This window comes from Rhizobium sp. CF142 (assembly GCF_000281145.1).
Taxonomy (GTDB): Bacteria; Pseudomonadota; Alphaproteobacteria; order Rhizobiales; family Rhizobiaceae; genus Rhizobium.
The window spans coordinates 1-97,360 of the sequence record NZ_AJWE01000048.1; the positions used below are offsets into that span (position 1 = coordinate 1).

The 97,360-nt window shown below is 60.1% G+C and carries 90 protein-coding genes and 2 pseudogenes; 46 read left to right on the forward strand and 46 right to left on the reverse strand.

The genetic code is table 11. The features are described 5' to 3' along the window. The 4 genes from glgA to PMI11_RS12525 all read left to right on the forward strand — a co-directional run. Positions 1–1,396, forward strand: a 1,396-nt coding sequence (gene glgA, locus PMI11_RS12510) for a glycogen synthase GlgA (RefSeq protein WP_007817360.1), incomplete at its 5' end; no start/stop codon positions are given. A gap of 6 nt (positions 1,397–1,402) precedes the next feature. Next, positions 1,403–3,034 (forward strand): alpha-D-glucose phosphate-specific phosphoglucomutase, encoded by a 1,632-nt coding sequence (locus tag PMI11_RS12515; RefSeq protein WP_007817362.1) that lies wholly within the window; start codon positions 1,403–1,405, stop codon positions 3,032–3,034. Between the two features lie 13 nt (positions 3,035–3,047). Continuing rightward, entirely contained in the window at positions 3,048–5,018 is a 1,971-nt protein-coding gene (glgX, locus tag PMI11_RS12520) for a glycogen debranching protein GlgX (RefSeq protein WP_007817371.1), read from the forward strand. An 87-nt stretch (positions 5,019–5,105) separates the two neighbouring features. Continuing rightward, positions 5,106–5,594, forward strand: a complete 489-nt coding sequence (locus PMI11_RS12525; RefSeq protein ID WP_007817374.1) for a MaoC family dehydratase — start codon at positions 5,106–5,108, stop codon at positions 5,592–5,594. 15 nt (positions 5,595–5,609) lie between these two features. Here PMI11_RS12525 and PMI11_RS12530 read toward each other — a convergent pair whose 3' ends face one another. From PMI11_RS12530 to PMI11_RS12545, 4 genes are read right to left on the reverse strand one after another with little or no spacing between them, the layout of a single operon-like run. Beyond that, the gene (locus PMI11_RS12530; protein ID WP_007817377.1) at positions 5,610–6,158 is read right to left on the reverse strand and encodes a sarcosine oxidase subunit gamma; all 549 of its coding nucleotides are present in this window, start codon (positions 6,156–6,158) and stop codon (positions 5,610–5,612) included. Continuing rightward, on the reverse strand, positions 6,151–9,144 hold the full coding sequence (locus PMI11_RS12535) for a sarcosine oxidase subunit alpha (RefSeq protein WP_007817379.1): 2,994 nt from the start codon (positions 9,142–9,144) through the stop codon (positions 6,151–6,153). The genes PMI11_RS12530 and PMI11_RS12535 overlap by 8 nt, the downstream gene beginning before the upstream one ends. Further along, complete coding sequence (locus PMI11_RS12540) at positions 9,141–9,482, reverse strand: sarcosine oxidase subunit delta (protein ID WP_007817381.1); 342 nt, start codon at positions 9,480–9,482, stop codon at positions 9,141–9,143. Before PMI11_RS12540 ends, PMI11_RS12535 begins: the two co-directional genes overlap by 4 nt. A 12-nt stretch (positions 9,483–9,494) precedes the next feature. After that, complete coding sequence (locus PMI11_RS12545) at positions 9,495–10,748, reverse strand: sarcosine oxidase subunit beta family protein (protein WP_007817383.1); 1,254 nt, start codon at positions 10,746–10,748, stop codon at positions 9,495–9,497. 242 nt (positions 10,749–10,990) lie between these two features. Here PMI11_RS12545 and PMI11_RS12550 point away from each other — a divergent pair, with 242 nt between their 5' ends. After that, entirely contained in the window at positions 10,991–12,151 is a 1,161-nt protein-coding gene (locus PMI11_RS12550; RefSeq protein WP_007817385.1) for a FecR family protein, read from the forward strand. A 4-nt stretch (positions 12,152–12,155) separates the two neighbouring features. On the opposite strand, the gene PMI11_RS12555 is transcribed toward PMI11_RS12550, so the two are convergent. Continuing rightward, positions 12,156–14,327 carry a CHASE2 domain-containing protein gene (locus PMI11_RS12555; RefSeq protein ID WP_007817388.1) on the reverse strand — a complete coding sequence of 724 codons (2,172 nt, stop codon included), beginning with the start codon at positions 14,325–14,327 and terminating at the stop codon, positions 12,156–12,158. Positions 14,328–14,626: 299 nt separating this feature from the next. On the opposite strand from PMI11_RS12555, the gene PMI11_RS12560 reads away from it, so the two are divergent. The 6 genes and pseudogenes from PMI11_RS12560 to PMI11_RS37035 form a co-directional block, all read left to right on the forward strand. Continuing rightward, positions 14,627–16,255 carry an adenylate/guanylate cyclase domain-containing protein gene (locus tag PMI11_RS12560; RefSeq protein ID WP_007817391.1) on the forward strand — a complete coding sequence of 543 codons (1,629 nt, stop codon included), beginning with the start codon at positions 14,627–14,629 and terminating at the stop codon, positions 16,253–16,255. Positions 16,256–16,434: 179 nt separating this feature from the next. After that, the gene (gene rpsU, locus PMI11_RS12565) at positions 16,435–16,650 is read left to right on the forward strand and encodes a 30S ribosomal protein S21 (RefSeq protein ID WP_003542939.1); all 216 of its coding nucleotides are present in this window, start codon (positions 16,435–16,437) and stop codon (positions 16,648–16,650) included. Positions 16,651–16,789: 139 nt separating this feature from the next. Beyond that, positions 16,790–17,656: a tetratricopeptide repeat protein gene (locus PMI11_RS12570; protein ID WP_007817396.1), complete on the forward strand. Its 867-nt coding sequence runs from the start codon at positions 16,790–16,792 to the stop codon at positions 17,654–17,656. 25 nt (positions 17,657–17,681) lie between these two features. After that, positions 17,682–18,755 (forward strand): NAD(P)/FAD-dependent oxidoreductase, encoded by a 1,074-nt coding sequence (locus PMI11_RS12575; RefSeq protein WP_037071252.1) that lies wholly within the window; start codon positions 17,682–17,684, stop codon positions 18,753–18,755. Positions 18,756–18,966: 211 nt separating this feature from the next. Next, positions 18,967–20,610, forward strand: a complete 1,644-nt coding sequence (locus PMI11_RS12580) for a sensor histidine kinase (RefSeq protein WP_007817402.1) — start codon at positions 18,967–18,969, stop codon at positions 20,608–20,610. Between the two features lie 17 nt (positions 20,611–20,627). Then, positions 20,628–20,714, forward strand: a pseudogene (locus PMI11_RS37035) (DUF992 domain-containing protein); the annotation flags it as partial. A 47-nt stretch (positions 20,715–20,761) separates the two neighbouring features. Here the strand turns inward: PMI11_RS37035 and PMI11_RS12585 are convergent. The 6 genes from PMI11_RS12585 to PMI11_RS12610 all read right to left on the reverse strand — a co-directional run bounded on the left by PMI11_RS12585 (position 20,762) and on the right by PMI11_RS12610 (position 27,406). Beyond that, the gene (locus tag PMI11_RS12585) at positions 20,762–22,156 is read right to left on the reverse strand and encodes an NAD(P)(+) transhydrogenase (Re/Si-specific) subunit beta (protein WP_007817404.1); all 1,395 of its coding nucleotides are present in this window, start codon (positions 22,154–22,156) and stop codon (positions 20,762–20,764) included. A gap of 7 nt (positions 22,157–22,163) precedes the next feature. After that, positions 22,164–22,562, reverse strand: coding sequence for a proton-translocating transhydrogenase family protein (locus tag PMI11_RS12590; RefSeq protein ID WP_007817406.1), 399 nt, complete (start codon positions 22,560–22,562; stop codon positions 22,164–22,166). Then, a complete protein-coding gene (locus PMI11_RS12595; RefSeq protein WP_007817408.1) occupies positions 22,562–23,710 on the reverse strand; it encodes a Re/Si-specific NAD(P)(+) transhydrogenase subunit alpha in 1,149 nt (382 codons plus the stop codon). The genes PMI11_RS12590 and PMI11_RS12595 overlap by 1 nt, the downstream gene beginning before the upstream one ends. A 106-nt stretch (positions 23,711–23,816) precedes the next feature. Continuing rightward, positions 23,817–24,041 carry an aa3-type cytochrome c oxidase subunit IV gene (locus tag PMI11_RS12600; protein WP_007817412.1) on the reverse strand — a complete coding sequence of 75 codons (225 nt, stop codon included), beginning with the start codon at positions 24,039–24,041 and terminating at the stop codon, positions 23,817–23,819. A gap of 165 nt (positions 24,042–24,206) precedes the next feature. Then, positions 24,207–24,959: an N-acyl amino acid synthase FeeM domain-containing protein gene (locus tag PMI11_RS12605; protein WP_007817414.1), complete on the reverse strand. Its 753-nt coding sequence runs from the start codon at positions 24,957–24,959 to the stop codon at positions 24,207–24,209. Positions 24,960–25,102: 143 nt separating this feature from the next. Next, entirely contained in the window at positions 25,103–27,406 is a 2,304-nt protein-coding gene (locus PMI11_RS12610; RefSeq protein ID WP_007817415.1) for a putative bifunctional diguanylate cyclase/phosphodiesterase, read from the reverse strand. Positions 27,407–27,725: 319 nt separating this feature from the next. On the opposite strand from PMI11_RS12610, the gene PMI11_RS12615 reads away from it, so the two are divergent. Then, entirely contained in the window at positions 27,726–28,265 is a 540-nt protein-coding gene (locus PMI11_RS12615) for a TRAP transporter small permease subunit (RefSeq protein ID WP_007817417.1), read from the forward strand. Positions 28,266–28,287: 22 nt separating this feature from the next. After that, positions 28,288–29,778, forward strand: a complete 1,491-nt coding sequence (locus tag PMI11_RS12620) for a TRAP transporter large permease (RefSeq protein ID WP_007817419.1) — start codon at positions 28,288–28,290, stop codon at positions 29,776–29,778. Positions 29,779–29,856: 78 nt separating this feature from the next. On the opposite strand, the gene PMI11_RS12625 is transcribed toward PMI11_RS12620, so the two are convergent. From PMI11_RS12625 to PMI11_RS12645, 5 genes are all read right to left on the reverse strand, one after another. Continuing rightward, positions 29,857–30,963, reverse strand: a complete 1,107-nt coding sequence (locus PMI11_RS12625) for a TRAP transporter substrate-binding protein (RefSeq protein WP_007817421.1) — start codon at positions 30,961–30,963, stop codon at positions 29,857–29,859. Between the two features lie 228 nt (positions 30,964–31,191). Further along, the gene (locus PMI11_RS12630; protein WP_007817422.1) at positions 31,192–31,971 is read right to left on the reverse strand and encodes a VWA domain-containing protein; all 780 of its coding nucleotides are present in this window, start codon (positions 31,969–31,971) and stop codon (positions 31,192–31,194) included. Further along, positions 31,968–33,014, reverse strand: a complete 1,047-nt coding sequence (locus PMI11_RS12635; protein ID WP_007817426.1) for a hypothetical protein — start codon at positions 33,012–33,014, stop codon at positions 31,968–31,970. The genes PMI11_RS12630 and PMI11_RS12635 overlap by 4 nt, the downstream gene beginning before the upstream one ends. A 13-nt stretch (positions 33,015–33,027) precedes the next feature. Continuing rightward, a complete protein-coding gene (locus PMI11_RS12640) occupies positions 33,028–33,735 on the reverse strand; it encodes a TerD family protein (RefSeq protein WP_007817429.1) in 708 nt (235 codons plus the stop codon). Between the two features lie 21 nt (positions 33,736–33,756). Further along, on the reverse strand, positions 33,757–34,923 hold the full coding sequence (locus PMI11_RS12645) for a toxic anion resistance protein (RefSeq protein WP_007817431.1): 1,167 nt from the start codon (positions 34,921–34,923) through the stop codon (positions 33,757–33,759). 335 nt (positions 34,924–35,258) lie between these two features. Between PMI11_RS12645 and PMI11_RS12650 the strand changes: the two genes are divergently transcribed. Then, the gene (locus tag PMI11_RS12650) at positions 35,259–36,038 is read left to right on the forward strand and encodes a gamma-glutamyl-gamma-aminobutyrate hydrolase family protein (RefSeq protein ID WP_007817433.1); all 780 of its coding nucleotides are present in this window, start codon (positions 35,259–35,261) and stop codon (positions 36,036–36,038) included. 55 nt (positions 36,039–36,093) lie between these two features. Here PMI11_RS12650 and PMI11_RS12655 read toward each other — a convergent pair whose 3' ends face one another. The 4 genes from PMI11_RS12655 to PMI11_RS12670 form a co-directional block, all read right to left on the reverse strand. After that, positions 36,094–37,125: an aldo/keto reductase gene (locus tag PMI11_RS12655; RefSeq protein WP_007817435.1), complete on the reverse strand. Its 1,032-nt coding sequence runs from the start codon at positions 37,123–37,125 to the stop codon at positions 36,094–36,096. A gap of 263 nt (positions 37,126–37,388) precedes the next feature. Then, positions 37,389–38,345, reverse strand: a complete 957-nt coding sequence (locus PMI11_RS12660; protein WP_007817437.1) for a 2-hydroxyacid dehydrogenase — start codon at positions 38,343–38,345, stop codon at positions 37,389–37,391. A gap of 24 nt (positions 38,346–38,369) precedes the next feature. Then, on the reverse strand, positions 38,370–39,392 hold the full coding sequence (locus PMI11_RS12665) for a LacI family DNA-binding transcriptional regulator (RefSeq protein WP_007817439.1): 1,023 nt from the start codon (positions 39,390–39,392) through the stop codon (positions 38,370–38,372). Between the two features lie 119 nt (positions 39,393–39,511). Continuing rightward, a complete protein-coding gene (locus PMI11_RS12670) occupies positions 39,512–40,021 on the reverse strand; it encodes a MarR family winged helix-turn-helix transcriptional regulator (RefSeq protein ID WP_007817440.1) in 510 nt (169 codons plus the stop codon). Positions 40,022–40,105: 84 nt separating this feature from the next. On the opposite strand from PMI11_RS12670, the gene PMI11_RS12675 reads away from it, so the two are divergent. The 5 genes from PMI11_RS12675 to cysE all read left to right on the forward strand — a co-directional run bounded on the left by PMI11_RS12675 (position 40,106) and on the right by cysE (position 44,456). After that, the gene (locus tag PMI11_RS12675) at positions 40,106–40,897 is read left to right on the forward strand and encodes a creatininase family protein (RefSeq protein WP_007817443.1); all 792 of its coding nucleotides are present in this window, start codon (positions 40,106–40,108) and stop codon (positions 40,895–40,897) included. A 143-nt stretch (positions 40,898–41,040) separates the two neighbouring features. Further along, complete coding sequence (locus tag PMI11_RS12680) at positions 41,041–42,126, forward strand: CobW family GTP-binding protein (RefSeq protein WP_007817445.1); 1,086 nt, start codon at positions 41,041–41,043, stop codon at positions 42,124–42,126. Then, positions 42,126–43,118: a WD40 repeat domain-containing protein gene (locus PMI11_RS12685; RefSeq protein ID WP_007817447.1), complete on the forward strand. Its 993-nt coding sequence runs from the start codon at positions 42,126–42,128 to the stop codon at positions 43,116–43,118. The genes PMI11_RS12680 and PMI11_RS12685 overlap by 1 nt, the downstream gene beginning before the upstream one ends. Positions 43,119–43,122: 4 nt before the next feature. Further along, positions 43,123–43,605: a GNAT family N-acetyltransferase gene (locus tag PMI11_RS12690; protein WP_007817450.1), complete on the forward strand. Its 483-nt coding sequence runs from the start codon at positions 43,123–43,125 to the stop codon at positions 43,603–43,605. A gap of 38 nt (positions 43,606–43,643) precedes the next feature. Beyond that, entirely contained in the window at positions 43,644–44,456 is an 813-nt protein-coding gene (gene cysE, locus PMI11_RS12695; RefSeq protein ID WP_007817453.1) for a serine O-acetyltransferase, read from the forward strand. 16 nt (positions 44,457–44,472) lie between these two features. On the opposite strand, the gene PMI11_RS12700 is transcribed toward cysE, so the two are convergent. Both PMI11_RS12700 and PMI11_RS37295 read right to left on the reverse strand, forming a co-directional pair. Next, positions 44,473–45,630, reverse strand: coding sequence for a GGDEF domain-containing protein (locus PMI11_RS12700; protein WP_007817454.1), 1,158 nt, complete (start codon positions 45,628–45,630; stop codon positions 44,473–44,475). A 101-nt stretch (positions 45,631–45,731) separates the two neighbouring features. Continuing rightward, positions 45,732–45,944, reverse strand: a pseudogene (locus PMI11_RS37295) (6-aminohexanoate hydrolase); the annotation flags it as partial. 102 nt (positions 45,945–46,046) lie between these two features. Between PMI11_RS37295 and PMI11_RS12705 the strand changes: the two are divergent. Beyond that, positions 46,047–47,012 carry an NAD-dependent epimerase/dehydratase family protein gene (locus PMI11_RS12705; RefSeq protein WP_007817458.1) on the forward strand — a complete coding sequence of 322 codons (966 nt, stop codon included), beginning with the start codon at positions 46,047–46,049 and terminating at the stop codon, positions 47,010–47,012. Positions 47,013–47,070: 58 nt separating this feature from the next. Here the strand turns inward: PMI11_RS12705 and PMI11_RS12710 are convergent, their stop codons facing one another. Then, positions 47,071–47,661, reverse strand: a complete 591-nt coding sequence (locus tag PMI11_RS12710) for a GNAT family N-acetyltransferase (protein WP_007817460.1) — start codon at positions 47,659–47,661, stop codon at positions 47,071–47,073. A gap of 96 nt (positions 47,662–47,757) precedes the next feature. Then, positions 47,758–48,891, reverse strand: a complete 1,134-nt coding sequence (odc2, locus tag PMI11_RS12715) for an ornithine/lysine decarboxylase (protein WP_007817463.1) — start codon at positions 48,889–48,891, stop codon at positions 47,758–47,760. A gap of 525 nt (positions 48,892–49,416) precedes the next feature. Here odc2 and PMI11_RS12720 point away from each other — a divergent pair. The 3 genes from PMI11_RS12720 (at position 49,417) to PMI11_RS12730 (ending at position 52,114) form a co-directional block, all read left to right on the forward strand. Then, positions 49,417–50,310: a LysR family transcriptional regulator gene (locus PMI11_RS12720; RefSeq protein WP_007817465.1), complete on the forward strand. Its 894-nt coding sequence runs from the start codon at positions 49,417–49,419 to the stop codon at positions 50,308–50,310. 98 nt (positions 50,311–50,408) lie between these two features. After that, positions 50,409–51,050: a DUF1007 family protein gene (locus PMI11_RS12725; protein ID WP_007817467.1), complete on the forward strand. Its 642-nt coding sequence runs from the start codon at positions 50,409–50,411 to the stop codon at positions 51,048–51,050. Continuing rightward, on the forward strand, positions 51,044–52,114 hold the full coding sequence (locus PMI11_RS12730; protein WP_007817469.1) for a nickel/cobalt transporter: 1,071 nt from the start codon (positions 51,044–51,046) through the stop codon (positions 52,112–52,114). The genes PMI11_RS12725 and PMI11_RS12730 overlap by 7 nt, the downstream gene beginning before the upstream one ends. A gap of 3 nt (positions 52,115–52,117) precedes the next feature. Here PMI11_RS12730 and PMI11_RS12735 read toward each other — a convergent pair whose 3' ends face one another. From PMI11_RS12735 to PMI11_RS12745, 3 genes are all read right to left on the reverse strand, one after another. Next, positions 52,118–52,324, reverse strand: a complete 207-nt coding sequence (locus tag PMI11_RS12735; RefSeq protein WP_037071240.1) for a hypothetical protein — start codon at positions 52,322–52,324, stop codon at positions 52,118–52,120. Between the two features lie 68 nt (positions 52,325–52,392). Beyond that, entirely contained in the window at positions 52,393–53,112 is a 720-nt protein-coding gene (locus tag PMI11_RS12740) for a tellurite resistance TerB family protein (protein WP_007817474.1), read from the reverse strand. Between the two features lie 131 nt (positions 53,113–53,243). Continuing rightward, the gene (locus tag PMI11_RS12745) at positions 53,244–53,882 is read right to left on the reverse strand and encodes a 2-dehydro-3-deoxy-phosphogluconate aldolase (protein WP_007817477.1); all 639 of its coding nucleotides are present in this window, start codon (positions 53,880–53,882) and stop codon (positions 53,244–53,246) included. Between the two features lie 151 nt (positions 53,883–54,033). Between PMI11_RS12745 and PMI11_RS12750 the strand changes: the two genes are divergently transcribed. The 4 genes from PMI11_RS12750 (at position 54,034) to PMI11_RS12765 (ending at position 56,960) form a co-directional block, all read left to right on the forward strand. Then, on the forward strand, positions 54,034–54,522 hold the full coding sequence (locus tag PMI11_RS12750) for a CYTH domain-containing protein (protein ID WP_007817480.1): 489 nt from the start codon (positions 54,034–54,036) through the stop codon (positions 54,520–54,522). Next, positions 54,500–55,408, forward strand: coding sequence for a CHAD domain-containing protein (locus tag PMI11_RS12755; RefSeq protein WP_007817481.1), 909 nt, complete (start codon positions 54,500–54,502; stop codon positions 55,406–55,408). Before PMI11_RS12750 ends, PMI11_RS12755 begins: the two co-directional genes overlap by 23 nt. Positions 55,409–55,482: 74 nt before the next feature. Continuing rightward, on the forward strand, positions 55,483–55,959 hold the full coding sequence (locus PMI11_RS12760; protein WP_007817483.1) for a VOC family protein: 477 nt from the start codon (positions 55,483–55,485) through the stop codon (positions 55,957–55,959). Positions 55,960–56,030: 71 nt separating this feature from the next. Further along, positions 56,031–56,960 (forward strand): oxygen-dependent tRNA uridine(34) hydroxylase TrhO, encoded by a 930-nt coding sequence (locus tag PMI11_RS12765; RefSeq protein ID WP_037071243.1) that lies wholly within the window; start codon positions 56,031–56,033, stop codon positions 56,958–56,960. Positions 56,961–57,031: 71 nt separating this feature from the next. Here PMI11_RS12765 and PMI11_RS12770 read toward each other — a convergent pair whose 3' ends face one another. Continuing rightward, the gene (locus PMI11_RS12770) at positions 57,032–59,236 is read right to left on the reverse strand and encodes a bifunctional diguanylate cyclase/phosphodiesterase (protein WP_007817487.1); all 2,205 of its coding nucleotides are present in this window, start codon (positions 59,234–59,236) and stop codon (positions 57,032–57,034) included. Positions 59,237–59,417: 181 nt separating this feature from the next. Between PMI11_RS12770 and PMI11_RS12775 the strand changes: the two genes are divergently transcribed. After that, positions 59,418–59,888 (forward strand): MarR family winged helix-turn-helix transcriptional regulator, encoded by a 471-nt coding sequence (locus PMI11_RS12775; RefSeq protein WP_007817489.1) that lies wholly within the window; start codon positions 59,418–59,420, stop codon positions 59,886–59,888. Further along, positions 59,885–60,349 (forward strand): hypothetical protein, encoded by a 465-nt coding sequence (locus PMI11_RS12780; RefSeq protein WP_007817491.1) that lies wholly within the window; start codon positions 59,885–59,887, stop codon positions 60,347–60,349. The genes PMI11_RS12775 and PMI11_RS12780 overlap by 4 nt, the downstream gene beginning before the upstream one ends. Before the next feature lie 39 nt (positions 60,350–60,388). Here the strand turns inward: PMI11_RS12780 and PMI11_RS12785 are convergent, their stop codons facing one another. Then, entirely contained in the window at positions 60,389–61,762 is a 1,374-nt protein-coding gene (locus tag PMI11_RS12785) for a GH1 family beta-glucosidase (protein ID WP_007817493.1), read from the reverse strand. A gap of 240 nt (positions 61,763–62,002) precedes the next feature. On the opposite strand from PMI11_RS12785, the gene PMI11_RS12790 reads away from it, so the two are divergent. Further along, positions 62,003–62,410, forward strand: coding sequence for a DoxX family protein (locus PMI11_RS12790; protein ID WP_007817495.1), 408 nt, complete (start codon positions 62,003–62,005; stop codon positions 62,408–62,410). A gap of 80 nt (positions 62,411–62,490) precedes the next feature. Here PMI11_RS12790 and PMI11_RS12795 read toward each other — a convergent pair whose 3' ends face one another. The 5 genes from PMI11_RS12795 to PMI11_RS12815 form a co-directional block, all read right to left on the reverse strand. Then, positions 62,491–63,678 carry a Gfo/Idh/MocA family protein gene (locus PMI11_RS12795; protein ID WP_007817496.1) on the reverse strand — a complete coding sequence of 396 codons (1,188 nt, stop codon included), beginning with the start codon at positions 63,676–63,678 and terminating at the stop codon, positions 62,491–62,493. Positions 63,679–63,705: 27 nt separating this feature from the next. Further along, a complete protein-coding gene (locus tag PMI11_RS12800; protein ID WP_007817498.1) occupies positions 63,706–64,761 on the reverse strand; it encodes a sugar phosphate isomerase/epimerase family protein in 1,056 nt (351 codons plus the stop codon). 248 nt (positions 64,762–65,009) lie between these two features. Then, positions 65,010–65,957 carry a substrate-binding domain-containing protein gene (locus tag PMI11_RS12805; RefSeq protein WP_007817501.1) on the reverse strand — a complete coding sequence of 316 codons (948 nt, stop codon included), beginning with the start codon at positions 65,955–65,957 and terminating at the stop codon, positions 65,010–65,012. An 84-nt stretch (positions 65,958–66,041) separates the two neighbouring features. Further along, complete coding sequence (locus tag PMI11_RS12810) at positions 66,042–67,046, reverse strand: ABC transporter permease (protein WP_007817503.1); 1,005 nt, start codon at positions 67,044–67,046, stop codon at positions 66,042–66,044. A gap of 73 nt (positions 67,047–67,119) precedes the next feature. Beyond that, positions 67,120–68,646, reverse strand: a complete 1,527-nt coding sequence (locus tag PMI11_RS12815; protein WP_007817505.1) for a sugar ABC transporter ATP-binding protein — start codon at positions 68,644–68,646, stop codon at positions 67,120–67,122. A gap of 168 nt (positions 68,647–68,814) precedes the next feature. Between PMI11_RS12815 and PMI11_RS12820 the strand changes: the two genes are divergently transcribed. Both PMI11_RS12820 and PMI11_RS12825 read left to right on the forward strand, forming a co-directional pair. Beyond that, complete coding sequence (locus PMI11_RS12820; protein WP_007817507.1) at positions 68,815–69,846, forward strand: LacI family DNA-binding transcriptional regulator; 1,032 nt, start codon at positions 68,815–68,817, stop codon at positions 69,844–69,846. Positions 69,847–69,939: 93 nt separating this feature from the next. Continuing rightward, a complete protein-coding gene (locus tag PMI11_RS12825) occupies positions 69,940–70,344 on the forward strand; it encodes an ester cyclase (RefSeq protein WP_007817509.1) in 405 nt (134 codons plus the stop codon). Here PMI11_RS12825 and PMI11_RS12830 read toward each other — a convergent pair. The 6 genes from PMI11_RS12830 to PMI11_RS12855 all read right to left on the reverse strand — a co-directional run bounded on the left by PMI11_RS12830 (position 70,328) and on the right by PMI11_RS12855 (position 78,074). Further along, positions 70,328–70,948, reverse strand: coding sequence for a class I SAM-dependent methyltransferase (locus PMI11_RS12830; RefSeq protein WP_007817511.1), 621 nt, complete (start codon positions 70,946–70,948; stop codon positions 70,328–70,330). The two genes, PMI11_RS12825 and PMI11_RS12830, sit on opposite strands and share 17 nt — an antisense overlap. A 145-nt stretch (positions 70,949–71,093) precedes the next feature. Further along, positions 71,094–72,404 carry a xylose isomerase gene (gene xylA, locus PMI11_RS12835; protein WP_007817513.1) on the reverse strand — a complete coding sequence of 437 codons (1,311 nt, stop codon included), beginning with the start codon at positions 72,402–72,404 and terminating at the stop codon, positions 71,094–71,096. Positions 72,405–72,581: 177 nt separating this feature from the next. Next, a complete protein-coding gene (xylB, locus tag PMI11_RS12840; RefSeq protein ID WP_007817515.1) occupies positions 72,582–74,036 on the reverse strand; it encodes a xylulokinase in 1,455 nt (484 codons plus the stop codon). 21 nt (positions 74,037–74,057) lie between these two features. Further along, positions 74,058–75,083 carry a LacI family DNA-binding transcriptional regulator gene (locus PMI11_RS12845; RefSeq protein WP_007817516.1) on the reverse strand — a complete coding sequence of 342 codons (1,026 nt, stop codon included), beginning with the start codon at positions 75,081–75,083 and terminating at the stop codon, positions 74,058–74,060. Between the two features lie 158 nt (positions 75,084–75,241). Beyond that, positions 75,242–76,843 carry a DHA2 family efflux MFS transporter permease subunit gene (locus PMI11_RS12850; RefSeq protein WP_007817518.1) on the reverse strand — a complete coding sequence of 534 codons (1,602 nt, stop codon included), beginning with the start codon at positions 76,841–76,843 and terminating at the stop codon, positions 75,242–75,244. A gap of 22 nt (positions 76,844–76,865) precedes the next feature. Beyond that, complete coding sequence (locus tag PMI11_RS12855) at positions 76,866–78,074, reverse strand: HlyD family secretion protein (protein WP_007817520.1); 1,209 nt, start codon at positions 78,072–78,074, stop codon at positions 76,866–76,868. 152 nt (positions 78,075–78,226) lie between these two features. Here PMI11_RS12855 and PMI11_RS12860 point away from each other — a divergent pair, with 152 nt between their 5' ends. The 5 genes from PMI11_RS12860 (at position 78,227) to lysS (ending at position 84,038) form a co-directional block, all read left to right on the forward strand. Continuing rightward, positions 78,227–78,907, forward strand: a complete 681-nt coding sequence (locus PMI11_RS12860) for a TetR/AcrR family transcriptional regulator (protein WP_007817522.1) — start codon at positions 78,227–78,229, stop codon at positions 78,905–78,907. A 104-nt stretch (positions 78,908–79,011) separates the two neighbouring features. Next, entirely contained in the window at positions 79,012–79,851 is an 840-nt protein-coding gene (locus tag PMI11_RS12865) for an AraC family transcriptional regulator (RefSeq protein ID WP_007817524.1), read from the forward strand. A 100-nt stretch (positions 79,852–79,951) separates the two neighbouring features. Next, positions 79,952–80,701, forward strand: a complete 750-nt coding sequence (locus tag PMI11_RS12870; RefSeq protein ID WP_007817525.1) for a TerC family protein — start codon at positions 79,952–79,954, stop codon at positions 80,699–80,701. Between the two features lie 363 nt (positions 80,702–81,064). Beyond that, positions 81,065–82,519: a glutamate--tRNA ligase gene (gltX, locus tag PMI11_RS12875; protein ID WP_007817528.1), complete on the forward strand. Its 1,455-nt coding sequence runs from the start codon at positions 81,065–81,067 to the stop codon at positions 82,517–82,519. Positions 82,520–82,541: 22 nt separating this feature from the next. Next, the gene (gene lysS, locus PMI11_RS12880; protein ID WP_007817529.1) at positions 82,542–84,038 is read left to right on the forward strand and encodes a lysine--tRNA ligase; all 1,497 of its coding nucleotides are present in this window, start codon (positions 82,542–82,544) and stop codon (positions 84,036–84,038) included. 75 nt (positions 84,039–84,113) lie between these two features. On the opposite strand, the gene PMI11_RS12885 is transcribed toward lysS, so the two are convergent. Continuing rightward, positions 84,114–84,866 (reverse strand): SDR family NAD(P)-dependent oxidoreductase, encoded by a 753-nt coding sequence (locus PMI11_RS12885; protein WP_007817533.1) that lies wholly within the window; start codon positions 84,864–84,866, stop codon positions 84,114–84,116. Positions 84,867–84,998: 132 nt separating this feature from the next. On the opposite strand from PMI11_RS12885, the gene PMI11_RS12890 reads away from it, so the two are divergent. After that, on the forward strand, positions 84,999–85,889 hold the full coding sequence (locus PMI11_RS12890) for an AraC family transcriptional regulator (RefSeq protein ID WP_037071250.1): 891 nt from the start codon (positions 84,999–85,001) through the stop codon (positions 85,887–85,889). A gap of 12 nt (positions 85,890–85,901) precedes the next feature. Here the strand turns inward: PMI11_RS12890 and PMI11_RS12895 are convergent, their stop codons facing one another. Further along, complete coding sequence (locus PMI11_RS12895) at positions 85,902–86,627, reverse strand: hypothetical protein (RefSeq protein WP_007817535.1); 726 nt, start codon at positions 86,625–86,627, stop codon at positions 85,902–85,904. Between the two features lie 179 nt (positions 86,628–86,806). Here PMI11_RS12895 and PMI11_RS12900 point away from each other — a divergent pair, with 179 nt between their 5' ends. The 7 genes from PMI11_RS12900 (at position 86,807) to PMI11_RS12930 (ending at position 94,732) form a co-directional block, all read left to right on the forward strand. Then, the gene (locus tag PMI11_RS12900) at positions 86,807–87,715 is read left to right on the forward strand and encodes a LysR family transcriptional regulator (protein WP_007817536.1); all 909 of its coding nucleotides are present in this window, start codon (positions 86,807–86,809) and stop codon (positions 87,713–87,715) included. A gap of 120 nt (positions 87,716–87,835) precedes the next feature. Next, positions 87,836–88,996, forward strand: a complete 1,161-nt coding sequence (locus tag PMI11_RS12905) for an ABC transporter substrate-binding protein (RefSeq protein ID WP_007817537.1) — start codon at positions 87,836–87,838, stop codon at positions 88,994–88,996. Positions 88,997–89,201: 205 nt separating this feature from the next. Next, complete coding sequence (locus PMI11_RS12910; RefSeq protein WP_007817538.1) at positions 89,202–90,188, forward strand: ABC transporter ATP-binding protein; 987 nt, start codon at positions 89,202–89,204, stop codon at positions 90,186–90,188. Then, on the forward strand, positions 90,185–91,147 hold the full coding sequence (locus PMI11_RS12915) for an ABC transporter permease (RefSeq protein ID WP_007817539.1): 963 nt from the start codon (positions 90,185–90,187) through the stop codon (positions 91,145–91,147). Before PMI11_RS12910 ends, PMI11_RS12915 begins: the two co-directional genes overlap by 4 nt. Next, positions 91,137–91,952 carry an ABC transporter permease gene (locus PMI11_RS12920; RefSeq protein WP_007817540.1) on the forward strand — a complete coding sequence of 272 codons (816 nt, stop codon included), beginning with the start codon at positions 91,137–91,139 and terminating at the stop codon, positions 91,950–91,952. The genes PMI11_RS12915 and PMI11_RS12920 overlap by 11 nt, the downstream gene beginning before the upstream one ends. A gap of 60 nt (positions 91,953–92,012) precedes the next feature. Further along, complete coding sequence (locus PMI11_RS12925; protein WP_007817541.1) at positions 92,013–93,440, forward strand: gamma-aminobutyraldehyde dehydrogenase; 1,428 nt, start codon at positions 92,013–92,015, stop codon at positions 93,438–93,440. A 185-nt stretch (positions 93,441–93,625) separates the two neighbouring features. Then, complete coding sequence (locus PMI11_RS12930; protein WP_007817543.1) at positions 93,626–94,732, forward strand: helix-turn-helix transcriptional regulator; 1,107 nt, start codon at positions 93,626–93,628, stop codon at positions 94,730–94,732. Positions 94,733–94,741: 9 nt separating this feature from the next. Here PMI11_RS12930 and PMI11_RS12935 read toward each other — a convergent pair whose 3' ends face one another. Continuing rightward, entirely contained in the window at positions 94,742–95,362 is a 621-nt protein-coding gene (locus PMI11_RS12935; RefSeq protein WP_007817545.1) for a TerC family protein, read from the reverse strand. Positions 95,363–95,546: 184 nt separating this feature from the next. On the opposite strand from PMI11_RS12935, the gene PMI11_RS36425 reads away from it, so the two are divergent. Beyond that, the gene (locus PMI11_RS36425; protein ID WP_007817547.1) at positions 95,547–95,720 is read left to right on the forward strand and encodes a DUF1328 domain-containing protein; all 174 of its coding nucleotides are present in this window, start codon (positions 95,547–95,549) and stop codon (positions 95,718–95,720) included. A 57-nt stretch (positions 95,721–95,777) separates the two neighbouring features. On the opposite strand, the gene PMI11_RS12945 is transcribed toward PMI11_RS36425, so the two are convergent. From PMI11_RS12945 to PMI11_RS12955, 3 genes are all read right to left on the reverse strand, one after another. Continuing rightward, entirely contained in the window at positions 95,778–96,224 is a 447-nt protein-coding gene (locus tag PMI11_RS12945; RefSeq protein ID WP_193385605.1) for a DoxX family protein, read from the reverse strand. 59 nt (positions 96,225–96,283) lie between these two features. Continuing rightward, a complete protein-coding gene (locus PMI11_RS12950; protein WP_193385606.1) occupies positions 96,284–96,748 on the reverse strand; it encodes a tetratricopeptide repeat protein in 465 nt (154 codons plus the stop codon). A gap of 29 nt (positions 96,749–96,777) precedes the next feature. Further along, positions 96,778–97,360: MBL fold metallo-hydrolase (locus tag PMI11_RS12955; protein WP_007817552.1), on the reverse strand; the 583-nt coding region annotated here is incomplete at its 5' end.

Sequence of the window (97,360 nt, forward strand, 5' to 3'; positions counted from 1 at the left end):
AGGGGGCCTTGCCGACGTGGCAGGCCCCCTGCCAATAGCCCTCAAATCCTTCGGCGTCGAAACCAAGACCCTCATGCCCGGATATCCCAGCGTCATGAAGATGCTGGAAAATCCGGTCGTCCGGCTGGAATTTCCGGATTTGCTCGGCCAGCCGGCAAGAGTGCTGGAGGTGGAGCATCAGGGTCTCGATATCCTCGTACTCGACGCTCCCGCCTATTACGACCGCCCGGGTGGTCCCTATCTCGATACGACCGGCAAGGATCACCCCGACAACTGGCGCCGTTTTGCCGCCCTTTCGCTGGCTGGGTCCGAAATCGCCGCGGGCCTGTTGCCTGGCTGGCGGCCGGATCTCGTCCATGCCCATGACTGGCAGGCCGCCATGGTGCCGGTCTATATGCGCTATTATCCGACGCCCGAACTGCCGAGCATCCTGACGATCCACAACATCGCCTTCCAGGGCCAGTTCGGCGCCGATATCTTCGCCGGCCTGCGTCTGCCGCCCCATGCCTTTGCCACCGAAAGCATCGAATATTACGGCACCGTCGGCTTCCTGAAGGGCGGCCTACAGACTGCCTCCGCCATCACCACGGTCAGTCCCTCCTATGCCGACGAGATCCTCACTCCGGAATTCGGCATGGGTCTCGAAGGCGTCATTGCCAGCCGCCGCGACGTGCTGCATGGCATCGTCAATGGCATTGATGCTGACATCTGGAACCCGGCGACCGATCCGGTCGTCCACACGCATTACGGCCCGACGACGCTAAAAAACCGTCTGGAGAACCGCAGGTCGATCGAGGAATTCTTCCATCTCGACCATGACGACGCGCCGATTTTCTGCGTCATCAGCCGGCTGACCTGGCAAAAAGGCATGGATCTTGTCGCAAGCACTGCGGATAGGATCGTCGCACTCGGCGGCAAGCTCGTCGTGCTCGGATCCGGCGAGGCAGCCCTCGAAGGTGCGCTGCTCGCGGCTGCCAACCGCAACCCCGGCCGCATCGGCGTTTCCATCGGTTACAACGAGCCGATGTCGCACCTCATGCAGGCCGGCTGCGACGCCATCATCATCCCGTCGCGCTTCGAGCCTTGCGGTCTCACCCAGCTCTATGGCCTGCGTTACGGCTGCGTGCCGATCGTGGCGCGCACCGGCGGTCTCAACGATACCGTGATCGATGCCAATCATGCCGCACTTGCGGCAAAGGTGGCGACAGGCATACAATTCGCACCTGTAAACGAAGAAAGCATGCTACAGGCACTGCGCCGCGCCATGCACCTTTACGCGGATCAAAAAGTCTGGACCCAATTGCAAAAGCAGGGCATGAAGTCGGATGTCTCTTGGGAGAAGAGCGCCGAACGTTATGTTGCCCTGTATTCAAGCCTCGTCTCGAAAGGCATGTGAACTAAAATGATCAAGTCCGTTCCCACCACGCCCTATCAGGACCAGAAACCCGGCACTTCAGGTCTGCGCAAGAAGGTTCCCGTCTTCCAGCAGCCGAACTATGCGGAGAACTTCATCCAGTCGATCTTCGATTCGCTGGAAGGCTATCAGGGCAAGTGCCTGGTCATCGGCGGCGACGGACGCTACTACAACCGCGAAGTCATCCAGAAGGCCATCAAGATGGCCTCTGCCAATGGCTTCGGCAAGGTCATGGTGGGCAAGGGCGGCATTCTTTCGACGCCCGCCGCCTCTCACATCATCCGCAAGTACAAGGCCTTCGGCGGCATCATCCTCTCGGCCAGCCATAACCCCGGCGGCCCGACCGAAGACTTCGGCATCAAGTACAATGTCAACAATGGCGGCCCGGCCCCGGAAAAGATCACCGACGCGATCTTTGCCCGCTCCAAGGCGATCGAGAGCTACAAGATCGCCGACTTCACCGACGTTAATATTGACCGCATCGGCAAGGAAGAACTGCCGGGCGGCATGATCCTCTCGGTGATCGATCCGGTCGAGGACTATGCCGCACTGATGGAAGAACTCTTCGATTTCGGCGCGATCCGCAATCTGATCAGCCTCGGCTTTCGCATCGCCTTCGATGCCATGAGCGCCGTGACCGGCCCCTATGCCAAGGAAATCTTCGAGAACCGTCTCGGCGCGCCCTCCGGCTCCGTTCGCAATTTCATGCCGCTCCCGGATTTCGGCGGCCACCATCCGGACCCCAACCTCGTTCATGCCAAGGAGCTCTATGACGAGATGATGGGTGAGGACGCACCCGATTTCGGCGCGGCATCCGACGGCGACGGTGACCGCAACCTCATCATCGGCCGCGGCATTTTCGTCACCCCGTCCGACAGCCTTGCAATCCTCGCTGCCAATGCCAACTTGGCGCCTGGCTATTCCGGCGGCCTCGCCGGTATTGCCCGCTCCATGCCAACATCAGGCGCCGCCGACCGTGTGGCGGAAAAGCGCGGCATCGGCATCTACGAGACCCCGACCGGCTGGAAATTCTTCGGCAACTTGCTCGACGCAGGCATGGCGACGATCTGCGGTGAAGAAAGCGCCGGCACCGGTTCCAACCATGTCCGCGAAAAGGATGGCCTCTGGGCCGTGCTGTTGTGGCTGAACGTCCTTGCCGTCCGCGGCGAGAGCGTGCAGGAAATCGTCACCCAGCACTGGCAGACCTATGGTCGCAACTACTATTCCCGCCATGACTATGAAGGCGTCGACAGCGATGCCGCAAACGGCTTGGTGGACAATCTGCGCAGCCAGCTTTCCACACTGCCCGGCAAGACCTTCGGCGATCTGACTGTCGAGAAGGCTGACGATTTCGCCTATCACGATCCGGTCGACAAGTCGGTCAGCGAACATCAGGGTATCCGCGTCCTTTTCCAGGGCGGCTCCCGCGTCGTCTTCCGCCTTTCCGGCACCGGCACGTCTGGCGCAACCCTGCGCGTCTATATCGAGCGTTATGAGCCGGATTCGACTCGCCATAATATCGAAACGCAGGAAGCGCTCGCCGATCTCATCGCGGCCGCCGAGAGCATCGCCAACATTCGTGAGCGCACGGGACGCAACGAGCCGACCGTGATCACCTGATCCCGGGGGGCATATGGGGGGCAACAGTTCCGCACAGGGCGGTGCCATCGTCTTTGAAACAGGCGTGGAGTTCGCTATCTGGTCGCATCATGCAGCGCAGGTTGATCTCTGCCTCTTCGACGATGACGGCAAGGAATATGCGAGGCTCCCCATGGCCCGCGATAACGACCACGTCTTCCGTCTTTTCGTCGATGGATTGAAGGAAGGCGCGCGCTACGGCTACCGCGCCGACGGCATTTACGCTCCGGATAACGGCCTGTGGTTTGACCCCTCGAAACTGCTGATCGATCCCTATGCGAAGGCGGTCGATGGGCCTTTCCATTACGACCCGCGGCTCGGCATCTTCGGCGAAGATACGCAGCACCTGATCCCGAAGTCGGTCGTCACCAAAGACGCGCCCTTCAAAAGCCGAAAGCCGCTCTTCAAACCGGGCGGCTTTATTTATGAGGTGGCGGTCAAGCCCTTCACCATCCTGCATCCGGACGTGCCGGAAGCTCAGCGCGGCACCGTCGCCGCTCTGGCTCATCCCTCCGTGCTCGCTCACCTGAAACGCATCGGCGTCGATGCCGTCGAGCTAATGCCGATCACCGCCTGGATCGACGAGCGGCATCTGCCGCCGCTCGGCCTGACGAACGGCTGGGGCTACAATCCCGTTGCCTTCATGGCACTCGATCCGCGTATCGTGCCGGGTGGTATCGCAGAGCTCAGCGAAACAGTGGCGAACCTGCATGAGGAAGGCATCGCCGTCATCCTCGACCTCGTTTTCAACCATACTGGCGAAAGCGACCGATACGGCACGACGCTGTCGCTGCGCGGTATCGATAATCTCAGCTACTACCGCCACGCAGCAGACCGGCCATCCGTCCTCGTCAACGATACCGGCACCGGCAATACGGTTGCCTGCGACCATCCCTATGTCCAGCGGCTCATCATCGACAGCTTGCGCCATTTCGTTCGCAATGCCGGCATCGACGGCTTCCGTTTCGACCTCGCTCCCGTTCTCGGCCGCACCGCAAACGGCTTCGACCGCAACGGTACGTTGGCAGCGATCCTCGCCGACGATCTGCTTGCCGATCGCATCATGATCGCCGAACCCTGGGATATCGGCCCAAGCGGCTATCAGCTCGGCAATTTCCCGGCACCCTTCCTGGAATGGAACGACCGTGCCCGCGATGACATCAGGTGCTACTGGCGTGGCGATGGCTGGAAGACGGGTTCGCTCGCAACCGTGCTGGCCGGCTCTTCGAACATCTTCTCAGCCAATGGCGGAACAGAGACCCGCAGCGTCAATTTCCTCGCCGCCCATGACGGTTTCACGCTCATCGACCTCGTGTCCTATAGCGGCAAACACAATGAGGCGAACGGCGAGAACAATCGCGACGGCCACAACGAGAACCATTCCTGGAACAACGGCGTTGAAGGTGAAACGGCCTATCCCGTCATCCGGGAACGTCGCAAGGCTGATGTCATGGCGCTCATCTCCACCCTCTTTGCCAGCCGCGGCAGCGTGATGCTGACGGCCGGCGACGAGGGCGGACGAACACAGCACGGCAACAACAATGCCTATTGCCAGGACAACGAGATTACCTGGGTCGACTGGAAGCTGCTGGACGAAGACCTGATCGCCCACACCGCCTTCGTCGCCACGCTTCGCCGCCGCTTCTCGGTCTTCTCCGAACTAGCCTTCTTTTCTGGTAACGGCGATGTGGAGTGGATTTCTCTCGCTGGCGAGCCGATGACAACAGGCGAATGGGAAACGCCCTCGTTCTCCACCCTCGGCATGGTGCTTGCGACGCGCGATCGTTCCAACCGCAAAGAGACCCGCCTCGCCGTGCTCTTCAACCGCTCCGAACAACATCAACTCTTCACGCTTCCCTCAGCCGGCGAAGCAAACTGGCGCCAGCTTTTGCCGGATGGCGCGCGGAAAGTCGGCGGCCGCGCCACCGTTGAGCCGCGTTCGGTCACCTTTTTCGTGGAAAATTGATCCACGAAACCCGCGAGTGCGAATCGTTATCGCAATCGTCACGAATGCGCGATAAGGCTTGCGGCTGCGGGTTTTTACGAGGAATGCATGGTCATGGAAATTTCGCTCTCGGATGTCCGGGAGCTGGTTGGCACGGAAACAGGATTGTCTGACTGGATCCTCGTCGATCAGAAGATGATTGATGCCTTTGCAGAGGCAACCGGCGACCATCAGTTCATTCACGTCGATCCTGTTCGCGCAGCAGCCGAAAGTCCCTTCGGCGGAACCATCGCCCATGGCTTCCTGACGCTCTCGCTGCTGTCGACGATGAATTACAATTGCCTGCCCAAGGTGCGCGAGCAGACGATGGGCATCAATTACGGCTTCGACAAGGTCCGCTTCATGTCGCCGGTCAAGAGCGGCACCCGCATCCGCGGCCACTTCGTGCTCTCGGACGCCCGCTTCCGCGGCGCCGGCATGCTGATGACGACCTATGATGTCTCGATCGAAATCGAGAATGAAAAGAAGCCGGCGCTGACCACCCGCTGGATCACCATCATCCAGTTCGACCCGAAAGATCGGCCGGAAGACACCTAAGGTTCTTTGCTGACCTTAATGGCTCGCGTCCTCGGCGCCTTCGGCGAGCAGCCCGAATACATAATCCGAAAACGACCGCCAGCATTCGACCCGGAACGTATCCTCCTCGGTGCGGAAGAGCACGATCTCGACCTTGCCGAAGATCGTCCGCGAGCAAGCACCCACCGGGAAAATTTCCAGAGAGAGGTCCTGCGGGCAGCCGGCGGACAGCGTCGCCTCCGCACCCGGTCCGGAAACAATGATACCGACATTGCGGTGGGAGACATCGACCACCGAATGCAGAACGTCAGCGACGGAAAGAAGTGCCGGAAGATCCGAACCAACCTCGTCAATTACGAGCCATTCGTCCGGGCCGAGCCAGAGCGCCGAACGCCCTCCCGCACGGCCGGAGGTCTTGGGTGATGTCGGCAAAATCAGTCCCAATGCGGAAGAGAGCGCCGATACGGATTCAGCCGGCGCACGCAGCGAAAGGCGGCTTGCGACCGGTGCCACCGTCAGGCGTACCGTCGCCGAACCGGCAAGGAGACCGGAGAGAGCCGGTTTGCGAATTGCGACCTCAGCCATGGATACGGCCTCCTTCCTTGTCAAAGAACACCAGATCCGTCACCTCGACCGGAATGGTCCGGTCCGGCATCGGCACATAGAGCGTTTCGCCCACGAGATTGCGGCCACCTTCAACCAGTGCAAAGGCGATCGAGCGACCACAATTCTCAGACCAGTAGGCCGATGTCACGTGACCGAGCATCGTCATCGGCTTAGGCTGGTTCGGGTTGGCGACAATCTGCGCGCCCTCTTCGAGCACCAGCTTCGCATCCTTCGTCGCAAGACCGACGAGCTGCTTGCGGCCTTCCTTGACGAGATCGGGCCGCTTCAGGCCGCGAATGCCGACAAAATCCGCCTTTTTCTTCGAGACTGCCCAGGAGAGCCCGGCGTCATCAGGCGTCACCGTACCATCAGTATCCTGGCCGACGATGATGTAGCCCTTTTCGGCGCGCAGCACATGCATGGTCTCGGTGCCGTAGACGCAGGCGCCGAGTGGCTCGGCATTGGCCCAGACCGCCTCCAGCACCGACTGGCCGTAATCGGCAGGCACATTGATTTCAAAGCCGGTCTCGCCGGTAAAGGAGACACGGAAGAGACGTGCCGGAATACCTGCCACCTTGCACTCGGCGACACTCATATGCGGGAAGGCCTCGTTGGAAATATCAAGCCCCTCGACCAGCGGCGCCACGATCTCGCGTGCCTTGGGTCCTTGCACCGCGATTACGGCCCATTGCTCGGTGACAGAGGTCAACCATACCTTCAGATGCGGGAATTCCGTCTGCAGGTAGTCCTCCATGTGGTTGAGAACACGCGGCGCCCCGCCGGTCGTGGTCGTCACATGGAAACGGTCATCGGAGAGACGACCGACGACGCCGTCATCATAGACGAAGCCGTCTTCGCGCAGCATGATGCCGTAGCGGCACTTGCCCGGTTTCAGCGTGTCCCAGGCATTGGTGTACATGAGGTTCATGAATTCGGCGGCATCCGGTCCGACGACCTCGATCTTGCCGAGCGTCGAGGCGTCGAAGATACCAGCAGCCTCGCGCGCCGTGCGGCATTCGCGGGCGACGGCCTGATGCATCGTTTCGCCGGCGCGCGGATAAAACCAGGCGCGCTTCCAGTTGCCGACGTCTTCGAAGATCGCCCCCTTGCCCTCTTCCCAGGCATGCAGAGGCGTCTTGCGCGTCGGGTCGAACAAGGCCCCACGCGAATGTGCGATCAGTGCTCCGTAAGTCACCGGCGTGTATGGCGCGCGGAAAGTGGTAAGACCGACCTGCGGAATATCCTTGCCGAGCATTTCGGCGGCAATCGCCAGGCCATGCATGTTGGAAAGCTTGCCCTGGTCGGAGGCCATGCCGTTCGTCGTGAAGCGCTTGATATGCTCGATCGAGTGCATGCCCTCGCGCACCGCAAGACGGATGTCCTTGGCGCAGACGTCGTGTTGGAAGTCGATGAACGCCTTGGCATTCGTCTCCGGTCCGGCGCCTTCGGCCGCACCAATCATGCCACCCGTCCAGTCGAAGGCCTGCTCGACGGAAATGCCGATCTTGCTGCCCGCCTGTCTGCCGACAGCCTGCGCCATCAGTTCGCCGGCGGCCAGTGATTCCTCGACGGTCTGCTGCAGACCATCCGTGCCATTGCAGGCACCGACGGAAAGGCAGTCCTGCGCATAGGTGCCAGGCAGGAAACGCTGCGTTTCGGCATCGAAGGCGACCTTGCCCCGCGACTGGGAGAATAGGTGCACGGAGGGTGTCCATCCGGCGCAGACCAGCAGCGCATCGACGCTGATCTTGCGCGGTGATCCGCCGCCGTTGCGCGCGACCGTGATCGACGAGATGCGCAGCGCACCCGACGTATTGACCACCGACTGACCGGTCAGCACATCGATGCCGAGCGTACGGGCTTCGGCCAATACTGCTGCGCCCGGCGCCTGTCTGCTGTCGACGATCGCGGCGATCGAAACACCCGCCCGCTTCAGGTCGAAGGCCACCTCATAAGCTGAATCATGCGCGGTATAGATGCCGACCTTCTGGCCGACCGCAACGCCATAATGATTGAGATACATCCGCCCGGCCGAAGCGAGCATGATGCCCGGCCGGTCATTGTTCGGAAACACCATATGCCGCTCGATGGCGCCGGTCGCCAGGATGACGCGCTTGGCGCGGACCTGCCACAGCCGTTCGCGCGGCAGATCGCGGTCTGGGCGGGCGATATGATCCGTGACACGTTCGACGAGGCCGACGAAATTATGGTTGTAATAGCCGAAGGCCGTGGTGCGGGTCAGGATCTCTACATTCTCCATGGCCTTCAGCCGTGCAAGGGTCTTCTGCACCCAGGCGTAGCCATCAAGCCCATCCACTTTCACGCCGGCATCAAAGCGCAACGCGCCGCCGGCTTCGGCCTGCTCGTCGCAGAGGATGATTTTTGCGCCGGCTTCCGCAGCAGCCAATGCCGCCGACAGACCGGCAATACCGGCACCGACGACCAGCACGTCGCAATGGGTATAACGGCTGGCGTAGTGGTCGGGATCGTCTTCCGTCGGAGCGACACCAAGACCGGCAGCCCGACGGATCATCGGCTCGTATACGCGCTTCCACGCGGCCCGCGGCCACATGAATGTCTTGTAGTAGAAGCCTGCTGCGAAGAAGGGCGAGAACAGGTTGTTGACCGCGCCGACATCGAAGGAAAGCGACGGCCAACGGTTCTGCGACTTCACGATCATGCCGTCGAAGACTTCCTGCACGGTTGCCCGCACATTCGGCTGCTTACGGGCGCTGTCGCGCGCAACATCGATCAGCGCATTCGGCTCCTCCGCGCCGGCCGAAAGAATGCCGCGCGGGCGATGATATTTGAATGAACGGCCGACAAGATGCACACCATGGGCAATCAAGGCCGAGGCAACAGTATCGCCTTCGAGCGCCGTATAGCTCTTGCCGTCGAAGGTGAAACGCGCGGTTTTGGCGGGCGTCAGCCGGCCCTTGCCGGCGATACGGTTCGCGCCGCTCATTGGGCCTCTCCTTCAACTGCTTCGTAGGTCTCGACCGGCGCATGCGGCTCGGCCGCAGTCCCGATAGCAGGCTTCGGTTCGCCGGCCTTGTAGGTCATGATGAACTTGTCGCTGATAGTATCGCGCGCCGCGTTGAAGAAGCGCCCGCAGCCGTGCATGTGCCGCCAGCGCTCGAAGATCAGGCCTTTCGGATTGTCACGCAGGAAGAAATATTCCTCGAACTGCTCGTCAGAGATTGAGGCTATATTGGCCGGCCGAACGATGTGGGCGTCACCGGCACCACGGAACTCGAGCTCGGAGCGCTCTTCCTGACAGTAAGGGCAATAGATCAGCAGCATGTCGTCCTCCTGTCAGTGCGCGACGGCGGCAGCCGCCGCCTCGTCAATCAGCCGGCCGGAGCGGAACCGCTCCAGCGTCAGCCCGGCATTGAACTTGTGCACTTCGTCGCGGGCTATCAGATGGGCGAAGAGATTGGCCGAACCCGGTGTCGCCTTGAAACCACCGGTACCCCAGCCGCAATTCACGTAGAGCCCGGGAACGGGCGTCTTCGACTGGATGGCCGAACGGTCCGGCGTGTTGTCGACGATACCGCCCCACTGACGCATCATCTTCACGCGGCGGAACATCGGGAAAAGCTCGCAAATGGCGTCGAGCGTATGCGTGATGATCTGCAGGCCACCCGTCTGGGAGTAGGAATTATACTGGTCCGTGCCCGCACCGATGACGAGCTCACCCTTGTCGGACTGCGAGATATAGGCATGCACCGTGTTCGACATAACGACGCAGGGAAAGATCGGCTTCAGCGGCTCGGAAACCAGTGCCTGCAGCGGGCTTGATTGCAGCGGCACGCGCACATCCGCCATCTTCATGACTGTTGTCGTGTGGCCGGCAGCCGACACGCCAATCTTCTTCGCACCGATGAAGCCCCTGTTGGTCTCGACGCCGGTGACCCGACCATCCGGGCCGCGGCGAATGCCGGTGACTTCGCAATTCTGGATGATGTGCACGCCGCGATCTGATGCCGCACGTGCGTAACCCCAGGCAACCGCATCGTGACGCGCCGTACCGCCGCGGCGCTGCAAGGCGGCGCCATTGATCGGGTAGCGGGCCGTCGCCGAAATATCGAGCGGCGGGCAATAGGCCTTGGCCTGCTCGGGTGTCAGCCATTCATTGTCGATGCCGTAGAGCCGGTTGGCATGGATATGCCGCTTGAAGCTCTGCATGTCGTGCACATTGTGCGACAGCATCATCACGCCGCGCGGCGAATACATGACATTGTAATTGAGCTCCTGCGACAGCCCTTCCCAGAGCTTCATCGAGTGCTCATAGATGTGCATGCTCTCTTCATAGAGATAGTTGGAGCGGATAATGGTGGTGTTGCGGCCGGTATTGCCGCCGCCAAGCCAACCCTTTTCCAGCACCGCCACATTCGTGATGCCGTGCTCCTTGGCAAGGTAATAAGCTGCGCCCAGCCCATGACCGCCACCACCGATGATGATCACGTCATATTCGGGTCGCGGCTCCGGCGAAGTCCACTGCTTTTCCCAGCCCCTGTGCCCGCGCAGAGCCTCCCGCGCTACGGCAAAAACCGAATATTTCCGCATCCGCCATCATCTCCTTCAGGCAAAGGCATTTTCGTCGTGGCCATACAAATCGCAAATCGAATTGCGGCACAACGGTTCTTTTGCGACGTGAAAGAGCTTTTGTTTTGACACGGCGACGGCTGCATCGCCCCGCTTGGCCGCGATCGGCCTTCGCAGATGCGGCATAACCCTTTTCTCACCCAACAGGGCAGGCAGAACGGGCCTGCTGGAAATGTTAGTATCCCCCTAATGTGGGGTGTAAGATGTCGGGTTGGCGTAGCATATGGATCGCGGGCATCTGCTTCGCGCTGTCAGGCGCGTGGCCTGCGTTCGCCGCTGAACCCGTCGGCCAGGCGACTCTCATCAAAACCGAAGTGACCGGACAGGGCGGGCCGATCATCGTCAATGACGAGGTCCATCGCGACGAGCGTATCCGCACCTCCCAATCAGGGCTCGGCCAGTTCATATTCCGCGACGGCACCAAGCTTGCCGTAGGCTGGGGCTCGTCTGTCGTCATCGACAAATATGTCTATGACGATTCCGACTCCGTCAAACGCCTCTCCATCAAGGCGGCCAAGGGCACGTTCCGCTGGGTCAGCGGCAATTCGAAATCCTCCGCCTATCAGATCCAGACGCCCGCCGGTACGATCGGCGTACGCGGCACCGCTTTCGATTTCTATGTCGGCCCTGACGGCACGACTGCCGTGGTGCTACTGAACGGCGCAGCGACCTTCTGCGGCCCTGGCGGCTGCCGGCAATTGCAGCAGCGTTGCGATTGCGTCATTGCGCGGCCGAACGGCAACATGACGGATGCCCACCCTGTCAACCGCAGCGTGCTGCAGAGGCTGGGCAACCAGCGCGCCCTTCCCTTCCTCTCCGGCAACCAGAGTTTAACGGGCGGCCTCGGCCTGCTTGGCGGCTGCCGGATGGCCTCGGTTGACCCTGAGCGCAAAGACCGGCTTCGCCAGACACCCCGGCCGCGAGATCCGGATCCACAGCCCCAGCAGCAACCACAGAAGCAGGATGCTCCGCCGACGCAGCGGCCGGAAAAACCGCATCACGACAAGCCGCATCATGACAGGCCCCACCATGATAAGCCGGAGCGCGACTGGCATGACAAACACGACAGGCATGGCTGGAAGGACAAGCACGATAGAGACGACCACCATGGCGATCATGGAAGGCCGGACCGGCACGACGCACCTGACAGGCCGAGCCGCACGGAAAGGGCAGATAACCACCAGGACCGCAGCCATCAAGACAGACCGAGCACGCAGGAAAGAAGCGGAGGCGAAAACCAAACTGCCGGCAATGATCAGAGCGCGGGAAGAGATCGGGATCGGGATCGTAGCCACGATCGGGATCAGAACCGGAATCGAGGCTGGGGCGGAAGCGGAAATCGGGACAGGAACCGCAACCGCTGACTGACTATTCGACGGCTTGCTGTTCAGGCAGGCCGATATCCTCCCGAAAATGATCGTTCCTGGCCGATATCCGCTCGTAGAATTCCGTGAGGCCGGCCAGGACCTGTACCCCGGAGAGTTTTGCCGCACCGATCAGCTTGCGGCTGTTCCTCGAACGCTCGCGCAAGGCGCCCATTACCTCCTCATGGACGAGATGCAGGGCGCCGAATTCCGGCGAGGCAGCGATCTTCTCATCGCCGACCACGGCAAATATCTGCGTTCGGCTGCTCTTTCCTTTGAGCGGAATGGCTCCTGCCTCCAAGAGCGCCGCCCCGCTTTGCGCCCGTGCCGTGGTGTCGGAGATCAGGATATCGAAGCCGACGTCCTTGCAGCAGGATTCGATGCGCGCCGCGACATTCACCGCGTCGCCCACCGCCGAATAGTTGAAGCGTGTCTTCGCGCCCATGTTGCCGACACAGGCGAGACCGGTATGGATGCCGATGCCGATCCTCACCTGCTGAGCGCTGCCGAAACCGAAGGCGTCACGGGCATTGAGCTCGGCTAGCGTCTCCCGCATGGCAAGGGCCGCTCGCAGCGCCTTTGCTGCATGATCCGAAACATCGACCGGCGCATTCCAGAATGCCATGATGGAATCGCCGATGAATTTGTCGAGCGTTCCCTCGTTCCCGACAACATGACGGCTCAACGCGTCGAGCAGCGTATTGAGAAACTGGACGACGGCGGTCGGCGTCAGCCTTTCACTGATCTCGGTGAAATTGCGCACATCGACGAACATCATGGTGAGCTCGCGCTCGTCCCCGCCAAGCTTCAGCGCATCGGGCGTATGCTCGATCCTGTGGAGCAGCGAAGGCGAGAGGTAATGGCCGAAGGCGCGCCGCACCTCCCGCCGCTCCCTGTCGATGACGAGGATGCGGAACGATGTTGCCGCAAAATGCGTGATGGAGCCGCCGATAATAGGCGCCAGCGGATCGAACAGCAGGCCGGCGTAGAGAAAGCTGAACCACGAAGCGGCAAGCGCCATCGCGGTGATCGCCAGGCCGCAGACCAGCGCCACGGCCGGACTGACGAAGGTCGTGATGATGACGAGCAGGAAGCCGAGCACGGCAATGGAGAGAATCTCCAGCCCGTCTGCCCAGTCCGGCCGTGACAGGTAGCGGCCCGAAAGGATCTGCTCGACAGTTTGCGCCTGCAGCGAAACACCCGGCACATTTTCTCCGAGCGAGGTGGTGCGGATATCCTGCAGCCCGACCGCCGAGGTGCCGATGAAGATAATGCTGCCTTGGATCTGAGCAGCGATATCAGGGGCCACTCCGCCGGCGGCAAGGACCTTTCGGGCCGAGACATAACGCTCTGCCCGGTTCGGCGTCACGTAAAGCCAGATCTCGCCGGCAGCCGTCAGCGGAACGATGAAATCGCCGATCTTCGCCGAGGTGATGATCCCCGCGCGGTCGGGCGCGCCAGCCAGCACATAGGTCGAGGCGCCTTGCGCGACCCGTAACGCTTCGATCGCAAGATTGGGGTAAAACTGCTCTCCATCGCTGAGGAACAGCGGCACTGCGCGCACGACTGATGACGGGCTGCCTGGATTGAGACTGACATGGCCAAGCCCCGCGGCATTCGCCTCCAGCGCCGGCCGGAGCGGCGTCGAAGCGCCAAGATGCGGAGGTGCAGTCAGCGGACTTTCGCCGGTAAAGGCAAAGCCGGCTTTTACCGGCGGCTTGTAACTGCCTTCGTTGGAAAGCCCGAAGCCGAGAACGACAGGCTTTCCCTCGATCGACTGCGCGAATATCTCGTCATTGTCAGGCAACTGCGCCGCAAGCGATGGATCGACGCCCTCCACCTCCTGGATCACATTGCGCGGCGACATCCGGTCGGGCTCGGCAAAGATGACGTCGAAGGCGATGGCCGCCGCTCCCATATCCGAGAGACGCTTGACCAGCATTGCCAGCCTGTCGCGCGGCCAAGGCCACTGGCCGAACTCCCGCAGGGAAGCCTCGTCGATATCGACGACTCTGACGGGCATGGCCTCAAAGCTGCGCGGCACAATGCGCTGGTATTCGTCGAAGGTAACGTCGCGGACCTGCCTGAGCACCGGCGGATCGCTTGCCCGGAACATCGTGAGTGCAGCCACGATGACGAGGCCGATCAGGACACCGATCTGCTGCAAACGCGTCATGCTTCCGTCGAAGTCCCCTACAAGCGCTTCAAAGCCTTCCTGTCCGCCGGCAGGCTACGCTTGTTTGACGCCAAAGACTATTCGTTCATGCTCAGAAGCTGAAAAACCGTGTGAAATATGGCTGTCGGTACCCCCCAAGGATTTTCGCTCCGGTGTAACAGCAATACAGTGGGCAATTACTTCCAGATTTGGCCAACCGTTGCGGCCAGACTTTCCAGCTTCGGCCTTGCCGCACATGCGACGAAGTGTTTTTCTCCCTCAGGGATTTGATAATTCGATCATTGTCGAGAGGATGAGCCATGGCAGATCCGCAAGGAGAGACCACGGCAAGAACTGCCGAAAATTCGGCCTCTGCCGCCCGTAGAAGCGGCCATTGGCTGATCGCCGTCGTGCTGGCGATGCTGGCCGGGCTGCCGCTCGCCGTCTGGCTTGATATCAGCGACCTCTCCGAAAGTGCGCTACGCCGGCAGGCGCGGGACATGAGTTCGCTCGTCACCAGCATACGCTCCTATTATTCAGCGAATGTCGTCGGCAGGGTGCTCGCCGCCCATCAGGCGGGCGATGTCAGCGGCACGGTCGTCTCACACAACTATGCTAATATTCCAGGCGCCATTCCGCTGCCCGCCACGCTTTCGCTGGAGCTCGGCGACGTCATCAAGGAGCAGCAGGCCAACATCACCTATCGCTTTCTCTCCGACCTTCCCTTCAAGAATCGCGCATCCCACGAACTCGACACTTTCGAACAGGCTTCACTTACATCCCTGCGTGCAAATTCCGCCCAGACGCTGACCGACCTCACCCGCGTCGGATTTACCGATACGCTGCGGCTCATCACGCCAGTCATCATGGGCCAGGCTTGCGTCGCCTGTCACAACACGCATCCAGAAAGCCCGAAGAAGGATTGGAAGGTAGGCGATGTGCGCGGCATTCAGGAAGTCATCATCCGCCAGCCCTATGCGAGCAACGTTCTCGCCTTCAAATATCTGCTCTGCTATTTCTTCTTCGTTGCCATCATCGGCATCAGCTTCATTGTTCTGCAGCGCCAGCAGACGCGCGTCATCCACGGCGCCAACCGCGATCTTGAAGCGGCTAACGAATTCCTCGCCAGCGTTTCCCTGAAGATTTCCCGCTATCTGTCGCCGCAAATCTACAAGAGCATCTTCAGCGGCCAGAAGGATGTGGTCGTCCATACCGAGCGAAAGCGCCTGACGATCTTCTTCTCGGACATCAAGGATTTCACCGCCACGACCGAGCGTCTGCAGCCGGAAGCGCTGACGGAAATGCTGAATGAATATCTGACCGAAATGTCCACGATCGCGCTCAAACATGGCGGCACGGTGGACAAGTTCATTGGCGATGCCATGCTGGTCTTCTTCGGCGATCCCGAAACCAAGGGGCCGGAGGAGGATGCCAAGGCATGCCTGCGCATGGCAGTGGACATGCAGCAGCGGCTCGGAGAACTGAAGGACCGATGGCGCCGGAACGGCACGGAAGAGCCCTTCGTGGTGCGCATGGGAATCAATAGCGGCTATTGCAACGTCGGCAATTTCGGCAGCAGTGACCGCATGGACTATACGATCATCGGTGCCGAAGCGAACCTTGCCGCACGCCTGCAATCGATCGCCCAGGGCGGCGAGATTGTCATCAGCTACGAAACCTATGCGCTGGTGAAAGATATCGTTGATGCCCATCCTTTGCCGCCGATCACCATGAAGGGCATCCAGCGGGAAATCGTACCCTACGCCGTGGACGGGCTGATGCTCGGCGCCGATCACAAGAGCCGCGTTCTCAGCGAACATCTGGCCGGACTGGACCTGCATCTGGACATGGCTCGGCTTGAGCCGGCGGACCGCTCCCGTGTTATCGCAGCGCTCAAGGAAGCGATCGCTGCTCTGGACGAAACGAAACCCGAGAAGGCGCGCTCCTAGCTCCGTATAGGCGAGGGCGGGATTTTTCCGCCCGATCGCATATCCCGTCTGGACTTCATTCCGTCGATCTGATATTTCGCAACACCAATCGCAAGGCCGCGGCCGCGCGAACGTTATATTTTTGCCCCAGGCGCTGCGCCGCCTTTCGGCATCAACCAAACCAAAGGAACGTGATTCTCGTGCAGGTACTTGTCCGCGATAACAATGTTGACCAGGCTCTCCGCGCTCTCAAGAAGAAGATGCAGCGCGAAGGCATTTTTCGCGAAATGAAGATGCGCGACTACTACGAAAAGCCGTCGCAGAAGCGCGCGCGCGAAAAGGCCGAGGCTGTTCGTCGTGTTCGCAAGCTGGCCCGCAAGCGCGCTCAGCGCGAAGGTCTGGTTGCAGCACGCTGAGGCGGTGCCGTCGTTTTTTCGACGTTTTCAGGTGCATGTGTGGCGGGGGCGATGAGTTTCGCCGCCGCCTTTTTTAATTTGCTGCTGAAGATTGCATATCCGCTTTGCCGGATATGAAGCATGGGGAAAGCGAGCCCGAATGGCTGTCATAACGTTCAATCCGTCCCGCTCGTTGCGTTCGCAGAAATCGGTCGTATTCGCCTCGCTGGCACTTGCCGCAGCGCTCGGCCTTGCCGGTTGCGAAACGACCAACACTTCGGATGCTGTGATCCGCATCGACAAGGCGCAGGGCTCACAGGAAAATATCGCTTCGCTGACGGCCGTCATCAACGCCAATCCGCGCGATCCGGAAGGCTACAATGTCCGCGGTTCCGCCTATGGCCGCGGCGGCGAATTCCGCAAGGCACTCGACGACTTCAACACAGCGCTGCAGATCAACCCGCGCTTCTTCCAGGCCTATGCCAACCGCGCACTGGTCTACCGCAATATGGGTCAGCAGCCGCAGGCAATCGCCGATTACAACGCCGCCCTGCAGATCAATCCGAGCTATGACGTCGCCTATATCGGTCGCGGCAATGTCTACCGCATGGCCGGCCAGGACGATCAGGCCTTCAATGATTTCTCAAGAGCGATTCAGCTCGGCACGACGGATGGTCGCGCCTATCACAATCGCGGCCTGATCTACCAGAAGCGCAATCAGCAGGATAAGGCGATCGACGATTTCTCGAAGGCGATCTCGCTGTCGCCGAACTCGCCCGAGCCATATAACGGCCGCGGCATTTCCTACATCGCGCTGAACGACAACGACAACGCATTCGCCGACTTCAACCACGCGATCGAACTCAACGGCAACCTCGCCGAATCCTGGGCGAACCAGGCTCTCGTCTACGAGCGCCGCGGCGAGAAAGACAAGGCCATCCGCTCCTACCGCCACGCTGTCGGCCTCGATCCGAAATACCAGCCGGCCCGGGATGGACTTGCCCGCGTCGGCGGCACTACCGGCTGACGGATAACGAGAAGAGGTGGCGATGATGACAGCGAAACCGCATGTGATCGTCGTCGGTGCCGGCATTGTCGGCGCCTCGATTGCCTGGCATCTCACACACAAGGGTGCAGCAGTCACCATCGTCGGCGAAGAACTCGGCGGCGTGGCGACACCCTGTTCCTTTGCCTGGATCAATGCGAGCTGGGGCAATCCCGAATTCTATTTCCATTTTCGCCGCAGAGCGATGGCCGAATGGAAGCGGCTGGCACGGGAACTGCCCCGCCTGCCACTCGCCTGGTGCGGCGGCCTCTGCTGGGATAGGCCGGCGGCCGATCTCGAAGCCTATGCCGATGAACACGGCCGTTGGGGCTACGGTATCAGCCGGCTGAACCGGGAAGAAAGCGCGCGGCTCGAACCCGGCCTTGGCGAATATCCGGATTTCGCCCTCTATATCGCAGAAGAAGGTGCGGTGGAGCCTGTTGCCGCCGCACGTTTGCTACTTGCTGATGCCGAAGCACATGGCGCGACGTTCGTTCATGCCACGGTCAACGGTCTGCTGCAGAGTGCCGGACGAATCGTCGGGCTTGTCACGTCGGAAGGCATGCTCGAAGCCGATCATGTCGTGCTGGCCGCGGGTGCAGGCTCAGTTCCGATCGCCGCCTCAGCGGGGATCACATTGCCGCTGTCCGCACCAGCCGGCCTGATCGTGCACTCCCGTCCTGTCTCGAAACGCTTGAACGGCCTCGTCATGACACCGCATCTGCATATGCGCCAGACGGCCGAAGGCCGTATAATCGCCGGCTCGGATTTCGGTGGTGGCGATCCCGGTGAAGATCATCAGGCAAGCGCAGCGGAACTCTTCGAACGCGTAAAAGCGATGATCATAGACAATGCCGATCTGAAGCTCGATTTCTTCACGGTCGGCTATCGCCCGACACCGGCTGACGGTTTTCCCATCATCGGCAATGCCGGCCTGCCGGGTCTCTATGTCACGGTCATGCACTCCGGTGTCACGCTTGCTCCGCTTGCGGGCCTGCTTGCTGCCGACGAGCTTCTGTCAGGCAAGAGTGACGAAAGCCTCATGCCCTTCCGGCTGCAGCGCTTCACCGACGCAGAATAATCCTTAAAAAATTGACGATTTTGCACCTGACTATTTTAGTAGGTTGCAACCAAATGCCCCGCCCCCTAACATGATCCCGCTTTGATAGCGGGCTATTGGGCGGTACGAAATGTGAGGGGCGTGTGCGAGCGATGCGGATTCTTGCTTTCGTTAGACTCTGCGAAACCGAGCTTCCCCAGCATCCAGCCCCGGCAGTTCGGAGGCGGCATCGATGAGGTTTGCCGTACGTCTTTTTCCGAAAGCTTCGATCGGAACATATCTCATCGCCATGGCCGTGGCGATCGCACTGCCGATCTTCGCCTTCGTTGCCCTTCTTCTCATGCAGCTGGAAGACAATCAGCGGTCTACACTCAAGCGCGAAACCGCGCAGGATGCGCTCGCCCTCTCACGCACCATCGACCGCCAGCTTCAGGATATGGCAACGACGCTGCGGCTGCTGTCCTCCTCGCCGGAGCTGGAGAGCGGCGACTATGAATCTTTCTACAATCGTACGGAAACAGCGCTGCGCGGCGATACACTCTATGTGATCGCCGTCGACAAGGCCGGACAGCAATTTCTGAATACCCGTCGCTCCTTCGGCACGCCGCTCGGCAAGACGACAAACATCGCGGCTTTGGAAGCCGCGATGAAGTCTGGCCGGATCGAAGCCTCCGACGTCTTCATGGGCGCAACGAGCGGCATGTGGGTCTACAACGTCACCCTGCCGCGTGACGAGGATCCTGTCGCCGCATTGATCATCACCCAGAATGCCACCGATCTTGCAAAACTCGTCACGACAGAGGGCCTTGCCTCCGGCTGGTCGGCGGCGGTCATCGATCAGGGTGGTCATGTCGTAGCGAGCCGCGGCCCGGCCAATCTGCAGCCTGGCGAACCCTTCGACCCGCGCATCCTGCCTTCGCTCGTCGCATCCAGCGGGGTTTTCGAAGACAGCGATATCCTCCCGCACGCCCTGTTGGGTTATGCGCAGATTCCCGGCTGGTCCTGGAAGACTGTGGTATGGGGGCCGATCGCCACCGCCCAGGCACCGATCCTCAGCACCTGGCGCTTCCTGCTGATCGGCGGCCTCGTGCTGCTGCTCGTTGCCGTGCTTGCCACCTATGCCGTTGCCCGGCAGGTCCGCTCGACGATTCGCGAAATAGCCGACATGGCGAACCGGCTCGGCGACGGCCATATCGTCTCTCCCGTCGAAACCAGTGTCATCGAGGCCAACCAGGTGGCGATTGCGCTTTCCAATGCCTCTTTCGACCGTAGCCAGAGCGAAGACCGGCTGCGCTTCGTCATGCATGAGCTGGTTCATCGCACCAAGAACCTGCTAACGCTTGTTCTCGCAATGATGCGCCAGCTCTCCAAGCAGGCCGACAGCGTCGAGACATTCCGGTTGGCCGTCGCTCACCGCCTTGAAGGACTCGTGCGCTCGATCGAGCTTCTGACGGGCGAGCAATGGTCCGGCGTCTCGCTGCATCGCGTCATCGATATTCATCTCCAGGCCTTTCCACAGGCTCGCGAGCAGGTGAAAATCGACGGCATGGATTTCATCCTCAAGCCCGATGCCGTACAGAACCTCGGCCTGGCGCTGCATGAACTCGCCACCAATTCGGTGAAGTACGGAGCGCTCTCCGTGCCACAGGGCCGTGTGCTCTTCGAATGGCAGCCGGCGGAGGACAACATGTTGCGTTTCACCTGGACTGAAAGCGGCGGCCCGCCAGTCAGTCCGCCGTCGCGCACCGGTTTCGGCACCACCGTCATCAAGGCGCATGCCGCCTCCGCTTTCCGGGGCAAGGTCGATGTCGACTTCCGCCCGGAAGGTCTCGTCTGGATCCTCACGGCCCAGCGTGGGACGATGGAGCGCGAGTAGCGCAACCGAAACAATCACTGCAGCCGCTGAACCTGCAGGCCCAAGACGGTCTCAATCTCGCCGTCGCCGTCGAGAAGATGACGCTGGTGCCGGGCGAAATCTGACGGTTCGCCGAGGATAAAAGAAAAGCCTGCTGAAGCGGGCTTTTCAGTTAGTGGGCGATTGCCTTGTTGATCTCTTCGGTCACCTTCTTGGCGTCCCCAAGCAGCATCATCGTGCCGTCCTTGTAGAACAGCGTGTTGTCGATGCCGGCGTAACCCGAACCGAGCGAACGCTTGACGAAGAGGCAGGTTTTGGCCTTGTCGACGTCAAGGATCGGCATGCCGTAGATCGGCGAGGACTTGTCGTCGCGTGCCGCCGGATTGGTGACGTCATTGGCGCCGATGACATAGGCGACATCGGCCTGGGCGAATTCCGAATTGATGTCCTCAAGCTCGAAGACTTCATCATAGGGCACATTGGCCTCGGCAAGCAGCACGTTCATATGACCCGGCATGCGGCCGGCGACCGGATGGATCGCGTATTTCACTTCCACGCCGTTCTTCTTGAGATTGTCGACAAGTTCACGCAACGCATGTTGTGCCTGCGCCACCGCCATGCCGTAGCCCGGCACGATGATGACCTTGGAGGCATTCGCCATCAGGTAGGCCGCATCCTCGGCCGAGCCGAGCTTGACGATCTTCTCCGACGTATCCGCCGCGCCGCCTGCCGTCTCGCCGCCGAAACCGCCGAGGATAACGGAGAGGAAAGAGCGGTTCATGCCCTTGCACATGATGTAGGACAGGATCGCACCCGATGAGCCGACCAGCGCACCGGTAATGATGAGCGCCAGATTGCCGAGCGTGAAGCCGATGCCGGCGGCAGCCCAGCCCGAATAGGAATTCAGCATCGACACGACGACGGGCATGTCTGCGCCGCCGATCGGCACGATCAGCAGGATGCCGAGTAACAGCGAGAGCGCAACGACCGCCCAGAAGTCCAGGTGGCTCTCAGTCACCGCCAGACCGATGATGAAGAGCACGATCAGGACAGCCAGCGCGATGTTGATCAGATGGCGGAAGGGTAACAGGATCGGCTTGCCGGACATACGCCCATCGAGCTTCAGGAAGGCGATGATCGAGCCGGTGAAGGTCAGCGCGCCGATCGCCACACCGATCGCCATTTCGATGCGTGCTTCCGTATGGATATGGCCGATCTCGCCGATACCGAAAGAGCCAGGCGTATAGAGCGCCGATGCCGCAACCAGAACCGCGGCAAGACCAACCAGCGAATGGAAGCCGGCAACGAGCTGCGGCATCGAGGTCATGGCAATGGTGCGGGCAATATAGGCGCCAGCGCTGCCGCCGATGGCGAGACCGAGGATGATGAGCACGAAGCCGCCGAAGTCAGGCGTTGCTAGCACCAGCGTCGTGAGGATCGCAATCCCCATGCCGATCATGCCGTAGAGATTGCCCTTGCGGCTGGTGGCCGGATGCGAGAGCCCGCGCAGCGCCAGAATGAACAGCACGCCGGAGACGAGATAGAGGAAGGCTGCAAGATTGGTCATCGGTGCCTCACTTGTCCTTCTTGCGGTACATCGCCAGCATGCGCTGCGTGACGAGGAAGCCGCCGAAGATATTCACCGAGACGAGCACGAGGGCCACGAAACCGAAGCCGGTCGCAAGCCCGCTGGTCGAGATGCCGACCGCAAGCAACGCGCCGACGACGATGACCGAGGAGATCGCGTTGGTCACGGCCATCAGCGGCGTATGCAGCGCCGGCGTTACTGACCAGACGACGTAGTAGCCGACAAAGATCGACAGCACGAAGATCGCGAACTGGAAGACGAAGGGATCGATCGCCCCGCCGGTGGCCGCACTTGCCGCTTCAGGCGCCTGGGCAGCAGCGGTAATGACCGCGGTGACGGCCTGGTCGAGCTGCTCCAGAGCCTTGTCCATTGCTTCACTGGCCATCAGTTATCCCCCTTCTTGGCGCCGCCGAATGCCGGATGTACGACATCCCCCGCATAGGTCAGCATCGTCGCCCTGATGAGTTCGTCCTCGAGGTTGAGCACGACCGATTTCGTTTCCTTACTCACCATCGTCTCCAGGAAGGTCACGAGGTTCTTGGCGTAAAGCGCTGAAGCACTGGCCGCCACACGGCCCGCCATGTTCAGAAAGCCGATCACCTTCACACCTTCGACATCGGCGACCTGCCCTGTAACCACACCTTCAATGTTGCCGCCGCGCTCGACTGCGAGATCGACAGCAACCGCCCCCGGCTTCATCGAGGCCAGCATGGTGCGCGAGACGAGCCGCGGCGCCGGGCGGCCGGGAATGAGAGCCGTGGTAATGACGATGTCCTGCTTGGCGATGTGCTCGGCAACGAGTGCAGCCTGCCTCGCCTGATAGTCGGCCGACATTTCTTTGGCGTAGCCGCCGGCCGTTTCCGCCGCCTTGAACTCGTCATCCTCGACGGCGATGAACTTCGCGCCGAGAGATGCAACCTGTTCCTTCGCTGCGGGGCGAACATCGGTTGCCGAAACGGCGGCACCGAGACGGCGCGCCGTCGCAATCGCCTGGAGGCCGGCAACGCCCGCACCCATGACGAAAACCTTGGCGGCAGGAATAGTCCCCGCTGCCGTCATCATCATCGGCATGGCACGATCATAGACGACGGCTGCCTCGATGACCGCCTGATAACCTGCAAGATTGGCCTGCGACGAAAGCACATCCATCGACTGCGCACGGGTGATGCGCGGCATCAGCTCCATCGCGAAGGTGGAAAGACCGGCACGGGCCATCGCGGCGACCGCCTCATCATTGCCATAGGGATCCATGATGGCAATGACGACGGCACCGGTCTTATAGCCGGAAATTTCGCTTTCGCTCGGCCGGCGGACCTTGAGGATCACATCGGCGGACGCTGCATCCGCGAACGTGCCGATTGCGGCGCCCACGGCCTCGAACTCACTATCCGGAATGCGAGAAAGTGCTCCGGCGCCCGCTTCGACAATGACATCGAAGCCGAGTGACTTTATCTTTTTCACGGTTTCGACAGACGCGGCAACGCGCGTCTCATCGCCCGTGATTTCCTTGGCTACGAAAACGATATTGGCCAACTGCCCCCTCCTCCGGGTCAGCTGGGCCGTGGCAGGCTGCTTGCCTGCACGGGCCAAGCATCTACATCACAAAGTTCGGAAGACCGTGTCTTCCCGCAAGCCGCGCTTAGCGGAGCAGGAAGATGCCGGCGACGAGGATGATGAGGAAGACGAGGATGCCGCCGAGGAAACCGGCGCCGCCGAAGAAACCGGCAGCCATCGCAAGCATCAGGGCAATCAGAAGCATCGAGCCGTATTTCGTGCCGGCAATGAACATGTTGTAGGTCTTTTCATGTTCCTTGTAGTCCATCGGCGCGCCGGTCTCGACCGGTCCGGTATGATGTTCAGCCATGAATATCGTCTCCCTGAAATGCCTCAGCGCTGCCTGATTCCCTCGCCTCAGCGAGGCAAATCCCCACCCGCAGGGATTACACAATGACGGGCGAAAGCGCAATGCATGAGAATGCCGCAGGGACGCCCTTCTCCTGATGTGGAGAGGGCATTCCCTATGGAAGAATCAAAGCGGCAGATCCGTTCCGAGCTGGCCTTCAGGCACGAAACGGGCGGTGGGAACGATGGTGAGCGAAGGCAGCGTGTTTTCCGGGCCGCGCGCGAACATCATCCGCTGCTCGCTGGCGCTGGAAATGAAGAAGGGATAACGCGTGAGAAGCTTGCGGCCGACCTCGACGACGTTGGTCGCCATCAGCGTCATGTCGATCCCGTAATTTTTGGCCTTCTGGCCCGGCACGACGGTGTCTGCATAGAAGACACGCTTATAGAATGCCGCATGCGGCGGGCGGACGAACTGCAGAACCCGATGTGCGCGGAAATGCGCGGCCGCGACGATGCTTGGCCGCAGCGTCAGGTAGGGAATCCAGGTCAGATCGGCGGTCAGATCTGGATCGGCGGCAAAACGCGCCGGATCGATCAAGCTTAGACCTGCATCCAGAAGCGCATCGATTGCTTCTGGGAAGGCTCCGGCCGACTGGCTGACGCGATGTTCCGGCGTCACATGGTGGATACGGATCGTGCTGACGAGCTCGCCATAATAATAGAGCCCGAAAACATGAGCATGGCTGTCGAAATCCGTGTCGTCGAGCAGTCCCTTCGGGGCCAGCGCAAGGGTGTCGTGCGCCTTGTAGGCCTTGTAACGCAGCCGCTCGACATCCTCCATGTCCTCAGTGCTTTCGACGCGGCGATATTCGACATTATCAAGAATTTCGAGAACCTTCTTCGAAAAGTCACTCGTACTCAAAGCGACAGACGCCATGGATGCACCCCGTTGTTAACGGGTCATTAATCATACCACATTCGTCAAAGCGCAAGATTTGATAAGAATTTTGGACGTATTTGAATCATTAAGGTTAACGGCCGCGAATATGCCCTTGGTCACACCGTCAGGCAGCGCCCTGATCAGGCGACCTTGCTGCGGCGACGCGGTGCCGTGCGGCGGTTGAGAGCATGGGAGAGGATGCCGATTTCCTTCGAGGGGACCGGCGGGGAAAAGACGTAACCCTGTACGAGATCCGTACTGCGGTGCTTGTTGAGAAGCGCCAGTTGCTCCGGGGTTTCGACACCCTCGACGACGATCTTGAGGCCAAGTTCGCGGGCAAGATGCACCGTGCCGCGCAACAATTTCAGACGGCGCGTATCTTCGACGATGTTACGCACGAAGGATCGGTCGATCTTGACGATGTCGAGCGGCAGCGTGTCGAGATAGCTGAGGCTGGAGAAGCCGGTGCCGAAATCGTCGATGGCGATGGTGATGTCGCGGCTGCGCAATTCGGCGAGGATGGCGCGCACGACCGCCGGCTCGTCGATCAGGCTGCTTTCGGTGATTTCCAGATGCAGGCGCGATGCCTCAAGACCGGAATGCGCCAGCGCGTCCGAAACGACCGAGAGGATGTCCGCGTCACGCAGGTCGCGCGCCGACAGGTTGACCGAAACGGCGATATGATCCGGCCAGCTCATGCATTCTTCACAGGCCTTGAAGAGCACGAAACGCGTGATCTGCGAGATAATGCCCATCTCTTCAGCGAGGCGGATGAAGACGTCGGGCGGAATGGAGCCCTTTTCCGGATGCACCCAGCGAGCCAGTGCTTCTGCGCATTCGATGCGCGTGCCATCAGCCTTGAACATCGGCTGGAAGGCGAGGTGCAGCGCATTTGCAGCCACGGCCTCGCGCAGATCCGCCTTGAGCTTCTGCTGCTCGATATAGCGACCGTCCATTTCGCGCTCGAAACCAGAGATGCCGCCCTTCAAGCGCGACTTGCTTTCGAACAGCGCAAGGTCAGCCTTGACGCTCCATTCGTCCATGGCGAAGGCGTCGCTCTCGAGGACGGCGTACCCGGCACTGAGCGAGACGAGGAAGGTCACCTCATCGACTTCATATTGACCCTGGATCGCGGCATGCAGCTTACGGATGTCGGCATCCAGCACCTGCCGGTCACGCGCATGCGGGAAGAAGAGGATGAATTGGTCGCCCATGAGGCGGCCGACGATGGCGTTGCCGGCCATCTCCTTGACCCGCATGGCGATGGCGCAGAGCAGGTGGTCGCCGGTCACATGGCCTCGCATGTCGTTGACATGCTTGAACTCGTCGATATCGAGGATCATGAAGCCGAGGGGACCGCGTTTCTTCGAATGTCTGGCGAGATAGTCCTGCACGCGATGGCCGAAATATTCACGGTTCGGCAGACCGGTCAGCGCGTCGAAGCGCACCATATGCAGGATCTTCTGCTCGGCCTTCACACGGCTCGAAACGTCTTCGAAGATCAGTACCGCACCGCCATCTGCGCGCCGGCTTGCTGAGAATTCCAGCGACAGTCCCTCGGGGAAATGGATAAGCGTGCGCGACAGGCTGCCTTCGGCCACCTGTGTCAGTTGCCGAAGGATCAACTCCGGCTGCGAAGCGTCCATGAAGCTGTAGCGTGCGCCATAACGTAACACCGCGCCGAGATCGCGATCCTTTAGCCGGTCCGGTGCGCCAATTTTCAAAAGTTCGCAGGCCTTGCGGTTGATGACCTGGATCCGATTCTCCTCGTCAACCATGACGAGGCCGTGCGGCATGTTGTTCAGCGCCGTATCGAAGCGATCGGCAATCGAAGCGATCTCGCGGCGCGCGATCACGTTCTCATAGAGGAACTCGCGCACGCCAGTCGCCATGGCTCGCGTCGTCAGCCAGAAAGGAATGAGGAAGACCGAGAGGATGCCGCGATAGAAATCCAGCGTCATGATGCTGCAGATGATCATCGGCAGGCAGCATGAGAAGGTCTGCAGGTCGACCGCCATGCGTGAGCCATAGTTGCGGCCGACGACCGAAACCATCGTCGCCATGGTCACTGCGATACAGGCGAGCTCGGCAAAGGAATCACGCGTGAAAAAGATGGCATACCCACTGCCGATGCCAAGAAGCGTGGTGATGCCGGCTGCGCCAACCACGAGAATCTTCTCCCAGCGCTCGATCTCGGCAAAGGAGAGCTTCTCCTTGTCTACCTTGTCGAACAGGCGGAAAATCGCCATGCGGGCGCAGAACACCACGATGACGGCGACAGCCAGGAATATATAGACGGGGGAGCCGGTTTTGGCGGCGACAGCCAGGAAAGTGGCGGAGTGTACGATGACGCCAGCCAGCAGCGTCATGCGGTTCCCCGAGAGGGAACTCACAAACGACAGATACACATCCTTAGGGACCCTGTTCGGGTTATGTGGCTTCATCCATACTTTCCCTGTGCGCGGGAAATGTAAACCGAACCCTTTAAAAATTGATTTCAAACGGTTCAAACATTTGGTCAATTTTTCTAAAACCCTAGGATGAACTACTCATCCCAGGCGCGATAATGCAGCTTTCTCGCGAGGTTTTTGAAAAATATATCCTCGCCTGAGTTGTCAGAATTTTCCAACGGGATCACAGGGTCTGGCCGCATAAGACTATACTCCAAGGCGGGTCATTTATCCTTCCAATTTCAAAAACCCTAGTTTACACCGATTGTTGAGGGAGAACTGCCGAAAACGGCAAGATAACAAGGGGAGGCGAATGTCGGTATTCCTGGCCGTCAGTCGGCTGATTGACTCGATCAGCGAGTTCATTGGCAAACTATCCGAATACATGGTGTTGTTCTGCTGCCTGATCAGCGCCGGAAACGCCGTCGTCCGCTACGCCTTCAACTACAGCTCGAACGGCTGGCTCGAGATCCAGTGGTATCTTTTCGCTTTCGTCGTCGTGCTCGGCGCATCGCATACCTTGCGCAAGAACGAGCATGTGCGGGTCGATCTGATATACGGCTCTGTCTCTGACAAGGCGAAGATCTGGATCGACATCGTCGGCCTGATCGTCTTCCTCATCCCGGCCTGCATCTTCCTTTCCATTCTCTGCTGGCCCTATTTCCTACTCGCCTATCAGCAGGGCGAGATTTCCGCCAATGCCGGCGGCCTCATCCGCTGGCCTGTGAAGCTGATGCTCTTTGCCGGCTTCGCGCTTCTGACCCTTCAGGGCATTTCGGAATTGATCAAGAGGATCGCCGCGCTGTCCGGCACGATCGAGATCGATACGAAATACGAAAAGCCGCTGCAGTAACGCGCGCCTGGAGGAAACGAATTTGTTTGACTACGGTATCATCCCGCCGGCGATGTTCCTGGGCATGGTCATTTTCATGCTCTACGGCTTCCCCGTCGCCTTTTCGCTCGCCGCCGTCGGCCTTTTCTTCGGTATCATCGGCATTGTGACCGGGCATTTCGGAGAGGTCTTCCTGCAGGCGCTGCCACTGCGCTTCTTCGGCATCGTCTCCAACGATCTGCTGCTCGCGATCCCTTTCTTCACCTTCATGGGCGCCATACTAGAGCGTTGCGGCTTGGCCGAAGACCTGCTCGAAGGCACCGGCAAGCTCTTCGGTGGCGTTCCCGGCGGCCTAGCCTATGCTGTCATCCTCGTCGGCGCCGTGCTTGGCGCGATCACCGGCACAGTGGCCGCCTCGGTCATCACCATGGGTGTGATTTCGCTGCCGATCATGCTGCGCTACGGCTACAATCCGCGCCTTGCCACCGGCGTCATTGCCGCTTCCGGCACAATCACCCAGGTGATCCCGCCCTCGCTGGTACTCGTCGTTCTCGCCGACCAGCTCGGCAAATCGGTCGGCGACATGTATCGCGGCGCAATCGGCCCGTCGATCCTGCAGGTGGCGATCTTCGTGCTCTTCATCCTAGTGCTGTCGATCGTCCGGCCAAAATCGATGCCGCCGCTGCCAAAGGAAGTGCGCGGCGACTTCAATTGGGCGCTGCTCATCAAGGTGCTGATGGGCATGGTGCCCTCGATCGTGCTGATCTTCCTCGTGCTCGGCACGATCTTCATGGGTCTTGCGACGCCGACGGAAGCCGGCGCGCTCGGCGTCGTCGGCGCCATGGTGCTCGCGGCAATGAACCGGCGCCTCACCTGGCCGCTGATCCGCGAGGCGATGACATCGACCACGCACATCACCTCCATGGTTGTAATGATCCTGATCGGCTCCACCTGTTTCAGCCTGGTCTTCCAAGGCATGGACGGCTCGCGCTGGATCGAGCATATGCTATCGGGCATTCCCGGCGGCCCGGTCGGTTTCCTGATCTTTGTCAACATCTTCATCTTCGTGCTCGCCTTCTTCCTCGATTTCTTCGAGATCGCCTTCATCGTCATCCCGATGCTTGCCCCCGTCGCCTCCAATCTCGGCATCGACCTGATCTGGTTCGGCGTGCTGATCTGCGTCAACATGCAGACGAGCTTCATGCACCCGCCCTTCGGCTTCGCGCTCTTCTACCTGCGCTCGATCGCCAGCCGCGAGGTCAAGACCTCGGATATTTACATGGGTGCGCTTCCCTGGGTCGGCATGCAGCTGATCCTGGTGGCGATCGTGATCTTCTGGCCGCAATCGGTCACCTACTGGCTGGACCACGGCCCGAAGGTCGACCCGAATTCGATCAAGATCGAAGTCCCGGGCTTCGGCGGTCAGCTCGGCCTGCCCCCGCTCGGCGGCAACAATGGCTCGCCGCAGATCCCGGGCCTGACCCTGCCGCCGCTGAATGGCCTGCCGGGAGCGCCGCCGACGCCTGCCAAATAGCCAGCAAAAAGCAAAACCCCGGATCGAAATCCGGGGTTCTGTATCGTGTTCGTGGAAACCATTAGCGGCGGGGGCTCCTCAGATCTTACCCGCGCGCTGCTGGATCATCATGAACGTATCGAACGTGTATTCCGAAAGCTGCATCCAGAGATAGGCATCTCGCTTGAAAGCAGTCTGGTCGTCGTAGATCTTCTTGAAATATTGGTTCGTGCCCGAGATTTCGCTGTAGATGCCCATCGCGGCCTGGAAGCAGGCTTCCATGATCTCCTGGCTGAACGGCCGCAGCGTCGCACCTTCCGCAACAAGCTGCTTCAGCGCGCTCGGGTTCTTCGTGTCGTATTTTGCCAGCATGTTGGTGTTGGCGAAGGCGCAGGCGTCGTTGAGCGCTGCCTGATAGTGCTTCGGCAGGCTGCTCCACTTATCGAGGTTGAAGAAGGCATGCACCGTCGGGCCGCCTTCCCACCAGCCCGGGTAATAATAGTACTTCGCCACCTTGTGGAAACCGAGCTTCAGGTCGTCATAGGGGCCGACGAATTCTGCCGCGTCGATCGTTCCCTTTTCCAGCGCCGGATAGATGTCGCCGCCGGCGATCTGCTGCGGGATGACGCCGACCTTCTCCATGACGCGACCGGCGAGACCGGCAATGCGCATCTTGACGCCCTTGAGATCGTCGAGTGTATTGATTTCCTTGCGGAACCAGCCGCCCATCTGCGCACCGGTATTGCCGGCCGGCAGGGCATACATTCCCTGCGTGGCATAGAATTCGTTCATCAGCGTATTGCCGTTGCCCTGGTAAAACCAGGCATTGGTCAGGCGGCTGTTCAGTCCGAACGGAATGGCAGTTCCGATGGCGTAGGTCGGGTCCTTGCCGACGAAATAATAGGAGGTGGTGTGGGCTGCCTCGACAGTACCGGCCGCCACAGCATCAACGGCCTGCAGGCCGGGGACGATCTCGCCGGCTGCGAAAGGCTGGATCGTGAAATTGCCATCAGTGGCAGCCGAAACATGCTTGGCGATATCTTCGGCGCCGCCATAGATCGTGTCCAGGCTCTTCGGAAACGACGAGGTCATACGCCAGGCAATCTTCGGGTTTTCCTGCGCAATTGCAGGTGCTGCCAAAGCAGTCGCGGCAACGGCACCGGCGCCGGCTGTTCCCGCCTTCTTCATAAATGAACGACGATCCATCAAAAACCTCCCGTATAGATGGCACTGCGTGGTCAATCCTCACCCCTACCCGCAGTAATGGCAAAGCTAAGCATGGCGGAAGAAGCGTTTCAAGCTTTAGTCTATTAGTCTTTGGGATCACGACGCTTCTGTGGCGCAAGCCACACATCCATCGGAATCAGCAGCTTAGCTGCACCGTGCCGGCCGCTTCCGCGATGAAGCGACCGGGCTTGCCTTCAGGAGAAACGATCAATGATGATCGTCGTCCTCGTCGTCATGCTCATGTTTCAGCCAGGTGCAGAGTTCGGCCGGAAGCAGTTTTTCGTAAGCGTCGTCGCTGCCCACGAACTCTCCGAGATCCCTGACACTGACGAAACCGACATTTGGGAAATGCTCAGTTGCACTGCGCAGGAATTCGAACTTCTCGTCGCCGATACCGACCATGACATAGTAGATCTGCGATTCAGCCTGTTCGGCCTTCTGCAGCAAATCCCAGGCCGCGTCCCGGTCGGAATTCTCCCCGTCTGTCAGGAAATAATTGATTGCCGGAATGCCCGACCGCGTTTCTTCACCGAAGGCGTCGCGCCGCATGCCGAAGATCATGCCGAGCAGACCGCCCGCCCCTTCTTCCTCCATCAGCCCGTAAGCCATGAGGTTCGAGCGGATGACCGGACCGTAATCAGTGCCGCCCCACAGGATCGGCTGGACATCCTTGTTGCCGACAATCTCGCGCTGAATGTAGCCCTCGTAATTCTTGGCCGTGGCAGGCGTCAGCGACGCCATATTCTGCTTGTTGGAAAAAGCCCAGGTATCGATACGGCCATCATCGTCGAAATAGAGAGCGACGGGAAGGATACGCTCCAGCGCGGCCTGCACCGCGCCGGATTTGAAAAGGTCGCCCATAGAGCCCGAGACATCGATATTGATGCCGACCTGCGCCGGGATGCGCTCGTGAATGCCCTGCTTCTGCAAAACGAAACCGACACGGCGAACCTCCTCCTCCGGTTTCTGTAGCTTGAATGTCGTCACGGCCTATTCCTCTCCAGTTTGAGTTTTCCAAGAATGCGGGTGTGAAGATTGCGAAGCGGCACTCTTGTACTTGCCTGCTCCGCCGATTGAGCGGTTCGCGCTGCCGTTAGGGCTGCGGAATATGCCGCATGCCAGGCAGGTAGGTCTTCCTGCAGCAGGCCCTCGGCCAAGCGGGCGAGCGCTTCGATTTCCTGCGAGACGGCCGCAACGGTCCAGATGCTCATCTCTATGGTCGCCTTCGTGGCCGAAAGGCTTGATGTCCGTGTTTCCAGTGCTTCAGACTGCGAGGCATAATGAGCCTGCCGCTCGCGGTCGGGCAGTTGAAGGCTGCCGATGTGATGGACGAGGAATCGACCGGCAAGAATATGCGCGGCAAGGTTATTCGAGAGCGACTTATAGGCCTTGCCGACAGCGCGTATCTGGCTGGCAACGGCGACAATCTCGGGCGCAAGCGCATTAAGTTCAGTCGCCAAAGCCCGCACCTCCGGATAGAGGCGAGAAAAAAGGCCGGCAGGATCACGGGGCGCGGCGAGAGCCCTGACGGTATTCAGAAAACCGCCGCTGACAGCAAACACCCTGTCCGGATCGAGGTCCGTCAGGCACTGCAGCAATCCGGCCGCTAACCGTCTCCCCTCTGCCACAACTTCACTGCTGACGATCTTGAGTTCGCTTTCCGCCAGTCTCCCGTGCTCGGCCTGCAGAAAAGCACCAAAGCGGACCACATCATCGAAATAATGGTCGTCGAGATTGGTGCTGTCGACGATCCGCAACGCCGCTTTTGCTACAGCCTCGGTCGCATTCGCATCCATGCCCCGGAGGTCGGCGACGCCGCAGGAGATGCGTTGCCTCACCTCCCCAGCGGCTAGAACCCGTGGGCGATTGCCCTTGGGCGTGGGAGCGCGGGGCGCGCCGAAGAGTATCTTCGGCTGGTTCCCATCCTTCGAAGCGACAACAGGCTCTGGCGCGGCACTTTCCGGGAAAAGCACCCTGGGTGATCCGCCCGGCTTTTTCTCCGGCGGTTCATCTGCCTTGCCGCTTGTCAAGCAGAGCCTCCGCTCAGCCGAGATAGGCCTGGATGACGTCGCCGAGCCCGGCATTTGATCCCGCGCCGACAGCATAGAATTTCCAGGATCCGTCCGCCTGCTTCAGGAAGGACGCAACCTGAATCGTCGTCTTGCCGGCAAATTCGGCCGTCAGCTGATAGCGGCAGAGTTCGTCGTCCATCGCATCGCAGACTTCGATATAGGCGTTCTTGACCTTGCCGAAATCCTGCTTCTTGCGGGCGGCATCATGGATCGTTGCCCAGACGGCGAGCTCGGAAATCTCGCGCGGAAGCTTCGCCAGTACGATCTTGAACTCCTCGCGAAAACCCTCGTCGTGATGCCCGCCACCATGATGGTCTTCATCACCGTCGTCATCGTCAGGCTCAGGCTTTGTCAGGGCTCCACGTCCGGTGCGGTCGTCGCGCTCATGCCACATCGAGCCGTCGTCCGTCTGGAAGGATCCATCGGCATTTTTGGACAGTGATCCTTCAGGGTTGCTGGAGCTGCGCACGAATGCGTAGCACAGCGCATGCGAACCGTCATTATAGAGCCGCGCCCGGTTTGAATCGCCACCGGGATGAACCAGCGCAAAACAATGGACATCGAGGTCGAAGGCCGGGCCGGAGCCCTCCGGCGGATCCCAGACGAGCCCGGAATGAACGAGCTGGATCTCTTTCTGGATCTGAAACGACTGACCCTTGTTGAGATTAAAGGTTGCCATGCGCTGTCTTCTCCTGAGGTCTCAGATCGGGCGGGCAATCACGATCTGGCGGGCTTGTTCAAGCTTGGTGCGGGCGGCGGCATAGCGCTCCTTGTTGCGCTCGCCTTCGGCAACGACCTTGTCGGCGATCGCCCGCAGCCGCTGGGCGGTGCCAAGCACAAGATCGGCATCCGCAAGGCGGGTTTCGCCGGCTGCCTTGACGGCATTGACCGAAACATCTTCGAGCACCTGCGAGCCATATTGCTGCAGCGAGGCCCGCAGCTCACGCCGCATGGTATTGATCTGCTGGATCGACTGCATCTGGAAGAGGGCATGCAGCCTGATCAGGATCGACTTGATATCGTTGAATTCCGCGTTGGCGGAGGTGACGGTGTCCGCAAGCGTCGCGAGCGCCGCGCCGCGGGCGATGCCGATGGAGTCGAGATCCGTCGGCGCCTTGGCGTAAGCCGTTTCAAGAACGAGCACGCGGTTCTGGAAGATATCCAGCTTCTGCGAGAAGTCGCGAGCCTCCTGAACCTTGAGCGGATCGCCCGAGACCGCCTCTTGCTTCAGCCGTTCGAGATCCCTGCTTGCGTCAGCGATGATGCGACGGCCGGCCTCGACGAAGACCCCGAGCGAAACGATCGTATCGCGATATCCCTCCGCCAGGCTGCTTATGCGCGAGACTTCGAGAATAAGCTTGCCGCTTTCCTCATCAATCTGGGCTTCCATCGGCTTGATGAGATCGCTGAGCGATTTCGCCTTGCTCTGCAGCATGCCGCGCACTTCATCCGTCACCGCCTTCAGCCGTTTGGCGGGGTCGCCGAGGCCGATTGCGATCAGCAGACGTTCGAGAAAGCTTCCCTTCAGCTTCTCCCGAATGCTTGCCTCCAGCTCTTTCAGATCCGCATCCTTCACACCCTCGCGAATCGTGCGGAAAAGCTCGAAAAGCACTGGCGACTGGGCGTTGGTGATCTGCGAGAGAATAGTATCCAGCTTGGCGCCGAAACTGCTGATGGCTTCCTGACCGAAGGTGACCAGCGTATGCGGCTCTGCCGTCACCAGCCGATATCGCTCTGCCAGATCGCCGATATCGCCAGCCTTTTCCGGCGGAAGGACAACGGTCACGACGGCGGGCGGGCCACCAGCCGCAATCGAGGGCATGAGGTCAGGTTTCGTCTCGAGTGCCGTCGTCTTCGGTTCCGACATGCCGCCAATCCTCTTGGTCCGTCTTCTCGTCGATACGGTCCAAGCCGCACGAAAGTTACGAACACAGGTTGCAGAAATCGGCTGGAATGTAGTGCACAGGATGCGGCTCCGCAACACGGTCGATCACGATATCGTATGCTTTCGTGAATGCCTCCGGCTTTGCCCTGCGCGGAACTTGAGAAGGCAGGAAAATTTTAAAATCAGTTATTTAGCCAACTTCCCGTAAACACCGGACTTTTGAACCGCCGCAATTTGGCCACCGCTTGCATCCAAGCGTTGACTTCACGGCCGATCTGGTCGCACAAACGTCCGATATTGTTTTCTTCGGGGCAAAAATGACGAAACCGATCGTTGCGATTCCCGCCGATATCCGCAGTCTAGATGGCGCGACCTGGCATGCCGCTCAGCATCAGTATCTGCGCGCAGCGCTGAATGCAGCCGGCGTGATGGCCTTCATCATTCCCGCCTTTGAGGAAGGCTACGACACAGATGCCATTCTCGATCGCGTGGACGGCGTGCTGGTTTCCGGCTCGGCAAGCAATGTGCACCCCTCGCTCTATGGCCTCGAAGCCACCGAAGCCGATGGCCCCTTTGACCCGGCGCGCGACGCCACCAGTCTGCCGCTCATCCGCCGCGCCATCGACCGGGCCATCCCGCTTCTTGCCATCTGCCGCGGCATACAGGAGCTGAACGTTGCGCTGGGCGGCTCGCTTGCGAGCGAAATACAGGAACAACCCGGCATCTGGGACCACCGGAAACCCGATGTGACCGATCGCGACGGCATGTATGCAATCCGCCAGAGCGTTTATATCAAGGAAGGCTCCTGCATCGCCAGCATCGTCGGCGCTGGCGAAGTCCGCGTGAACTCGCTGCATCGTCAGGCAATCGCCAAGACCGCCCCGCGCCTGCAGGTTGAAGCCACAGCAGAGGATGGCACGATCGAAGCCGTCTCCGTCATCGACGCCAAGGCCTTCGCTGTCGGCGTGCAGTGGCACCCGGAATACTGGGCCGAAACCGACAAGCCCTCGAACAAGCTCTTTACCGCGTTCGGCGATGCCGTCAGAGATTACGCCGCCAGCAAGTTGCCATCGCTACCGGCGCAGGCAATCGCTTGAAAATGAAAGGCCGCCGGATCGCTCCGACGGCCTTCTTCATCTCAAACTCAATGCCTCAGCGGCCGCCTTCGATCCTGCGGTGACGCTGGTTGGTGCCGTTTGCACCATACGGATATTGCCCCGGCGTCGGCGCGCTGACCTCGTTGAGCTTTGCCGTCTCTTCCGCCGAAAGCACGAATTCCGCTGCAGCAAGATTGTCGGCGAGCTGTTCGGATGTGCGTGCGCCGAGAATGACCGACGTTACGGCCGGGCGCGCCGCGACCCAGGAGAGCGCCACTTGCGCCATGCTGACGCCGCGTGCCCTAGCAATCTCTTCCACTGCGCTGATGATATCCCAGGTGCGTTCCTGCGCGTTGCGGGCAGCATAGGCTTCGCCGCCGCGATTGGGATTTTCGCCGAGGCGCGTCGCACCTGTCGGCGTCTCGTCGCGCTTGTACTTGCCAGTCAGCCAGCCACCGCCGAGCGGCGACCAGGGCAGCAGGCCCATGCCGGCATCCTGGCATGCATCGACGATCTCGAGCTCGATGTCGCGCATCAGCAGGTTATACTGCGGCTGCAGCGTCACTGGGCGCGTATACCCCTGTGCCTTGGCGATTTCGGAGGCTTTGGCAATGTGCCAGCCGACATAGTTGGAGAAGCCGTAGTAACCGATCTTGCCCGCGCGAACGGCATCATCGAGGAATCGCAGCGTCTCCTCGATCGGTGTCAGCGCATCCCACGCATGCATCTGGTAGAGATCGATATGCTCGACATCGAGGCGGCGCAGCGAGTCGTTCAGCGCCTGATTGAGATGGCGGCGGGAAAGGCCGATATCGTTCGGTCCGTCGCCCATCGGGAAACGGCCCTTCGTGGCGATGACAGCCTGCCTTGCCTGCGCGGGACGCGCCTTCAGCCAGCGACCGATGATCTCCTCCGATACACCGTTGCTATAGACGTCTGCCGTGTCGATGAAATTGCCGCCCCAGGCAAAATAGTCGTCGAGCATCTTGAAGGAAGCCGCCTCATCGGATTCCTTCCCGAAAGTCATTGTACCCAGGCAATATGCGGTAACGACGGCCCCGCTGGGGCCGAGCTTGCGATAATCCATTTCTGCCTCCTTCCAGAGGCGCCGGCTGCCCGCGCGAAAAGTCGCCGGGCGGAGCAGACGCTCCCCGATCAAATCGCTATGTGTAAGCTTGAGACGGCGAAATGCCGCCGATGAAAATCACGGCCGCTGGGAATGGACGCGGCAGGAACCGATCATAACCAATCCTTCCCGGCCGACCAAGTAGGAAACGGGAAAAAGACTAAGGGCAAAATGGGAACAAGCGAAACACGCCCTCCGCCTTCACGGAAGGAGTGGGCAACGGCCTATTGCTTGACCGGGGTTTCCGCAACGGGTGTCACCGGCTTGCCCTGCTCGAACCACGAGATGAGGTTTTCCGCCACCAGATCCGCCATCGCGTTGCGCGTCGGGATGGAGGCCGAACCGACATGCGGCACCAGCACCGTATTCGGTGCGGAAAGCAGACCGGCCGGCACGTTCGGCTCGTCATAGAAGACATCGAGGCCGGCGCCACCGATGGTGCCTGCATTGAGCGCAGCAATCAACGCCTCCTCATCCATCGTCCAGCCGCGGCCGACATTGACGACGATGCCGTCAGAGCCAAGCGCGGAAAGAACCTCCGCGTTGATCGTCCGGTGCGTCTGCGGCGTCTTCGGCACGATCGCAATCAGCGTGTCGACAGCCTCGGCAAGCCCCTTCAGCGTCGGGTGATAATCATAGGGCGCATCGGCATGGCGCGAGCGCGTGTGATAGCTGATCTTCACCTTGAAGGGTTCCAGGCGCTTGGCGATCTCAAGACCGATGCGGCCAAGGCCATAGAGGCCGACATGGCGGCCTTTCAGGGAAAAGCGCGTCAGCGGATAGGCGGAACCCGGCTTCCAGTTGCCGTCCCGCAGCCAGGCCTCAGCCTTCGGTAATTCGCGAATGGCGTTGAGCAGGAGCGCAATCGCCGTGTCGGCCACCTCGTCGTTCAGCACATCAGGCGTATTGGTGACGATGATGCCCTTCGAACCTGCAAGCTTGGCATCGATACCGTCGTAACCCACCCCGAAACTGGCGACGATCTCCACATTCGGCAATTGTTCGAACCAGGCGGCCGGGAAAACTCCGCTGAGCGCCACGCCGCGAATACGTTTCGCCGTCTCTGCATCGAGCTTCAGCGTCTCGTCGCGATCGACGGTTACGACCTCGAAACGATCCTTCAGCTGGGCGAGAACACGATCATGTATCTTCCCGGGAACGAGAACGGCAATACGGGACATGGCTTTTCCTCTTGGCTTCGGCGATCAGGAACGCGGCCGATAAGGGCTTGTGGACTGGCGGATACGCATTTCCGGCTTGATGAGATGGATGCCATCAGGCTCATGACTGCCGGCAAGTCGATCAAGTAGGGCGCGAGCGGCAAGACGTCCAACCTCCGTCTGGCCGTTCCAGACGGTGGTCAGTGCCGGCGTGGCGATCGAAGCCTCCTCCAGATCGTCATAGCCGGTCACCGATATATCGCTGCCGGGCACGAGGCCGGCGCGGGCAATGCCGTTCATGAGGCCGATCGCGACCAGATCGTTCCAGCAGACGGCAGCACTCGGCTTCTGCGGCAGGGAAAGGAAATGCACCGCCGCCTCGAAACCGCCCTGCTTCGAGCGCGGGCCGGGAATGCGCAGGTTCGGATCGACTTCGATGCCGGCCTTGCGCAGCGCATTGACATAGCCCTGATAGCGGTCGCGCCCGGTCGAGGTCTGGTCCGTACCACCGATCATCGCAATCGTCCGGTGGCCAAGGCCAATCAGGTGGTTGGTGGCAAGCGAAATGCCGTAGCTGTCGTCGCCGCGATAGGTCGGCACATCCTGGCTGTCCATCGAGCGGGCGACGAGGATCGCCGGCATGCCGTTTTCTTCCGCCAGTTGGATATCCTCCGGCGGCGTGCCGATCGCCGGCGACATGATGACCCCGTCACCACCGAGCTGCAGCAGGGTTTCGATGAAGGTGCGCTGCTTCTCGACGGAATCGTAATGATTGGAGAGAATGAAGGTGTGGCGGCTGCGATCGAGTTCGCTTTCGATCGCCTTCAGGATTTCCCCGTAGAACGGGTTCATGATGTCGTGAACGACAACGCCGATAATGCCGGATCGCGACGTGCGCAGGCTGGCGGCGCGGCGATTGTAGATGTAACCGAGCGCGCGAGCCTGTTCCTTGATCTTTTCGCGGGTATTGCCGGCAACCAGCGGACTGTCGCGTAAGGCAAGGGAAACGGTCGCCGTTGATATGCCGAGCGTTTCGGCAATCGTCGAAAGCTTGATCTTCTGAACCACGTCTCCTCCTCCAGGCAACGCGTGAAGCTGGTCGACGGCTGCCGCAGTGCAGCGACAGCCTTAAAAAGTTTAATTAAAAGATTTAAGCGGCGCAGGCAATTCGCCTTTTGAGGAAATTTTCAGTCTTCCTCATCTTCATCGACATGTATTGCCTCCGCCTGCAGATTGGCGTCGATCGCCTTGAGCAGACGCACCAGATTGCGGATCTCCTTTTCGGAGAAATCGAGCGTCGCGAGCTTGTCGCAGGAGGAAGCCGCAAGCTCGATTGCCTGCACGCTGCCGCGACCGAGTTCAGTGAGATAGACCTTGGTGAGGCGAGCGTCTTCGGCGTCGGGCTTGCGTTCAACAAAGCCCTGCGCCTCCATGCGGCCGATGGTGCGGGTCATGGTGGGCGCCTTGACCCCGAGCTTCTGGGCAAGCCCGCCGGCTGTCATGCCGTCGCTTTCGGAAAGGGAAATGATGACGCCGTCCTGGCCGGCATAGAGACCGCTTTCGAGAAGGTTGCGTGACAGGACCGTACGCATGGATCGGGCCGCCTGCGTCAGGGCCGGCGAAAGATCGACAAGCGTATACTCGGTCTGGTCCTTCTTTTTCTTGTGCTTCTTGCCGTCCTTATGCTTCTTGCCCATTGCCATCCCTTTGATCTTTAAGCACTGCCCAGGCTGGGTTATGACATTGCCCATCATCTCGTCATAAACAAGAGGCAACGCCCGATGTTGGTTCCGTCGTTCCGTTTCGAGGGCAATGATCCGGCACTTGCTCCGGAGGCACGCCGCTATTGGATAGCGATCCTGCCGCTCGGCGCACATGAACAGCACGGCCCCCATCTGCCCTTCGAAACCGACACATTGATCGCGCAGGGTATAATCAACAGGCTGAAAACCGCCCTGCCGGCCGGTTTGCCCGTCACCGTACTCCCCATCGAATCGGTCGGCTACTCCTTAGAGCACATGGATGTTGAAGGAACGAAGACGCTCCCTTTTGATACAGCCGTAAAGCGCTGGCTCGATATCGCTGAAAACCTCTCGAAGCTCGGTATCCGCAAATTCGTGATGCTGAATGCCCACGGCGGCAACTCGCCGCTGATGACCATCGTCGCCACGGAAGCGCGTGTGCGCTTCAACATGCTGGCGGTCGCTACCAGCTGGACCCGCTTCGGCCTGCCGGAGGGTGTGATCTTGCCGGATGAAAAGGCTGTAGACATTCATGGCGGAGATATCGAAACATCCGTCATGCTGGCGCTCTATCCGGACAGAGTGGACATGGAGAAAGCTGCCGACTTCCCTTCCAGCCAGACGGAGTTCGCCCGGCGCTTCAAGCACCTGCGTGCTTATGGTCCGCATGCCTTCGGCTGGAAAATGTCCGATCTCAACCCGCAGGGCGTTGCGGGCAATGCGAAAAAGGCGACTCCAGAAAAGGGCGAGGCGCTGATAGCCCATGCCGTCAGCGGATTGGTGGAGCTGCTGCAGGATGTCGATGCTTTCGACGCAGAAACGCTGCGATGAAGGCGCAGCTTTGCATGGAAGGCAATGTGATCTTATAACATACAAAACCCTTTGAACTGCCGCTTCCAAGCGCCTATATGAAACCGACCCATTCAGGCCCCGCACTTTGCCCTCGGGGTCAATATCCTACTTTCGAGGTTCTCATGACCGACGCGATCCAGACACAGCAGAAGCCCATTCCCGTCACCGTGCTCACCGGTTATCTCGGTGCCGGCAAGACGACGCTGCTCAACCGCATCCTTTCCGAAAACCACGGCAAGAAATATGCAGTCATCGTCAACGAGTTCGGCGAGATCGGCATCGACAACGACCTGATCGTCGAATCCGACGAAGAAATCTACGAAATGAACAATGGCTGTGTGTGCTGCACGGTCCGCGGTGACCTGATCCGCGTCGTCGAGGGCCTGATGCGCCGTCCCGGCCGCTTTGACGGCATCATCGTCGAAACCACCGGCCTTGCCGATCCGGTTCCGGTCGCCCAGACCTTCTTCATGGATGATGACGTCCGCGCCAAGACCGAACTCGACGCCGTTGTTGCCCTCGTCGACGCCAAGCATCTGCCGCTGCGCCTGAAGGACAGCCGCGAGGCCGAAGACCAGATCGCCTTCGCCGACGTCGTCATCATCAACAAGACCGATCTCGTCACGCCGGAAGAACTGGCGCAGATCGAAGACATCGTGAACGCCATCAACCCGGCTGCCCGAGTCTACAAGACCAGCCGTTCCGGCGTTGACCTCGCCCGCGTTCTGGACCAGGGCGCCTTCAATCTCGAGCGCGCGCTGGAAAACGATCCACATTTCCTCGAGCACGGCCATGACGATCATGTCTGCGGCCCGGACTGCGATCATGATCACCATGGTCACGACCACCATCATCATGACCACGACCATCACCACCATCATCATGGTGAGATGTCGGCCATCCATGACATAACGGTTCAGTCCGTTTCGCTGCGCGGCGGCGAGATGAACCCGGAGCGCTTCTTCCCCTGGATCCAGAAGATCACCCAGACGCAGGGCCCGAACATTCTGCGCCTCAAGGGCATCATCGCCTTCAAGGATGATGCCGAGCGTTATGTCGTCCAGGGCGTGCATATGATCATCGAAGGCGATCACCAGCGTCCGTGGAAGGATGGCGAAAAGCACGAAAGCCGTCTCGTCTTCATCGGCCGCGATCTTGATCGCACAAAGCTCGAAGAATCCTTCAAGGCGTGCGAGGCGACCGCCTGATGCCAACAGTTGCACCGCTTGATCTCGACGGCCACGTTCTGGCCGTCGAATTTTTAGGTGATGTCCCCTTTTTTGCGAATGCCGACGGTACCTTTCACCGGCTGGATGGCGGCGACAAGGTCATCGAAGCCCATCAGGGCATGCTGACGGCGATCCGCGATCCCTACAGCGAAAGCCTGATTTCAGGCGGCGAGGATGGCAAGGTGCTGCGCATTGCCGCCGACGGCAGCGTCAGCGAAATTGCCTCGGCTCCGCGCAAATGGATTTCGCAAGTCGCCGCCGGCCCGCAGGGCGCGATCGCTTATTCCTATGGCAAGAGCACGCTCGTGCGCCTCACCGATGGCACGACGAAGGAATTTCCCGAAGAGCGCACGGTCGAAGGCATCGCCTTCGCGCCCAAGGGCCTGCGCATCGCAGCGGCCCGTTATAACGGCGTAACGCTGCATTGGGTCGGCACAAGCGCCAAGCCTGTTGATCTCGAATGGAAGGGCGCCCATACCGGCGTCACCTTCTCACCCGACGGCAACTTCCTGGTCACATCAATGCAGGAAAATGCGCTTCACGGCTGGAAGCTCGACGTCAAGTCTGGCACCGAAGCCCGCCACATGCGCATGACCGGCTATCCGGCCAAGGTGAAGTCGCTCTCCTGGTCCGCCAAGGGCAAGTGGCTTGCCTCCTCCGGTGCGCCGGCCGCCATCGTCTGGCCCTTCCAGGGCAAGGACGGCCCGATGGGCAAAGCGCCCCTGGAGCTCGGCACCCGCGCCAACATCATGGCAACTGCGGTGAAATTCCACCCGGTTGAGGATATACTCGCCATTGGCTTCATCGACGGCATGATCCTTGCCGTTCGCCTCGCCGACAGCAAGGAAGCGCTGCTGCGCCGCCCCGGCAAGGGCGCCATCACCGGTATGAGCTGGAGCAAGGACGGCAAGCTGCTCGCCTTTGCTTCCGAGACCGGCGATTGCGGTGTCGTGGATATTGCGACGGCCTGATCCTATGGCTGTCGAAGTTACGGCCCTGGGTTCCAAGGACATGTATGAGGCTGCCATGGTGCGGCGCATCACACTATGGCGCGTGATGCCGCATCTTCCCGTCCTCCACACCCCGGAGGAGGACGAGGAATACTGGCGAACACATCTGCTGCGAGAACACACGGTTCTCGGAGCGTTTGTCGACAGACGGCTGGCTGGCGTTATCGCCTACGGCAATGGCTGGATCGAGCAGCTCTACGTACTGCCCGACGCCCAGGGTGTGGGAATCAGCACGACGCTTCTCTCTTCGCCAATGAATGACATGGACGATATCCGCCTCTGGACCTTCCAGCAAAATCGCCGCGCCCGTGCCTTCTATGAATCACATGGATTCTCGTCCATTGAAGAAACAGACGGCGGCGGCAACGAGGAAAGAGAGCCCGACATTCTCTATCATTGGCGCCGCCTGCCAGAACCGGTGTATGATCCCGGCCCAGCCCATCGCTGACACGCCGTCGCAAGAAGATTTTTAAGAAGGACCCGACAATGCCTGTTCCGAATAACGCTGCCGCCGATGAGCCGCGCGCATTCTGGTCCGTCTGGTCGGCAATCCGCACGGAAGCGGTCGATCTGGCAGCGCGGGAACCAACCCTGCGGACACTCCTTGAAACACAGATCATCCGCGCAGAAAATGACGCCGATATCATCGCGCATGTGATTTCGGCGCGCCTCTCGGTCGCAAAGGTCGATGCCGAAGACCTGTTCCAGCTATTTTACAGCACACTGCAGGAACACCCCGATATCGGCGTCGCCATCGAAGCAGATCTTCTGGCCGTGCGCGAGCGAGATCCCGCCTGCACCACCTATCTACACGCATTGTTGAACCTCAAGGGCTTTCACGCCCTGCAGACCCATCGCATTGCCCATGCCCTATGGATGGCTGGTCGTGTCGAGATTGCGAGCTGGCTTTCAAACCTCGCCTCGCTGGTCTTCGGTCCGGATATCCATCCGGCTGCACGGATCGGTTCCTCGATCATGCTCGACCATGGGTCGGGCATCGTCATCGGCGAGACAGCCGTCATCGAAGATGAAGTCTCTATCCTGCAGAACGTTACGCTCGGCGGTACGGGCAAGGAGACAGGTGATCGCCACCCGAAAATCCGCCACGGCGTGATGATCGGCGCCGGTGCAAAGATCCTCGGCAATATCGAGATCGGCGCTTTCAGCAAAATTGCAGCTGGCAGCGTCGTGTTGAAACCGGTCCCGGCTCATTGCACGGTTGCCGGCGTTCCGGCGGCTGTCGTGCGTATTCATCGCAATGATGAAATCCCGGCCGAAACGATGGATCAGAACATCTAGAAGGGATGGCCCTGGCTCAAGCGGCCTGCTGATTTTCCCCTGATGCTTCCACCCGGTTGCGGCCTTCGCGTTTCGAGCGGTAGAGCGCCTCATCCGCCTTCTGCACGAGCCGCTCGAAATCCCCGCCCTCGTCCGTGCGCGTGGCAACGCCGATGCTGAGTGTCGGGAAAATCGCCAGATCCGGCATCTGCATGACGGCTGCCGCAAAGGAAAGGCGGATGCGGTTTGCGATCTCTACCGCTTCGTCCCGATCGACATTGCGGAGCACCGCCAGGAATTCGTCCCCACCTTGCCGGGCAAGCAGGTCGCAGGAACGCATGATGCCCTTCGACACTTTGGAGAAAAGTCGCAGCACCTCGTCGCCCGCGGCATGACCGTGCCGGTCGTTCAACTGCTTGAAATTGTCGATATCGATGATGAGGAGCGATACCGGCTGACCGGCAAGCAACGGCACATGCTGGGCAAGACCTCCGCGGTTGAGCGTTCCGGTCAGGGGATCGTGATGCGCAAGCTCGATGAGCTGGTTCCGGCTCCGTTCAGCCGCCATCAGCACCATTGCCATGCTGCGAAGCATGATGAAGGCCACGGCCGATACCGCCATCCAGCTATGGATGACGCTGCCGCCGAAAGGATCCGGCCCGCCGATGTCTCCGGTTGCGGCGAGAAGGCTGCGAACCGCGAAGATGGCTGCGGTGATAACGTAAAGCCCGAGAAGAAGAGCAGCCGAATAAAGTTTCTCGCGGCGAAGAATGCCCGCTGCTTCCCTGGCGATGGTGATATCGCAGAGGCAGCAGATCACCGAGACATAAAGGAGACGCTCAGATATCGCTGCGGGATCGCTGATGAAAAGCGCCACGGGCATGCTGCCGCAGATTATCACGAGCCAGGAATAGTGCCGGTCGATGGGATGTCCCGCAAAGGCGCGGACGGCAAAGAACATCAGCATGTAGCCGACGATGGTCAGCACATTACCCGCATCGATGGAGATATAGTAGGGAACGAGATTGCGCAGCGCGACGAGGAAGGAACCGATACCGACGAGCAGGTTGCTGGCGCCCCACCAGAGCGGCCAGCGTTCGAAGCGGCCCGTCGCATAGGCGGCGAACTGGAGAGCGCTCAGAACGATGCAGCTTACCGCAACGATGAAATAAATTGTCCGCAGATCCAGCAGCATCGAGCCTATCCTGAAGTCCCACGCGGCGGACCCTACAGGAAGCGATTTGCAGTTTGATTGGATGCTTCGCTAAAAATTTAGCGACCTCTAATTTTTCTGCGTCAGACGGGACGTACCGTGCCGATAATGTCAGCCAGCAGGCCGGGCAGCGAATCTCTGTAGCCATTACGGGCGGAAGGCCCCCTCTCCTCCGAGGTCATGACGATCGTGAGATTGAGCGATGGCACGATGTAGAGCATCTGTCCGCCATAAGCCCCAGGCGAAATGCACCGGTTCCCACCGATCCGCCGCGTGAACCGGGCATAGTCGTATTTATGATCCGGACCTCCTGATTCAGATCTAGGCCCTTGCGATCGCGCAGGGCTGCACGACATAGTGCCCAGCACAAGCCCAAACGCGTATCTGGAGGAGACCGCATGGCCCGCGTCATCGTCATCGGAGCAACAGGACATGTCGGCACCTATCTCGTACCCCGCCTCGTCGAGGCCGGCCATGAGGTGGTGGCGATCAGCCGCGGCTCAGCCGCGCCTTATAAGCCGCATGAAGCATGGAGTCGCGCCGATATCAGGCATATGGATCGCGCAGCGCTCGAGGCGGAAGGCCGCTTCGGCGATGCAATCCGCGCGCTTAAGGGTGAGATCGTCATCGACATGATCTGCTTCACGACGGAAAGCAACGAACAGCTCGCAACCGCCCTTGAGGGTCATGTCCGCCATTTTCTCCATACCGGCACGATCTGGACCCATGGTTTCTCCACCGTCGTGCCGACGCCGGAGGAGGCACCGAAGAAGCCCTTCGGCGACTACGGCGTGAAGAAAGCCGCGATCGAAGCCGATCTGCTACGGATGGCTCGCGAGAAGAATTTTCCGGTAACTCTCATCCATCCCGGCCATATCGTCGGCCCCGGCTGGAACCCGCTGAACCCAGCCGGCCATTTCAATCCCGAGGTTTTCACCTCGCTCGCACGTGGAGAAACGCTTGCCCTGCCGAATTTCGGTATGGAAACCGTGCATCATGTCCATGCCGATGACATCGCCGAACTCTTCATGGCCGCCATCGCAAAGCCTGAGGCCGCAATCGGTCAGGCTTTCCACGCCGTTTCGGAAAAGGCAGTGACGCTACGGGGTTATGCCGAGGCGATGGCCGCGTGGTTTGGCCAGGAAGCGAAACTGGAATTCCTTCCCTTTGAGGCCTGGGCAACAAAACAGAACCCGGAAGAGGCGAGAGCCACCTGGGAACACATCGCCCGCAGCCCCAACTGCTCCATGGAAAAAGCTCGCCGGTTGCTTGGCTTCACACCGCGATACAGCTCGTTGCAAGCCGTGCAGGAAGCGGTCCGCTGGCTGATCGAAAATGGCCGCGTCGAAGCAAAAGCTTCGTGATCATTCGGCGATGACCTAAAACAAAAAGCCCCCCGAGAAAGGGAGGGGCTCCAGCCGGTCAGGCCGCCTTCCGGACCGGCGCGCCGGCCAGCATGCGTCCCGAAGGAACGATCATGCCGGCTGCGCCGCCAAGCCAGCCCTCGACGAGCTCCAGCGCCAGAAAGCGCGAGCGTTCGAAGGGGCCGGGCATGACAAGGTGACGAGCCTTCTCGGCAAAAAAGCCGAAACGCTCGTAATAATCCACATCGCCGACGAGCAGGATCGCGCCGTGGCCGCGTTTTTTTGCTTCGAGGATCGCCGCCCGCATCAGCGCAGAGCCGATGCCCTTGCCGCCATGCTTGCCGTCGACGGCGAGCGGGCCGAGCAGCAGCGCGTCGAGCGGCGTGCCCTCGTAGTTGATGCCGGCTTCGACATTCCAAAGGCGCGCCGTGCCGATCACATGGCCGTCGCGGTCACGCGCGACCAGCGCCAGGCCTTCGGCCGGCAGTCGGTTGCGGCGGATCATCTCAGACGACTTCTTGCGGCGATCCGGGCCCATGACGCGATCGAGCAGGGTTTCGCGAGCGACGACGTCGGAAGGATTTTCCGCGTCGATGGTGAAAGTAACAGGCGCAAAGAATGCGCGGACAGAATCAAGAACAGCGGCCATCTTGGCCTCCCGTACCCAATACCGTTATCAGCGGTGACTTCGGAGAATTGTGAATTTGCCGCCCCGGCTGGTTACGGGGCAGGCGGTAACAAGACCTTAGATGACGTAGGCCTTCAGCGGCTCGAAGCCGTTGAAAGCGACTGCCGAGTAGGTCGTCGTGTAGGCGCCGGTGCCTTCGATCAGGACCTCGTCGCCTATCGTGAGAGACATCGGCAGCGGATAGAGGTTCTTTTCGTACAGCACGTCGGCCGAATCGCAGGTCGGGCCGGCGATCACGCAGGGCTCCATCTCGTCGCCGTCGCGCTCGGTGCGGATCGGGTAGCGGATGGCCTCGTCCATCGTTTCGGCGAGACCGCCGAACTTACCGATGTCGAGGAAGACCCAGCGGGCATCGTCATTGTCCGACTTCTTGGAAATCAGCACGACTTCAGCCTTGATGACGCCGGCATTGCCAACCATGCCGCGGCCCGGCTCGATGATCGTCTGCGGGATCTGGTTGCCGAAATGTGTACGCAGCGCCTGGTAGATCGACTTGCCGTAAGCTTCTGCGGACGGAACGTCGCGCAGGTACTTGGTCGGGAAGCCGCCGCCCATGTTGACCATCTGCAGGTGGATACCCTGCTTGGCAAGCTGAACGAAGACGCGCTTGGCATCGGCAAGAGCCGAATCCCAGGCATCGACCTTGGTCATCTGCGAGCCGACATGGAACGAAACGCCGTAGGATTGCAGACCGAGCTGATGAGCGTAGACGAGAACGTCGACGGCCATCTGCGGGACGCAGCCGAACTTGCGCGACAGCGGCCATTCAGCGCCTTCACCATCGGTCAGGACGCGGCAGAATACACGAGCACCCGGAGCTGCACGGGAAATCTTCTCGACTTCTTCGTGGCTGTCGACGGCGAAGAGGCTGACGCCGAGTGCATGCGCACGGGCGACGTCGCGTTCCTTCTTGATCGTGTTGCCGTAGGAGATACGGGCTGCGGTCGCACCGGCTTCCAGCGCCATTTCGATTTCTGCGACGGACGCGCAATCGAAGTTGGAGCCGAGGCCTGCGAGTAGCTTCAGGACTTCCGGAGCCGGGTTGGCCTTGACGGCATAATAGATCGCGCTGTCCGGCATGGCGTGACGGAAGGCGTGAAAATTGTCGCTGACGACGTCGAGGTCAACCACGAGGCAGGGACCGTCGGGACGTCGGGTTGCGAGAAAGTCGCGGATGCGCTGGGTGGTCATATCGATTCCCTCTTCCAATTCCAGAGCTCCGGCACGAACCGGAGGACAAAGGGCATACAAGAACCGCTCAGGAACCAGCCGGTGGAGACCCCGGATCCTTGACGGCGCTTGATGCGCGAATAGTGAACCAACGCCGCGAATGCGGTATGGGTTCGGCTTTGTCTGCCATGGATTGGAGGGAGTATCCCTGCCGCACTTCCGGCAATGAAGGTGTGCCTCTTCAGTAACCCCCGCTGATGGAAAGCAGGGAGAGAACAAAAAGGCCCGCACCGTCGTTGCTTCAGGCGTCCTCGCATTTTCCGGTTGGCCGGAATAGCGACTGGAGGGGTTAATTCCAGGTACCTTACCGATTTCCTCACCAATTCGAGGGTTCGGCGGACACCCATGGGCACGTGCGACTTTGGGCTGAGGTGGAAATAAGAATATTCGCCGACATAATCAAGAGAATTTTTGATGACGCCTCAAAAAATAAATTGAACAAAACAACCGGATTTGTTCAATATTATGAAACAGATCGGAGGACTCATGGACACGCTGACCCGCATACGCGCCTTCATCGATGTGGTCGAAGCGGAAGGTTTTTCCGCCGCAGCCCGACGCACCGGCCGCTCCAAGGCGCTGCTCTCGAAATACGTGCGCGAACTGGAGGATGAACTCGGCGCCTTGCTGCTCAATCGCACCACCCGTCAGTTCTCGATGACCGAGGCCGGTCACACCTATTATCGCACGGCGTCCGACATCCTGAAGGAGATCGATAACCTCGCCGACCTCGTGCGGGAGAACAATGCGCAACTGAAGGGCCGCCTGAAGGTCTCTGTGCCGCGCACCTTCGTCGATGCCGATGTCGGCCAGTCGTTGATCGATTTCGCCAAGGAAAATCCAAACCTGCAGCTGGAGATCGCCGCCGACGACCGATTCGTCGACCTGATCGAGGAAGGCTTCGACGTCGCGGTCCGCGTCACCAAACTCGAAGATTCCGGTATGATCGCCCGCAAGATCTCCGATTTCCGCGTCCATATCTGCGCCACGCCGGAATTCCTCGAGCGCTACCCCAATATCGAGCACCCGAGCGATATCTCCAACGTGCCCTTCATCGTCGATACCAATTCCCGCAACCAGGCGAGCATCCGCTTCTACAATCCCGACAGCACCTCCTTTGCGGTCGCCGTTTCCGGCCCGATGGAAGTCAACAGCCCGCACGCGACACTGCGCGCCGCGCTGTCAGGGATCGGCATTGCGCTGATTCCAGACTTCATCGCTCGCAAACCGATCGAGGACGGCAGGCTGGTGACGTTGTTCAACGACTATATTCCGACTGACCGCGGCATCTATGCCGTCTATCCGCACCGGCGCTATCTGCCGGCAAAGGTCAGGATCTTTGTGGACTACCTCCACAACTGGTTCAAGAAACATCCCTGAGCGAGCGGGATGCGCGCCCAAGCGTCGCAGGGGCGGTCCCAATTCCGTCCCATTTTCTGGTGAGAAATCACCCCAACCGAACAGGGCAGCGGGTAAGCATGAAAAGATCGACACTTCTGACGGCTGGGCTTCTTTTGCTCGCCCCCGCCACCGCCTTCGCCCATCCACATATTTTCGTCGAAGCACGGCTGGAAGTTGTCGCAGCACCCGACGGCAGCATTCAGGAACTGCGCAACGTCTGGCGTTTCGACGAGGTCTTCTCCTCCTCGGTCGTCATGGATTTCGACAAGAACACCGATCTGAAGCTGGAGCCGAACGAGCTTGCCGAGGTCGGCAAGACGGTCCGGGATTCGCTTGCCGACTACGATTACTACATGAACCTGACGATCAACGGGAAGAACATCAAAGTCCAGAAACCCGACATCATCCATGTCGATTACAAAGAAGGCCAGCTCCTGATGTTCTTCGCCGTCAAGCCGGTGGAGAAGATGCCACTGAAGGGCAAGCTGACCTTCGGCGTCTATGATCCGACGCTCTACACGTCGATCGACTTCCCGACCGACAACGAACTCGCCATGGTCGGCGACGGCTTCAAGGCCTGCAAGCACGCAGTCGTGCGCCCGGACGCAGACGAGGTGATCTCGGAAAACAAGCAGTCCCTGACCGACGCTTTCTTCAACGATCCGACCGGCACCAATATGTCGAAACTCTTTGCCACCCGGCTGGAGGTCACATGCTGATAAAACGCCTGCCCCTCGCCCTGCTTGCGCTCGCTGTCATGGCCGTCGCTGCCCATGCGCAATCGCCGCTCGGCATCGGCACCGCAGAGCCGAGCTTCCAGCCGACGGGCGGGCCGCTGGCGCCGCTTTTCCTCTATGTGAATTACGAGCAGCAGGCCTTCTATCGTGCCCTGACCGGCGCGCTGAAGGAGATGCGTCAGGATCCCTGGCAGCTGTCCTCACTGATCGGTCTTTCCTTTGCCTATGGCGTCTTTCATGCCGCCGGCCCCGGCCACGGCAAGGCTGTCATCTCGTCCTACATGATCGCCAACGAAGTCGAGCTTCGACGTGGCGTCCTCATCTCCTTCATCTCAGCCTTCGTCCAGGGCGTGATGGCCGCCGTGCTCGTCGGCGGCGCGTGGCTGGTGCTGCGCGGCACCGGCATCACGCTGACCATGGCAACACAGGCCATGGAAATCGCAAGCTTCGTGATGGTCATCCTCTTTGGTGGCTGGCTGCTCTTCCGCAAGCTGCGCTCGATGGCCAGCAGCCTGCCACGCCGTCGGCTCATGGCAACGCCGGCCGGGCCCGTCAGCATGATGCTGGACTGGAAGGACAATGCCGCCGAACGCCAGAGCGCCAATTTCAGCTTCAACGGCAAGGCGCAGGCCGTGGACCCCGGCCATACCTATGTGCCCGGCATGGTCTGCGAGACCTGCGGCAATTCACACCTGCCCGATCCCTCGCTGGTCAGCGGCGACAAGTTCAGCGCGCGTGAGGCGTGGTCTGCGGTGATCGCCGTGGGCTTACGCCCCTGCTCCGGCGCATTGCTGGTCATGACCTTCTCACTGCTGAACGGGCTTTACCTTGGCGGCGTGCTCTCGGTCGTCGCCATGTCGCTCGGCACCGCCATTACAGTTGCAATCCTCGCCACGCTCGCCGTCACTGCTAAGAGCACGGCGGTGCGCCTCTCCGGCCGCGGTTCGTCCGCCTCCGTCTGGATCGGTAATACGATCGAGATATCAGGTGCAATTCTTGTAATCTTGATGGGTGTATTGCTGCTCGGAGCCTCCCTGCAGGGATAGGCTTCAGGGCTTTCTGCTGCGCTGATAGCGCGCCCGCAGCCAGAATATGCCGAAGAAACACATCAGCAGGCAGACGCCGACGATGACCGCCAATGTCGGCGAGAAAGTGCCGATCCACAGCACAATGGTCGGCAGGAAATAGATCACCAGCCCGGCAGAAAACAGAATGATAGCGGCGGCGATCGCCTGCGAACGGCTTTCCGGGCTCATGGACATGCTCACTCCTCTTGTCCGGGAGTGGATAGGCCAGCCGTCTCGCAAAGGCAACTGGCCCTGAACTACTGAGACAGCGTGACCTTGGCAGAGGAAACCGTCGCCTCGATATGATCGACGAGCTGATCGGGAAGACCGAGCCTGCCGGCGAGCAGATCGAGATAGCCGCGTTCGGCACGCGAATCCGGCTCGATCGTCAGGCGCGAGGCCGTATAGAGCTCGACCTTCTGTTCCTCGGTAACGGCTGCGGCGATAAGTGCATCGATATCCGTCGGCTCCGAAAGCTCGCGTTCGATGAAGCTTGCGGCCTCGCCGCTGACATCGGCGGCCTTGACCTTGTCCATGATGAGCATGCGCTCCGCGTCGTCGATATGGCCATCGGCCTTGGCCGCAGCAATCATGGCGCGGATGAGGATGAGCACGAATTCATTGCTGGTCGCCGGTGAAGCCGAGCCGAAGCCGGACTCTGCAGGCGGCGGCAGGAGAACGGAATTGTTGGCCGTCGGCGCATCGGAAGGTGCTGCGGGCGCCTGTCCGGCCTGATAGTTCTTCCAGGCCTGATAGCCGAGACCTGCGATGGCTGCGAGACCGCCGATGGTGACAGCATTGCCTGCGATGCTGCGGCCGGTCTTGGTGCCGAGAAGCACGGCGGCAAGCGCGCCGGCCTTCAACGGATTGTCCTTGGCCACCTGGATCGCATCGCCTGCCCGGTCACGTACGCTGCCGCCTACACCCGGTATCTGCGATCCCAGAAACTGGTCGAGTAGTTTCTTCGCGTCGAACATGTCCTCATCTTCTCCCTGTTTTAAAGGCTGGAGGAGAACATAGGTTTGCGACTGCCGAAATACAAACGAGGGCGGCGCAGCCACCCTCGTTCAAAACCTGTCAGCTTTCAAAACCCGGCGACTTCGACAGATCAGCTCTTCAGCGCGAAAGCTTCGGAGGCGAGCTTGGTGATGCCTGCCCAGTCGCCCGCGGCAACCAGTTCCTTCGGCGCGACCCACGAACCACCGACGCAGATGACGTTCGGCAGGGACAGATAGTCATTGGCATTCTTCAACGAGATGCCGCCGGTCGGGCAAAAGAATGTGCCAGCAAGCGGCGAGGAAAGCGCCTTGAGATAGGCAGCACCACCAGCCTGTTCGGCCGGGAAGAACTTCAGCACCTGATAGCCTTCTTCGCGCAGCGCCATCACTTCGCTCGCGGTCGCAGCACCCGGAAGCAGCGGCACCGGAGAATCGGCTGCGGCATCCAGAAGCTCCTGGGTCGTGCCGGGGCTGACGATGAACTTGGAGCCTGCCTGTACGGCGGCCTCCCAATGGGCGGCGTTGAGGATCGTGCCGGCGCCGACTTCAGCACCCTCTACTTCAGCGGCAACCGCACGTACGGCATCAAGAGCGGCCGGAGTGCGCATCGTGATCTCGATGGCCTTCAGACCGCCGGCAACGAGCGCTCGGGCAAGAGATACGGCCGACTTCGCATCCTCGACGATCAGGACCGGAACGACGGGCTGGAGTTTCAGGATGGAAAGGAGTTTTTCTGTCTTCTCGCCCATGGCCACAGTTCCCTTAAACGATTGAAATCGGCTTTCGAATAGCGCCCTCACAAGGGCTTGTCGAGATAAAACCAGTCCGTGCGACAAGACGGGTATTAAATCATTGTAAATTGGGATAGCGTACCACGACCGTCACAAAAGGTTCATTCGTATGGCGAAAGAGATCGAACGGAAGTTCCTCGTACGCGGCGAAACATGGCGCTCCGCCGTCGAGTCCAAGTCGGTCCTGAAACAGGGCTATGTCGCCTCGATGGAGGACCGCTCCGTACGAATTCGCATCCTTGACGAAAAGACTGCGCGGTTGACGATGAAAATCGGCCGCGGCACCCTCACCCGCGATGAATTCGAATATGACATCCCTGTATCCGACGCCGAGGAACTGCTGGAAAACGCCATCGGTATCGTCATCGAAAAGACGCGTTACCGCGTCCCCTATGAAGGTTTCGTCTGGGAAGTCGATGTCTTTGCCGGCGCCCATCGCGGCCTCGTCATCGCCGAAGTCGAGATGCAGGCCGAAACTGACAATCCTCCCCTGCCCGCCTGGCTCGGCCGCGAGGTAACGGGCGATTTCCGCTATTCCAATCAGGCGCTGGCCACAGAATTTGAGCACGACAGGCATGGGCTATCGCATACGGCCTGAGGCCGACTTTACCGACGAGTTCCGAAGCGCCGCTGAGGAGCAGTTGAAGCGCGCCATCACCGTTCTCGACAAGCGGCCGGAAGGCGCCCATGAGGCGATCCACGCCTTCCGCAAGAACATCAAGCGGCTGCGTTCGCTTTATCGTCTTGTATCCCGCGAAGTGCCAGAATTCCAGAAGCAGGAAAATGCCCGGCTGAGAGAAACGGCGCGGTCGCTGTCGGCCATCCGCGATGCCGCGGCAATCGTTGGGACCGCCCGCTACCTGCAGGATAATGCTCGCAATCTGGAAGAGACCGAGGCGCTCGGCCGTATCGTTTCCATTCTGGAGGTCCGGCGCGACTGGATGGCGGAGGCCGAAAGCAGCCTTGAGGAAAGGCTGCATGATGCTGCCGGCAAGTTGCGGGAAGCGATTACGGCACTCGACGATGTCGCGTTCGACAAGAGCCACCGCAAGAATGCCCGTATGCTGGCAAAAAGCTGGCGCAAGACAGCATCGCGCGCCAGGGAGGCGCTCGATGCCTGCCAAGAGGACACAGCGGCCGGTGATTTCCACGAGTTGCGCAAGCGCACCTACGATTATCGCCTCTATCACGCGCTTCTTCGCGATCTCTGGCCAAGCGCCATGAAGGCCAAGCGCGACTTCGCCAAGGACCTTGTTGAACGTCTCGGCCATATCAACGATCTCGCTGTGCTTTCAGGCCTCGTGGAGGCAGAACCGCAGCTCTTCACCCGCAACGACGATCTCGCCCATCTGCTGGATGCCATCATCTTCCGCCAGCAGGAGGATCGGCGCGAAGCGTTGCGCGACGCCGAAACGCTCTATGGCGATGATCCTGACGATGAGGCGCAGCGCCTGGAACTGCTCTGGGTGTCTATCGGCAATTGACGCATTTGATCTGTTGACCTCAACTTTACTTGAGGTCCTAGCCTCGGCCGGTCAATGAACCGATCGAGGAAAATATGTCTGCAGACAATGCTACGACGCCCCAGATCCAGGGCATCTACGAAACCCATCTCACCGTCGCCGATCTGAAGACTTCCATTCCTTTCTACCGCGATATTCTCGGCCTGGAACTTGCCGCCGAATTCCCCGAGCGCCGCATTGCCTTCTTCTGGGTGAACGGCAAGAAGAACGCCATGCTCGGCCTCTGGGAAACCGGCACCGGCCCCTTGAAGATGCGCCTGCACATGGCTTTCCGCCTGTCGCAGGAGGAAATGATGCGGGCGCCGGCGCTGTTGATCCACAAGGGCCTGAAGCCACACGGCTTTCATGGTGAGCCGATCACCGAACCGATCGTCATCGGCTGGGTACCGGCGCTGTCGCTCTATTTTCGCGATCCCGACGGGCATTCGATCGAATTCCTGAGCGTGCTCGACGAAGAGCCGGATGCTGCGTTTGGCATGCGGTCCTACGCCGAGTGGAAGGCGCGCGGATAGGCACAATCCCACAATGCCGTCCTTGCGTAATGTCATTGCGCAGGGACGGCATATTCTGTATTTCCACGCGCATGACCGACAATGCGACCCAAACAAGCCCCTTCCTGGTGGCAGCGCTCTATCATTTCGTATCCCTGCCGCGCTTCGAGAGCCTGCAGGCGCCGTTGCAGGCGCTCTGCGAGGAGAATGGCGTGAAGGGCACGCTTCTGCTTGCCCATGAGGGCATCAATGGCACGATTGCAGGACCGGATGCCGGCATTCATGCCGTCCTCTCCTTCCTGCGCACACAGCCGGAATTTGCCGCCTTGGAGCACAAGGAAAGCCGCGCGTCCAAAATGCCCTTCCTGCGCATGAAGGCAAAGCTGAAGAAAGAAATCGTCACCATGGGCGTCGAGAATATCGACCCCAACAAGGTGGTTGGGACCTATATCGATCCAAGCAACTGGAATGCCCTGATCTCCGATCCCGACACGATCGTCATCGATACCCGCAACGACTACGAGACGGCAATCGGTACCTTCCGCGGCGCGGTTGACCCCAAGACCAAGACCTTCCGTGAGTTTCCGGACTGGGTGCGCAACAATCCCGGCCTGCACGACAAGCCGAAGATTGCCATGTACTGCACCGGCGGCATCCGCTGCGAGAAGGCGACGGCCTTCATGAAGGAACAGGGCTTCGACGAGGTTTATCACCTCAAGGGCGGCATCCTGAAATATCTTGAGGAAGTGCCACAGGAGGAAAGCCTGTGGGACGGCGCCTGCTTCGTTTTCGACGAGCGCGTTTCCGTCGAACATGGCCTGAAGGAAGGCGAGCACAAGCTCTGCCACGCCTGCCGCAACCCAATCACGGCAGAAGAGGTCACCTCGCCCTATTACGAGGAAGGTGTTTCCTGCAGCAATTGCTACCATACGCGCAGCGAAGAAGACCGCCTGCGCTATCGTCAGCGCCAGCATCAGATCGCGCTCGCTAAGAAGCGCGGCCAGAAACATATCGGCACGTAGAGCAGTTCCAGCAAAACTGCGCAGCTGTTTTGCATCTGAAATTGCATGAAACAAAGAGATAGAGCAACGTTTTAGCCGGCGATCCGGCGCAGGACCCGGGCTTCGCGGTGCTCCTGCAACAGGCCATTGATCTGGTCGGCGGTCATCGGCTTGCCAAAGAAATAACCCTGCAGGCTATCGCAGCCAAAGAGACGGAGCGCGACCGCCTGCTCTTCCGTCTCGATGCCCTCCGCAGTGACGGGGATATCCAGCGCGCGCGCAAGTGCGACCGTCGCCTGCAGCATTTCCCGCTGCCGGCTGTCGCCGGTAATATCGGTCACGAGCGAGCGGTCGATCTTGATGCGGTCGAAGCCGAACTGCCGCAGGTAGCCGATCGAAGAGAATCCAGAGCCGAAGTCGTCGAGCGCCACCTTGACGCCGAGCGACTTCAGTCGCTCGATCGATTGGCGCGTGCGCTGCGGATTTTGGATCATGTAGCCTTCGGTGATTTCCAGCGTGACGCGGCTCGCCTCGATCTCCGTCTGCTTCAGCACATAGCGAACATAATCGGTAAAGGCCGGATTGCGGAACTGGCCCGGTGAAACGTTGACCGAGATCTTCAGCTCCGGCCACTGCTTTGCCGTTTCGCAGGCCTTGCGCAGTACGAAAAGGCCGAGGGATTCGATGAGCCCGCTGGTCTCTGCGATCGGAATGAAAACTTCAGGCGAAACAGGACCGTGGCCCGGCCGGTTCCAGCGCACCAGCGCCTCCACGCCATTCATCTCATGCGTCGCGGCATCGACGAGCGGCTGATAGGCAAGCGTGAGATCGCCGCTTTCGATCGCCATGCGCAGATCAAGCTCCAGCGCATTGCGCTGCGCGCGATCGGTATCCATGGCCGGATCGTAGAGCGTCATGCGGGCGCGGCCGGCTTCCTTGGCCTTATACATGGCAAGGTCGGCGCGACGTACCAATTCCTCCCGGCCAATCGAACCGAGCGATGACATGGCGATGCCGATGCTGGCACCGACCACGACGATACGACGGCCGACTTCGAGCGGTTCGGCAAGGAAATCGAGGATCTGCTCCGCGAGCTGCAATGCGGCCGCATTCTCCGCATCCGAAAGGAAAGCGATTGCAAACTCATCACCGCCGATGCGCGCGAGCACGGCATCCTCGGGAATCAGCACGTCCAGCCCTGCCGCAACAGCGCGGATCAACTGGTCGCCGGTGCCGTGACCATAGCTGTCATTGACTTCCTTGAAGCCGTCGAGATCGAGATAGAGCAGCAGGACATTCCGCTTCGTCTGCTGGGCTTCCGCAACGAAGCGGTCGACGGCAAGCCCGAGGCCATCGCGGTTGGAAAGGCCGCTCAGGCGATCGCGAAGTGCTTCTTCACGCGCACTGTTTTCCTCCGCTTTCAGCCGCCGCCCGGTCAGCCAGCCGATAATGAGCAGGACAACGAAGAATAGGCCGACAAGACCGAGCGCCTGGATGACCATGGGCCTCACCTGCGCGTAGCCGATATCGCCGGGCGAACGCGACACCCAGACAAGCTTGCCGAGAACCGCGTGAGCCGGGTCTGCAATTTCCACCGAATAGGCCGAGGCAAAATCCGCAGGCACCAGCCGCAGCCCGTTCAGCACGTAAGTCGTGCCGAGAGCAGAGATCTTTTCTTCGTCGAGATGCCGGGCGAAAATCAGATAGCGATGCTGGCCGGCAGGCATATCAAGCTCACCCGACTTCTCTCGCACAAGCGCGATACCGACAGCGGCAATTCCCCTGGCAGTCTTGATGAAACCGGTGGCTTCCGGCTTCTCGCCGGCGTCAGGTTCGCGAACCCTGTCCAGAAGCCGCCAAAGCGAGGGCGCGAAGAAATCACTGACCGGCATCTGCATTGGCAAACCGTCCTGATAGGACATGACGGTTTTCTTCCGGTCGTCAATGACGATAGCCATGTCGAAGAGAGGGCTGTTGAGGGACATCTCGCCGTAATTGCTGATCGTCCACGCCATGCCCTCCGGCGCGTAGACATTGGCAGCCGCGTCATCCCAGGCGGCATAGTCGTCAAGCGTCGCGGCAAGCTGATCTTCAAAGGTCTTGAGCGCCCCGACGGTGGTTTCACGCGAGCGCTCGTCGTCGAGCACATTGGCATTTTCGGAGACGCGCTCCAGCGCTGTCAAAACCATGATGGTGACAACTGCGACAATGACCGCAAAGGAAAAAAGCACGCCAGTAACCGTTGTATGGCGGCCTAAACCCGATCCGTTGCTTTTAGACCTCAAGACTGCCGGCAATTCATACAACTCCCCGTTCAGGAAATCTTCGCAGTCAAGGGTCAAGAAACGCTTAAGATCATGGGAACTATCGAGAATCCGGCTCAGGATTTACCTGAATACCGCATGTTTTCGCAAGTTGACAACTAGTTTCCAATAATGGTAACTAGTTTCCATTCTTGGAAACGGAGAATCGCGAATTTTGAAGCGCACGATCGAAGCCGATCTGCTGACGGACATCATGCTGATGGTCTTCCGCATCAACGGACGACTGCTGGACGGCGGCGACCGGCTGGGCGCATCGCTGAACCTCACCAGCGCCCGCTGGCAGGTACTTGGAGCAATTTCGCTGTCTTCCGGTCATGTCACGGTGCCTGGAATTGCAGAGATGATGGGCATGACCCGTCAGGGCGCCCAAAAGCAGGTGAACAAGCTCGAGGAAGACGGTTTTATCGAAAAGCAGGCCAACCCGCGCCACCAGCGCTCGCCCTTCTATGTGCTTACACCGCAAGGCACTGAGAGCTATGCGCGGATATCAGCGCTTCATACCGGCTGGGCCAATGCGCTGGCCGGTGGACTAAATGCACCGGAATTGCGGGCGGCGCTCGATCTTCTGAACAGGTTCGACCAACGGCTGGCGCTCGACGCCACGGAAAGAGAGGAGCAGAGATGAAAACGATCATTCATGCTGGCGCAGGCACTCTTGCCATGGTCCTGATTGCGGGTTTTCTGACCGCAACACCGATCTCCGAACTTCTTCTGAATGCGACCGCTATTCTCGCCGTCAAGAAAGCAATCCTTGCCGGTCTCTGTCTGCTGATCCCGATGCTCGCAATGTCAGGCGGCAGCGGATTTTCGCTTGCCAGCGGCCGTCATTCGCCGGCTATCGAAAGGAAACGCAGACGCATGAAGATTATTGCCGCAAACGGGTTGCTGATCCTGCTGCCCCTGGCAATCCTGCTCTATCTTCGCGCGGCGGCAGGCCTGTTTGACGGCATTTTCTACGCCATGCAGACGCTCGAAGTTCTGACTGGCTGCGGGCAACTGACACTACTTGCCCTCAATTTCCGCGACGGGCGGAAAATGACGAGAGGAAAACGTCTCGCCGCGGCAAAGACGTTGAACGCGATCTGAATCGGCAGGGCATCGATGCCCTGCCGAAAATACGGGGCCTCAGACGGCCTTGTGGTTGCCCTTCGGGAACTGGCTGGCAAGTTCCCGATACCACTTGCCGCTCTTCTTGACCGTGCGAACCTGCGTTTTGTAATCGACGTGAACGAGGCCGAAGCGCATACGATAGCCTTCCGCCCATTCGAAATTGTCCATCAGGCTCCAGGCGAAGTAGCCGCGCATCGGATAACCGTCCTTGATGAGGTCTGCGACGACATTGAGATGGTCGCTGACATAGTCGAGGCGCATCAGGTCATCCACCGCGCCGTTGACCACATCGGTATTGTCACAGGCACCGTTCTCGGTGATGTAGCATTCCGGCAGCTCGTAACGGCGATAGAGGTCTTCGACGAGCAGTTTCAGCCCCGGCGAATAGACTTCCCAGCCGATATCCGTCTTCACGTCGCTTGCCGGAGGCGCTTCCACCGTCCAGGGGAAATCGCCCTTCCGGCTCGCTTCATCCGCAACGCGCTCCGGCTTGTAATAGTTGAGGCCCCACCAATCGAGCTTCTGATTGATGATCTTGAGATCGCCATCCTCGACGACAGGCATGCGGTCGCCGAGCGCCTCGACGAATTCCTTCGGGTATTCGCCCTTGAAGACGGGATCGAAGAAGGCGCCGTTATGGAACTGGTGGGCGCGCTCGCCGGCAGCGAGATCAGCCGCGCTGTCGGAACCCGGAATGATCGAGGAGGCGTTGAGCACCAGACCGACGGGCACGCCAGGCGCTTCCGAACGGATCGCCTCGACGCCAAGGCCGTGCGCCAGGTTCATGTAGTGCATGGCGTGCAGGGCTGCCTGCATGTTGCGCTCGCCCGGCGCATGAATGCCGTAGAGGTGACTGAGCCAGACGATGCACCACGGCTCGTTGAAGGTCGCAACGCTGTCGAGACGGTCACCGAGACGGCTCATCACAGTCTTGGCATAACGCTGATAGGCGTAAGCGGTCGACCGCGCCGTCCAGCCGCCGTCACCTGCAAGCAGCAGCGGCAGGTCCCAGTGATAGAGCGTCGCGAAGGTCTTGATGCCACGTGCCTTGCAGCCGTCGACGAGACGATCGTAGAAATCGAGGCCGGCTTCGTTCACCGGACCGGTGCCATCGGGGATGATGCGCGGCCAGGCGATCGAGAAACGATAGGCGTCGACACCCATCTCCTTGATGAGATCGAGGTCCTGTTCCAGCCGATTATAGTGGTCGCAGGCAACATCGCCGTTGTCGCGATTATAGACGCGACCAGGCATGTTGCAGAAGGCATCCCAGATGGACGGCTTGCGACCATCGGCTTTGCTCGCGCCTTCGATCTGGAAGGCAGCAGTAGCAACGCCAAAGGTGAAATCACCGGGGAAGCGGGCGGCAAGCGTTTTCGGATCGATCATCTGTGAATTCCATCTCTCAGTTGTGGACTGACCGTTTGCGCGGGGTTTAGCCAAGCCTGATGGCAAAGTACAGGCCGGCGGAAAGAAAAACTGCAACGTTGCAGGAAGAAAAACAAGACAGCTACAAACCCGCCAGACGCCCTCTTCCCAATCTCATAACGCCAATGTCAGCAGTCGTGATTTGCTGTTGCGACCGCGATCCTTACACGGGAAAGAGCATCACAATATGAAAGGAAACGAATGTTCTCTTCGATCCATTTGCTGCAGCCGCATCTCCTGAGCCTGCTGCGCATCGTCTCGTCCCTCGTGCTTTTCAGCTACGGAACGCAGAAGATCCTGCTTTTCCCGGCCGCAGCAAGCGTCCCGCCCGTCGGCTCGCTGTCCTGGGTTGCCGGCCTTATCGAACTCACGCTCGGCTTCCTGGTGCTCATCGGTTTCCAGACCCGCATCGCAGCCTTCGTGCTTTCGGGCCTGATGGCCTTTGCCTATTTCATCGGCCACGCATCGAAGAGCTTCTTCCCGGCGCAGAATGGCGGCGTCGCGGCGATCCTGTTCTGCTTCGTTTTCCTTTATCTGGTCGTCGCCGGCGCAGGTCCGTTCAGCGTCGATAACCTGCTGAAGCGCGGCCGCACTACGGTTGCTGCCTGAACACCGCAAAAGGAAAAGCCGGGGCGATATCGAACCGCCCCGGCTTTTTTTGATAACATGCGCCTTATCGGCTCAGAAGCTCAGACCTTGACCCAGGCTCCGTTGCGCTTGGACGACGCCACGCAGGCTTCGACGAAAGCGACACCCTTCACACCATCATCGACGGTCGGGTAGACAACGGCCTTGTCGACCGCCTTGCCCTTCTTGTGAGCGTTGATGGCATGCGCGGCTTCCGTGTAGATCGTCGCGAAGGCTTCCAGATAACCTTCGGGATGACCCGACGGAACACGGGAAACGCGGGCAGCGGCAGCGCCGGAACCGGCGCCATTGCGGGTGATGAGCCGCTTGGATTCGCCGAACGGCGTGTACCAGAGATAGTTCGGATCGGCCTGAACCCATTCGATACCGCCCTTGGTGCCGTAAACGCGCACCTTGAGGCCGTTCTCGTGGCCCGGCGCCACCTGGCTGCACCAGAGCATGCCCTTGGCCGGCTTTTCCGAACCCTTGGCCTTGAAGCGCAGCATCACATGGGCGTTGTCGTCGAGACGACGGCCCGGCACGAAGCTGTCGAGATCGGCAGCAAGGCTGTCGAGCTCCAGGCCGGTGATGAAGGAAGCCAGGTTATAGGCATGCGTGCCGATATCGCCGGTCGAACCGCCGACGCCTGATTGTGCCGGGTCGGTGCGCCATGCGGCCTGCTTCTGGCCGGACTGTTCGATGGCTTCCGTCAGCCAGTCCTGCGGATATTCAGCCTGCACGATGCGGATATCGCCAAGCTCGCCATTGGCGACCATTTCGCGCGCCTGACGAACCATCGGATAACCGGTGTAATTATGCGTCAGGATGAAGAGTGCGCCGCTCTCGTCGGCAACCTTCTTCAGCTTCTTGGCATCGGCAAGGTTGGAGGTCAGCGGCTTGTCGCAGATGACGTGGATGCCGCGGCGCAAGAATTCCTTGGCAGCGTCATAATGCACATGGTTCGGCGTGACGATGGAGACGGCTTCGATGCCGTTCTTCAGCTTGGCTTCGCGGATCGCCATTTCCCGGTAGCTGGAATAGGTGCGCGACGGATCGAGACCGAGATCGCGACCGGACTGGGCAGCCTTTTCCGGCGTCGACGACAGTGCGCCGGCGATCAGGTCATACTGATCGTCGATACGCGCTGCGATACGGTGGACGGCGCCGATGAAGGCCCCTGCCCCGCCGCCGACCATGCCGAGCCGGATGCGCGGCTCGCGGGTCTGTTCGGATGATGCTTCGATTGCCATAATATTCTCCTCGAAATCCTGATCCGCTTACGACAGACCCAGCATGCGCCGGTTGGCCGCCTGATCAGTGCCGCCGGCAGCGAAATCGTCGAAGGCCTTTTCGGTGACGCGGATGATATGTGCCGCGACGAATTCAGCGCCTTCACGCGCACCGTCTTCCGGATGCTTCAAGGCGCATTCCCATTCGACCACGGCCCAGCCGTCGAAGTTGTTCGCGGTCATCTTGGAGAAGACGGCACCGAAATCGACCTGACCGTCGCCCAGCGAGCGGAAGCGGCCGGCACGCTCGACCCAGCCCTGATAACCACCGTAAACGCCCTGGCGTCCGGTCGGATTGAACTCCGCATCCTTGACGTGGAACATCTTGATCCGGTCTTTGTAGATGTCGATGTTGTCGAGGTAATCGAGGCACTGCAGCACGTAGTGCGACGGATCGTAGAGCATGTTGGCGCGCGGATGATTGCCGACGCGCTCGAGGAACATCTCGTAGGTGATGCCGTCATGCAGGTCTTCACCCGGATGGATTTCGTAGCAGACGTCGATGCCGTTTTCATCGGCATGGTCGAGGATCGGCTTCCAGCGGCGGGCAAGCTCGTCGAAGGCGGTTTCGACGAGACCGGCGGGGCGCTGCGGCCAGGGATAGATGAATGGCCAGGCAAGCGCGCCCGAGAAGGTCGCATGCGCCTTGAGGCCGAGATGCTTGGAAGCTGTCAGCGCGTACTTGACCTGCTGCACGGCCCATTCCTGACGCGCCTTCGGATTGCCGCGCACTTCGGGTGCGGCAAAGCCGTCGAAGGCTTCGTCATAGGCGGGGTGAACGGCAACGAGCTGACCCTGCAGGTGGGTGGAAAGTTCGGTAACCTCGACGCCGTTTTCACGCGCCTTGCCTGCGAATTCGTCGCAGTAATCCTTGGAGGTCGCCGCCTTCTTGAGGTCGATGAGCTGGCTTGCCCAGGTCGGAACCTGTACGCCCTTGTAGCCGATGTCAGCCGCCCATTTGGTGATCGCGTCCCAGGAATTGAAAGGAGCGGTATCACCCGCGAACTGTCCGAGGAACAGGCCCGGTCCCTTGATCGTCTTCATGTCAGTTTCCTCCCTGAATATCGATCGTAAACGTTTTCGATAAATCCTAGTGCGCCGTTCGGTAAAGAAAAGGCGCCTCCCCGCCAATGCGAAGGATTTAGCGGGTTAGCCGAAAATCAACGCGGACTGGACCTAATCACGCTCACCACGGATCGGCAAGAGGTACGTGCCGCATTTTGGCTTCAACTTGTCCGAAGGCATGAAAAATGCGCCCATCCTTTCGAATGGGCGCATGCATGAAAGTATTATCAGAACGGAGAATCCGGGAAGTAGAAGTTCTTGGCATTCTCCTTGGTGACGAGCGTGGCGTCGAGGATGTAGTTGCCGTGAACCGGAACCTGATCGTAGAGCGCAGCAGCCGTCAGCTCCATAGCCGTACCGACCATTGCCGGCGGATAGAGAACGTCGACCGGGATCAGCTTGTCGCCATCCATGACCTTCTTGACCATGTCCTTGGAGCCGGCGCCGGCAACGACATACTGGATGTCGGTGCGCTTGGCCTGCTCGATGGCCTGCAGAACGCCGACTGCCATGTCGTCATCCTGGCACCATACGACGTCGATCTTCGGATACTTCGTCAGATAGTCCTGCATGACCTTGAAGGCGTCGTCGCGGTTCCAGTTGCCGTACTGGCGGTCGAGAACCTTGACCTTGGAGCCGGCAATACCCTTGTCGAAACCGTCCTGGCGCTGCTGGTCGATCGGGATCGGCAGGCCGCGGATGATAACGACCTCAGCTTCCGGAGTCTTTTCGGCAATGTACTTGCCGGCGACTTCGCCGAGTGCCGGGTTGTTGCCGGCAACATAGAGGTCACGCACGGAATTGTCGTTATTCGACGGCGCGCGGTCGACGAGCGCGACGAACTTGCCCTTGCCCTTGACTTCCTTGATGGCGTTGACGAGCGGATCCGGATCCGACGGCAGGATGACGAGTGCGTCGATGCCCTGCGTATCGAGGTCCTGCACGGCGTTTGCCTGCGTTGCGGCATCCGGCGAAGTCTTGACGATGACGTTGAGGCCCGGATGTTCGGCCATCAGCTTCTTGGCAACGCGCTCGGCGTGAAACACGACGCCCGACGTCCAGCCATGGTCAGCGGCCGGAATGGACACGCCGATCGTGTAATTCTTGTCCTGGGCGTAGGCTGCGCCGGCAAAAGCCACCCCCGCCACCGCCAGACCCAACATGAGCTTGCGCATGCTATTTCCTCCCAAAAATATCAGGGACTTTTCAGTTCGAGCCGGGTGCCCTGGATAGCCCGGCCAATCCGAGAAGCACTTGTCTTACGATTTGCGCACCAGCGACCGCTGCACCAGCATGGCGATGATGATGATCGCACCCTGGATCGCACCGATCAGGTATTCGCTGATGAAATTCGAAAGCAGCATGATGTTGCCGACGAGCTCGAGAATGAAGGCGCCGCAGATCGTGCCCCATACCCGGCCAGCGCCACCCTTCAGCGCCGTACCACCGACGACAACAGCCGTGATGGCCTGCAGCTCCCAGAGGATGCCGGTCGTTGCCGAGGTCGAGCCGAGGCGCGGCACGTAAAGCAGCACGGCGATCGCCACGCAAAGTCCCTGGATGACGAAGGCGATCGTGCGCACACGGTTGACCGCAATGCCGGAATAACGCGCGACATCGCTGTTCGAACCGACAGCCACGACATGCCGGCCATAACGCGTACGATAGAGGATGAAGGCCGCTACGGCGGTGACTGCCAGGATGACGACGATCGGCACCGGCATGCCGAGAATGCTTCCGAAATAAGCCGGACGATAGAGCGTCTGGATATCTGCCGAGCGCAGCGTGATCGCGCCACCCTGCGAGAGCCATGTCGTCAGACCGCGATAGATGCCCATCGTACCGAGCGTCGCGATAAAGGGTTCGATCTTGCCGACCGTCGTGATGAGGCCGTTTGCGAGACCGCAAAGCGCACCGGCGACCACGGCGAAGACGACGGCAGCCGTCAGCATCAGCACCGGATCGGCAATGACGCCAGAATTGATGAGCAGGATCATCAGGCTGGCGACGAAGGCCACCATCGAGCCAACGGAAAGGTCAAGATCGCCGGCCGAGATCACGAAGGTTGCGCCGACGGCGATGATGGCAATGAAGGCACAGCGCGTTGCGACATTCGTAAGGTTGGTGATGCCGATGAAATTCGGATTGACCAGTGCGCCTACGATGAGGAGCAGGGCCAGTGCGGCAAAGGGCGCAACCGCGCGCAGATCGACGTCACGCCAGGATCTGCGCCGGATTTCCCTGGTCTCCTCGTTAACACTCATGTCCAAAACCAACCTCCCGTCCCATGACTGCTGGGCATTTTGTTTGTCCCGCGCGCAGCACGCCCGTGCCGGCTCAAGCAGCCGCCTGACGCTTCAGCCCCGCGGCGTAACGCATGATTTCCTGTTCGGAAATTTCATCCCCCTCGAGCATGCCGACGATCCGGCCTTCGCGCATGACGGCCACGCGTGTGCAGAGACCGATAATCTCGGGCATTTCCGAGGACACGACGATGATCGACCGCCCGTCGCGGGCAAGCGCTGAGATGAAATGATAGATCTGCTGCTTGGTACCGACATCGATGCCGCGCGTCGGCTCGTCGATGATGATGATCTGCGGCTCTGTTTCCATGACCTTGGCGAGAAGCAGCTTCTGCTGGTTCCCACCAGACATGCGCCCGGCAACGATATTGCCGTCGCGTACGCGGATGTCGAAGCGCCGCTTGGCCTTGGCAAGCGCTGCCGCTTCGCTGATCGGACTCAGATAGCCATGGCTGACATGGCGTTCGAGCGATTGCAGCGTCAGGTTGGCGATCATGCCCGAACCGAGCAGCAGCCCCTTCGACTTGCGGTCCTTGGTCATATAGGCAAGGCCGGCGCGATTGGCGGCGCGCGCATCGCCCGAAGACACGCTTTCGCCGTGAATGACGACCTCGCCCGACAGGCGCGAGCGCAGGCCGGCAATCGCTTCCATCAGCTCGGTACGACCCGAACCGATAAGTCCGGAAAACCCGATCACCTCGCCCTTGCGCACTTCGAAGCTCGCATCCTGCACATAGCCGGTAGACACCGAACTGACGCGAAGCACGACTTCCTCGTCGACATTGGGCTCGACTTTGGCCGGATAGAGGCTGGAGAGCTCGCGGCCGACCATGAGCTGCGCGATGGATTCGCCGTCCAGCATGGAGGTTGGCGCCGTCTTTACCCACTGGCCGTCACGCAGCACCGTGACCCTGTCGGTCAGTTCCATGACCTCGTCGAGCTTGTGGGAAACGAAGACAAAACTGGTGCCCTGATCGCGCAGTTTACGCACCTGCTTGAAGAGCATGTTGGTTTCCTCGCGCGACAGAACCGCCGTCGGCTCGTCCATGAAGACCACGCGCGCATCGCGGCTGATCGCCTTGGCAATCTCGACCATCTGCTTGTCGGCAATGGAAAGCGAGCTGATCATCGCATTCTCATCGACATGCGAACCGAGCATGTCGAGCACCCGGCGAGCCTCCGCCCGCATGTACTTGCGATCGAGCACGCCGAAATGCGTAACCTCGCGGCCGAGGAACAGGCTCTCGGTTACGGTCAGATGTTCGGCGAGGTTGAATTCCTGATGGATGATGACAATGCCGAGCGCTTCGGCAGCCCCATTCGGCGGTAGCACGACGGATTTGCCATCAAGCAGGATTTCGCCCGAAGTCGGCTGTTCGAACCCGGAGAGAATCTTGACGAGAGTGGATTTGCCGGCCCCGTTTTCGCCCATCAGCGCATGGATCTCACCGGCGCGAAGATCGAAATTGACGCTGAAGAGGACCTGTACGCCGCTGAAAGACTTGCAAATGCGCCTGGCGGACAACACCACTGGCGCAGCCTCTGCGCTATCGACGGTCATAACTTTCTCCCTGCGGCTCCCATCCGCTTATGTTGGGCATATGTAAACCTTTACATCGGGCGTGTAAAGGTTTACATCATTGATTTACACAGATCTGTTGAGCGGTGCCTTTGACCTCGCGACAAGTCTGTGTAGTGTGCGGCGAAGACAGCCCAAGGCAGAGCCCCCGTGTCGAATTCCACGCCCGCAACCATTGAAGACGTCGCCCGGATCGCTGAAGTTTCCATTGCGACGGTTTCCCGGGCAATCCACATGCCTGAAAAGGTGGCCAATTCCACGCGGCTGAAGGTCAACCAGGCGATTGCCGTCACCGGCTATACGACCAACGCAATGGCGCGCAGCCTGCGGCTCGGCCGTTCCAACATGATCCTTGTGGTGGCGCCCGATATCGGCGACCCCAATTTTTCCAACATCCTGATCGGCCTGGAGAATGAGGCACGCGCCCATGGTTACGGCATCCTCATCGGGCATACGCAGAACGATGCGCAGCGCGGCCTCGAATATCTGAAGTTCTTCAGCTCCAACCAGGCGGCAGGCCTCATCCTCTTCACCGGCATCCTACCCTTCGGTCATCAGACTGTGACGGCGCAACTGCCGCCGAGCGTCGGCGTATTCGAACCCGTCTTCAATGGCGGCATCCCCTATGTCGGCGTTGATGACATCGAGGGCGCCAGGAAAGCCGTCGACCTGCTTCTGGCCGAAGGACACCGCAAGATCGCCTTCATCGGCGATTCCCGCACTCGCCTCGCCTACAGCCGTCGCCGGCAAGGCTACGATGCGGGCCTCGACGCTGCCGGCGTGCCGAAAGACACGCGTATCGTGCTGGAAGGCGACGGCACGATCGAGAGCGGTCGCCATGCCGTGGAGCAGCTCTTCATGCGCGACACGTTGCCCACCGCCTTCATGTGCGTCAACGACCAGACGGCGATCGGCGTCATGATCGGCCTCAACGCCCGCGGCTACAATATCCCGCAGGATTTCTCCGTCACCGGCTTTGACGACGTGCCGCAAGCCGTCTTCATGAGCCCGTCGCTGACGACCATTCGCCAGCCGCGCACTGCGATCGGCAAACAAGCCATGGCGCTGCTCCTCGAACTTCTCTCCAACGGCCGACCGGCCGAAACGGAAATCCTGCTGCGGCCGGATCTCGTTGTGCGCAACTCTGTCTCGGCACCGCCGCGCAATTGGCAGAAGCGGTAGGCTCGAAGCCCGCTGCCGATGATCTGCTGTTGCCCGAACTCCATGCCGTCCTAATTTGGCGACGAACTCCTTTGCGAAGGCGAGGCAACCGAGATGACGCAAGATCAGCTGGCCGATAGATATAGAGGTTACATTGGCTGCCTGAACGGACAGGATTGGGATAACCTGGGCAACTTCGTCCACGAGCATGTTCGCTATAACGGCGAGCACATTGGCCTGTCCGGCTATCACGCGATGCTCGAAGGCGATTTTCGCGCCATCCCCGATCTCTTCTTCGATATTCAGCTGCTGATCTGCGAGCCGCCGCGCGTAGCAAGCCGTCTGCAGTTCAACTGCACGCCGAAGGGCGAGCTGTTCGGTCTTCCGGTCAACGGCAGGAAGGTGCAGTTCGCTGAAAACGTCTTCTACGAATTTCTGGACGAGAAGATCGAGAACGTCTGGTCGGTCATTGACAAGGCCGCCATCGAGGCCCAGCTTCGAATTATGCGCCCCGTTTGAACGTGCTGAACTGAAATTTCTGCACACTTTCCCACGGTGTCGAATGATCGTGGCGACGGCTGTCGATCAGCTTGAAACCTGCCCCGAGGAGATCTGCCAGACTGTCAGAACTGTGACGCGCGACCGGCAGGCCACTGCACTTCTCCGGCCCGTCGAGGGCGAAAGTTCCCATGATCAGATGCCCGCCGATTTTCAAGCCGCGTTTCAGCCGCTCGATATAGGCTGCTTGCTGGGCCTTATCGGTCAGGAAATGAAAGGCTGCCCGATCGTGCCAGATGTCGTAAGCCCGCGGCGGCTTCCAAAGGGTGGCGTCAGCAGCAATCCACGTTACCTCGTCACCTTTGGCGCCCAGACGTTTTCGCGCCGTATCGAGTGCGGCCTCCGAGAGATCGAGCACCGTTACATCGCCGAATCCTTCAGCAAGAAGGCCGTCGACGAGCCTTGAGGCTCCACCGCCGATATCGACGATCGCGTCCGATTGTTTTGCTTGCGCGAGATGGATCAATTCGAGAGACGGCGCAGGGCTCTCCTGGAACCAGCTGACATCCGTTTCGCCCTTGGTCGAATAGACATTTTCCCAATGCAGTTTGCGATCGTCTGCCATGAAGTGCTCCACACCGTTTCATCGCGGCCACCAGTGGCATGCCAGATTTCTGTCTGCCCGACCAGCGCCACGAGCCATCTCGGCTTCGCAAATGAAAAAGCCGGGAAGCTCTCGCCTCCCGGCTTTCAAAAAGTCAGACCGGCAATCAAACGTAGCGGTTGACGATGTTTTCGAGCAGTTCCTGCTTGCCGGATTTGGGCTGCGGGTTGACGTCCTTGCCTTCGACCCACTGCGTGATCTGTTCGAGCGAATATTCGCCGCGGAAGAGCTTCTGTCCTTCAGCCGAATTCCAGCCGGCATAGCGGTCTGCGAGCGGCTGGGAGAGCGCCTTGTCTTCGAGCATCTTGGCAGCAGCCTTCAGGCCGCGGGCGCAGCAATCCATGCCGCCGATATGGCCGATCAGCAGATCTGCCGGATCGAGCGACTGACGGCGCAGCTTCGAATCGAAGTTGGTACCGCCGGTCTTGAAGCCGCCGCCTGCCAGAACGTGGTAATAGGCCAGAGCCATTTCCGGAACGTTGTTCGGGAACTGGTCGGTGTCCCAGCCGGACTGGTAGTCGTTGCGGTTCATGTCGATCGAGCCGAAGATGCCGAGCGCATTTGCGAGCGCCAGCTCGTGCTCGAAGGAGTGGCCAGCGAGGATGGCATGGCCCTGCTCGATGTTGAGCTTCACCTCGTTTTCGAGGCCGTGCTTCCTAAGGAAGCCGTAGACCGTCGCGACGTCATAGTCGTACTGGTGCTTGGTCGGCTCCTGCGGCTTCGGCTCGATGAGGATCGTGCCCTTGTAACCGATCTTGTGCTTGTACTCGACGACCAGGTTGAGGAAGCGACCGAGCTGGTCGAGCTCGCGGCCGATATCGGTATTGAGCAGGGTTTCATAGCCTTCGCGGCCGCCCCACAGAACATAGTTTTCGCCGCCAAGCTTTTGCGTGGCGTCGATGCAGGTCTTGACCGTCGCAGCAGCGAAAGCGAAGACATCCGGATCGGGGTTGGTCGCGGCACCCGACATGTAGCGGCGGTTTGAGAAAAGGTTCGCAGTGCCCCAGAGCAGCTTGGTGCCGGTGGCAGCCTGCTTTTCAGCAAAGTAATCGACGATCTCGTTCAGATTCCTAGTGTTTTCGGCAAAATTCTTGCCTTCCGGGCGCACGTCAGCGTCGTGGAAGCAGTAGTAGGGCGCGCCGAGCAGCGAGAAGAATTCGAACGCGACGTCGGCCTTGAGCTTTGCGGCCTTCATCGTGTCTTCGAACCACGGACGCAGGAAGGTCTGGCCACCGAAGGGGTCACCGCCCGGCCAAGTGAAGGTATGCCAGTAGGCGACTGCGAAGCGCAGATGGTCTTCCATGCGCTTGCCGAGAACGATTTCGTCCGGCTGGTAGTAACGGAAGGCCAGCGGGTTGGTGCTGTCAGGGCCTTCGTACTTCACTTTCTGGATATCGCCGAAAAATCCGGTGCTCATTTGGGTTCTCCTTGGGTTTGTAGTTCAGTCTTATCGTCCGTACCTGAAGCCCCCTCATCCGAGCCTTCGGGCCACCTCTCCCCGGGGGAGAAGGGGATGAGGCGCCGCCGCAAGTCTCTTCTCCCCGGCGGGGAGAAGGTGCCGGCAGGCGGATGAGGGGGCCGCCGGCTTCAGTTCTCAATGCGCCAGCGACTTGATCGCCGGGTAGACGGAGCGGTAGCGCTTGTAGGCATCTTCATAGGCGCCGCTCAGTGCGGCGACCGGCTCGATCGTGCCGGCCGTGACCGGCGGCGTGCAGACGGCAACCGGATCAGCACCCGTTGCCGCAATCAGGCCGAGGCGGGCAGCACCGAAGGCAGCACCGAAATCGCCATCTGCAGGCAGGTCGACGGGAACGCCGAGCGCGGTCGCAATCGAGGCGAGCCAGTAGCGCGAACGCGAGCCACCGCCGATCGCCGTGACGCGGGAAATATCCGTGCCGGCCGAACGCAGCGCTTCCAGATTGTCGCGGATCGCGAAGGAGACGCCTTCCAGCACCGCCTGTGTCAGCACTGCACGGCTGCTTTCATGCTCGAGACCGATGAAGGCGCCGCGGATGACGGCGTCGTTATGCGGCGTGCGCTCGCCCGAGAGATAAGGAAGGAAGGTGACGCCGGTCGGCGCCTTCAGGCTTTCGCCGAGCTCGCCGGTGAGATCGGCGGCCGACTTGCCGGTAACCGACGAATGCCAGTTCAGCGCATCGGTCGCCGAGAGGATGACGCCCATCTGGTGCCAGGTGTTCGGCAGCGCATGGCAGAAGGCATGAACCGCACTTTCCGGCTTCGGCAGATAGGCAGCGTTGGCGGCGAAGAGAACGCCCGACGTGCCGAGCGAAACGAAGGCAGCACCGTCGCTGACCGTGCCCATGCCGCAAGCCGAAGCCGCATTGTCCCCGGCACCGCCGGCAACGACGACATCGCTGGAAATACCCCAGGCCGAGGCAAGCTCGGCGCGCAGCTTGCCGCCTTGCTCCGTGCCTTCGACAAGCGTCGGCATCTGCTTTTCATCGAGATTGGTCGCAGCCAGCAATTCCGACGACCAGGCGCGCTTGCCGGTATCGAGCCAGGAGGTGCCTGCTGAATCGGACATCTCAGAGATATGTTCACCCGTCAGCCAGAGGCGCAGATAGTCCTTCGGCAACAGAACCTTGGCGACCTTGGCGAATATCTCAGGCTCGTTCTTGGCGACCCAGGCAAGCTTCGGTGCGGTGAAGCCCGGAAAAACGATATTGCCGGTCAGCTTGCGGAAGCGCGGATCGGCGTCGAGGGCCGCAGCCTCAATATAGGAACGCGTATCGTTCCAGAGGATGCAGGGACGCAGGACCCTATCGAAGGCGTCGAGCAGAGTCGCACCGTGCATCTGGCCGGAGAGGCCGATGCCCTTGACGGCGGCAAGCTCCTTCGGATGTTTGGCCTTGAGGCCGGCAACAGCCTCTTCCGTGGCGCGGATCCAATGGGCCGGCTCCTGTTCGGACCAGCCGGAATGCGGACGCGAGACGTCGAGCGAACCATTGGCGGAGCCGATGATCTTCTGATCACCGTCGATCAGCATCGCCTTGACGCCCGAAGTTCCGAGATCGAGACCCAGATACATGTGGTATTTCTCCCTTTGCCGTTACGGCAGATTGTCTTTCAGGAATATGTCGAGGCGAATGCGCTCCTGCGCGTCGATGACCGAAAGCCCGTCCGCCTTTGCCTTGAGTACGCGGATCGCGCTGCGCACCTCATGGCCGGCATCCTGATTGAGGATTGCGTCGATAGTGCCGTCGAGAAGGGCAGCGCGCGTATGTGCCGTCAATTCATGGGCAATCACCGTCAGCGCCCTGTCGACAGCCCTTTCCTTGAGCGCTCGGATCAGACCACGATTACCGGCACCGAGGCTGTAAATGCCGATGATGCCATCGTTCTTCCCAAGCGCATCGGCAATCAGCATGTGTGCGACTTCAGGGTCGTCCCGGCCTTCGAGAACCGATAATAGATGCAGCCCCGGAAACTCCTGAGCCATGACGGCGGCGAAGCCCTCCAGGCGTTCGCGATGGTCGCGTACCAGCATGGAGCCGGCCAGAATGGCAATCTCGCCCTTGGCGCCGCCAAGGAAGCGTCCGAGCAGACGTGCAGCGGTGCGCCCTGCCGCAATATTGTCGACGCCGGCATAGTGGTGGCGCAGCGATCCCGTCAGATCGGAAACGAGCGTGACGACCGGAATGCCATCTTTCACCAACCGGTCGACGGTGGCGCGCACATCGGGCGCATCGGTCGCGACAAGCGCGACACCGGAGGGCTTTTCGGCAGCGACTGTTTCCAGCTCACGCACCAGTGCCTGCGGATCAAAGGCAGGCACCTCGACGATGCGGATATCCGTACGCTCGGCGACCGAGCGCGCGATCGCGGCGCGGATTTCGGCATTCAGGCCATGCATGAAGGAGTTGTCGCTGGCGGGCAGGATGAAGGTCAGCGGGTAGACGCGACCTTTGGCGAGGTTTGCAGCGGCCACGTCGCGCACATAGCCGAGATCGCGGATCGCGGTTTCGACCTTCTCCCGCGTCACATGGCGTACGCCCGGCCGCTGGTTCAGAACCCGGTCCACGGTCGCAAGACTGACGCCCGCCGCAGCGGCGATATCATGAACGGTTGGCCTCATCACTCCTCCTGGACGAGACCATTAGCGCCAAATTTGATGTACGTAAATCAAAAAGTGCGTGAGGTAGCAGATCCCCGTTGAAGGGAAGCGAAACCACCCGTGTAGAAAAACAAAAAGGCCCTCCAAAGGAGGGCCTTTCTTGCAATGACGGCCGGAGGTCAGTGGCCGCCACCGCCTCCCCCGCCGCCTTGCGGCGCGGGTTTCTTGATCATGACGACGCCAAGGATCATCGCCAGGAAAAGCACTGTCAGCATCAGGAAAATGTCGCTGAAGGAAAGGATCATTGCCTGCTTTGTCGCAAGGCCAACCATCTGCTTGACCGCGACATTGGCACCATCCAGACCCCAATTATTGAAATTGGCGGTCATATTATTCATCTGGTCGATTGCGGCCGTGTTACCCCAATGGACATTTTCGCGCAGCCGCTCGTAATGCACGTCCTGGCGGGTGGTGAGCACGGTATTGATAACAGCAAGGCCAACGGCGCCGCCGAGGTTACGCGTCAGGTTGAATAGGCCGGATGCGCCGCGGATACGCTGCGGCGGCAGGGTGCCGAGCGCGATGTTGTTGATCGGCACCATGCACATCATCAGGCCGAAACCGCGCAGAATCTGCGGAATGAAGAGCTCGTAGAAGTCCCAGTCCTGCGTCAGATGCGTCATGATGTAGGTGCCCGCAGCAAAGCTTACGAAACCGATCGCCATCATGAAACGCAGGTCGAGCTTGGTCGACAGCCGGCCGGCAATCGGCGCGGTGAAGAACATCGCAAGGCCCGACACGAACATCGTCTCGCCGATCATCTGCGAATCGTAGCCTCGGATACGGCCGAGATAGACCGGATAGATATAGGTGAGCCCGTAAAGGCCGATGCCCATGACGAAGGAAAAGACCGAGCCGAAGGAAAAATTTCGGTTGGCGAAGGCCGTCAGATCGACGACCGGGAATTCCACCGTGAAGGCACGATAGAAAAAGACGACACAGGCGACGGCAGAGGCAACGGCGCCGATGACGATGGAGCTGTCGTTGAACCAGTCGTTCGAATTGCCTTCCTCAAGCACATATTCCAGCGAGCCGAGAAAGATACCCATGGCAAACAGCCCGTACCAGTCGAACTTCTTGAAGAGCGACAATTCCGGCTTGTCGAAATCGATGAAATTCCAGGTGACGATCGTGACGATGATACCGGGCACGATGTTGACCAGGAACAGCCAGTGCCAGGAGAAGGCGTGGCTCAGATAACCGCCGACCGTCGGGCCGATGGTCGGCGCCAGCGTGGCAATGAGGCCGATAATCGGCGAGACGATCGAACGCTTCGACGGCGGGAAGATCGTGAAGGCGGCCGCGAAGACCGAGGGGATCATGCCGCCGCCGATGAAGCCCTGAATGGCACGGTAGACGATCATCTGGTCGATATTCGTCGCCGTTGCGGCGAGCGCGCTCGCCATGGTGAAACCGGCAGCCGAGATTGCGAAGAGATACCGTGTCGAGATGATACGCGCGAGCGTGCCCGACAGCGGGATCATGATGACTTCGGCGATCAGATAGGCCGTTTGCACCCAGCCGATTTCGTCCGTGCCGGCAGATAGGCCTGCCTGGATTTCGGCGAGCGAAGCGGAGACGATCTGAATGTCGAGGATCGACATGAACATGCCGAGCACCATTGCGAAGAAAGCGATGAGCCTTTTGGGATCCATGCGATCGGCGGCATGCGCAGGCGCCGCCGGGATCGAACCTGCCGTTGCTGTCGCACTCCCGGCCATGGGACTACCTCCGCCCTGGCGCTTACTTCACCGGCGCCGTGCGGGTATCGACGTCGACGACGACGCTGAGACCTGCGCGCAGGCGGCCGCTATCAAGCGCATCCTGCGGCAGAGCGATGCGAACCGGCACGCGCTGGATGATCTTGGTGAAATTACCAGTCGCATTTTCCGGCGGCAGCATCGAGAAGACCGAGCCGGAGGCCGGCGCGATCGATTCAACGGTGCCGACAACAGGATAATCGCTATAGGCATCGACATGGACGTTCACCTTCGAGCCCGCAACGAGATGCTGGATCTGCGTTTCCTTGAAGTTGGCGTCGATATAGAGCTGGCGGGTCGGCACGAGCGCCATCAGCCGCTGGCTGGGCGAGACGAGATCGCCTTCCTGAACGGAACGATTGCCGACAACGCCGTCATAGGGTGCCTTCAGCACCGTGAAGGAAAGGTCGCGGGCGGCCTTGTCGCGCTGGATTTCCAACGTACGGACAGAACCCTCGGCTTCCTTGCGCTGGGCTTCGAGGATGGCGATATTGGCCTGGGCAGCAACGATATTGGCATCGCCGCCGGCAAGATTTGCCTTCGCCTGATCGAGCGCCGTATTCGCATCATCGAGGTCTGCCGTGGTGCCGACCGACTTCGCCTGCAGGTCACTCTGTCGTTTCTGCTTGATCTCCGCGCCGCGCACGGTCGCTTCGAGGGCAGTCTTCTGGGCCTGGGCCTGCACGAGGCTTGCCTTGGCGCCTTCGATCTGCGCATCGATGCGGCTGAGCGACAGTTGTTCGGTTTCGATCTGGGCATTGGCCTGGTCGAGGGCGTTCTGGTAGTCGCCATTATCAAGGGTAGCGAGAACATCGCCTGCCTTGACTTCCTGGTTGGCGACAACATTCACCTTCGCGACATAGCCGGTGACCTTCGGCGAGATCGTCGCGATATCGCCTTCGATATAGGCGTCGTCGGTCGACACCATGAAGCGGCCATTGGTCCACCAGTCGTAGCCATACCAGCCGGCACCAGCGAGAAAAGCGAGCACGACGACGGGCAGCACGAAGCTGCGGCGCTTCTTCGGGGCAGATGGAACCGGTGCGACAGCAGGCGCAGACTGCGCGGGAGCCGTCTGCGGTGCCTCGGCCTTCGGAGCTTCGGCGGGAGCTGCAGCTTCCGCTTTCACCTCTTCGGCGCCGGCATTTTCGCTGACGATGCGCGCGACATTGCTTTTCTGGTTTGTCGACATATACAGGCTACCGATCTGGAGTAAAATAATCGAACTGAACGGTTCGGTTCAGTTGACATAAAGGGTTTTTGACTTCATATCAAGATGCATAGAACCAATCGGTTCGATTTCTTTAAAAGAAAACACGAATTCGCCAAGACGGTTAAGGAGACATGACACTAAAGCCCGAGGACACCGCCGTATTAAGCCCACCCAATCCGGGAGGCCGCTTTGCTGCGGGTGAGGATCCCGCCAAGCGCCAGCAGATCCTTGATGGTGCCCGGCGCGTGTTCCTGAAGATGGGCTTCGACGCGGCCAGCATGAACGACGTGACCCGCGAGGCCGGCGTTTCCAAGGGAACGCTCTATGTCTACTTCGCCAACAAGGAAGAACTCTTCCATGCGATGGTCGAGACAGAGCGTGCGGCATTCGTCGCGGCCATACGCATGGTCCTTGCCGAACATGATGATATCGAAGCCGGCCTGTACGAATTCGGGATAGCCTTCGTCACCCACATGACCGAAGACAAAGTCATCGACGCCATGCGCACCGTGCTCGGCGTGCGCGACCGGATGCCGCTTCTCTGTCAGCGGTTCTTCAAGGGGCCGCAGAACCTGCGCACCATCATGCACGATTTCCTGGAGAAGCATGTTCAGGCCGGCACATTGAAGATTGACGATATCGATCTCGCCGCCGGCCAGTTCCTCGACCTCGCAAGCGGCAGCTTCTTCAAGCTGCGTCTCTTCGGCAACATGGAAGGCCCGCCTCCGCGCAACGAGATCGAACGCGTCATCCGAGGCGCGATCTATGTCTTCATGGCCGCCTACGGCGTACGCAAGCACGAGCCCGCCTGATCCCATCTTGACCCCGATTGGTTTTCTGCCGGATTTGCGCAATAGCGATCAAATCCGGCAGCCGCATTTCCTCTAGGAATGAGGCGGCAACCAGGGGAGAAGAGATGAGCGCCATCGGACGGGCGATATGGTTCATCGAGAGCCATTTCGAAACCGATATAAGCCTCGATGAGATCGCAGAAGCCGCCGGATTGTCGCGCTACCATCTTTCGCGCGTCTTTGGTCTGGTAACCGGCCATTCGATCAGCGGCTATATCCGCGCACGGCGTTTGAGCGGCGCGGCACTTTCTCTCATCTCAGGCTCATCCACCATTCTCGAGGTTGCCCTCGGCGCAGGCTACGGCTCGCACGAGGCTTTCACCCGTGCCTTCCGCGACCAATTCGGCATGACGCCCGAAGCGGTGCGACGACAGGGGCACATTCGCAATCTCGCTTTGATGGAGCCTATCAGGATGAAAACCGCAAGCTTTACCGATCTCGAACCACCGCGTTTCGAAACCCTTCAGCCGACGCTTTTCGCCGGCCTCCAGGAAACCTACGCCTATGGCGGCAATGCCGCGATCCCCTCGCTCTGGCAGAAGTTCAATCAGCATTTCGGCCATATCCCCAACCAGAAGGGCAATGTCGCTTACGGCATCTGCACGCATATCGATGGAGAAGCAGAGAAATTCCGTTACATGGCGGCCGTCGAGGTGTCCGACGCCGACGATCTGCCGGATGGCTTTGCCACACTGAAGCTGCCGGCTCAACGCTACGCCGTCTTCTCCCACCGCGGTCATGTTTCCGGCATACCGGCCACGATGGACCTGATCTTCGGCAACTGGTGGCCGACTTCAGGCCTCGAACATGGCAGCATGCCCGACATGTTCGAACGCTATGATGACCGCTTCGATCCCTATACAGGGATGGGGGTGACGGAAATCTGGCTGCCGATCAAGGAATAAAAGTCTGATCGTTTTCGTATACCCCCTTGCGGTGCTTGCCCGGCAGGGCCGCATCGATACATTGTCCGCGCCTACTGTGACGCAAGAGGGAAATACGCCGATGCAGGATATCATGACGCTCATTCAGGACCCGGCTGCCTGGGTGGCGCTTGTCACGCTCGTGGTGATGGAAGTGGTTCTCGGGATCGACAACCTCATCTTCATCTCCATCCTCACAAACAAGCTGCCGCCTGAGCATCGGGAAAGGGCCCGCAAGACCGGTATCGCCCTCGCCCTCATCATGCGTCTCGCCCTGCTTGGCACGATTGCCTGGATCGTCCAGCTTACCGAACCGCTCTTCGAGCTTTTCGGCCACGGCTTCTCCTGGAAGGATCTCATCCTGATCGCCGGCGGCCTCTTCCTCGTCTGGAAGGCCACCAAGGAAATTCACCACAATGTCGATCCGGAGGATCATCAGGAGAATTTCATTGCAGGCGCGACGGGCACGAGCTTCGCCTCGGCGATCGGCCAGATCCTGCTGCTCGACCTCGTCTTCTCGGTGGACAGCATCATCACCGCCGTCGGCATGACCCCGCACCTGCCGATCATGATCATCGCCGTCATCGCCGCCGTCACGGTCATGCTTGTCGCCGCAACGCCGCTCGCCAATTTCATCGAGCGCAATCCGACGATCGTCATGCTGGCGCTCGCCTTCCTGCTGATGATCGGCACGACGCTGATCGCCGACGGCATGGGCTTCCATGTGCCGAAGGGCTACGTCTACGCCGCCATGGCCTTCTCGGCCCTCGTCGAGATGCTGAACATGTTGGCGAGGAACGCGCGTCGGCGAAAGCGTGAGGGCAGCCACTAACGCCGCCCATCCATCTGAGACCCAATTGTTGCCTCCGCCTTACTCGGTAAGGCGGAGGTTCTTCTGCACATGGCGGTCTTGCTGAAAAACACAGACATCGCCTGCTTCATGTCGTCGCCGGGCTTCACCTCGAAGAACAGATCATCCGAAGCGGCCGCCCGGAGGGTCCGGAAGAGGACTACTGGAAGCGGTTTTTCTTGACGCGCCCTTTTGAATATGGCCTAAGCGCAGCCACACGGATAATCGGCGGATTATGCGGGCAGACGCCTTGCTCCAGCCGATTTCTGATAGATATCTGCATTCTCCAGGCCGGACGTCGCTTTCATTGAAAAGCCGCTCGGCATTCATTGACGGGCACATAAAATGACAGCTTCCGGCGTCCGCGTCCGCATCGCTCCCTCGCCGACCGGCGAGCCGCATGTCGGCACCGCTTACATCGCTCTTTTCAACTATCTCTTTGCCAAGAAGCACGGCGGCGAGTTCATCCTGCGCATCGAGGATACTGATGCGACGCGCTCAACCCCGGAATTCGAGACCAAGGTGCTGGATGCGCTGAGATGGTGCGGGCTGGAATGGAAGGAAGGCCCCGATATCGGCGGCCCCTACGGCCCCTATCGCCAGTCCGACCGTAAGGATATGTACCAGCCCTACGCGCAGGAGCTGCTCGACAAGGGCCATGCCTTCCGCTGTTTCTGCACGCCCGAGCGGCTGGAGCAGATGCGCGAGAGCCAGCGCGCTGCCGGCAAGCCGCCGAAATATGATGGTCTCTGCCTGACGCTCAAGGCCGAGGAAGTCACCTCGCGCATGGCGGCCGGTGAAACCACTGTCATCCGCATGAAGATCCCGACCGAAGGTTCGTGCGACTTCACCGACGGTGTCTATGGCGATGTGTCGATCCCGTGGGATTCCGTCGACATGCAGGTGCTGATCAAGGCCGACGGCATGCCGACCTATCACATGGCAAACGTCATCGACGACCATCTGATGAAGATCACCCATGTCGCACGCGGCGAGGAATGGCTGGCCTCCGTGCCGAAGCACATTCTGCTGTATCGCTATTTCGGCTGGGACCAGCCGGTCTTCATGCATCTGTCGCTGATGCGCAATGCCGACAAGTCGAAGCTGTCGAAGCGCAAGAACCCGACCTCGATCTCCTATTATTCGGCGCTCGGCTATATCCCCGAAGCGCTGATGAACTTCCTCGGCCTGTTCTTCATCCAGATTTCCGAAGGCGAAGAGCTGTTGACGATGGACGAGCTGTCCGAAAAGTTCGACCCGGAAAACCTCTCGAAGGCCGGTGCGATCTTCGACATCCAGAAGCTCGACTGGCTGAACGGCCGCTGGATCCGCGAGAAGCTGTCGGAAGAAGACTTCCGCAACCGCGTGCTCAACTGGGCGATGGAAAACGATCGCCTGATGGCTGGCCTACGCCTGTCTCAGACTCGCATTTCCAAGCTCGGCGAACTGCCCGATCTCGCCGGCTTCCTGCTGAAGTCCGATCTCGGCCTGCAGCCTTCCGATTTCGCCAAGATCAAGTCGCCGCCGGAAGAGATTCTCGAGATCCTCAACACCGTCCAGCCGGATCTCGAGAAGATCCTGGAATGGAACGTCGAGACGATCGAAGCCGAACTGCGTGCCATCGCCGACCGCATGGGCAAGAAGCTGAAGGTCGTCGTCGCGCCGCTCTTCGTTGCCGTCTCCGGCTCGTCGCGCTCGCTGCCGCTCTTCGATTCCATGGCGATCCTCGGCCGCTCGGTCGTTCGCCAGCGCCTCAAGCTCGCCTCGCAGGCCGTCGCCGCCCTCGTCGGCTCGAAGTAAGAACAGTCAGAGGATCCAGACAATGGCTGACAACAAGACCGAAAGCACCCTTTCCTCCGACGCAACGGAAGTGCGCGCCCAGAAGCTGAAGCTGTTGCGCGAGCAGATCGGCGACGTCTATCCGGCGCATTTCCACCGCACGCTGACCAATGCCGAGCTAGCCGCGAAATACGAGGGCCTGGAACCCGACGTCGAGACCCAGGATGTCGTGACCGTCGCTGGCCGCGTTTACTCGTCACGCAACTCCGGCATGTTCATGGACATCCACGACGCCGGCGGCAAGATCCAGATTTTCAGTCACAAGGACACGACCCCGGAAGAAGCGCGTGCGCTTCTGCCGATGATCGATATCGGCGATATCATCGGCGTCACCGGCGTCGTGCGCCGCACCAAGCGCGGCGAGCTGACGATCAACGCACAGAAGATCGAGATGCTCACCAAGTCGCTGCTGCCGATGCCTGAAAAGTGGCACGGCCTCTCCGACATCGAACTGCGTTACCGCAAGCGCCATCTCGACATCATGACCAATGAGGAATCGAAGCTGCGCTTCCAGCAGCGGTCGAAGATCCTCTCCGGCATCCGCCGCTTCATGGAAAATGACGGCTTCATGGAAGTCGAAACGCCGATGCTGCATTCGGTCTATGGTGGTGCTACCGCTGAGCCGTTCAAGACGCATCACAATACGCTGAAGCTCGACATGTATCTGCGCATCGCGCCGGAACTGTTCCTGAAGCGTACGCTGGTTTCGGGCCTCACCGACAAGGTGTTCGAAATCAACCGCAACTTCCGCAATGAAGGCGTCTCCACCCGGCACAATCCGGAATTCACGATGATGGAGTGCTACTGGGCCTATGCCGACTACGAGGACATCATGGACCTCGTCGAGCGGCTGTTCGAGAGCCTGGCGCTCGCCATCCACGGCACGACCGAATTCCCCTTCGGCGACAAGACCATGTCCTTCAAGGGTCCGTTCAAGCGCGTCCCGATGCCTGACGCAGTCAAGGAAGTGACCGGCATCGACTTCCTGGCGATCAAGACCGACGAGGAAGCACGCGCTGCCGCCAAGGCTGCCGGCTTCGCAGTCGAGAAGGACTGGACCTGGGGCGAATGCCTCGCCTTCATCTTCGAAGAGAAGGTCGAGCAGACGCTGATCCAGCCCTCGCACGTTACCCACTTCCCGAAGGACATATCACCCTTCGCCAAGGAAGTGCCGGGCGAGCCGCGCCTCGTCGAACGTTTCGAGACCTACTGCAATGCCTGGGAGCTCGGCAACGCCTTCTCCGAACTCAACGATCCGGAAGAGCAGCGCCGCCGCATGGTCGAGCAACTCGAGCAGGCCCATGCCCGTGGCGAGAAGGAAAAGCAGCTCGACGAGGAATTCCTCGATGCGATCGACCAGGGCATGCCGCCTGCAGGTGGTCTCGGCATCGGCGTCGACCGCCTGATCATGCTGCTCACCAACGCGCCGTCGATCCGCGATGTCATCCTCTTCCCGGCCCGCCGCAACAAGGCCGACTGAGAAGCACTTTGCCTGAATGAGGAAACGGAGCGCCCGAAAGGACGCTCCGTTTTCTTTTGTCCGAGAGGACCTCTCTCAGATCATGTAACCGCCGGCAACCTCGATCGTCTGTGCATTGATCCAGGCACCGTCCTCTGACGCCAGCATGGCGATCACCCTGCCGACATCCTCAGATTCGCCGATACGGCCGAGCGCTGTCTGCGAGGCAAGCAGCTCCGCAAATTCCGGGTTCTTGTCGAGTGCAGCATCGGCCAGATTGGTGCGGATCGGACCGGGCGAGACGGCATTGGCGCGGATCCTGCGAGCGCCGAACTCTTTCGCCTGATAGCGCGTCAAGGTCTCAAGCCCGGATTTGAGAGCGGCATAAGGGGCGACACCGGCCGTCGCAACACGCACCGAGGCGCTCGTCACATTGACGATGACGCCGCCATCCACCATCAGCGGCAACAGTGCCTGCGTCAGGAAGAACGGCCCCTTCAGATGCACGTTCATCAGAGCGTCGAACTGGTCGACCGTCACCGTTTCCATCAGATTGAACATCCCGAACCCGGCGTTATTGACGAGGCAATCGAAATCGCTACGGCCCCAATAGGTGGAGAGCAACCGCTTGACCTCGTCCACGAAGGCCGGAAAACCTGCAACATCGCCGACATCCAGCGCCAGCGCGACCGCCTGGCCTCCTGCCGCCTTGATCTCGGCCACGACTTCATCCGCACCTGGTTTGTAGCTGTTGTACGTGAGGATGACACCCATGCCACGCCTTGCGCATTCCTGCGCCGCCGATTGACCGATGCCCCGGCTGCCACCGGTAATGATTGCGATTTTCATTTCTGTCTCCTTGCTTTCGATGGCCGGAAGCTATGGGAAACAGCGGGCTGCTACTCCGCCGGAAACTGCCTCGTTCTTGCCTATTCCTGCTTTCGTCTTGCGTGTCTCCACACGCTCGTTCAGAATTCCGCCATGCAAACAATGCTCGAAGAAATGCGCCGCTTGACGGCCCACGCTGAAAATCGACCGACGCAGACCGGCTTACCCGGCATCGTAATGGTCAAGGGAGAGATTCCCGAACACAGGCTCGGGGCCGTCTACGAGCCGATGGTCAATCTGATCCTCGATGGCAGCAAGACACTGACGATTGCCGGTCAGGACTATTATTATGATCCCGCGAGCTATTTCGTGATCTCGATTGATATGCCGGCAACCGGCAGGGTGCAGCAGGCAGGTCCCGACAGGCCCTATATCGGCGTCAGCCTGTCGCTCGATCCGGAAAGGGTCGCAGCCCTTCTCATGGATATCCCGCCGCATTCCTATCTGGATGGACAAAGCGGCGGTTATTCCGTCGGTCGCATGACACCCGAGCTGCTCAGCGCTTGGCTCAGAATGCTGCAGCTCATGGAGCGACCGCGGGATATCCCAGCCCTTGCCCCAGCCTATGAGCGCGAAATTCTCTATCGGGTGCTGCAGGGACCGCAGGGCTGGATATTGCGGGATATTGCCGCGCCGGACAGCGCCCTGTCGCGAATAAGGCTCGCCATCCGCTGGGTACGCGAACATTACGCCGAAGCTGTCGAGGTCGAAAAGCTTGCAAGCCTTGCCTCAATGAGCGTCTCGGCCTTTCATCGCCATTTCAAGGCGGTGACGGCGATGAGCCCGATCCAGTTCCAGAAACACATTCGCCTGCTGCAAGCCCGTCAACTTCTGATTGCCCAATCCGGAAATGCATCCTCGGTGGCCTATGCCGTGGGTTATGAAAGCGCCTCGCAGTTCACCAGGGAATACGCACGCTTTTTCGGTCAGCCGCCGGCGCGCGATGCCTCACTGATAAGGGAAAATATCAAGCCTGCCGCCTGATCGTTTTCAGAACTAGTGCCCGCTCTTGACAGGCGGCTCCTCTGCGGGAGCGTCTCCTGCAGGAGCGGCTGCATCCTTGGCAGCCTGCTCTTCAGCAGACGGTTCCTCGGCCTCCTTCGGCGCTGTGCCACCAGCTGGCTTCTTGCTCTCTTTCTTGGTGGAAGCAACGGCAACCGGGTCGATGCAATCGGCTGGATCCTTGAGGCTCGCATTCAGCGCTGCGATCCGATCGTCCGGCAATTCGATGCGTTCGCCATAGAAGAGGCCCTGCTCGCTCGCCTTGCCGTCATAATAACGGGCCGTATAGGGCTTGTCGTCGAGCCCTTCGACCATCTTGTCGGGATGCGCGATATAGACCACGTCGGCGCCAATCGCCCGGCCACGAATATCCGAGCGCAGGGTCGGACCATTCTCGTCGAGGACGACGACCTGCACGAGGTCGGGCCTCTGCGCTTCATAGACTGCCTGGGCGACACGCAACGCCGTCTTGATGCGCGTCATGCCGTCAACAGGTTCGGTCTTGATGTATTTGCGGACCCAGACATGGTCCTGCTTCTTGATCGTCACCAGATTGACGTCGGTGCAGGCCACGCCATCGGCGGATTCCTCATCACCGAGCAGCCTGTCTTTACCGACATAGACCGCAGCACCGCCGGAAACGCCCGCTAACAGGGCGCTACCACCGATGATCAAAGCCAATTTCCGGGAAGGCCGGAATATGCGCAGTAAGGCCTTCACGCCAACTGCTCCGCCATCTGAAAACTCCAACGCAATACAAGTGACTGTGAAGCTAGGGAAATGACGTTTCCGAATCTTTAAGTGGACCGTCTGACTTTGTCTCGAATTGAATAAATACCAAAAAAGGTCCAGCCATTCCCAAGCTTGCCAGATCGCTCAAGCACATGCTCTAAAATGCCATGGCCTTCACGCTTCGCCAGATTCAATATTTCGTCGCCGTTGCCGAACAGGGCTCGGTCACGCGCGCCGCGCAGAACCTGTCGATCTCCCAATCCTCGATAACGGAGGCGCTGAAGGAACTCGAAAACGACCTTGGCGTCGTGCTGTTCGAGCGTCACCCGCGCGGGCTGTCGGTCACCCACAACGGCCATCAGTTCCTGCGGCACGCCACGAAAATCCTGGCAACGGTCTCCGACGCCCGCACCAGCTTTTCCGGCCAGGAGAACATACCCTCCGGCACGCTCAATATCGGTGTCACGTCGCTCGTTGCGGGCTATGTGCTTTCGGACCTGCTGGCACGCTACCGCCGTGCCTGTCCAGGTGTGGAGGTCAGCGCCATCGAGGACAACGGCAGCTACCTCGAACATCTGCTGGTCGGTGGCGAGCTGGATGTCGCCGTCATGGTGATTTCAAATCTGCGTGATCGCATGGCCCTGCAGGCCGAGATCCTGGAAACCTCACCCTATCGCCTCTGGCTGCCTATGGGCCATCCGCTGGTTTCCGCCGATATCATTTCCGTTGCCGATATCGCCCGTGAGCCGCTGATCATGCTGACGGTGGATGAAATCGAGGAGAATACCGGCAAGCTGCTGACCGCACTCGGCGCCCGCCCGCATGTCGCCTTCCGCACCCGCTCCGTCGAAGCCGTGCGCAGCCTGGTTGCGACCGGCGCCGGCGTCGCGCTGCTGCCCGATCTCGTCTACCGCCCCTGGTCGCTGGAAGGCGACCGTATCGAGAGCCGCGATGTTTCGGGCGCCCTGCCCGTCGTGCAGGTCGGCATGGTCTGGCGAAAGGGCTCCAGCCTGCCGCAGGCGGCACGCGATTTCGTGGCCATCGCCGAGAACATGCGATCGGGAAGATCCCGCTAGATATCGGAATTTCCGATATCGCCTTTCTGATAAATGAATTTGCGAAACCGGCCGTTCCGCGTCACCTTTTCTTCCGGGAACAAAACGCCGCAAAAGCGGCACCGAACCGGGAGACAGACGATGAAGCATCTTCTGAAATCGTGCACTGCTGCGCTCGCGAGTCTGAGCTTCGCGACACAGGTTGTCGCTGCCGAACCGCTGAAGACACTGGGCAAGGGGGAAGGCGCCGTCAGCATCGTCGCCTGGGCCGGTTATATCGAGCGCGGCGAAACAGACAAGAATTACGACTGGGTCACCGACTTCGAAAAGGAAACCGGCTGCAAGGTTTCCGTAAAGACAGCCGCCACCTCTGATGAGATGGTGGCGCTGATGAACGAAGGCGGTTTCGACCTCGTCACCGCCTCGGGCGACGCATCCCTCCGCCTCGTCGCCGGCAAACGCGTCCAACCGATCAACACCGATCTCATCCCGAGCTTCAAGACTGTCGACGAGCGCCTGCAGAATGCGCCCTGGAATACGGTGAACGGCGTCCACTACGGGGTGCCCTATCTCTGGGGGCCGAACGTGCTGATGTATAATACCGACACCTTCAAGGATAAGGCGCCGACGAGCTGGAACATCGTCTTCGACGAACAGAACCTTCCGGATGGCAAGTCCAACAAGGGCCGCGTGCAGGCCTATGACGGCCCGATCTACATCGCCGATGCCGCTCTGTATCTCATGGCGCACAAGCCCGATCTCGGCATCAAGGACCCCTACGAGCTTAACGAGGACCAGTACAAGGCCGCTCTCGACCTGCTGCGCGGCCAGCGCAAGATCGTCTCGCGCTACTGGCACGATGCGATGATCCAGGTCGACGACTTCAAGAACGAAGGTGTCGTCGCCTCCGGCTCCTGGCCGTTCCAGGTCAATCTGTTGCAGGCAGACAAGCAGAAGATCGCCTCCACCTTCCCCGAGGAAGGCGTCACCGGCTGGGCCGACACAACCATGCTGCACGCCGACAGCGAACATCCGAATTGCGCCTATATGTGGATGGAGCATTCGCTGAAGGCCAAGGTCCAGGGCGATGCTGCCGCCTGGTTCGGGGCCGTGCCATCCGTTCCGGCCGCCTGCAAGGGCAATGAACTGCTGACCGATGCCGGTTGCAACACCAACGGCTATGACCACTTCGACAAGATCAAGTTCTGGAAAACGCCGGTCGCCAAATGCACAAGCGAGAGCGAATGCGTGCCCTATCACCGCTGGGTATCGGATTATATCGGCGTGATCGGCGGGCGGTAACGCCAGGCCAATCCACGTAGGTGCCCCTCCCAGCTCCTCCCACAGCGGAGGGGCGGGAGTGGCAACGCCGCATTCCTGCTGAAACGCCGAAAGGTTTGAGTGTGGGCGCCGCAGGTTAAGCCCCTCCCCCTTGTGGGGAGGGGTTTGGGGCGGGGTCTTTTTGAAGATCAAAGCCTCTCTCAGATAATACAGCCCCGGAGCCCCCATGACGTCCGCCGTCCGTTTCCAGAAGGTCTCTCGCCATTTCGGCGCGGTGCGCGCCGTCGATGGCGTCGATCTCGAAATCGTACCCGGCGAGTTCTTCGCCATGCTCGGCCCGTCCGGTTCCGGCAAGACCACCTGCCTGCGGCTGGTTGCGGGCTTCGAACAGCCGACATCGGGACATATCGAAATCTTCGGCGAAACCGCCGAAGGCATCCCGCCCTATCGCCGCAACGTGAACACCGTCTTTCAGGATTACGCGCTCTTTCCGCATCTCGATATCCTCGACAACGTCGCCTACGGGCTGATGGTCAAGGGCGTCGGCAAGGCGGAGCGGATCAAAGAGGCTGAAAGGACGCTGGAGCTGGTGAAACTGCCGGGCTATGGCAGCCGCCGCCCCGGCCAGCTTTCCGGCGGCCAGCGGCAGCGCGTGGCGCTCGCCCGCGCCCTCATCAACAAACCCCGCGTGCTTCTCCTGGACGAGCCGCTCGGCGCTCTGGATCTGAAGCTGCGCGAGCAGATGCAGGAAGAGCTGAAGAGCCTGCAGCGCGCCCTCGGCATAACCTTCATCTTTGTCACCCACGATCAGGGGGAAGCGCTCTCCATGGCGGACCGCGTTGCGGTCTTCAACAATGGCGGCATCGTCCAGCAGGGTACGCCGCAGGATATCTACCGCCGTCCGAAGACCCGCTTCGTCGCCGATTTCGTCGGCTCGTCCAATGTCATTTCCCCTGACGTCATGACGGCTCTTGGCGGCGAGAAGCGCTGGGCGAGCCTGCGTCCCGAGGCAATTCACCTCGCCACCGACGGCGTCGAAGCCAGGGTCGAGAATGCCAGCTTCCTCGGCGCGGCGACCCGGCTTACCGTCGATATCAGGGGATCGCGCCTGCATGTCATGCTGCCGGCCGGCAGCGACATCCCCGATATCGGCACCGCCATCCGCCTCGTGTGGCAGCAGGGCGACGTGCATTACATGGATGATGCGGCATGACGGCTCTGGCGATGATCAAGGCGGAAACCTCGATCCTGCCGCGCCGCGGCGGTTTCTTCGGCCGCCTGTCGGATAGCTTCTGGCGCCACCCGAAACTGCTTCTCTTCCTGATGCTGACGCCGCCGCTGCTCTGGCTCGGCATCATCTATATCGGCTCGCTGATTGCGCTGCTGTTGCAGAGCTTCTTCTCGATCGATGATTTCTCGGGGATGGTGAACCACGAATTCACCCTCGATACCTATGCCCAGCTCCTGAACCCTGGCAATTTCGACATCATCGTCAGAACCATCTTGATGGCGGCACTGGTGACGGTGGCCTCCGCGGCCATCGCCTTCCCGATCGCCTATTACGCTGCCCGATATGCGCAAGGAAAATGGAAGGCCCTGTTTTACCTTGGCGTCATGCTGCCGCTCTGGTCGAGCTATCTCGTCAAGATCTATGCCTGGAAGCTGATCCTCGCCAAGGAAGGCATCCTCACCTGGCTTTTCGACAAGCTCTATCTTTCCTGGCTTCTCGACGGCGTCCTCGCCTTGCCTGTCGTCGGCGGCAATTCGCTCTCCGTCAGCTATCTCGGCACTTTCATCGTCTTCGTCTACATCTGGCTGCCCTATATGATACTGCCGACGCAGGCAGCGCTTGAGCGCGTGCCCGGCAACCTCATCGAAGCGTCCGCCGACCTCGGCGCCACACCGCGCCAGACATTCCGTACCGTGCTTTTCCCGCTGGCACTGCCCGGCATCGTCGCCGGTTCAATCTTCACCTTCTCGCTGACATTGGGCGATTACATCATCCCGCAGATCATAGGCTCCTCACGCCTGTTCATCGGCCAGGCTGTCTATACCCAGCAGGGAACGGCCGGCAACGTGCCGCTCGCCGCCGCCTTCTCGGTCGTACCGATCGTCATCATGGCGATCTATCTCTGGCTTGCCAAACGCATGGGAGCCTTCGATGCGCTCTGACCGCGGACAGCAATCACCCCTCATCCTGAAGATCGCCGCGGCCGGCGGCCTGCTCTTCCTGCATCTGCCGATCCTGCTCATCTTCGTCTACGCCTTCACGACCGAGGAGAAGAGCTATCAGTGGCCGCCACCCGGCCTGACGCTGCAATGGTTCGGTATCGCCTGGAACCGGCCGGATGTCTGGTCGGCACTTGGCCTCTCCCTGCAGGTTGCCTGCATTGCGACGGCAATCGCGCTGGTCCTCGGCACGCTTTGCGCGGCCGCCGTCAGCCAGACGAAATTCTTCGGCCGCGAAGCGATCTCGCTGCTCGTCATTCTGCCGATCGCACTTCCGGGCATCATCACCGGTATTGCGCTGCGCTCCGCCTTCAGCCTGTTCGACATACCCTTCTCGGTCTGGACGATCGTGCTCGGCCATGCCACTTTCTGCGTGGTTGTCGTCTACAACAACGCCGTCGCCCGCTTCAGGCGCACGTCAGGCTCCCTGATCGAAGCCTCGATGGATCTCGGCGCCGACGGCTTCCAGACCTTCCGCCATGTCATCCTGCCGAATATTGGTACGGCGCTTCTGGCCGGCGGCATGCTCGCCTTCGCCCTTTCTTTCGATGAGGTGATCGTCACCACCTTCACCGGCGGCCAGCAATCCACCCTGCCGATCTGGATGCTCGAAGAGCTGATCCGCCCGCGCCAGCGCCCCGTCACAAATGTGGTCGCGATGGTCGTCGTGCTGGTCACCTTCTTGCCAATCCTGGCAGCCTATTACCTCACGCGCGACGGCGACCAGATCGCCGGCGCCGGCAAATAACCCGGAGTGGGACGCGGAGCCCCCCGCATTCCACTCGATCAACCACAAGGGAGAACGCCCATGGACACGCAAATGCTGATCGGTTCCCGCTTCGAGACCGGCACGGAAACGGAAGAGCACATCCTGAACCCGAAGACGGGCGAGACGGTGCTGAAGCTTGCCGAAGCCTCGCTCGGCCAGATCGATGCCGCAGTGGATGCGGCCGAGAGGGCCTTTGTCGGCTGGTCGCAGACGACACCATCCGAACGCTCCGTTTATCTATTGAAAATCGCCGATGCCATAGAAAAGGACGCGCAGGGCTTTGCGACGCTCGAAGCGCTGAACTGCGGCAAACCGATCAATGCCGTGCTGAATGATGAAATCCCGGCCATTGTCGATTGCTACCGCTTCTTTGCCGGCGCGGTGCGCAACCTGCACGGACCGGTGGCCGGCGAATATCTTCCCGGCCACACCTCGATGATCCGCCGTGACCCGATCGGCATTGTCGGCTCGATTGCGCCCTGGAACTACCCGCTGATGATGATGGCCTGGAAATTGGCGCCCGCCATCGCCGGTGGCAATACCGTCGTCTTCAAGCCGTCTGAACAGACGCCGCTGACGGCGCTCAAGATGGCAAAGCTCCTTTCCGATATCCTCCCCGAGGGCGTGGTCAATGTCATCCTCGGGCGCGGCGAGAGCGTCGGCAACACGCTGATCAACCATCCGAAAATCAATATGGTGTCGATCACCGGCGACATCGCGACCGGCAAGAAAGTGCTGCAGGCTGCCGCCAAGACCGTCAAGCGCACGCATCTGGAACTTGGCGGCAAGGCGCCGGTCATTGTCTTCGACGACGCCGATATCGATGCCGTCGTCGCCGGCATCCGTACCTTCGGTTACTACAATGCCGGCCAGGACTGCACCGCCGCCTGCCGCATCTATGCCGATGCGAAGGTCTACGACAATTTCGTCGCTGATCTGACCTCCGCTGTTTCCAGCATCCGCTTCAACCAGGCCGACGACACCGAGAACGAAATCGGCCCACTGATTTCCAAGCGCCAGCGCGATCGTGTCGAAAGCTTCGTCACCCGCGCCGCCGAACACAAGCACATGGAAATCACCACCGGCGGCAAAGTCTCTGGTAACAAGGGCTTCTTCTTCGCGCCAACGGTTGTTGCAGGCGCCACGCAAGAAGATGAAATCGTCCGCCGCGAAGTTTTCGGCCCCGTCGTCTCCGTTACCCGCTTCACCGATGTCGAGGATGCGGTGAATTGGGCAAACGACAGCGATTACGGCCTCGCTTCCTCCGTCTGGACCAAGGATATCGGCCGCGGCATGAAGACTGCAGCTCGCCTGCAATATGGCTGCACCTGGATCAATACACATTTCATGCTGGTCAATGAGATGCCGCATGGCGGGCTGAAACAATCAGGCTACGGCAAGGACATGTCCGTCTACGCCCTGGAAGACTATACGGCTGTCCGGCATGTGATGATCAATCACGGATAGTTGAACAGAAGCGTCTTAATCTTCTTCAAAAGTCACTGCCGCCATCAGTGACTTTTGTCACTTTGTCACAATACAACTGCAGATACTATTTTTGAACGTGGAATTGCCGTTTTGCTATATATGGCAACCCGCGATAAACGTGATCCTTCATTGGATCAAAGAAATCGGTCAGGCATTACTTACCCATGGCGACGCGCATCGACATCTCCGAGCTCGAAACTGCCCTGGACGGATTGCTGGAATCCGCTCTGGTGCCTGATAGCTGGGAGCGCACGCTGGAGCAGATCAGCCGCGCCACCGGCTCCACCGGCACGCATATCATGCCGGTGCGCGGGAAATTCCCCTCCGGCTTCCTGAGCACGCCGAATCTGCTGGAGGCCTTCCAGGTCTATTTTGACGAAGAATGGTACAAGCGCGACTTCCGCGAACGCGGCCTGGCGGTTGCGATGGCCAAGGGGGTCATCATCGAACACGACATCGCCGGCGATGAAGAGTTCAACCATCAGATCTTCTATACGGAGTTCCTGGCCCGCTTCGGCTTCCGCTATTCCGCCATGGTGGGCTTCACCTCCGGTGATACGATGCTGAGCCTCAACCTGCAGCGCCGCATTCAAGACCAGCCGTTCGATCGCGATGACGAGCGCCTGCTCATAAAGATGCAGTCGAAACTGACCGCCGCAGCCGAGATCATCCGCGCGCTGCATGTCGCCAAGATCGACAGCATGAGCGAGGCATTTGAGCTCGCCGGCACTGCCGTGGTCTTCTTCGATCGTTTTGGCCGCATCACCCGGCTGAACCAGCGCGCGGAAATGCTGCTCGATGGCAATATCCGGATTGTCGATCGGGAGCTTACGGCTCTCAGTCAGGAAGAGACAGGGCTCCTGCGCCGGCATCTGCAGGCAATCCTTTCAAAGGCGCCTTTCACCAATCAGGCCGTCTCCACGCCGGTTCTGTTTTCCCGTCCGGGAAAGGCACCCCTAATAATCCGTGCCCAGCGGTTGAATGGAATACCGGCAGAACTCTTCTCGCATTCCGCCGCCGTCGCCATCATCACGGATCTCTCTGAACGCGCGGCGCCGAGCCGCGATCTGCTGCGCCGGCTCTTTTCGCTCACTCCTCAGGAAACGACGGTGGCGTGCCTGCTGATGGAAGGTTCGTCGCCACGCCAGATCGCCGAAATATCCGGCCTGACTTATGAGACGACGCGCGGCTACGTGAAGAAGGTTCTCGCCAAGACTGGCACACAGCGCCAGTCCCAGCTTATCTCCCTGCTCTCCAGCCTGAAAATCTAGGCCCGGTTATTAGGCCTGACCGTAGAGTGCAAGCAGCTCAATGCCGCCTTCCCATATCATGTCGAACGCCACATAGACGATGATGGCAAGACCGATCCAGCCGATCCAGCGGAAGCGGTTGAGCAGCTTTGCCACGAAGTTGGAGGCGACGCCCATCAGGATGACGGAAAGGATGAGACCGAAGATCAGGGCATTCATGTTCGACTTCGCCGCACCGGCAACGGCCAGCACGTTATCGAGCGACATGGAAAGATCCGCAAAGATGATCTGGCCTATCGCCTGACGAAAAAGCTTCGGTTTGTGAGCATGATGTCCGGCTTCCTGCCCGGCCTCCTCGTCGTCCGCCTCGCGCAATTCCCTAAACATCGTCCAGCAGATCCACAAAAGCAGAAGACCTCCGACGAGATTGATGCCCTTGATGACGAGCAATTGCGCGGCGATGACGGCGAAAACGATGCGGATGACTGCGGCTGCGGCAATGCCGGTGACGATCGCTTTGCCACGCAGCTCGGTGGAAAGGCCGGCGGCTGCCATGCCGATGACGATCACATTATCCCCTGACAGGATGATGTTGATCATGATGACTTCGAGGTAGGCGGAAATGACCTGGGGGTCCAGAAAAGCGTGCATAGGGAATGGCTTTCGTCGATGGGGCAAATCGATGACGATCCCTTGAAACAGATCGAGAAGCCTTTGAAAAGCCCTTGCAGGCCAAAGCAGTACGCTTTTAAGGAACGACGTTCCATTTTAAACGATTTGGAACAAAATCCGCTTTGGCGCGTCTTCTTCCGACAATCACGGAAGGAAGATATCCATGCTAAAATGGGCTCTGATATTTCTGGTTATTTCGATCGTCGCCGGCTTTTTCGGCTTCTCCGGCATCTCCGCGGCGACCGCGACGATCGCCCGCGTGCTCTTCGGCATATTCCTCGTCGTCTTCCTGATCTTCCTCATCCTAGCCTTGATGGCCGGACAGGCGATCTTCTAGCCACGGGTCTATTCCAGATGGCGTAACGACGGCGGCGACAGCTTCAAGACAAGTTCGCTACAGCACCGCCGTCAGCCACGGATGTATTCCCTTCACCCGCCTTTTGATGAAATTGTCAATAGACACCGATCCTGCACCCGAAACCGCAAGCACGAACATGCCGCCGGCAATTGCAAGATCCTTCTCGAAATGAAGCAGCTCGTTCTGACTCGCGAAGTTGGTGTGGAACAGAAAAGCCGTCGCGAGGCAGAACAGCCCCAGGGCCACCGCACCGAGCCGACTGAGGAAACCCGCGGCAATAGAAAGGCCGGCCCCGAGTTGCAGAGCAATGACGGCAAACGTCACCAGTGCTGGCAGGCCAAGTTTCTCGAAGGCAGCAAGCGTCGCAGTGATGTCTGCGATGAGCGACGAACCCTCATGCAGGAAGATCAGGGATAGGAGAAGCCTACCCAGAAGAAGAATGAGATCGGCCAGCCGGAGCCGGCTTACAGCGTTTTCCATCATATCCTCCACTTTATCAGGAGCAGGCGGCGAACCGCCTGCTCCTGCCGTTGACGTATTGATCACTTACCGCCCTTTGCAGCGATGGCTTCCTGGAGGTCTTCGAGTTCCTCGCAGCCGCCGGGGCAAAGCTGTTTAAGGACCGACACCTGCTCCTCAGCCTTCGCCACATCGCCGGTCTCGACATAGAGTTCGCCGAGATATTCGCGCGCCGCCTTGTGATCCGGCTGCAGTTCCAGCGCCTTGGTGTAATAGGTCAACGACGTCCGGTAGTCGCCGGTCTTGCGCAGCGTGAAGCCCATCAGATTATACACATCTGCCTGCTGGTTATCTTCAGCGAGATCGCGGAGTTCCCGGAGCGCGCCGGCATAGTCCTTGGCGTCGATCTTGGCCCGCACCGAAGTCAGGTCCGGTGCGTCCGTCGATTCCATGTTGTCGACAGCAAAAGCCGGTAGCGCACTGATTGCCGTAAAGCCGGCGGAGGCGGCGCAAAGGCCGATGAAGGTTAGAACCACGTATTTCCTGATCTTGATCATGATTGTCTCCTTGGTGCCTTTCAGGCCTGGATTGTCGGGGTAAAGCCATAGGCGCTTCCGTCCTTGACGAAGGTGCCCGAGCCGGGAAACGGGAAGTGCGAGCCGCAAATCGCGATATTGTCGGCAATGACGCGATCGATGAGCCGGCGGCGCGTATCGATGGCCGTCGGCCCATCCTGGTCGTAACTGCCCTGCCAATCGGGATGCGGGGCGAGCAGCGCCGGCACGTACATGATGTCGGCGGAGACGAGCAGTTGCTTGTTGCCCGAGGTCACCAGATAGGTCGAATGACCGGGTGTATGGCCGGGCGCTGAAAGCAACCGGACGCCGGGCGCGACTTCGGCCCCGTCATCCACCAGCTTCCAGTTCTTCCATGTCGAGAAGACGGCAGCGATGCGCTTGCCGGCCGGCTTGCGGCCCTCGGCGAGCTTTTCGACACGGCCGGGCTCCGTCCACCAATTATATTCGACGGCATTGACGATGAGCTCGGCGTTCGGGAAGACCGGATTGTTCGTTCCCTTCTCCATCAGGCCCCAGACATGGTCGGGATGGAAATGCGAGATCATGATCGTATCGATCTTCTTGTAGTCGATACCGGCCGCC

What these genes read in the sequence shown, in the direction of transcription:
- PMI11_RS12515 (WP_007817362.1), top strand. Translation starts at nt 1,403, where the DNA reads ATGATCAAGTCCGTTCCCACCACGCCCTATCAGGACCAGAAACCCGGC.
- glgX (WP_007817371.1), top strand. Translation starts at nt 3,048, where the DNA reads ATGGGGGGCAACAGTTCCGCACAGGGCGGTGCCATCGTCTTTGAAACA.
- PMI11_RS12525 (WP_007817374.1), top strand. Translation starts at nt 5,106, where the DNA reads ATGGTCATGGAAATTTCGCTCTCGGATGTCCGGGAGCTGGTTGGCACG.
- PMI11_RS12530 (WP_007817377.1), bottom strand. Translation starts at nt 6,158, where the DNA reads ATGGCTGAGGTCGCAATTCGCAAACCGGCTCTCTCCGGTCTCCTTGCC.
- PMI11_RS12535 (WP_007817379.1), bottom strand. Translation starts at nt 9,144, where the DNA reads ATGAGCGGCGCGAACCGTATCGCCGGCAAGGGCCGGCTGACGCCCGCC.
- PMI11_RS12540 (WP_007817381.1), bottom strand. Translation starts at nt 9,482, where the DNA reads ATGCTGCTGATCTATTGCCCTTACTGTCAGGAAGAGCGCTCCGAGCTC.
- PMI11_RS12545 (WP_007817383.1), bottom strand. Translation starts at nt 10,748, where the DNA reads ATGCGGAAATATTCGGTTTTTGCCGTAGCGCGGGAGGCTCTGCGCGGG.
- PMI11_RS12550 (WP_007817385.1), top strand. Translation starts at nt 10,991, where the DNA reads ATGTCGGGTTGGCGTAGCATATGGATCGCGGGCATCTGCTTCGCGCTG.
- PMI11_RS12555 (WP_007817388.1), bottom strand. Translation starts at nt 14,327, where the DNA reads ATGACGCGTTTGCAGCAGATCGGTGTCCTGATCGGCCTCGTCATCGTG.
- PMI11_RS12560 (WP_007817391.1), top strand. Translation starts at nt 14,627, where the DNA reads ATGGCAGATCCGCAAGGAGAGACCACGGCAAGAACTGCCGAAAATTCG.
- PMI11_RS12570 (WP_007817396.1), top strand. Translation starts at nt 16,790, where the DNA reads ATGGCTGTCATAACGTTCAATCCGTCCCGCTCGTTGCGTTCGCAGAAA.
- PMI11_RS12575 (WP_037071252.1), top strand. Translation starts at nt 17,682, where the DNA reads ATGACAGCGAAACCGCATGTGATCGTCGTCGGTGCCGGCATTGTCGGC.
- PMI11_RS12580 (WP_007817402.1), top strand. Translation starts at nt 18,967, where the DNA reads ATGAGGTTTGCCGTACGTCTTTTTCCGAAAGCTTCGATCGGAACATAT.
- PMI11_RS12585 (WP_007817404.1), bottom strand. Translation starts at nt 22,156, where the DNA reads ATGACCAATCTTGCAGCCTTCCTCTATCTCGTCTCCGGCGTGCTGTTC.
- PMI11_RS12590 (WP_007817406.1), bottom strand. Translation starts at nt 22,562, where the DNA reads ATGGCCAGTGAAGCAATGGACAAGGCTCTGGAGCAGCTCGACCAGGCC.
- PMI11_RS12600 (WP_007817412.1), bottom strand. Translation starts at nt 24,041, where the DNA reads ATGGCTGAACATCATACCGGACCGGTCGAGACCGGCGCGCCGATGGAC.
- PMI11_RS12605 (WP_007817414.1), bottom strand. Translation starts at nt 24,959, where the DNA reads ATGGCGTCTGTCGCTTTGAGTACGAGTGACTTTTCGAAGAAGGTTCTC.
- PMI11_RS12610 (WP_007817415.1), bottom strand. Translation starts at nt 27,406, where the DNA reads ATGAAGCCACATAACCCGAACAGGGTCCCTAAGGATGTGTATCTGTCG.
- PMI11_RS12615 (WP_007817417.1), top strand. Translation starts at nt 27,726, where the DNA reads ATGTCGGTATTCCTGGCCGTCAGTCGGCTGATTGACTCGATCAGCGAG.
- PMI11_RS12625 (WP_007817421.1), bottom strand. Translation starts at nt 30,963, where the DNA reads ATGGATCGTCGTTCATTTATGAAGAAGGCGGGAACAGCCGGCGCCGGT.
- PMI11_RS12640 (WP_007817429.1), bottom strand. Translation starts at nt 33,735, where the DNA reads ATGGCAACCTTTAATCTCAACAAGGGTCAGTCGTTTCAGATCCAGAAA.
- PMI11_RS12645 (WP_007817431.1), bottom strand. Translation starts at nt 34,923, where the DNA reads ATGTCGGAACCGAAGACGACGGCACTCGAGACGAAACCTGACCTCATG.
- PMI11_RS12650 (WP_007817433.1), top strand. Translation starts at nt 35,259, where the DNA reads ATGACGAAACCGATCGTTGCGATTCCCGCCGATATCCGCAGTCTAGAT.
- PMI11_RS12655 (WP_007817435.1), bottom strand. Translation starts at nt 37,125, where the DNA reads ATGGATTATCGCAAGCTCGGCCCCAGCGGGGCCGTCGTTACCGCATAT.
- PMI11_RS12660 (WP_007817437.1), bottom strand. Translation starts at nt 38,345, where the DNA reads ATGTCCCGTATTGCCGTTCTCGTTCCCGGGAAGATACATGATCGTGTT.
- PMI11_RS12670 (WP_007817440.1), bottom strand. Translation starts at nt 40,021, where the DNA reads ATGGGCAAGAAGCATAAGGACGGCAAGAAGCACAAGAAAAAGAAGGAC.
- PMI11_RS12675 (WP_007817443.1), top strand. Translation starts at nt 40,106, where the DNA reads ATGTTGGTTCCGTCGTTCCGTTTCGAGGGCAATGATCCGGCACTTGCT.
- PMI11_RS12680 (WP_007817445.1), top strand. Translation starts at nt 41,041, where the DNA reads ATGACCGACGCGATCCAGACACAGCAGAAGCCCATTCCCGTCACCGTG.
- PMI11_RS12685 (WP_007817447.1), top strand. Translation starts at nt 42,126, where the DNA reads ATGCCAACAGTTGCACCGCTTGATCTCGACGGCCACGTTCTGGCCGTC.
- PMI11_RS12690 (WP_007817450.1), top strand. Translation starts at nt 43,123, where the DNA reads ATGGCTGTCGAAGTTACGGCCCTGGGTTCCAAGGACATGTATGAGGCT.
- cysE (WP_007817453.1), top strand. Translation starts at nt 43,644, where the DNA reads ATGCCTGTTCCGAATAACGCTGCCGCCGATGAGCCGCGCGCATTCTGG.
- PMI11_RS12700 (WP_007817454.1), bottom strand. Translation starts at nt 45,630, where the DNA reads ATGCTGCTGGATCTGCGGACAATTTATTTCATCGTTGCGGTAAGCTGC.
- PMI11_RS12705 (WP_007817458.1), top strand. Translation starts at nt 46,047, where the DNA reads ATGGCCCGCGTCATCGTCATCGGAGCAACAGGACATGTCGGCACCTAT.
- PMI11_RS12710 (WP_007817460.1), bottom strand. Translation starts at nt 47,661, where the DNA reads ATGGCCGCTGTTCTTGATTCTGTCCGCGCATTCTTTGCGCCTGTTACT.
- odc2 (WP_007817463.1), bottom strand. Translation starts at nt 48,891, where the DNA reads ATGACCACCCAGCGCATCCGCGACTTTCTCGCAACCCGACGTCCCGAC.
- PMI11_RS12720 (WP_007817465.1), top strand. Translation starts at nt 49,417, where the DNA reads ATGGACACGCTGACCCGCATACGCGCCTTCATCGATGTGGTCGAAGCG.
- PMI11_RS12725 (WP_007817467.1), top strand. Translation starts at nt 50,409, where the DNA reads ATGAAAAGATCGACACTTCTGACGGCTGGGCTTCTTTTGCTCGCCCCC.
- PMI11_RS12730 (WP_007817469.1), top strand. Translation starts at nt 51,044, where the DNA reads ATGCTGATAAAACGCCTGCCCCTCGCCCTGCTTGCGCTCGCTGTCATG.
- PMI11_RS12735 (WP_037071240.1), bottom strand. Translation starts at nt 52,324, where the DNA reads ATGAGCCCGGAAAGCCGTTCGCAGGCGATCGCCGCCGCTATCATTCTG.
- PMI11_RS12740 (WP_007817474.1), bottom strand. Translation starts at nt 53,112, where the DNA reads ATGTTCGACGCGAAGAAACTACTCGACCAGTTTCTGGGATCGCAGATA.
- PMI11_RS12745 (WP_007817477.1), bottom strand. Translation starts at nt 53,882, where the DNA reads ATGGGCGAGAAGACAGAAAAACTCCTTTCCATCCTGAAACTCCAGCCC.
- PMI11_RS12750 (WP_007817480.1), top strand. Translation starts at nt 54,034, where the DNA reads ATGGCGAAAGAGATCGAACGGAAGTTCCTCGTACGCGGCGAAACATGG.
- PMI11_RS12755 (WP_007817481.1), top strand. Translation starts at nt 54,500, where the DNA reads ATGGGCTATCGCATACGGCCTGAGGCCGACTTTACCGACGAGTTCCGA.
- PMI11_RS12760 (WP_007817483.1), top strand. Translation starts at nt 55,483, where the DNA reads ATGTCTGCAGACAATGCTACGACGCCCCAGATCCAGGGCATCTACGAA.
- PMI11_RS12765 (WP_037071243.1), top strand. Translation starts at nt 56,031, where the DNA reads ATGACCGACAATGCGACCCAAACAAGCCCCTTCCTGGTGGCAGCGCTC.
- PMI11_RS12780 (WP_007817491.1), top strand. Translation starts at nt 59,885, where the DNA reads ATGAAAACGATCATTCATGCTGGCGCAGGCACTCTTGCCATGGTCCTG.
- PMI11_RS12785 (WP_007817493.1), bottom strand. Translation starts at nt 61,762, where the DNA reads ATGATCGATCCGAAAACGCTTGCCGCCCGCTTCCCCGGTGATTTCACC.
- PMI11_RS12790 (WP_007817495.1), top strand. Translation starts at nt 62,003, where the DNA reads ATGTTCTCTTCGATCCATTTGCTGCAGCCGCATCTCCTGAGCCTGCTG.
- PMI11_RS12795 (WP_007817496.1), bottom strand. Translation starts at nt 63,678, where the DNA reads ATGGCAATCGAAGCATCATCCGAACAGACCCGCGAGCCGCGCATCCGG.
- PMI11_RS12800 (WP_007817498.1), bottom strand. Translation starts at nt 64,761, where the DNA reads ATGAAGACGATCAAGGGACCGGGCCTGTTCCTCGGACAGTTCGCGGGT.
- PMI11_RS12805 (WP_007817501.1), bottom strand. Translation starts at nt 65,957, where the DNA reads ATGCGCAAGCTCATGTTGGGTCTGGCGGTGGCGGGGGTGGCTTTTGCC.
- PMI11_RS12810 (WP_007817503.1), bottom strand. Translation starts at nt 67,046, where the DNA reads ATGAGTGTTAACGAGGAGACCAGGGAAATCCGGCGCAGATCCTGGCGT.
- PMI11_RS12815 (WP_007817505.1), bottom strand. Translation starts at nt 68,646, where the DNA reads ATGACCGTCGATAGCGCAGAGGCTGCGCCAGTGGTGTTGTCCGCCAGG.
- PMI11_RS12825 (WP_007817509.1), top strand. Translation starts at nt 69,940, where the DNA reads ATGACGCAAGATCAGCTGGCCGATAGATATAGAGGTTACATTGGCTGC.
- PMI11_RS12830 (WP_007817511.1), bottom strand. Translation starts at nt 70,948, where the DNA reads ATGGCAGACGATCGCAAACTGCATTGGGAAAATGTCTATTCGACCAAG.
- xylA (WP_007817513.1), bottom strand. Translation starts at nt 72,404, where the DNA reads ATGAGCACCGGATTTTTCGGCGATATCCAGAAAGTGAAGTACGAAGGC.
- xylB (WP_007817515.1), bottom strand. Translation starts at nt 74,036, where the DNA reads ATGTATCTGGGTCTCGATCTCGGAACTTCGGGCGTCAAGGCGATGCTG.
- PMI11_RS12845 (WP_007817516.1), bottom strand. Translation starts at nt 75,083, where the DNA reads ATGAGGCCAACCGTTCATGATATCGCCGCTGCGGCGGGCGTCAGTCTT.
- PMI11_RS12850 (WP_007817518.1), bottom strand. Translation starts at nt 76,843, where the DNA reads ATGGCCGGGAGTGCGACAGCAACGGCAGGTTCGATCCCGGCGGCGCCT.
- PMI11_RS12855 (WP_007817520.1), bottom strand. Translation starts at nt 78,074, where the DNA reads ATGTCGACAAACCAGAAAAGCAATGTCGCGCGCATCGTCAGCGAAAAT.
- PMI11_RS12860 (WP_007817522.1), top strand. Translation starts at nt 78,227, where the DNA reads ATGACACTAAAGCCCGAGGACACCGCCGTATTAAGCCCACCCAATCCG.
- PMI11_RS12865 (WP_007817524.1), top strand. Translation starts at nt 79,012, where the DNA reads ATGAGCGCCATCGGACGGGCGATATGGTTCATCGAGAGCCATTTCGAA.
- PMI11_RS12870 (WP_007817525.1), top strand. Translation starts at nt 79,952, where the DNA reads ATGCAGGATATCATGACGCTCATTCAGGACCCGGCTGCCTGGGTGGCG.
- gltX (WP_007817528.1), top strand. Translation starts at nt 81,065, where the DNA reads ATGACAGCTTCCGGCGTCCGCGTCCGCATCGCTCCCTCGCCGACCGGC.
- lysS (WP_007817529.1), top strand. Translation starts at nt 82,542, where the DNA reads ATGGCTGACAACAAGACCGAAAGCACCCTTTCCTCCGACGCAACGGAA.
- PMI11_RS12885 (WP_007817533.1), bottom strand. Translation starts at nt 84,866, where the DNA reads ATGAAAATCGCAATCATTACCGGTGGCAGCCGGGGCATCGGTCAATCG.
- PMI11_RS12890 (WP_037071250.1), top strand. Translation starts at nt 84,999, where the DNA reads ATGCAAACAATGCTCGAAGAAATGCGCCGCTTGACGGCCCACGCTGAA.
- PMI11_RS12900 (WP_007817536.1), top strand. Translation starts at nt 86,807, where the DNA reads ATGGCCTTCACGCTTCGCCAGATTCAATATTTCGTCGCCGTTGCCGAA.
- PMI11_RS12905 (WP_007817537.1), top strand. Translation starts at nt 87,836, where the DNA reads ATGAAGCATCTTCTGAAATCGTGCACTGCTGCGCTCGCGAGTCTGAGC.
- PMI11_RS12910 (WP_007817538.1), top strand. Translation starts at nt 89,202, where the DNA reads ATGACGTCCGCCGTCCGTTTCCAGAAGGTCTCTCGCCATTTCGGCGCG.
- PMI11_RS12915 (WP_007817539.1), top strand. Translation starts at nt 90,185, where the DNA reads ATGACGGCTCTGGCGATGATCAAGGCGGAAACCTCGATCCTGCCGCGC.
- PMI11_RS12920 (WP_007817540.1), top strand. Translation starts at nt 91,137, where the DNA reads ATGCGCTCTGACCGCGGACAGCAATCACCCCTCATCCTGAAGATCGCC.
- PMI11_RS12925 (WP_007817541.1), top strand. Translation starts at nt 92,013, where the DNA reads ATGGACACGCAAATGCTGATCGGTTCCCGCTTCGAGACCGGCACGGAA.
- PMI11_RS12930 (WP_007817543.1), top strand. Translation starts at nt 93,626, where the DNA reads ATGGCGACGCGCATCGACATCTCCGAGCTCGAAACTGCCCTGGACGGA.
- PMI11_RS12935 (WP_007817545.1), bottom strand. Translation starts at nt 95,362, where the DNA reads ATGCACGCTTTTCTGGACCCCCAGGTCATTTCCGCCTACCTCGAAGTC.
- PMI11_RS36425 (WP_007817547.1), top strand. Translation starts at nt 95,547, where the DNA reads ATGCTAAAATGGGCTCTGATATTTCTGGTTATTTCGATCGTCGCCGGC.
- PMI11_RS12945 (WP_193385605.1), bottom strand. Translation starts at nt 96,224, where the DNA reads ATGATGGAAAACGCTGTAAGCCGGCTCCGGCTGGCCGATCTCATTCTT.